The sequence below is a fragment of the Acetobacter suratthaniensis genome (assembly GCF_017377745.1).
Classification (GTDB): domain Bacteria; phylum Pseudomonadota; class Alphaproteobacteria; order Acetobacterales; family Acetobacteraceae; genus Acetobacter; species Acetobacter suratthaniensis.
Genome location: NZ_JAFVMG010000001.1, coordinates 459609 through 574951, shown reverse-complemented (window position 1 = coordinate 574951; position 115343 = coordinate 459609). Strand labels below are relative to the sequence as shown.

At 60.9% G+C, this 115343-nt stretch carries 102 protein-coding genes (2 of these 102 cut by a window edge); 51 read left to right on the top strand and 51 right to left on the bottom strand.

Annotated features, from left to right (window positions below):
- The 3 genes in view from J2D75_RS02670 to J2D75_RS02660 are tightly spaced (at most 9 nt apart) and all read left to right on the top strand, a layout consistent with a single transcriptional unit that may run on beyond the window.
- A protein-coding gene (locus J2D75_RS02670; RefSeq protein WP_207852414.1) for an SDR family NAD(P)-dependent oxidoreductase crosses the window boundary here: on the top strand, positions 1 to 99 show its 3' end. Its footprint begins 657 nt before the window's first position; the window shows 99 of its 756 coding nt (coding positions 658-756); its start codon lies beyond the left edge, outside the window; it ends in the stop codon at positions 97 to 99.
- A 9-nt stretch (positions 100 to 108) separates the two neighbouring features.
- Positions 109 to 729 carry an LbetaH domain-containing protein gene (locus J2D75_RS02665; RefSeq protein WP_207852412.1) on the top strand — a complete coding sequence of 207 codons (621 nt, stop codon included), beginning with the start codon at positions 109 to 111 and terminating at the stop codon, positions 727 to 729.
- 3 nt (positions 730 to 732) lie between these two features.
- The gene (locus J2D75_RS02660) at positions 733 to 1767 is read left to right on the top strand and encodes an aromatic ring-hydroxylating oxygenase subunit alpha (protein WP_207852410.1); all 1035 of its coding nucleotides are present in this window, start codon (positions 733 to 735) and stop codon (positions 1765 to 1767) included.
- A gap of 19 nt (positions 1768 to 1786) precedes the next feature.
- On the opposite strand, the gene J2D75_RS02655 is transcribed toward J2D75_RS02660, so the two are convergent.
- From J2D75_RS02655 to J2D75_RS02640, 4 genes are all read right to left on the bottom strand, one after another.
- Positions 1787 to 2971: a glycosyltransferase family protein gene (locus J2D75_RS02655; protein ID WP_207852409.1), complete on the bottom strand. Its 1185-nt coding sequence runs from the start codon at positions 2969 to 2971 to the stop codon at positions 1787 to 1789.
- A 79-nt stretch (positions 2972 to 3050) separates the two neighbouring features.
- Positions 3051 to 4220 carry a DegT/DnrJ/EryC1/StrS family aminotransferase gene (locus J2D75_RS02650; protein WP_243428395.1) on the bottom strand — a complete coding sequence of 390 codons (1170 nt, stop codon included), beginning with the start codon at positions 4218 to 4220 and terminating at the stop codon, positions 3051 to 3053.
- A gap of 65 nt (positions 4221 to 4285) precedes the next feature.
- Positions 4286 to 5722: a pyridoxal phosphate-dependent decarboxylase family protein gene (locus J2D75_RS02645; RefSeq protein ID WP_207852407.1), complete on the bottom strand. Its 1437-nt coding sequence runs from the start codon at positions 5720 to 5722 to the stop codon at positions 4286 to 4288.
- A 33-nt stretch (positions 5723 to 5755) separates the two neighbouring features.
- Complete coding sequence (locus J2D75_RS02640; protein ID WP_207852405.1) at positions 5756 to 6745, bottom strand: bile acid:sodium symporter; 990 nt, start codon at positions 6743 to 6745, stop codon at positions 5756 to 5758.
- A 66-nt stretch (positions 6746 to 6811) separates the two neighbouring features.
- Between J2D75_RS02640 and J2D75_RS02635 the strand changes: the two genes are divergently transcribed.
- Positions 6812 to 7732, top strand: coding sequence for a hypothetical protein (locus J2D75_RS02635; protein ID WP_243428394.1), 921 nt, complete (start codon positions 6812 to 6814; stop codon positions 7730 to 7732).
- A 69-nt stretch (positions 7733 to 7801) separates the two neighbouring features.
- Here J2D75_RS02635 and mfd read toward each other — a convergent pair whose 3' ends face one another.
- Complete coding sequence (mfd, locus tag J2D75_RS02630; RefSeq protein ID WP_207852403.1) at positions 7802 to 11269, bottom strand: transcription-repair coupling factor; 3468 nt, start codon at positions 11267 to 11269, stop codon at positions 7802 to 7804.
- 78 nt (positions 11270 to 11347) lie between these two features.
- Positions 11348 to 11656 (bottom strand): FAD assembly factor SdhE, encoded by a 309-nt coding sequence (locus J2D75_RS02625; RefSeq protein WP_207852401.1) that lies wholly within the window; start codon positions 11654 to 11656, stop codon positions 11348 to 11350.
- Positions 11657 to 11725: 69 nt separating this feature from the next.
- Here J2D75_RS02625 and recG point away from each other — a divergent pair, with 69 nt between their 5' ends.
- On the top strand, positions 11726 to 13927 hold the full coding sequence (recG, locus tag J2D75_RS02620) for an ATP-dependent DNA helicase RecG (protein ID WP_265782580.1): 2202 nt from the start codon (positions 11726 to 11728) through the stop codon (positions 13925 to 13927).
- Positions 13928 to 13987: 60 nt separating this feature from the next.
- Here recG and J2D75_RS02615 read toward each other — a convergent pair whose 3' ends face one another.
- The 5 genes from J2D75_RS02615 to J2D75_RS02595 all read right to left on the bottom strand — a co-directional run bounded on the left by J2D75_RS02615 (position 13988) and on the right by J2D75_RS02595 (position 17277).
- On the bottom strand, positions 13988 to 14593 hold the full coding sequence (locus tag J2D75_RS02615; protein ID WP_207852397.1) for a thiamine phosphate synthase: 606 nt from the start codon (positions 14591 to 14593) through the stop codon (positions 13988 to 13990).
- Positions 14590 to 15360: a thiazole synthase gene (locus tag J2D75_RS02610; RefSeq protein ID WP_207852854.1), complete on the bottom strand. Its 771-nt coding sequence runs from the start codon at positions 15358 to 15360 to the stop codon at positions 14590 to 14592. The genes J2D75_RS02615 and J2D75_RS02610 overlap by 4 nt, the downstream gene beginning before the upstream one ends.
- 66 nt (positions 15361 to 15426) lie before the next feature.
- A complete protein-coding gene (thiS, locus tag J2D75_RS02605) occupies positions 15427 to 15624 on the bottom strand; it encodes a sulfur carrier protein ThiS (protein ID WP_207852852.1) in 198 nt (65 codons plus the stop codon).
- A 69-nt stretch (positions 15625 to 15693) separates the two neighbouring features.
- Entirely contained in the window at positions 15694 to 16671 is a 978-nt protein-coding gene (thiO, locus tag J2D75_RS02600; protein ID WP_207852395.1) for a glycine oxidase ThiO, read from the bottom strand.
- 129 nt (positions 16672 to 16800) lie between these two features.
- Entirely contained in the window at positions 16801 to 17277 is a 477-nt protein-coding gene (locus tag J2D75_RS02595; RefSeq protein WP_207852393.1) for a DUF3429 domain-containing protein, read from the bottom strand.
- A gap of 186 nt (positions 17278 to 17463) precedes the next feature.
- On the opposite strand from J2D75_RS02595, the gene eno reads away from it, so the two are divergent.
- Together eno and J2D75_RS02585 are read left to right on the top strand one after the other, a co-directional pair.
- On the top strand, positions 17464 to 18744 hold the full coding sequence (gene eno / locus J2D75_RS02590) for a phosphopyruvate hydratase (protein ID WP_207852391.1): 1281 nt from the start codon (positions 17464 to 17466) through the stop codon (positions 18742 to 18744).
- Between the two features lie 155 nt (positions 18745 to 18899).
- The gene (locus J2D75_RS02585) at positions 18900 to 19229 is read left to right on the top strand and encodes an FtsB family cell division protein (RefSeq protein WP_207852389.1); all 330 of its coding nucleotides are present in this window, start codon (positions 18900 to 18902) and stop codon (positions 19227 to 19229) included.
- Between the two features lie 118 nt (positions 19230 to 19347).
- Here the strand turns inward: J2D75_RS02585 and rpmG are convergent, their stop codons facing one another.
- Positions 19348 to 19515 (bottom strand): 50S ribosomal protein L33, encoded by a 168-nt coding sequence (gene rpmG, locus J2D75_RS02580; protein WP_003623017.1) that lies wholly within the window; start codon positions 19513 to 19515, stop codon positions 19348 to 19350.
- Positions 19516 to 19657: 142 nt separating this feature from the next.
- On the opposite strand from rpmG, the gene J2D75_RS02575 reads away from it, so the two are divergent.
- Positions 19658 to 20863, top strand: coding sequence for a molybdopterin molybdotransferase MoeA (locus J2D75_RS02575; RefSeq protein WP_207852387.1), 1206 nt, complete (start codon positions 19658 to 19660; stop codon positions 20861 to 20863).
- Positions 20864 to 20992: 129 nt separating this feature from the next.
- Complete coding sequence (lexA, locus tag J2D75_RS02570) at positions 20993 to 21658, top strand: transcriptional repressor LexA (protein ID WP_207852385.1); 666 nt, start codon at positions 20993 to 20995, stop codon at positions 21656 to 21658.
- Between the two features lie 92 nt (positions 21659 to 21750).
- Here lexA and bioD read toward each other — a convergent pair whose 3' ends face one another.
- The 3 genes from bioD to J2D75_RS02555 are packed head-to-tail and all read right to left on the bottom strand — an operon-like array spanning position 21751 to position 25053.
- Positions 21751 to 23187, bottom strand: coding sequence for a dethiobiotin synthase (gene bioD, locus J2D75_RS02565; RefSeq protein WP_207852383.1), 1437 nt, complete (start codon positions 23185 to 23187; stop codon positions 21751 to 21753).
- A complete protein-coding gene (locus tag J2D75_RS02560; protein ID WP_207852381.1) occupies positions 23184 to 23870 on the bottom strand; it encodes an alpha/beta fold hydrolase in 687 nt (228 codons plus the stop codon). Before J2D75_RS02560 ends, bioD begins: the two co-directional genes overlap by 4 nt.
- Complete coding sequence (locus J2D75_RS02555) at positions 23863 to 25053, bottom strand: aminotransferase class I/II-fold pyridoxal phosphate-dependent enzyme (RefSeq protein ID WP_207852379.1); 1191 nt, start codon at positions 25051 to 25053, stop codon at positions 23863 to 23865. The genes J2D75_RS02560 and J2D75_RS02555 overlap by 8 nt, the downstream gene beginning before the upstream one ends.
- Positions 25054 to 25111: 58 nt before the next feature.
- On the opposite strand from J2D75_RS02555, the gene J2D75_RS02550 reads away from it, so the two are divergent.
- Positions 25112 to 26416 carry an adenosylmethionine--8-amino-7-oxononanoate transaminase gene (locus J2D75_RS02550; protein WP_207852377.1) on the top strand — a complete coding sequence of 435 codons (1305 nt, stop codon included), beginning with the start codon at positions 25112 to 25114 and terminating at the stop codon, positions 26414 to 26416.
- A gap of 17 nt (positions 26417 to 26433) precedes the next feature.
- Here J2D75_RS02550 and J2D75_RS02545 read toward each other — a convergent pair whose 3' ends face one another.
- From J2D75_RS02545 to J2D75_RS02520, 6 genes are all read right to left on the bottom strand, one after another.
- Positions 26434 to 26901, bottom strand: a complete 468-nt coding sequence (locus J2D75_RS02545; protein WP_265782616.1) for a molybdenum cofactor biosynthesis protein MoaE — start codon at positions 26899 to 26901, stop codon at positions 26434 to 26436.
- A 4-nt stretch (positions 26902 to 26905) separates the two neighbouring features.
- Positions 26906 to 27199 (bottom strand): molybdopterin converting factor subunit 1, encoded by a 294-nt coding sequence (gene moaD / locus J2D75_RS02540; protein ID WP_265782617.1) that lies wholly within the window; start codon positions 27197 to 27199, stop codon positions 26906 to 26908.
- A 25-nt stretch (positions 27200 to 27224) separates the two neighbouring features.
- Positions 27225 to 27821 (bottom strand): hypothetical protein, encoded by a 597-nt coding sequence (locus tag J2D75_RS02535; RefSeq protein ID WP_207852375.1) that lies wholly within the window; start codon positions 27819 to 27821, stop codon positions 27225 to 27227.
- Positions 27822 to 27848: 27 nt separating this feature from the next.
- Entirely contained in the window at positions 27849 to 28418 is a 570-nt protein-coding gene (gene pgsA / locus J2D75_RS02530; RefSeq protein WP_207852846.1) for a CDP-diacylglycerol--glycerol-3-phosphate 3-phosphatidyltransferase, read from the bottom strand.
- A 91-nt stretch (positions 28419 to 28509) separates the two neighbouring features.
- Positions 28510 to 30462, bottom strand: coding sequence for an excinuclease ABC subunit UvrC (uvrC, locus tag J2D75_RS02525; protein WP_207852373.1), 1953 nt, complete (start codon positions 30460 to 30462; stop codon positions 28510 to 28512).
- 246 nt (positions 30463 to 30708) lie between these two features.
- Complete coding sequence (locus tag J2D75_RS02520) at positions 30709 to 31794, bottom strand: dipeptidase (protein ID WP_207852371.1); 1086 nt, start codon at positions 31792 to 31794, stop codon at positions 30709 to 30711.
- A 112-nt stretch (positions 31795 to 31906) separates the two neighbouring features.
- Here J2D75_RS02520 and J2D75_RS02515 point away from each other — a divergent pair, with 112 nt between their 5' ends.
- Complete coding sequence (locus tag J2D75_RS02515) at positions 31907 to 32704, top strand: exodeoxyribonuclease III (RefSeq protein ID WP_207852369.1); 798 nt, start codon at positions 31907 to 31909, stop codon at positions 32702 to 32704.
- Between the two features lie 47 nt (positions 32705 to 32751).
- Here J2D75_RS02515 and J2D75_RS02510 read toward each other — a convergent pair whose 3' ends face one another.
- Together J2D75_RS02510 and J2D75_RS02505 are read right to left on the bottom strand one after the other, a co-directional pair.
- Positions 32752 to 37017, bottom strand: coding sequence for a translocation/assembly module TamB domain-containing protein (locus J2D75_RS02510; RefSeq protein ID WP_243428393.1), 4266 nt, complete (start codon positions 37015 to 37017; stop codon positions 32752 to 32754).
- A complete protein-coding gene (locus J2D75_RS02505; RefSeq protein WP_207852844.1) occupies positions 37017 to 39014 on the bottom strand; it encodes an autotransporter assembly complex protein TamA in 1998 nt (665 codons plus the stop codon). Before J2D75_RS02505 ends, J2D75_RS02510 begins: the two co-directional genes overlap by 1 nt.
- Before the next feature lie 297 nt (positions 39015 to 39311).
- Between J2D75_RS02505 and J2D75_RS02500 the strand changes: the two genes are divergently transcribed.
- The 8 genes from J2D75_RS02500 to J2D75_RS02465 all read left to right on the top strand — a co-directional run bounded on the left by J2D75_RS02500 (position 39312) and on the right by J2D75_RS02465 (position 50628).
- The gene (locus J2D75_RS02500; RefSeq protein WP_207852365.1) at positions 39312 to 40412 is read left to right on the top strand and encodes a lysophospholipid acyltransferase family protein; all 1101 of its coding nucleotides are present in this window, start codon (positions 39312 to 39314) and stop codon (positions 40410 to 40412) included.
- A gap of 173 nt (positions 40413 to 40585) precedes the next feature.
- Positions 40586 to 42004 (top strand): tRNA (N6-isopentenyl adenosine(37)-C2)-methylthiotransferase MiaB, encoded by a 1419-nt coding sequence (miaB, locus tag J2D75_RS02495; protein WP_207852363.1) that lies wholly within the window; start codon positions 40586 to 40588, stop codon positions 42002 to 42004.
- Between the two features lie 47 nt (positions 42005 to 42051).
- Entirely contained in the window at positions 42052 to 43098 is a 1047-nt protein-coding gene (locus tag J2D75_RS02490; protein ID WP_207852842.1) for a PhoH family protein, read from the top strand.
- Positions 43099 to 43162: 64 nt separating this feature from the next.
- A complete protein-coding gene (gene ybeY, locus J2D75_RS02485) occupies positions 43163 to 43636 on the top strand; it encodes an rRNA maturation RNase YbeY (protein ID WP_207852840.1) in 474 nt (157 codons plus the stop codon).
- Positions 43633 to 44562, top strand: coding sequence for a hemolysin family protein (locus tag J2D75_RS02480; protein ID WP_207852361.1), 930 nt, complete (start codon positions 43633 to 43635; stop codon positions 44560 to 44562). The genes ybeY and J2D75_RS02480 overlap by 4 nt, the downstream gene beginning before the upstream one ends.
- Positions 44563 to 44676: 114 nt before the next feature.
- Positions 44677 to 45312: a thioredoxin domain-containing protein gene (locus tag J2D75_RS02475; protein WP_207852360.1), complete on the top strand. Its 636-nt coding sequence runs from the start codon at positions 44677 to 44679 to the stop codon at positions 45310 to 45312.
- 38 nt (positions 45313 to 45350) lie between these two features.
- Positions 45351 to 49892, top strand: a complete 4542-nt coding sequence (locus J2D75_RS02470; RefSeq protein ID WP_207852358.1) for an AAA family ATPase — start codon at positions 45351 to 45353, stop codon at positions 49890 to 49892.
- Positions 49879 to 50628, top strand: coding sequence for a PI-PLC domain-containing protein (locus tag J2D75_RS02465; RefSeq protein WP_207852356.1), 750 nt, complete (start codon positions 49879 to 49881; stop codon positions 50626 to 50628). The genes J2D75_RS02470 and J2D75_RS02465 overlap by 14 nt, the downstream gene beginning before the upstream one ends.
- A gap of 112 nt (positions 50629 to 50740) precedes the next feature.
- On the opposite strand, the gene J2D75_RS02460 is transcribed toward J2D75_RS02465, so the two are convergent.
- Positions 50741 to 52258, bottom strand: coding sequence for a succinate CoA transferase (locus tag J2D75_RS02460; RefSeq protein WP_207852354.1), 1518 nt, complete (start codon positions 52256 to 52258; stop codon positions 50741 to 50743).
- Positions 52259 to 52561: 303 nt separating this feature from the next.
- On the opposite strand from J2D75_RS02460, the gene J2D75_RS02455 reads away from it, so the two are divergent.
- From J2D75_RS02455 to J2D75_RS02440, 4 genes are all read left to right on the top strand, one after another.
- Positions 52562 to 53305, top strand: coding sequence for a metallophosphoesterase (locus J2D75_RS02455; RefSeq protein WP_207852352.1), 744 nt, complete (start codon positions 52562 to 52564; stop codon positions 53303 to 53305).
- An 83-nt stretch (positions 53306 to 53388) separates the two neighbouring features.
- Positions 53389 to 53709 (top strand): chorismate mutase, encoded by a 321-nt coding sequence (locus J2D75_RS02450; RefSeq protein WP_207852350.1) that lies wholly within the window; start codon positions 53389 to 53391, stop codon positions 53707 to 53709.
- On the top strand, positions 53699 to 54241 hold the full coding sequence (locus tag J2D75_RS02445) for a histidine phosphatase family protein (RefSeq protein ID WP_207852348.1): 543 nt from the start codon (positions 53699 to 53701) through the stop codon (positions 54239 to 54241). Before J2D75_RS02450 ends, J2D75_RS02445 begins: the two co-directional genes overlap by 11 nt.
- Positions 54242 to 54389: 148 nt before the next feature.
- Entirely contained in the window at positions 54390 to 55700 is a 1311-nt protein-coding gene (locus J2D75_RS02440) for a citrate synthase (protein WP_207852346.1), read from the top strand.
- Between the two features lie 514 nt (positions 55701 to 56214).
- Here the strand turns inward: J2D75_RS02440 and J2D75_RS02435 are convergent.
- The gene (locus J2D75_RS02435) at positions 56215 to 56460 is read right to left on the bottom strand and encodes a hypothetical protein (RefSeq protein ID WP_207852344.1); all 246 of its coding nucleotides are present in this window, start codon (positions 56458 to 56460) and stop codon (positions 56215 to 56217) included.
- Positions 56461 to 56675: 215 nt separating this feature from the next.
- Between J2D75_RS02435 and J2D75_RS02430 the strand changes: the two genes are divergently transcribed.
- A complete protein-coding gene (locus tag J2D75_RS02430; RefSeq protein ID WP_207852342.1) occupies positions 56676 to 57431 on the top strand; it encodes an orotate phosphoribosyltransferase in 756 nt (251 codons plus the stop codon).
- A gap of 4 nt (positions 57432 to 57435) precedes the next feature.
- The gene (locus J2D75_RS02425; RefSeq protein WP_207852340.1) at positions 57436 to 58296 is read left to right on the top strand and encodes an aspartate/glutamate racemase family protein; all 861 of its coding nucleotides are present in this window, start codon (positions 57436 to 57438) and stop codon (positions 58294 to 58296) included.
- Positions 58297 to 58312: 16 nt separating this feature from the next.
- On the opposite strand, the gene J2D75_RS02420 is transcribed toward J2D75_RS02425, so the two are convergent.
- Positions 58313 to 59383, bottom strand: coding sequence for a polyprenyl synthetase family protein (locus tag J2D75_RS02420; protein WP_207852339.1), 1071 nt, complete (start codon positions 59381 to 59383; stop codon positions 58313 to 58315).
- A gap of 105 nt (positions 59384 to 59488) precedes the next feature.
- Here J2D75_RS02420 and J2D75_RS02415 point away from each other — a divergent pair, with 105 nt between their 5' ends.
- Positions 59489 to 60271 carry a tRNA1(Val) (adenine(37)-N6)-methyltransferase gene (locus tag J2D75_RS02415; protein ID WP_207852337.1) on the top strand — a complete coding sequence of 261 codons (783 nt, stop codon included), beginning with the start codon at positions 59489 to 59491 and terminating at the stop codon, positions 60269 to 60271.
- Between the two features lie 28 nt (positions 60272 to 60299).
- Here J2D75_RS02415 and J2D75_RS02410 read toward each other — a convergent pair whose 3' ends face one another.
- From J2D75_RS02410 to J2D75_RS02400, 3 genes are all read right to left on the bottom strand, one after another.
- The gene (locus J2D75_RS02410) at positions 60300 to 61316 is read right to left on the bottom strand and encodes a ribonucleotide-diphosphate reductase subunit beta (protein ID WP_207852335.1); all 1017 of its coding nucleotides are present in this window, start codon (positions 61314 to 61316) and stop codon (positions 60300 to 60302) included.
- Between the two features lie 102 nt (positions 61317 to 61418).
- Entirely contained in the window at positions 61419 to 63353 is a 1935-nt protein-coding gene (locus tag J2D75_RS02405; RefSeq protein WP_207852332.1) for a ribonucleoside-diphosphate reductase subunit alpha, read from the bottom strand.
- A 193-nt stretch (positions 63354 to 63546) separates the two neighbouring features.
- Entirely contained in the window at positions 63547 to 64527 is a 981-nt protein-coding gene (locus J2D75_RS02400) for a Gfo/Idh/MocA family protein (RefSeq protein WP_207852330.1), read from the bottom strand.
- Between the two features lie 232 nt (positions 64528 to 64759).
- Between J2D75_RS02400 and secD the strand changes: the two genes are divergently transcribed.
- Positions 64760 to 66322 carry a protein translocase subunit SecD gene (secD, locus tag J2D75_RS02395; protein ID WP_207852328.1) on the top strand — a complete coding sequence of 521 codons (1563 nt, stop codon included), beginning with the start codon at positions 64760 to 64762 and terminating at the stop codon, positions 66320 to 66322.
- Positions 66323 to 66334: 12 nt separating this feature from the next.
- Positions 66335 to 67276 carry a protein translocase subunit SecF gene (gene secF, locus J2D75_RS02390; protein ID WP_207852326.1) on the top strand — a complete coding sequence of 314 codons (942 nt, stop codon included), beginning with the start codon at positions 66335 to 66337 and terminating at the stop codon, positions 67274 to 67276.
- 96 nt (positions 67277 to 67372) lie between these two features.
- Here secF and J2D75_RS02385 read toward each other — a convergent pair whose 3' ends face one another.
- Both J2D75_RS02385 and mscL read right to left on the bottom strand, forming a co-directional pair.
- Positions 67373 to 67825, bottom strand: coding sequence for a hypothetical protein (locus J2D75_RS02385; protein ID WP_207852324.1), 453 nt, complete (start codon positions 67823 to 67825; stop codon positions 67373 to 67375).
- A 50-nt stretch (positions 67826 to 67875) separates the two neighbouring features.
- Complete coding sequence (mscL, locus tag J2D75_RS02380) at positions 67876 to 68352, bottom strand: large conductance mechanosensitive channel protein MscL (RefSeq protein WP_207852322.1); 477 nt, start codon at positions 68350 to 68352, stop codon at positions 67876 to 67878.
- A gap of 246 nt (positions 68353 to 68598) precedes the next feature.
- Between mscL and rpmE the strand changes: the two genes are divergently transcribed.
- The 3 genes from rpmE (at position 68599) to J2D75_RS02365 (ending at position 70444) form a co-directional block, all read left to right on the top strand.
- Positions 68599 to 68829 (top strand): 50S ribosomal protein L31, encoded by a 231-nt coding sequence (rpmE, locus tag J2D75_RS02375; protein ID WP_207852320.1) that lies wholly within the window; start codon positions 68599 to 68601, stop codon positions 68827 to 68829.
- 229 nt (positions 68830 to 69058) lie between these two features.
- The gene (locus J2D75_RS02370) at positions 69059 to 69568 is read left to right on the top strand and encodes an Hsp20 family protein (protein ID WP_207852318.1); all 510 of its coding nucleotides are present in this window, start codon (positions 69059 to 69061) and stop codon (positions 69566 to 69568) included.
- A gap of 285 nt (positions 69569 to 69853) precedes the next feature.
- Positions 69854 to 70444: a DUF1013 domain-containing protein gene (locus J2D75_RS02365; protein ID WP_207852316.1), complete on the top strand. Its 591-nt coding sequence runs from the start codon at positions 69854 to 69856 to the stop codon at positions 70442 to 70444.
- 38 nt (positions 70445 to 70482) lie between these two features.
- Here the strand turns inward: J2D75_RS02365 and J2D75_RS02360 are convergent, their stop codons facing one another.
- Positions 70483 to 70647 carry a YdcH family protein gene (locus J2D75_RS02360; protein WP_207852314.1) on the bottom strand — a complete coding sequence of 55 codons (165 nt, stop codon included), beginning with the start codon at positions 70645 to 70647 and terminating at the stop codon, positions 70483 to 70485.
- 230 nt (positions 70648 to 70877) lie between these two features.
- Between J2D75_RS02360 and J2D75_RS02355 the strand changes: the two genes are divergently transcribed.
- The 3 genes from J2D75_RS02355 (at position 70878) to J2D75_RS02345 (ending at position 72954) form a co-directional block, all read left to right on the top strand.
- Positions 70878 to 71084: a YdcH family protein gene (locus J2D75_RS02355; protein WP_025861131.1), complete on the top strand. Its 207-nt coding sequence runs from the start codon at positions 70878 to 70880 to the stop codon at positions 71082 to 71084.
- A 221-nt stretch (positions 71085 to 71305) separates the two neighbouring features.
- Positions 71306 to 71785 carry a 5-(carboxyamino)imidazole ribonucleotide mutase gene (gene purE / locus J2D75_RS02350; RefSeq protein WP_265782794.1) on the top strand — a complete coding sequence of 160 codons (480 nt, stop codon included), beginning with the start codon at positions 71306 to 71308 and terminating at the stop codon, positions 71783 to 71785.
- Between the two features lie 5 nt (positions 71786 to 71790).
- Positions 71791 to 72954 (top strand): 5-(carboxyamino)imidazole ribonucleotide synthase, encoded by a 1164-nt coding sequence (locus tag J2D75_RS02345; RefSeq protein WP_207852836.1) that lies wholly within the window; start codon positions 71791 to 71793, stop codon positions 72952 to 72954.
- Between the two features lie 4 nt (positions 72955 to 72958).
- On the opposite strand, the gene J2D75_RS02340 is transcribed toward J2D75_RS02345, so the two are convergent.
- Both J2D75_RS02340 and J2D75_RS02335 read right to left on the bottom strand, forming a co-directional pair.
- Positions 72959 to 73708 (bottom strand): JAB domain-containing protein, encoded by a 750-nt coding sequence (locus tag J2D75_RS02340; RefSeq protein ID WP_207852312.1) that lies wholly within the window; start codon positions 73706 to 73708, stop codon positions 72959 to 72961.
- Positions 73705 to 74460, bottom strand: a complete 756-nt coding sequence (locus J2D75_RS02335) for a JAB domain-containing protein (RefSeq protein WP_207852309.1) — start codon at positions 74458 to 74460, stop codon at positions 73705 to 73707. The genes J2D75_RS02340 and J2D75_RS02335 overlap by 4 nt, the downstream gene beginning before the upstream one ends.
- A 49-nt stretch (positions 74461 to 74509) precedes the next feature.
- On the opposite strand from J2D75_RS02335, the gene J2D75_RS02330 reads away from it, so the two are divergent.
- From J2D75_RS02330 to J2D75_RS02315, 4 genes are all read left to right on the top strand, one after another.
- Positions 74510 to 76756: a UvrD-helicase domain-containing protein gene (locus J2D75_RS02330; protein ID WP_207852307.1), complete on the top strand. Its 2247-nt coding sequence runs from the start codon at positions 74510 to 74512 to the stop codon at positions 76754 to 76756.
- Positions 76756 to 77682: a 50S ribosomal protein L11 methyltransferase gene (locus tag J2D75_RS02325; protein WP_207852305.1), complete on the top strand. Its 927-nt coding sequence runs from the start codon at positions 76756 to 76758 to the stop codon at positions 77680 to 77682. The genes J2D75_RS02330 and J2D75_RS02325 overlap by 1 nt, the downstream gene beginning before the upstream one ends.
- Positions 77683 to 77684: 2 nt before the next feature.
- Entirely contained in the window at positions 77685 to 79472 is a 1788-nt protein-coding gene (locus J2D75_RS02320; RefSeq protein ID WP_207852303.1) for an aminopeptidase P family protein, read from the top strand.
- 97 nt (positions 79473 to 79569) lie between these two features.
- Positions 79570 to 80601, top strand: coding sequence for an isocitrate/isopropylmalate dehydrogenase family protein (locus tag J2D75_RS02315; protein WP_207852301.1), 1032 nt, complete (start codon positions 79570 to 79572; stop codon positions 80599 to 80601).
- Positions 80602 to 80688: 87 nt separating this feature from the next.
- On the opposite strand, the gene J2D75_RS02310 is transcribed toward J2D75_RS02315, so the two are convergent.
- The gene (locus tag J2D75_RS02310) at positions 80689 to 82236 is read right to left on the bottom strand and encodes a peptide chain release factor 3 (RefSeq protein ID WP_207852299.1); all 1548 of its coding nucleotides are present in this window, start codon (positions 82234 to 82236) and stop codon (positions 80689 to 80691) included.
- 120 nt (positions 82237 to 82356) lie between these two features.
- On the bottom strand, positions 82357 to 82974 hold the full coding sequence (gene rpsD / locus J2D75_RS02305; RefSeq protein ID WP_025860385.1) for a 30S ribosomal protein S4: 618 nt from the start codon (positions 82972 to 82974) through the stop codon (positions 82357 to 82359).
- Between the two features lie 366 nt (positions 82975 to 83340).
- Here rpsD and J2D75_RS02300 point away from each other — a divergent pair, with 366 nt between their 5' ends.
- Positions 83341 to 83868, top strand: a complete 528-nt coding sequence (locus J2D75_RS02300; RefSeq protein WP_207852297.1) for an HdeD family acid-resistance protein — start codon at positions 83341 to 83343, stop codon at positions 83866 to 83868.
- Positions 83869 to 83912: 44 nt separating this feature from the next.
- On the opposite strand, the gene J2D75_RS02295 is transcribed toward J2D75_RS02300, so the two are convergent.
- A complete protein-coding gene (locus J2D75_RS02295) occupies positions 83913 to 86546 on the bottom strand; it encodes a cation:proton antiporter (protein WP_207852295.1) in 2634 nt (877 codons plus the stop codon).
- A gap of 329 nt (positions 86547 to 86875) precedes the next feature.
- Here J2D75_RS02295 and fumC point away from each other — a divergent pair, with 329 nt between their 5' ends.
- The 4 genes from fumC (at position 86876) to J2D75_RS02275 (ending at position 90962) form a co-directional block, all read left to right on the top strand.
- On the top strand, positions 86876 to 88336 hold the full coding sequence (gene fumC, locus J2D75_RS02290; RefSeq protein ID WP_207852293.1) for a class II fumarate hydratase: 1461 nt from the start codon (positions 86876 to 86878) through the stop codon (positions 88334 to 88336).
- A complete protein-coding gene (locus tag J2D75_RS02285; RefSeq protein ID WP_207852291.1) occupies positions 88269 to 88589 on the top strand; it encodes a hypothetical protein in 321 nt (106 codons plus the stop codon). Before fumC ends, J2D75_RS02285 begins: the two co-directional genes overlap by 68 nt.
- A complete protein-coding gene (locus J2D75_RS02280) occupies positions 88582 to 90345 on the top strand; it encodes an ABC transporter substrate-binding protein (RefSeq protein ID WP_265782628.1) in 1764 nt (587 codons plus the stop codon). Before J2D75_RS02285 ends, J2D75_RS02280 begins: the two co-directional genes overlap by 8 nt.
- A 104-nt stretch (positions 90346 to 90449) precedes the next feature.
- Complete coding sequence (locus J2D75_RS02275) at positions 90450 to 90962, top strand: hypothetical protein (protein WP_207852289.1); 513 nt, start codon at positions 90450 to 90452, stop codon at positions 90960 to 90962.
- A gap of 12 nt (positions 90963 to 90974) precedes the next feature.
- On the opposite strand, the gene J2D75_RS02270 is transcribed toward J2D75_RS02275, so the two are convergent.
- The 9 genes from J2D75_RS02270 to rpmI all read right to left on the bottom strand — a co-directional run bounded on the left by J2D75_RS02270 (position 90975) and on the right by rpmI (position 101055).
- Positions 90975 to 93203, bottom strand: a complete 2229-nt coding sequence (locus tag J2D75_RS02270; RefSeq protein ID WP_243428391.1) for a TonB-dependent siderophore receptor — start codon at positions 93201 to 93203, stop codon at positions 90975 to 90977.
- A gap of 127 nt (positions 93204 to 93330) precedes the next feature.
- Entirely contained in the window at positions 93331 to 93615 is a 285-nt protein-coding gene (locus J2D75_RS02265) for a hypothetical protein (protein ID WP_207852288.1), read from the bottom strand.
- Positions 93612 to 95069 carry a PepSY-associated TM helix domain-containing protein gene (locus J2D75_RS02260; RefSeq protein ID WP_207852286.1) on the bottom strand — a complete coding sequence of 486 codons (1458 nt, stop codon included), beginning with the start codon at positions 95067 to 95069 and terminating at the stop codon, positions 93612 to 93614. The genes J2D75_RS02265 and J2D75_RS02260 overlap by 4 nt, the downstream gene beginning before the upstream one ends.
- Positions 95069 to 95359: a hypothetical protein gene (locus J2D75_RS02255; RefSeq protein ID WP_207852284.1), complete on the bottom strand. Its 291-nt coding sequence runs from the start codon at positions 95357 to 95359 to the stop codon at positions 95069 to 95071. The genes J2D75_RS02260 and J2D75_RS02255 overlap by 1 nt, the downstream gene beginning before the upstream one ends.
- 246 nt (positions 95360 to 95605) lie before the next feature.
- Positions 95606 to 96658 carry a phosphate ABC transporter substrate-binding protein PstS gene (pstS, locus tag J2D75_RS02250; RefSeq protein ID WP_207852282.1) on the bottom strand — a complete coding sequence of 351 codons (1053 nt, stop codon included), beginning with the start codon at positions 96656 to 96658 and terminating at the stop codon, positions 95606 to 95608.
- Positions 96659 to 96727: 69 nt separating this feature from the next.
- Complete coding sequence (gene pheT / locus J2D75_RS02245; RefSeq protein WP_207852280.1) at positions 96728 to 99187, bottom strand: phenylalanine--tRNA ligase subunit beta; 2460 nt, start codon at positions 99185 to 99187, stop codon at positions 96728 to 96730.
- Between the two features lie 3 nt (positions 99188 to 99190).
- Positions 99191 to 100261 carry a phenylalanine--tRNA ligase subunit alpha gene (pheS, locus tag J2D75_RS02240; RefSeq protein ID WP_207852278.1) on the bottom strand — a complete coding sequence of 357 codons (1071 nt, stop codon included), beginning with the start codon at positions 100259 to 100261 and terminating at the stop codon, positions 99191 to 99193.
- A gap of 216 nt (positions 100262 to 100477) precedes the next feature.
- Positions 100478 to 100837, bottom strand: a complete 360-nt coding sequence (rplT, locus tag J2D75_RS02235) for a 50S ribosomal protein L20 (protein ID WP_141374363.1) — start codon at positions 100835 to 100837, stop codon at positions 100478 to 100480.
- A 14-nt stretch (positions 100838 to 100851) separates the two neighbouring features.
- Entirely contained in the window at positions 100852 to 101055 is a 204-nt protein-coding gene (rpmI, locus tag J2D75_RS02230) for a 50S ribosomal protein L35 (RefSeq protein ID WP_141374362.1), read from the bottom strand.
- A gap of 527 nt (positions 101056 to 101582) precedes the next feature.
- Between rpmI and J2D75_RS02225 the strand changes: the two genes are divergently transcribed.
- Genes J2D75_RS02225 through J2D75_RS02215 form a run of 3 tightly spaced genes read left to right on the top strand, consistent with a single transcriptional unit; the run spans position 101583 to position 105735 of the window.
- Positions 101583 to 102911, top strand: a complete 1329-nt coding sequence (locus J2D75_RS02225) for a c-type cytochrome (protein WP_207852830.1) — start codon at positions 101583 to 101585, stop codon at positions 102909 to 102911.
- A 21-nt stretch (positions 102912 to 102932) separates the two neighbouring features.
- Positions 102933 to 103421: a (2Fe-2S)-binding protein gene (locus J2D75_RS02220; protein WP_025860376.1), complete on the top strand. Its 489-nt coding sequence runs from the start codon at positions 102933 to 102935 to the stop codon at positions 103419 to 103421.
- On the top strand, positions 103414 to 105735 hold the full coding sequence (locus J2D75_RS02215) for a xanthine dehydrogenase family protein molybdopterin-binding subunit (RefSeq protein WP_207852276.1): 2322 nt from the start codon (positions 103414 to 103416) through the stop codon (positions 105733 to 105735). Before J2D75_RS02220 ends, J2D75_RS02215 begins: the two co-directional genes overlap by 8 nt.
- A 130-nt stretch (positions 105736 to 105865) precedes the next feature.
- Here the strand turns inward: J2D75_RS02215 and J2D75_RS02210 are convergent, their stop codons facing one another.
- From J2D75_RS02210 to hslV, 3 genes are read right to left on the bottom strand one after another with little or no spacing between them, the layout of a single operon-like run.
- Positions 105866 to 106306: a SufE family protein gene (locus tag J2D75_RS02210; protein WP_207852274.1), complete on the bottom strand. Its 441-nt coding sequence runs from the start codon at positions 106304 to 106306 to the stop codon at positions 105866 to 105868.
- Positions 106306 to 107619: an ATP-dependent protease ATPase subunit HslU gene (hslU, locus tag J2D75_RS02205; RefSeq protein ID WP_207852272.1), complete on the bottom strand. Its 1314-nt coding sequence runs from the start codon at positions 107617 to 107619 to the stop codon at positions 106306 to 106308. Before hslU ends, J2D75_RS02210 begins: the two co-directional genes overlap by 1 nt.
- A complete protein-coding gene (gene hslV, locus J2D75_RS02200) occupies positions 107619 to 108218 on the bottom strand; it encodes an ATP-dependent protease subunit HslV (protein ID WP_265782631.1) in 600 nt (199 codons plus the stop codon). Before hslV ends, hslU begins: the two co-directional genes overlap by 1 nt.
- A 167-nt stretch (positions 108219 to 108385) precedes the next feature.
- On the opposite strand from hslV, the gene J2D75_RS02195 reads away from it, so the two are divergent.
- Entirely contained in the window at positions 108386 to 108901 is a 516-nt protein-coding gene (locus J2D75_RS02195; protein ID WP_207852270.1) for a GNAT family N-acetyltransferase, read from the top strand.
- Between the two features lie 21 nt (positions 108902 to 108922).
- On the opposite strand, the gene J2D75_RS02185 is transcribed toward J2D75_RS02195, so the two are convergent.
- Together J2D75_RS02185 and J2D75_RS02180 are read right to left on the bottom strand one after the other, a co-directional pair.
- Positions 108923 to 111034, bottom strand: a complete 2112-nt coding sequence (locus J2D75_RS02185; RefSeq protein ID WP_265782632.1) for a response regulator — start codon at positions 111032 to 111034, stop codon at positions 108923 to 108925.
- The gene (locus J2D75_RS02180) at positions 111018 to 112820 is read right to left on the bottom strand and encodes an ATP-binding response regulator (protein WP_207852268.1); all 1803 of its coding nucleotides are present in this window, start codon (positions 112818 to 112820) and stop codon (positions 111018 to 111020) included. Before J2D75_RS02180 ends, J2D75_RS02185 begins: the two co-directional genes overlap by 17 nt.
- A 249-nt stretch (positions 112821 to 113069) precedes the next feature.
- Here J2D75_RS02180 and J2D75_RS02175 point away from each other — a divergent pair, with 249 nt between their 5' ends.
- From J2D75_RS02175 to J2D75_RS02160, 4 genes are all read left to right on the top strand, one after another.
- Entirely contained in the window at positions 113070 to 113471 is a 402-nt protein-coding gene (locus J2D75_RS02175) for a hypothetical protein (RefSeq protein ID WP_207852266.1), read from the top strand.
- Positions 113472 to 113545: 74 nt separating this feature from the next.
- Complete coding sequence (locus J2D75_RS02170) at positions 113546 to 114226, top strand: cell division ATP-binding protein FtsE (RefSeq protein WP_207852265.1); 681 nt, start codon at positions 113546 to 113548, stop codon at positions 114224 to 114226.
- Positions 114223 to 115209, top strand: a complete 987-nt coding sequence (locus J2D75_RS02165) for a cell division protein FtsX (protein WP_207852263.1) — start codon at positions 114223 to 114225, stop codon at positions 115207 to 115209. The genes J2D75_RS02170 and J2D75_RS02165 overlap by 4 nt, the downstream gene beginning before the upstream one ends.
- Positions 115209 to 115343: the start of a YdcF family protein gene (locus J2D75_RS02160; RefSeq protein ID WP_207852826.1), read on the top strand. It continues 441 nt past the right edge of the window; only the first 135 of its 576 coding nucleotides appear in the window; the start codon lies at positions 115209 to 115211; its stop codon lies beyond the right edge, outside the window. The genes J2D75_RS02165 and J2D75_RS02160 overlap by 1 nt, the downstream gene beginning before the upstream one ends.

Below are 115343 nucleotides of genomic sequence, written 5' to 3'. Positions count from 1 at the left end.
GAAGATGTTGCCGCCACGGCTGTCTTTCTGCTCTCATCCGCAGCGGGGTGGGTCACTGGTGCCTCATGGACGGTTGATGGCGGCTATACGGCTGGGTAGGCGGATACAATGACGGATTATGTTCTGGTCGGTGGAGGCGGGTTTGCCCGTGAGCTATATGACTGGTTTACACCTTCGCTCACGGCAGCCGGAGACCAGTTCATAGGCTATCTGGATGATGGTGAGGCCCCTATGAGCGCTTACCAGCACCCCCTGCCCCAACTCGGTCGTATTATCGACTACACACCCCGGCCTGACCACAAGCTGGTAATGGCTGTGGGAGCACCTGCTGCAAAACAGAAACTGGCTGCCCTACTGGGAACAGAGCATTTTGCTACCCTCATTCATCCGTCTTCATGGGTTTCGGCTTCCGCCCGGATCGAGACCGGCGTTATCGTTGGCGTGTTCTGCGATATTTCAGCCAATGCGACGGTGCGGGCTTTTGCAACCATCAATGGTTACAGCAGCGTCGGACATGATGCGGAGTTGGGTGCCTATGCAACACTTTCAGGCTATGTTGACCTGACGGGCAATGCCAAGCTGGGCACAGCGTCCTATATGGGCTCAGGTTCGCGTCTGTTACCGCATGTGCAGGTTGGCGAACGCTGCATGATTGGTGCCGGCGCGGTTGTGGTACGCTCCACGCCCGACGACATAACCCTGTATACGCCTCCAGCACGCAGGCTATAAGCCATGTCCCTGCGCCTTGATCCCCACCTTATCCAGACCTTCTGGCACTGTATCGGTCATCGGAGCGAGTTGCCTAACGACCGTGATTACATGCGTTTTGAATGGATGCTGGGCGATATTGTCATTTACAATGACAAAGGCACCATTCTGGCCTTTGATAATGTCTGCCCCCACAGGGGCGCACGATTTCTGACCGATGATGAAGGCAATGCCCCTCTCTCATGCCGCTATCATGGGTGGGGGTATCGCGGTGGTAAGCTGCGTGTTCCCAAGCCGGAAACCTATAATCCCTGCGCCCTCGAAAAAGCCCGCCTATCCACTTTCCACACTGCATGGTGCGGAGATTTTCTTTTTATTGCCGTCAAACCGCAGATGGATCTGTTAACCCAGCTTGGTGATCTGGCGGATGTGCTTATCGGAATGTCTTCTGATATTGAGCGCCGCCACTCCCGTGAGGGGTATTTTTACGAGTGCCCTTGGCGTATTGCCGTAGAAAACGCTCTGGAACCGGATCATGTGCCTTTCGTGCATGCCCAGACGCTGGCCTCGCTCCAGCTCGGGGCCGGGCAGAACCATTATTATGCTGCCAATTCCGTGCTCAGCGCCCCAATCGGCAATGAACACATTACGCGAGGCCTAAACCGCACTGCCCGCTTTTTTGACGTGCAGCACAACAGGAAGAACTATACGGCAATCTTCATTTTCCCGTTTTCGTTCATTTCCAGCACGTTCGGCTATACATACTCATTGCAGAATTTCTTCCCATCCCGGGAGGCAAATCGCACACATTTCACAACCCGTACGTTTCGCTCAAAGCTCCACAACCCGGACAGGAACGAGGCTGTCATCAGTTCATTTCTGAACTCGATAGACAGCGTGAACAGGCAGGTTTTTCAGGAAGATTACGAAATCTGCAAACGTATTTCGCCTGATTTCCCTATGGATGCGACAGACAATGTTCTGTCAAGCTCGGAAGAGAAGATCATTCACTTCCGCCAGAACATTGAAAATGAGTCCGCCAAGCTGTCCCTTCCATAAATGGACAGGTTTGCAGCACTCAGCGTACCAGAGCCTCCGCAAACCTGAGTTCGTCAGCAATTTCAAGAAATGCGTACATCATTTTCTGCGCGCTCAGATGCTCGCGCACATAATCCAGCCCGGCTAGTGTCTGGTCTGTATAATCTATTTTTGAATAGTACAGATCGCTCATATAAGCGGGCAGATTGACATCAAAACTATCAAACCCATGAAAAACTGGCAGTTCTTTCAGGTTGTTCTCTGAAAATTCATTTCTATCCGAGACAACACAGCAACGTGCGGCCAACCCACAGGCAACACGCTCGTGAATACCTGAAGCAACATTCGGGCTGGTATTCAGCAAAAACTGTGTATCAGCGTAGAGTGCGTCAAGCCGCGCTGCATCAATCGCAGTGTGAAAGCGTGCTTTTGTAGCCTGATCTCGCAAATGATCCCAGCCGCGTCCATAAATATCCACCGGCAGAGCAAGAAGCGCCTTCACCAGTTCATTGGCGCGGTAGCTGCGGACGTATAAGTCGCATTCCTGAAATAGAAAATAAAAAATCTCTTGCCGGCTCTGCGTTTGCACATGATGGGCATCACATGCCGCAACAAAAATATCGGTGATATCGCCAGTCTGCCGCGTAACCGCACTGGCGCTGGCATCCTCCAGAACCCGCCGCCAACGGGGGGGAAGATCTTGCCATTTCGTGCGCCTGCGCTCCGGGTCATCTCCGGTTTTTACAAAAACCATCCGCTGTGACCGGTCGCGCCATGCGGTCTGGTCACACAGCGGGTTAGACACGACACCGGGACACCCAACCAACGTGGAAAACTGTGTCGAACGGATAAAACGTTGCTGAAACCGCAGCCACTCCTCAAAAATATAGGCATTGGCAACATAGCGCGATTTTACGGAATGATTTTGCGGCACAGCACTCGGCGGGTCTGCCATGATAGACACAAAAGGCACCTTTACGGCATCCCACAATGACTGACCGTTAATTTCAAGTCCGGCGCCAATGCCTGCATGCCCCAAAGCAACGTAAATGCCTTTCTGCAACAGGGGGCTGAACTGCTGAATCCAGTCCGGGTTACCCAGATCAATCACATGCCCGGAGAAACCTGCAGGTTCGAGCTGCTTCATCAGATCATGACTTAACTGCCGCAGAATACCGTTTTCGTTTTCCCCTACAAACGAAACAATTGTTTTATGCGCAGTCACACAGATCCCCTTCGCGTTGACGGCGGCTTTCTACCCAGAGCCGCCCAAAACTTGCTCAATACCCCAACCCGGCGGCATTTCAGTCCGTGCAGGTTTTGGCCCATTCCTCGATCAGCACTGCACTGACCCGCTCCACATCCTGCGTGCTCATATCCCGCATAAAAGGCAATCCCAGCACGGACTGCCCCAGTTGTGTGGTCACAGGTAACGGTTCTGCCCGGCTACCAGCGTAGGCTTTTTGCGCATGACATCCCTGCCCCCACCAAGCAACGCTGCCTATACCCTTGCTGGCCAGTGCACTGGCCAGCGTGGAAGCCCTCCCCGGCCAGCGCAGGCTCAGGGTCGATGTCGCCCACGACGGCCCCATCCACAAGGTGTCCCGTATGGGCTGCGGCAGAGCCTGATGGTAGAGTGCGCCCGTATTCAGCCAATCCGCGCGGGTATCAGACCACTCATCCAGCCCCGCCAGCCCCACGGCGGCAGTATATTCGGATAGTTTTGCATTCCCGCCGGGGCACATCGCCTCACGCCCACCGTTGAACCCGAAACGGGTTAGCAGGCGCACACGCTCGGCCAGCTCTGTATCGCGCGACAGAACCACGCCACCTTCCCCAACACCAAAAACCTTCGTGGCATGGAGGCTGACAACCGTGGTGCAGGCAGGCACAGGCATCGGGCCATCATGACGCAATGTGTCAAATGCCGCCGCCGCATCAATAATGACTGGCTTGCCCACACGCGCAGCCAGCGCATCCCATACACTCAGGTCAACAGGTGCGCCAAATGGCACGACAATCAGGATCGCCCCGACATCCGGCTCTTTGGCAAGCTGCTCCAGATGATCCGGGTCCGGGCACCATGTGTCGGGCAGCACATCAACAAAACTGGGAAGCAGATGGGCGGCTGTGACCGCTGCGGCACTCGCTACAAATGTCCATGATGGCATGAGACAGCGCAGGCCGGGCTTAATGCCATGCGCATTAAGGGCAAGCGTAATCCCTACTGTAGCATTGGTTGTCAGGGCGACAGATTCAGCCTTGAGCCCCCAGAATGTGGCCAGTCTTTCCTGAAAGCTGACACAGAGCGGGCCGTTATTGCTGTACCAGCGGCTGGCATCAATCCGGCGCAGATAGGGAATAATACGATCAGCCGAAACCAGCTTGGACCGGGCGAAAGGCAGATCGATTACCGCAGACACATACCCCTCCACCATGATGAGGCGCGACAGGGGGCATCGGCCTGTCGCCATGCCTGACACCTCGTCGACCGATCAACCCTTATTAACTGGCTGGTTTTTAATACTATCACCCTGCATCAGGGCAACACAAGACGCCGTTCCGCCAAGAGCATCAAGGCATCAAGCATGATGTCCGCATCCTGCTCCGTAGTCCGATGATTAACGATTGCCGCACGGATAACCAGCCTGCCCCCCAGCCGTGTTGTGGAGGGAGCCGCAATGCCGCTTTCCTGTAAGTCTTTGACCAGTTCCGCATTCAGGTGATCAAGATCATCCACCCCCGGCACATCCACCCGAAAACAGACGATATTCAGCGCCACCGGAGCCATCAGGCGCAAAGAGGGCGTATTGCGAATACGCTCCGCCAGATGCTGAGCCACCCCACAACAGCGGGCCACAACCTGCCCCAGCCCCTGCGTGCCAAATCCTTCAAGCGCAAACCAGACCTTGAGAGCACGGAACCCACGCGACAGATCCGGGCCCAGATCGCAAAACCACGGGGCTGAGGCTGCCAGCCCCCTGTCCTCGCGCGACAGATAATCGAGCGTCTGCGCGAAAGTCGCGGCCTGAAGCTCGGGATTACGCACCAGCACGCACCCGGCATCATAAGGCACCTGCGCCCATTTATGGAAATCAAACGCCAGACTGTCCGCCCGCTCCATCCCCCGCAGGGCTGGCGCATGCTCGGGCGAAAGACGGGCCAGTGCACCGAAAGCACCATCAACATGAAACCACAGCTCTTCCGCCAGAGCCAGATCGGCCAGCGCGTCCAGCGGGTCTGAGCTACCGGTATCTACCGTGCCTGCCGTACCAACCACCACAAAGGGCTTCAACCCCGCCGCCCGATCAGCCGCCAGCATGACGCGCAGGGCTGATAGATCCATACGGTAATGCGCGTCCACTGGCACCCGGCGTAGCGCCTGCGTACCAAGCCCTGCCATATCGAATGCCCGCGCGATGCAGCCATGAGCAGTCTGGGCGGCGTATCCCACCAGCCCCTGCCCCGCAACGCCTTCACTACGGATACTCCGGCCGACCATGGTGCGGCTGGCTGTCAGGATTGCGATAAAATTCGCCATGGATGAGCCAGTAACCAGCACTCCGCTGGCATCGGACGGGAAGCCGAACATCTCCGCCGCCCAGCGTATGACCATACGCTCGACATCAACAGGCACATGGTTGCGCCCACCCAGATTGGCATTGAGCCCAGCCGCCAGCATGTCTGCCAGCATACCTTGTGCCGTGCCGCCTCCATGCACCCACCCCATAAAGCGCGGGTGCCGGTTCCCCACAGCATACGGGCGGACGGACTGGGCAAAATCCGCATAAAGCGCCTCCAGCGGGCGCCCCTCCTGCGGCAAGGGCGCTTGGGTAAAACGCTGGCGCACCGCATCGGGTGGCGGTTGCCAGACCGGCTCCTGTGCAATGGTGCTGATATTATCGAACATCTCATCAAGCATGCTATGGCCGAGGGCGCGCATTTCATCCCACTGAGCGGGGTCCAGACCTGCCATGTTCTTCTTCCTGCCCGTATTCAGCCTGCGTAATCAGGCATCCTGCCCGGCCGCGGCGGGTGGGGCTTCTTCGCTCTTTTTCCATTGCGCAAGCCTGCGTGCCAGCACAGCGCATATAAAAAGCTGGATCTGATGATACAGCATGAGCGGCAGCACGATCAGCCCGACGGAAGCCGCAGGAAACAGTACATTGGCCATCGGCACACCCGAAGCCAGCGTCTTTTTGGAACCACAGAAAATAACGGTTATCTCATCCGCCCTGCTCAGCCCCATAAAGCGACTGAGCAGAGTGGTAGAAACCAGCACCAGCCCGAGCAGCACCGTATCCGCCAGCGCAACCATGCCCAGATCTGCCAACGGCAGCTTGTGCCACAGCCCCTGCATGACCGCATCGCTGAACGCCGCGTACACAACAACCAGAATCGATCCCCGGTCAGAGAAAGACAATAGCGTCTTGTTCCGGTGCGCCCATGCCCCCAGCCAGGGCTGCAACACCTGCCCGGCAATGAAGGGCAGCAAAAGCTGAAAAACAATATCAAGCGGGTTGCCTGAAAGCTGCCCATGCTGGCTCAGCACCAGCCCGACCAGAACAGGCGTGATAAAAATACCCAGCACATTCGACGCCGTGGCCGCACACACGGCGGCAGGCACATTCCCCCCCGCGATGGACGTAAACGCGATGGAAGACTGCACCGTGGACGGCAGACAACACAGAAACAGGATACCGAGCCACAATTCAGGCAATAGCAGCCCCGGCAGCAACGCATGAGCCGCCAGCCCCAACAGGGGAAAAATAACAAAGGTACAGCACAGGATCAGCAGGTGCAGTCGCCATGCCACCATGCCATCCACCACCGCTTTGCGAGAAAGCCGCGCACCCTGCAAAAAAAACATGAGCGCGATCAGCCCCACTGACAGCCAGTGAAAGACCGGCACCGCCGCTCCGTGGCAAGGCAGCACAGACGCCAGAAAAATGGCGCAGAGCAAGCCGACCAGAAAAGGATCCATTTTCAAGAAACGCACTGCGGCTGCTCCCATTCGTTCCCAAGGGTTGCTTGCTGTTTCCACTTACGGCACCCTTGGCATGAAATGAAGTACGCCCCCCTCTTTTCCCGCTTTTTTCTCGGTGTCGTGAGCGCGTGCGCCGCCACCACGGGACAAATCGCCCACGCGGCCCCTCCGCCTGAATGCGTAACACTCACGCATGGAGCCACGCATGAAACCCCACAGGGCGTAACCTATGACGCCGTTCAGTTGCACACCCCGGACGGACAAAGCACCCTGAGTGCGCGACACCTGACCCTGAACGGCAAACCTGCGGACTCCGCCGCTACGGATGATCTGGCCTCAGCCGCCTCGCTACTTGTGCTGGCCGCCATGACCAATACCCACACATCCGGCTGCTCGGCATGGCTATCGCAGCAGGGCCAGACAGCCGAAAACGCATTGCGGGCGGGCAAAACGCTTGATCTGACATGGCAGGGGGCGGCCATCACACACCGCACCGCCAAGGTGGCGCTAGGCTCCCTGCGTTTTCAGATACAGGGCGGCACATCACTGGCCAGTGCCGCTCTGGCCCTGTCTGGCATCAGCTATCATAATGTCGCCAACCAGAGCCTGCTGCCCTCGAATGCGCAGGCCCACTTTACCCTACCCGCGCGCGAACTGGCTGGGCTGATGGACGCCATCGGCGGTCGCAGCACGGCCTCGCCCGCCGTGCACACCACACTTTCGGCTTTTACCGCCACACAGGGCGACATCCGCATGGAAGGTCACGGCAGCGCAACCCTGACAGGCAACGTCAACACCACCTCAGCACTTGGGCATCTGGAAATCACCAACCTGCCCGAGCTGATCCAGCATGCGCGGGAAGAGCAGCAGATGAAACTGGCCGCAGGGCTGGCGCTGGCCCGGCTTGTCAGCCACCGCGAGGGTGAGCGCAATACATGGGATACAACATGGGAAAGCGGTGTGCTGACGGTCAACGGCTTTCCGCTGCCCCTCAAATAACCAGGCTGAGCGGCTGAACGTAGAGCCATATACAGAAAAGCCCCGGCCTTCGCAGCCGGGGCTTTTTTTTCAGGCCATGGCTTTTGCACGGATTTTAGCAAGGCTACCCAGCACCTTACGGGCCAGCCCCACACGCTGCACGTTTGTCAGCTCCCGCACAACCGCCAGCTTGTGATCAGGCCGCAGGCGCACAGCGCCATCTTTCCAGCCCGCCATCCACTGCACCAGCCCTGCCGGGTCATGGAAGCTGTTATTGCGGAACTGAAGCACCATCCCCTTCGGCCCGGCTTCTACCTTTTCAACACCCGACTGCCTGCACAGTCTTTTAAGATCAACCACATCCAGCAGGTTTTTAACTTCTTCAGGCAACGCACCAAACCGGTCGATCAGTTCGGCTTCCATAGCCTCCGTCTCGGCATCGGAAGATAGACCACTGATACGCCGGTAAAGCCCAAGACGCACGGGCAGATCAGGCACGTAACTATCAGGGATCAGAACCGGCAGCCCCATGACGATGCCCGGTGTCCATTCACGATCCTCAGGCTTACGGCGGCCCTGCTCCGCCCGCAGGTCGGCCACGGCATCCTCCAGCATCTGCTGGTAAAGCTCGATCCCCACCTCGCGCACATGGCCGGATTGCTGATCACCCAGCAGATTGCCCGCCCCGCGCAGGTCCAGATCGTGCGAGGCCAAGGTAAAGCCCGCTCCCAGCGTGTCGAGGGTCTGCATCACCTCAAGCCGCTTTTGCGCCGATTCCGCCAGCGCATGGGTCTGAGGCCACGTCAGATAGGCGTAGCCGCGCTGCTTGCCGCGCCCTACGCGCCCGCGCAACTGGTAAAGCTGCCCAAGGCCGAACATATCGGCCCGATGGATGATCAGCGTATTGACCGCAGGCATATCCAGCCCGCTTTCCACAATATTGGTGGAGAGCAGAATATCGTATTTGCCATCCGAAAACTCGGTCATGACCCGCTCAAGCTCGGTGGGAGTCAGACGACCATGCGCCTGCACCAGCCGCGCATCCGGCACGATAGCGGCCAGACGTTCGGCCAGACGGTCGAGGTCTTCCACACGCGGAGCAACACAGAATATCTGCCCACCCCTGAAGCGTTCACGCTGGATCGCCTCGCGAATCACCACACTGTCAAACGGCATGATAAAGGTGCGCACCGCCAGCCTGTCTGTGGGCGGGGTGGCGATCAGGCTCATTTCGCGCACACCCGAGAGCGAAAGCTGGAGCGTACGCGGTAGCGGTGTGGCAGACAGGGTGAGCACATGCACGCCTTCGCGCAGGGCCTTGAGCTTTTCTTTATGCGCCACGCCGAAATGCTGCTCTTCATCAATAATGAGCAGTTCCAGCGAGGCAAACTGAACCGTTTTGGCCAGCAGGGCGTGGGTGCCGATCACGACATTGATGCTGCCATCCGCCAGCCCCTTGCGTACGGCTGTGGCGTCCTTGCCTGTAACCATACGCGAAAGCTGCGCAACCTTGATGGGAAAGCCCTCAAAACGGGTCGCGAAGGTACGATAATGCTGGCGCGCCAGCAGTGTGGTGGGCACCACCACCGCCACCTGCCCACCCGACATCGCCGCGACAAACGCTGCGCGCAGAGCTACCTCGGTCTTGCCAAACCCGACATCACCGCAGACCAGACGATCCATCGGCCTGCCAGACCCCATATCATCCAGCACATCAGCAATGGCGCGTGACTGGTCATCTGTTTCCACAAACGGGAAACGCGCACAGAACTCATCCCACAAGCCTTCTGGCGGAGCAAACTCGGGCGCTACCAGCAGGGCGCGGGCCGCAGCGGTGCGGATCAGTTCGCCCGCCATATCGCGGATGCGCCGCTTCATCTGCGCCTTGCGGTTCTGCCACGCGACACCGCCAAGCTTGTCCAGCGCCACCCCGGCCTGATCGGAGCCGAAGCGGCTGAGCAGTTCGATGTTCTCTACCGGCAGATAGAGTTTTTCTCCGCCATCGTACAACAGCCGCAAACAGTCATGCGGGGCAACACCCACGCTCACCGTTTCAAGCCCGTCATACCGGCCTATACCGTAATCCTGATGCACCACCAGATCACCCGCGGAAAGCTCGCTGGCTTCGGCAATCAGCTCATCAGCCCGGCGGCGGCGGCGCGGGGGACGGCCTATACGTTCACCCAGCAAATCCTGCTCGGAAACGAAGGCCAGATCATCGCCCACAAAACCGCGTTCGAGTTCAAACGCCACCAGCCCCACCGGGCCGGGCTTGGCCTTTTTGGCCTGTTCCCAACTGTCGAAGGTTTCCGTAGCCAGACCATGCTCGCGCAGCAGGACGCCAATGCGCTCGCGTGAGCCGCGCGTCCATGCCGCCACAAAAGTACGCCGCCCAACCTGCGCCCATTCACGCGCGGCATCGCCCAGCAGGGTAAACACCTGCTCACGCTGGGCACCGGGTACGATCTTGGCGAACATCTTGCCAAAACGCCCCCCCACATCCACGCCCGGCGCCCCTTCAGGCTGGGCATAGGGGCTGAACGCCACTACGGGCAGGCGCGCAATGGCGGCATCCCAGCCCTTGCGGTCAAGATAGAGCAGGTGCGGCAGCAACGGACGATACGGCGTTTCACCCTCGCGCGCGGGCTGTCTGCGGGCCTGATAGTGATCTTCTATCATGTCCAGCCGCGCACTCAGGCCTTCATCTACCTGCTGTTCAAGAGAAACCGCCACCCCCGGCAGGTAATCGAACAGCGTTTCGAGATGATCGTGGAACAGAGGCAACCAGTGCTCCAGCCCCGGATAACGCCTGCCATCGGAAACATGCTCGTAAATCGGATCAGCCGCAGCCCCCGGCCCGAAAGCATCGCGCCAGCCAGTTCTGAAACGCGAGATTTTTTCCGCATCGAGCGAAAACTCCGACACCGGGCACAGCACCAGCCCTTCGCGCCGGTCGGTCGAACGCTGGGTGCCGGGGTCAAAAGCGCGGATGTTCTCGACTTCATCCCCAAACAGGTCCAGCCGGAGCGGTTCAACCGCCCCTGCCGGATACAAATCGAAAATACCGCCACGGGTTGAAAACTCGCCAGCTTCCATCACCGTATCGGTACGGGTGTAGCCATTGGCGATCAGCAGGTCGATCAGGAAGGTCTGATCAAGGCTTTCTCCCTCACGGATACTGAGGGACTGGCCTTCAAACGTCTTGCGCGGCGCGACACGCTGCACGGCGGCGTTGACCGTTGTCAGCACCAGACGCGGGCCACGGGCAGGCTCCAGCAGCCGCGAGAGGGTTGCGACCCGCTCGGCCACAAGAGCAGGATTGGGCGAAACCCGGTCATACGGCAGGCAGTCCCATGCGGGAAAGCGCAGCACCTCAATGTCGGTGGCCACAAAGCCCAGCATATCGGCCAGTCGCGCCATGCTCGCATCGCTGCGGGCAATATGCAGCACCGGCCCCTTATGCTCACGCGCACGGCGGGCCAGCAGCAAGGCATCATACCCTTCGGGCACGCCCCAGATAGTGGCGATCGTGTGCGGGCTGCCTGTCTGTACCGTCATGCGCTATCCGTATCTGTCTTTCTGCTCGACTTGCGCCGGGTATAATCCCCTGACCGCCCCCTGTGAACCATGCTGTGCCTAATGGCCGCACCGGGCACGGCAGGCCGCGACCATGCGGCGGAGCATGGGGGTGGCTTTTTCCTCAGGCAACGGCAGGCGGCCGAACAGCCAGTCCGTCAGATCCGGGTCGGGCATTTCAAGGATGGCTTCCATATCCGTCAGTTCCGCAGCGCCAAGCGTATCGGCCACATCCTGCACATAGCCACCGATAAGAATATCGGTTTCAAACGTGCCACGATGATTGGCGCGGAACTTCAGCCGCCGACGTCGGGCGTCCAGCTCTGCTGCACTTTGCGCGTCGCGCGTCTCTGTCAAATTGTCACTCATGGCTCTACTGTCCTATACCCTTGCTGTTTTTGTCTGTCAGCCTGTCAAACAGAGGCGCATGTACCGCCGGTGTCCAGTCCTTCGCCCATCACATCCTCTCTGGTGAGCATTCTTTCTCCCCTGCTCGCACCGCTTGAAACCCTACCGGGCGTCAACACCGCGCGCGCGCGCCTTCTGGCCCGCATAGCGGGCGGCAACAGGGTTGCTGACCTGCTGTTCCGCCTACCCGAGAGCGTGACTGACCGCAGGCTGCGCCCACTGCTGGCGCATGTCCAGTCTGATACCATCGTGACCGTCACAGGCACTGTCAGCGATATACGCCCGCCCACCCCCCGCAGCCGCCAGCCCTGGCGTGTTACCCTGACAGATGAGAGCGGCCTGATTGAACTGGCCTTTTTTTCACCCTGGCAGGCCAAACAGGTCAAAAGCGGAGAGCCGCTTGCCGTATCAGGCCGGGCGGAACGCTTTCACGATAGAATGGTCATCACCTCGCCGGACTACCTGCTCCCGGCCTCTGCCCTTGCGCGCATTCCTTTGCTCGACCCGGTCTGGCCACTGACAGCGGGCTTGTTTGCCGGGCATGTGCGTCAGGCTATGGCAGCGGCCCTCGCCCGCCTGCCCTCTCCCCCCTTGCCGGAATGGCACGCCCAAGCACTTATCACCCATCACGACTGGCCAGATTTCGCCACGGCCCTGACATGGATGCACCGCCCCGACAGCATTGCAGGTAGCGAAACGGGAGACGGCTGGCGTAAAGCGCAGGCCCGTGCTCAGGCTCGCCTTGCCTGTGATGAACTTCTGGCAGATCAGTTGGCCATCCGTCTGGCCCATGCCGCTGCCCGTGCCCGCCCCGGCCGGGCCATGCCGGGTGCAACGCCAGAGGCAATCCATACCAGCGGCCCCCTGCAACAGCAGGCTCTGGCAACCTTCGGGCACACATTAACCCCCGGACAGCGGCATGTGCTGCACGAAATCGAAACCGATATGGCCGCCTCCACCCGCATGAACCGCCTGGTGCAGGGCGATGTCGGAGCAGGCAAAACACTGGTGGCCCTGCTGGCCATGCTACGCGCGGTTGAATCTGGCGCACAGGCGGCCATCATGGCGCCTACGGAAATTCTTGCTCGGCAGCACGCCGCCACCTTTGCCCGGCTCTCTCCCGTGCCAGTGGCGTTCCTGTGCAGTTCAGTCAAAGGCAAAGCACGCAAAAAAGCATTGGCGGACATGGCGGATGGCACGGCACGGCTGGCAGTCGGCACCCATGCTCTGGTGCAGGACGCCGTACACTTTGCCGATCTTGGGCTGGCGGTTATTGACGAGCAGCACCGTTTTGGCGTGGAGCAACGTCTGGCACTGGCGGATAAAGGCCATAACGCGGACATGCTGACCATGACCGCAACCCCCATCCCCCGCACCCTGCTGCTGACCCGCTTTGGCGACATGCGGATCAGCCGACTGGAAGGCAAACCCGCCGGGCGCAAACCCATCCGCACATCTTTGCACGGGCTTGGTGCGATGGATGAGGTGCTGGCGGGCATAGGCCGCGCCTTGCGCGATGGCAAACAGGTGTTCTGGGTCTGCCCTCTTGTCTCGGAAAGTGAAACACTCGACATCGCCGCTGCCGAGGCCCGTCATGCCACACTGGTCTCGTATTTTGGCGCGCCCCTGCCTGCTGGCGGCAAAACACCTGTCATCGGGCTGGCGCATGGCCAGCAGGATAGTGCCGTGCGTGAGCAGGCTCTGGCGGAGTTTGCTGCAGGCCACACGCGGCTTCTTGTCGCCACCACGGTCATTGAAGTGGGAGTGGACGTGCCGGGGGCCAGTATTATGGTGATCGAACACGCCGAGCGTTTCGGGCTGGCGCAGTTACATCAGTTACGAGGCCGGGTTGGACGCGGCAGCACCGAATCCTTTTGTCTCATGCTGCATGATGACGACCCCGGCCACACCGCCCGCCGCCGTCTGGGGTGCCTGCGCGAAACAGAAGATGGCTTTCTGATTGCGGATGAAGACTTCCGCCTGCGCGGCGGGGGTGAGGCTACAGGCCGCCGCCAGTCCGGCCTGCCGGAATACCGGCTGGCGTCCGATACACTGGTGGACAGCCTGCTTGAAACCGCCCGACGCGAAGCCCTGAGCATCCTCCCTGAAGAGAGCATCGCCCCATCAGATAAAGGGCCACCCGCCCCCCTTGCCCAGCACCTGAGCGACGCGGCACGCGCCCTGCTACACCTGTTCGGCAAGGCAGACGCCGCGCGAATTTTCAGAGGCTAAAGGCGCAAGGGCAACCTGTCTGAACGTTTTAAAAACTCAGACAGGCGCGCGAATCATGCTTCAGCAGCCTGCGGCTGCCAGCCATGCTTTTACCTGCCCTTCCGGGTCGGCATGCCCGGTAAAGGCTGATACGGCGGAAACACAGTCGGCTCCGGCATTCAGGCAGGGTTTGACCCGCTCAAGCGTAATACCGCCAATGGCCACAACAGGCGTGTCCCCCACCTGTTTTTTCCACACAGTGAGTTTTTCCACTCCCTGCGGGCCGAACGCCATTTTTTTGAGCTTCGTTTCCCAGATCGGCCCCAGCGCGACATAATCCGGCGCATAGGACAGAGCGCGGTCAAGCTCCTCCGGGCAGTGGGTGCTCACACCCAGCTTCAGCCCGCCTCGGCGGATAGCAGCCAGATCCGCCGTATCCAGATCTTCCTGCCCCAGATGGATATAAGAAATGCCTTCATCCAGCGCGGCCTGCCAGTAATCATTCAGCACAAGGCAGACACCCAGCGTCTCGGCAATCGTACGTGCGGAGCGGACTTCCTCCAACAGTTCGGCTTGCGGCTTATCTTTTACACGAAGCTGGATAAAACGCGCCCCGGCTTGCCCAAGACGCTTAACCCACTGCGCGGAATCAACAACAGGGTAGATCGGTTGTGGTAGCGTGTTCATCCCAAAAATGCCTTTCCCGCCACGGGGGTTGAGGGCGCAGCCATGTCGCGCTCCTCCATTGGGTCTGCCTTACGCCCGAGTTGCCCCGCTTCCACGGCCAGCCGGAAAGCGCGCGCCATCTGCGCGGGGTCGCCCGCACGGGCAACGGCGGTATTGATCAGCACCGCGTCATACCCGAGTTCCAGCGCCTGTGCCGCATGGGAGGGTACACCCAGCCCCGCATCCACCACCAGCGGCACACCGGGAAAATGCGCACGCAGGGCACGCAGACCAAAGACGTTGTTCAGCCCCCGGCCAGAACCAATCGGCGCGCCCCACGGCATAAGCACCTCGCACCCGCAGGCGAGCAGCCGTTCCGCCACCACCAGATCTTCGGTCGTGTAAGGAAAAACCTTAAAACCTTCTTCTGACAGGATGCGGGCCGCTTCCACCAGTCCGAATACATCGGGTTGCAGCGTATCCTGTTCGCCGATTACTTCCAGCTTTACCCAGTCCGTGCCAAAAACCTCGCGCGCCATATGAGCGGTTGTGACCGCTTCCTTGACCGTGTGGCAGCCCGCCGTATTGGGCAGAACAGGCACGCCCAGTTCCTGAATAAGCGACCAGAAAGCCTGCCCCGTCTTTTCACGCGCGGCTTCGCGCCGGAGCGACACCGTCACCACGCCCGGCCGCGCGGCCAGAACGGCTTCGCGCAGGATTTCGGGCGAAGGATACTGGGCCGTTCCCAGCATCAGGGGGAAAGACAGTGCCTGCCCGTAAAACAGCACATCCATGCGGTTATCCTCGCGGTTGTCTTGTATCCGATCCGTCATGTCCGTTATCCGCACGTGCCCTCAGCCCCCCTGCATGGGAGCAACGACTTCAACCCGCATCCCGTCTGCAAGAGGCGTTACGGCCCGCTGCAACGCCGGTACAAAATGCCCGTTCAGCGCCGTGGCAATACGCGCACCCCGGTAGCCTAACTCCTCCAGCAGATCCGCCAGCGTTGTGGCCGTAACATCGTGCGTTTCGTCGTTCACCATGATCAGCATCGGGTCGTTTTCCTCAAAAGCAGCGGTGGCCCACGGTATTCGGGCCTGCTGCACCTGTTTTTATAGCGCTCAGGCCGCCTGACCAAAAATCCTGTCTGCGGCCTCTTCCGCCCTTGCGGGAGACAGCAAAAAGCCATGCCGGTACATACCATTGATAAACAAGTATTTTCCATCCTGCGTCACGCGCGGCATGTTGTCCGGGTAAGAGGGCCTGAGCCCGATACCCGTTTCCAGAATTTCGGCCTCGGCAAAACCGGGGTGCAAGGTATACGCCGCGTTGAGCAGCTCCAGCATGGAACGCACGGTCATCCCGCCGGTATCCTCACTTTCCACCATCGTTGCACCGACCATGAACAGGTGATTGGCTCTTGGCACGATATAGACAGGAATACGCGGATGCAGCATCCGCACAGGCCGGTGCAGGCTGACATCGCGGCAACGCAGCAGCAGCATTTCACCCCGCACACCCCGCAGCGTGTCCAGCCTGTCGCGCGCCACCAGGCCCGTGCAGTCCACCACCCAGTCAAACGCGGCCTCGTCCGGGGCGGGCGCACCCGCCAACAGCGCATGCCCCCCCAATGACAGCAGACGATCAAACAGTGCCTGTAGGGCTACGCGCGGGTCCACATGGCCTTCCTGAGCAAAAAACAGACCTTTTTGAAAACGTCCGTCCAGATCCGGCTCAAGGCTTGCAATTTCGGCACCATTTACCTGTGTGTAATGCGATGTCCGGCGTGCAAAACGCGCAATTTCACCCACATCCCGCGCAGGCGCCAGCACCAGACTGCCCTGCCTTATCACCTGCGGCACGTGCCGCGCCCACCAGTCCACCGCCCCGATAGACTGGGCTGTAACCTCCTCGGGGGCTGATTCAGCCTCGCACCATGGTGCCAGCATACCACCTGCAAACCACGAAGCCCCGGCCCCAACCCGGCCTGCCTCATCATACAGCGTGACATCTCCGCCCCGTTCCGCCAGCGCAACACAGGCTGTCATACCCGCAACACCTGCGCCTTTTACCAGAATACGCGGTTTACTCCTGTTCATGCCTTGCATGCTCCATCAGTTTCCGCCGTCCAGCGATTGTGCCACCTGTTCAGACAGGTCCATGCCACGGCGTGCTCACGCGTTGTCATAACACCTTGGCCCAGACATGCCACCATGCACGCAGGCAGATTAGAGGCCACGCATGAGCAGAACCGTGAGCAGGCAACACTCTGTCACCGCAGTCACAATCCAGCGAACACCCATATAACCCGGCGGAAGCCAGCCACGCCGCCAGGCCGTACGCTCGCACAGGGCCACCAGCGCGAACGCCACGGCCAGTATCACCACGCCACTCAGGGGAGAGGAAACAACCGCCACAAACGCCGCCAGCCAGCCAGCCAGCAGGGGCAGCACACCCAGCAGCAGGCGCAGCCTGTCCACCCGTTCGGCATCGACAGTCAGGATCACACGCTCGGCCTCAAGCGCCCAGCCCCAGTGAACCGCCCCGAAAAACGAAAGCGATAATGCGCCGTACAGCACCAGCCCCATCAGCAACCGCGGCACAGGCACGGCAGAATCGTAAAACACGATCCCGCAGGTAAACAGAATAAAAGGTAGCAGGCCGGCAAGCATAAGCACCACCGCCAGATAGGGAAGTTTCCTCATTGATGGGAACCACGTCCTCTTGCTATCACGTTTTCACAATTCGCAGTGTTGACAGGAAAGCCCAAGAGACGGCCTGTAGCAACCGCATGGAGGCGCGCTCCGGCCATGCCCAGAGCCTGCCAGCCCGCAAAAGCCGAGGCTCAGGGCCGGATTTGGACGTACACATCTATCAGGAACGGAAAGACCATGAGTGCCATTGTCGACATCGTCGCACGTGAAATACTGGACAGCCGCGGCAACCCCACCGTTGAAGTGGACGTGGAACTGGCCTCCGGCGCAAAAGGCCGGGCAGCAGTCCCCTCGGGCGCCTCAACCGGCGCGCATGAAGCTGTAGAACTGCGCGATGGCGATGCCCGCCGTTACGGTGGCAAGGGTGTGCTCAAGGCTGTTGAGAACATCGAAACCGAAATTCTGCCAACCCTGCAGGGCGCAGAGTCTTCGGACCAGATCGACATCGACAACGCCATGATCGACCTTGACGGCACGCCCAACAAGGCGCGCCTGGGGGCCAACGCCATTCTGGGTGTGTCGCTGGCGATCGCCAAGGCCACTGCGGCCGAACTGGAAGTACCGCTCTACCGTTATGTTGGTGGCGCATTCGCCCATATCCTGCCCGTGCCGATGATGAACATCGTCAATGGCGGCCAGCATGCCGACAACCCCATCGACATTCAGGAATTCATGATCCAGCCCGTGGGTGCGCCTACGGTGTCCGATGCCATTCGCTGGGGTTCGGAAATCTTCCTGCAGCTCAAGAAAGCCCTGAGCGCTGCCGGGCATAACACCAATGTCGGTGATGAAGGCGGTTTCGCTCCGGCCCTGAAATCGGCTGACGAAGCGCTTGGTTTCATTACCCGCGCGGTGGAAGCCGCTGGCTATCGCCCCGGTCAGGATGTCACCTTCGCGCTCGATTGCGCCAGCACCGAGTTTTACAAAAACGGCCAGTATGTCATCTCCGGCGAAGGCAAAAGCCTGGATTCCGCTGGCATGGCCGCATATCTGGCGGATCTGGTCAGCCGCTACCCCATCGTTTCCATCGAAGACGGCATGGCTGAAGACGACTGGGAAGGCTGGGCTCTGCTGACCCAGACACTGGGCCAGAAGGTGCAGCTCGTGGGTGACGATCTGTTCGTGACCAACCCTGAGCGCCTGCAGCGCGGCATCCGCGCCGGTGTAGCCAACTCGCTGCTGGTGAAGGTAAACCAGATCGGCACGCTGACCGAAACCCTGCGCGCCGTCGATATGGCGCACCGGGCCGGTTATACCGCTGTCATGAGCCACCGTTCAGGCGAAACGGAAGATTCCATCATTGCCGATCTGGCCGTGGCGACCAACTGCGGACAGATCAAGACCGGATCGCTCTCGCGCTCCGACAGAACGGCGAAGTACAACCAGCTCATCCGCATTGAGCAGGAACTGGCTACGGCTGCCGAATACGCTGGCTACTCCATCCTTAAAAACGCGTAAGCCCTACTGCTGGCCGCCCCTGTTCATGCGGGCGGCCAGCACCGGCCCCGCTCCGGCAAGCCGGGGCGCTGTAATTCTCTTTACCGCCCTGCTGATGTGGTTTAACGCTGTAAAGGTGCTGTACTTCGCACATTTTACAAGCAGGACAGGAAAACGTGCAGATAGGCCGCCTTTTTCGCCGTATTGTTCGCGCCGTAGTGCCCCCGACCGTATTCCTTGGAATTGCGGTGTATTTCGGCTGGAACGCCACACAGGGCGACCACGGCATGCAGGCCTACCAGCAACAGCTTGGCCTGCTCGCACAGGCACAGCAGGCCCAACAGGACGCCCTGACCGAGCAGGCAGCATGGCGAAAGCGCGTCAATGGCCTGAAGGAACAGTCTCTCGATACCGATATTCTGGATGAACGCGCCCGCGCCATGATGAACATGGCCGACCGGAACGATATTGTCGTCCCTTATGACCGGCATGACCCCTTATTCTAGGCCGCACACCATACGCCACCCGGAAACGAAAAACGGCGCCCTAAGGCGCCGTTTTTCGTTGTGTGGTCTATGCCCCACCGCAACAGGCGGCTATGCCGCCCGCCCCGTTCCGCAAGATTTATTTAATCTTGGCTTCGCGGAAAACGACGTGCTTGCGCGCGACGGGATCGTACTTCTTGAGTTCCATCTTGCCCGTGTGAGCGCGGGCATTCTTTTTGGTCACGTAGAAGTAACCCGTGTCGGCCGTCGAAACGAGACGGATCTTGATGACATTGGTCTTGGCCATGATTTCCTCGGCAGAGCGTGTTTACGGAACCGGACATGCGGCTCCGGCGATGTTCAAGTGGCCGCAAAATGCCATACAAAAGAAAAAGGTCAAGCTTTCTTGCACCAAAACAGTACCGCAGGCAGCAAAAGGAGAATAATTTATGCTTGATGTGGCCACAGCGCGCACACGGATCCTGTCAGGCATTGTCGCCTGCGGGCACGAAACCGTGCCACTCGGTAGCGCATTCGGGCGTGTTCTTGGCCATGACCTGCTGGCCCGCCGGGCCAACCCGCCGGTGTCAGTCTCTGCCATGGATGGTTATGCTGCCCGCGCTCAGGACGCCACACAGGGTGCCACACTCCATGTTGTGGCGGAAGCACCGGCAGGCCACCCCACGAGCCATGTCGTTCAGCCCGGCCAATGCGTGCGGCTTTTTACCGGCAGCCAGATTCCCGCCGGAGCCGATACCGTGATCATTCAGGAAAACACACAGCGCGAAGGGGATAAAATCACTCTTGCCCAGCCAAGCGCTTCCGGTCGTTTTATCCGGGTGCAGGGGCAGGATTTCGCGCAGGATACATGCCTGCTCCGGGCTGGCACCAGACTCGGCCCCAAAGAAATTGGTCTGGCTGCTGCGGGCGGACATGCATGGCTGAACGTCGCCCGCAGGCCGCGCGTAAGCGTGCTGAGCACGGGGGATGAAATCGCCCTACCCGGTGAGCCCGTGCGCGAGGACGGTATTTTCAACTCCGCCCTGTTCATGGTGAGCGCCTGCCTGCAACAGGCCGGGGCGGAAGTGGTCATGCTACCTGCAGCCCGTGATACCACAGCCTCCCTGACCGCCGCTTTTGCTCAGACCAGCCAGACCGATATGCTTGTGACCATCGGCGGCGCCAGTGTCGGGACTTATGACCTTGTCCGCCAGTCCCTGACCGGGGTGGGCCTTGAGCTGGATTTCTGGAAAATCGCTATGCGACCGGGCAAGCCGCTGCTCTCCGGCCATATCGGCTCCACACCGATTATTGGTCTACCGGGCAACCCTGTCGCAGCGCTGGTCTGCTCCACGGTGTTTGTTGCCCCCGCCATCCAGCGCATGATGGGCATGCCCGTAGCCGACGCCCTGCCAACCGAACCCGCCATACTGGGCGCGGATGTCGGCCAGAACGACCAGCGACAGGACTTCCTGCGCGCCACCCTTACGCATGATGCCGCAACACCGGACGCCCTGCCCGTTGCAACACCTTTTGCGGCACAGGACTCGGCTCAACTTCGCGTTCTGGCCCAGAGTCAGGCGCTTATCATCCGCCCGGTACACGCTCCGGCCGCACCAGCGGGGAGCCCCTGCCAGATTCTGCGCCTTTCATAACCGGGAACAGCCCCAATCAACCGAAGAAAGTGAACCACATAACCGGGAAGCAATTGACAGAAAACGAGAACTTACATAGAACAAAAAATGGGTTCTCCCGATTTTTCCACTTGTTTTCCGGGGTGCGAAATGCTGACACGCAAACAGCACAAACTTCTTCTGTTCATTGATTCGCACCTGAGGCAAACGGGCTTTTCCCCCTCCTTTGACGAAATGCGTGAAGCCATGGGACTGCGCTCCAAATCAGGCATTCACCGCCTGATTTCCGGGCTGGAAGAACGCGGCTTCCTGCGCAGGCACCATCATCGTGCCCGTGCGCTCGAAGTCATCCAGTTGCCGGGGGCAGAGGCGGAACTGCCTGCCAACGTTATCCGTGCCCAGTTCCAGCGTACCGAGCAGGAAAATGAGCCTGATACCATCAAGGTGCCGCTTTACGGGCGTATTGCCGCAGGTCTGCCGATCGAGGCCGTAGCCTCATCGGGCCCCTGCCTGTCCGTGCCTGCCACCATGCTGGGTAATGGCGAATATTACGCGCTTGAAGTGGCGGGCGATTCCATGATCGAAGCAGGGATCATGGATGGCGATCAGGTGATCATCCGCAAAACCGATCAGGCTGAAAACGGGCAGATTGTCGTCGCCCTGATTGATGAGAGCGAAGTCACACTCAAACGCCTGCGCCGCAAGGGCGGCATGATTGCGCTTGAACCCGCCAATGCGCGGTATGAAACCCGAATTGTCCCTGCCGACCGGCTCCGCATTCAGGGCCAGCTCAGCGGCCTGCTGCGACAGTACTAACCCACAGCCGTCGATTAACGCCCCCACACTCAACCGTCAGCAAAACCTGTGGCTGAGTGTGCGAGGGCAACACGGCTAGGCCAGTAGCCGTTTTACCCTCCGGCGATATCTGCCCAGAGCGGCAGGCGCTGCGCCAGTTCCGCCACCACTGTGGCATCCAGATGTGCCTCATGCGGAATATCCGCCAGCACCCTCACCTGACCTTTGTGAGCAATGGTGCGGCTGTTTTCCGGGTTGGGGGGGCCGTTCAGCACCACACCCGCCACAGCTATGCCACGAACACGCAAAGCCTCAAGACTGAGTAGCGTGTGGTTGAGCGTACCCAGCCCGCTCCGCGCCACCAGCACAACAGGCAAGCCCCAGCGCTGCGCCAGATCAATCATCATGATCTCATCCGTAACCGGCACCATCAGCCCGCCCGCACCTTCCACGACCAGCGGCTGTTCCGGCTCCTCCATAGGCAGAGCCAGTGAGGCCGGGTTTATGGCAGCTCCTTCCGCGCGCGCGGCCGCCTCAGGCGAGAGCGAAGCCTGATACGCACCTGCTGGCGGCAGGCACCGCACGTGCGCCCCTGCCAGCCGGGCTATGGTCGGGGTGTCACCCTCCTCATCTGCCAGGCCACTTTGCAGGGGCTTCCAGTACAGCGCCTGCCAGCGCCGCACCAGACAGGCTGAAACCAGTGTTTTGCCCACCCCGGTATCCGTGCCGGTCACGAACACGCCTGCACGGGACGGACGGCGGAAACAGCCATAAGCCAGTTCCCATGTGACAGACGCTCCGGCCTCTTCAAACCGGGCTGCCACCCGCCTGAGTACCCCTGCCCCCATAGCCGCCACCCCCACGCGGGGCGTGTTGGCCCCTGTCGCCTTAAGATGACGGACAAAATCAAGCCCCGCAGCAAAAGACTGCACACTGCGTTCGGTACGCCACAGGCCCTGGCAGGGGTAGGGTACCCACCGGGCCAGTTCGGCCATATCCGGGTAATGGGGGGTTGCGGATATCTGCCCTTCTGCCGCACAGGCTGCCTGCCATTCGGCAAAAGTACCGGCTCGCAGGGTTGAAACCGCCAGAACACCGCCGGGCGCCAGCAGTGCTGCCAGCCGGTGCAGGGCCTCCGCCGGGTTGTCCAGCCATTGCAACACCAGATTGCCGCAAATGACATCGAACGGGCCATGCACATCCGGGCTTGCGGCATCCATAAGCCGGGTTTCCACGCGCACACCCAGCCGCTCGCGCACACGCTCAAGCATGCGTGGCGCGTAATCCGTGGCCAGAATATGGGCCTGTGGCCACAGGCCACATAACTGGGCCGTTAAAAGCCCGGTACCACAGCCGATTTCCAGCACACGCAGGGGTTTCTCAGCACGATCAGCCATTGAGCGGGCCAGATCGCCCGCCAGCGCGCGCGCTGCCACGCGCTGGAGTGTCGCCGCTCCATCATAACCCTGCGCATGATCAAAATGCGCACGGATACGCGCCTGCCGTGCGCCGCTCTGCTGCGATACTCCACCAGATAAAGAACGGGTCATGGCTGTCTCTCGCGCATTGTCTGGCGGCATCGGTTCAGAAATGCCACGCAGGTATCCGGGGCGGTTTGTGGCAGCAGGTGGCCGCCCTGTGTCCATGTGAGGGCCGCGGCTGCTGGCAGGGAATCCTTCGTCATGGCCGGAGGCACGATCGGGTCATCCTCTGCTGCCAGCACCGCCATATTCGTTCCCATACCCGCCAGCGCGGTGCGGGCATCTCCCTCACGCAAAAGCTGCAATCCGTCCGCAAGAGCCGCGCTATCAGGCATGGTTTGAGCTGGCAGGGCACCGCCGCCACAGCGTGTGCGAAAATCATTCACAACCGTCAGGGCGGCCCTGTCCAGCCCCTGCGCCATACGCCCCAGAAGGCGCGGCGCCACACCGGCTGAAAAATCCGGGCGGGCGGCAAAGCAACCAAAAGCGTTGATCCCCGCCAGAAAGCTCCCCGCAGGTAACGTCACCTGACTGGCCAGCCACAGAAAACCCAGCGAGTGGCCCACCGCCAGCACTGGCCCACCAGCCTGACAGAACGCCGCCAACTCCGCCGGAGCCAGCCCGTGCCCACCACCAAAAAAACCAAGATCCGCGACTGACACATCGGGCCTGCTAAGCCGCTCCCGCAGGGGGCCCCAGAACTCTGGCCCAAACCCCCAGCCATGCACCAGCACCACGCGCGGCTCAGTCATGAGACAGGCTCCTTGTTGCCTGCGTGATGGCGGTCGCCAGCGCCTCCACCTGTTCGCGGGTATGGTGAGCGTGCAGCACCACACGCAGGCGACACGCCCCCGGCGGCACCGTGGGTGGCCGGATAGCGACCGCCAGAAAACCCGCCTGCTCAACCGCACGGGCCAGTGCGAGAGTCTCTGCTTCCTGCCCGACCAGAACCGGCACAATCTGCGTGGTGGACGGGCCGACATCAAACCCCTGTCCGGTCATGCGCTCGCGGAACAGATTAGCCAGCCCAGCCACATGAGCGCGGGCTTCATCCATATCCGCAAGCCTGTCCAGCGCCGCATCCACACTCCCCAGCACCAGCGGAGAAGGCGCTGTGGAGAACACAAAGCCTGAAGCCGCATTCTCCAGCCACCGGCACACCGCCTCCGATGCCGCAACAAACGCCCCCATGCACCCCAGCGCCTTGCTGAAGGTACCCACCACCAGGTCAGCCCGCCCGGCTACCAGCCCCTTGCCCTGTGGCCCCAGAATGCCCGTGGCATGCGCTTCATCCACACACAGGAAGGCATTGTACTCCTGCGCAAGGCTATGCAGCGCTTCCATATCCGCCCGGTCACCATCCATACTGAACACGCTTTCTGTCAGGATCAGACGTAAGCCCGGCCCTTCGGCCTGTTCCAGCAACGTGCGCAGATGCTCCATGTCATTATGGCGGAAGCGAACAGGCCTGACACCGGCGGCCGCACAGCCCTGATACAGGCTGGCATGGATGAGTTTATCGACCAGAACGATCGCCGGTACGCCGGTCACCTGCCGCGATAGCGCCACAAGGGCAGGCACCAGTGAGGCATTGGCCTGCCAGCCTGATGAAAAAATACGCGCGGCCTGCATGCCTTTAAGGGCCGCCAGCCGCGCTTCAAGCGCGCGCGTTGCGGGCATGGTGCCCGTCACCAGCCGGGACGCACCGCTGCCGCTGCCAAAACGGCGCCCCCACTCCGCTCCACGTTCAGCCAGCAGCGGATGTGTGCGCAGGCCCAGATAATCGTTGGAGGAAAAATCCACGACGCGCGGCCCATCAGCCCCGCGCTGCAGGAACGCACCGGCCTCGGCCCCCCAGTCCCTGCACGACCGTAGACGGCCTTGCCCCGCGAGAGTATCCAGCCCTTTAAGAAACAGATCATCAAACCGCATCATGACACGACTTGGTGCCGGAGCGCGCGCCTTCGGTCAATCTTCCTGCAAGGACACGCGCATGAATACCGCCCCCTCCAACGCTCACGCGGCCCATGCCCCCCAAGCCCCGGAACCCGCATGGTACACACAGGGTCTGCCCCATATCTGGCTCCCCTACAGCCAGATGCAGACCGCACCGCAGCCCCTGCCCTGCATTGCCACGCAGGGAAGCCGCATAACGCTGGCAGACGGGCGCAGGCTGGTCGATGGTGTAGCGGCATGGTGGACAGCCTGCCACGGTTACAACCACCCGCATATTCATGCTGTCGCAGCCGAACAACTGGCGCGCATGCCCCATGTCATGTTTGGCGGCATGGTGCATGAACCCGCCCTGCGCCTTGCAAGCCGCCTGTGCGCCCTGCTGCCGGGCGATCTGGAGCGGGTCTTTTTTACGGATTCCGGTTCTGTCGCAGTCGAAGTAGCCATGAAAATGGCCATCCAATACAGGCTCAACCGTGGCGAACAGAACCGCACAAAAATGCTGGCGTTTCAGGGCGGCTACCACGGCGACACGCTGGCCACCATGGCCATCTGCGACCCCGAAGAAGGTATGCACCACCTATATGGCAAAGCACTGGCGCAGCACGTCATTGCTCCCCTACCGGTGGATGAGGCCAGTACGGCACGCTTTTACAGCCTGCTGGAACAACACGCGCATGAACTGGCAGCCATTATCGTGGAACCACTGGTGCAGGGTGCCGGGGGTATGCTGTTCCACCCACCACATGTGCTGCAAACCCTGCGCACCGCGGCTGACCGCTACGATGTCCTGCTGATCCTTGATGAAATCTTTACCGGCTTTGGCCGCACAGGCAGCCTGTTCGCCTGTGAGCAGGCGGGGATCGTGCCGGATATCATCACGCTTTCAAAAGCCCTGACAGGCGGCACTATGGCGCTAGCCGCAACGGTTGCCCGCCGTCATGTGTTCGAGGCTTTTTTGTCGGATAATCCCGAACACGCACTCATGCACGGCCCAACCTTCATGGCCAACCCTCTGGCCTGCGCCTGCGCCAATGCCTCGCTCGACCTGTTTGAACGCGAGCCCCGGCTGGAGCAGGTCGCCCGTATCAATGCCATACTGTGCGAAGAACTCGAAGCCTGCCGCACCCTGCCCGGCGTGCGCGATGTCCGCACACTCGGGGCCATTGGGGTGGTGGAACTCGAACGGATTGCAAACCCCGATACCCTACGACAGACCTTTATCGGGCATGGTGCGTGGATCCGCCCCTTCCGCAACATTGTCTATCTGACACCCGCCTTCACCATCAGTGAGGACGAACTGCGGCACCTCACACGCACCATCCGCACGGTTCTGGGGGGCTAAGGCGCCCGCGCCCTGTCTTACGGGGCGTCCCATGCGCTGGCGGCGGCTTCATCTTCCACGCGGGCTTCAACCCATGTGGCTGCGCCGCTGGCATATTCTTCCTTCTTCCAGAAGGGAGCGCCCGTCTTCAGCCGATCTATCAGAAAACTGGTGGCCGCCAGCGCAGCACCACGATGGGCAGCACAAGCCCCTACAAAAACGATCGGCTGGCCAACCTCCAGCCGCCCGATACGGTGAATCACCGTGCAGCCCAGCAGGTCGAAACGCGTCATGGCGTCATCCGCCAGCGTCCTCATGACTTTTTCGGTCATGCCCGGATAGTGTTCAAGCGTAAGGCTGACCAGCCCCGCCCCACCACGCACCTGCCCGACAAACAGGCTGATACCCCCCGCCAACGTGGACAGGGAGGACAGACGCGCCATTTCCGCCGCCACATCAAATGCCTCTGCCTGCACGGCAACACGCACGCCCTGGCCCTGTTGCACAGGCTCAGCCACCGGTCATGGGCGGAAATACCGCCACTTCATCGCCCGGACGCACCATGTCACTCATCGCACACAGAGCGTGGTTGACTGCCACGCGTAGCCGGGGCTGCTCCGCCAGTGCTGTGGCAGCGCGGGAATCCTCCGCCCCCAGCCGCGCCAGCAGGGCGGATACCGCCAGCCCTTCAGCCGGAACATCGAGTTCCTGAGCCTCACGCCCGATCTGCTCACGCAAGGCGGCAAAATACAGAACCGTGACTGTCATGCCGGTTGTCGCACTCCCTTTAAAATCCTGCGGCACCTCTGCGATGCCTTGTACCGTACCCTCAGCCACCCCGCCCCTGAGCAGAGCGCGTGTGTGAAATCAGCTTTTCGGTTCGCACCGTGCCATCCGGCGCCACATGGGTGATGCTGCCATCAGCATTGGGGATATCTATAGAGGTCGGGCTCGTTCCGCCAGCTTTCCCCACCCCGCCCGGCGGGACTGCCCCTTCCGGCTCCATGACATCATGCTGGTTATCCATGTGCAGTTCCTGCCCATCGGGCAGAACAGACTCCGGGGCCAGACCTGCACCACTCGCCCCACGCACGGGTGCCGCCGTTTCGCGTGGCAGAACAGAAGCCTCGTCCAGCAATGGCCTGATTGCTGAGACATCCAGTTTCATGGGAGCGTGCAGTGCTGTATCGCGCCGCATAAGATCCTCATGCCGGATATGCCGCCGGGATTCGGTATCCAGCCGTACCAATGCATCCTGTCCGGCTGGCGATGTGGCTGGCGATGTCGCACCACCACACCCCTGAACAAACAGGGACAGCATGAGACAGGCAGCGCTTTTCAGCCCCACCCGAGCAGACCGCCCGTGCATTAGCAGCGTGTCCTGCCCACAATCACACAAAATGGCGGAAAAATCCCATGCGGGCATGCGAACACAATGCAGCCATATGCGCGCCTAGCGCTCGACATGCCTCAGGCCGGTTGTCAGGTAATCCCATCCGGTAATCAGGGTTAACGCGGCAGCAATCCACAGCAATGTGGCCCCGATAAACGCCACGGGCAGCCAAGGCATGCCCAACACCTGCCCCGTGCCATCGCCCGCAAGCAGAAAGCCGATAGCGGTCATCTGAAAGCCGGTTTTCCATTTGGCAAGCCGTGTGACTGGCAGGCTTGCCCGGCGTTCGGCCAGATATTCACGCATGCCGGAAACCAGAATTTCACGGCACAGAATGACAATGGCAGGCCACAGGCTGAAATACGGCAGGCGCATATAGCCCGCCAGCACCATCAGGCAGGCTCCGACCAGCAGCTTGTCTGCGATGGAATCGAACATGCGCCCGAAATCCGATAACTGATGGCGGGAGCGCGCGAGCTTGCCATCAAAATAATCGGTAATCCCGGCGAGAATGAACAGAACGCACGCGCCTGCATTTGCGTCAGGCGTACCCCACGCCGCAAGCCACACCACAACCGGGATAGCCGCGATACGCGAAAGCGTCAGGACATTGGGCAGATCTGTCAGCATCGAAACGGATATTAGCGTATTTCCGTCCATGCTGGAATGCCTGCCTGAGCCCCAATTGCCCCAAGCCGTTTTTTTTGATCGGACACGCCTCCTAACCCGGTTGCCAATCCGGGTGAAAATGCCCGTAAATAATGCGTGCCATTTCGCGGTTGATGCCGGGTGCGGCTTCAAGTTCCGCCAACCCCGCCTGCCGCACCGTCCGCGCCGAGCCAAATGTATTGAGCAACATTTTTTTTCGGGCTGGGCCAACACCGGGAATATCATCCAGTTCGGATGTCACAAGCGTTTTGGAACGGCCCGCCCGGTGGGTGGTAATGGCGAAACGGTGCGCCTCATCACGCAGGCGCTGGAGGTAGTAGAGAACCGGGTCGCGCGGATCGAGCTGAAACGGCGCTCCTGTACCGGTGTAAAACCATTCACGCCCGGCATCGCGGTCTGGCCCTTTGGCAATACCAACCAGCGTTACCCCTGTTACCCCCAGCTCATCCAGCACGGCCCGCACGGCAGAATACTGACCGGCCCCACCGTCGATCAGCAGCACATCGGGCCAGTTGGAGGTATCGCCTGACTCGGCCTCCTTGAGCGCACGCCCGAAACGGCGCTCCAGCACTTCGCGCATCATGCCGAAATCATCGCCCGGCGTAACCGGGCCACGAATACGAAACTTGCGATAGGCCTTGCGGTCGAATCCTTCCGGCCCACCGACAATCATGACCCCGTAAGCATGAGCACCCTGAATATGGCTGTTATCGTACACCTCGATACGGTTCGGGGGGGCCGACAGCCCGAACAGGGTTGCAACGCCTTCCAGTAGCCGCGCCTGCCCTGCCGTTTCGGCCAGCCTGCGCTTGAGCGCATCACGCGCATTGGTGACGGCGTGATCAAGTACCTGCTTTTTTTCACCGCGTTGGGGGTACGTTATTTCCACCTTGCGGCCACGCCTCAGGGACAGGGCCTCGGACAATAGTGCCTGCTCTGGCAGATCCGCATTCACCAGTATGCGGGCCGGACAGGGCTTGTCGTCGTAAAACTGGGCAATAAACGCGCTCAGAATATCTCCCGCTGCCTCATCCTGCGTATGGGCGGGAAAAAACGAGCGGCTGCCATTGTTGCGCCCGCCACGGATAAAGAACACCTGAATGCAGGTCTGCCCCCCTTCCTGCCACAGGCCCAGCACATCCGCTTCCGGCAGGGAGGCCGGGTTGATGGTGCTGGACTCCTGCATCTGCGCCAGAGCGCGGATACGGTCTCGCAACAGGGCCGCTCTTTCAAAATCAAGGGCTTCGGAGGCTTCGTTCATTTGATGCCCCAACGTCTCACGCAGGGCGCCATCTTTACCGGACAGGAAGTCACGCGCCTGCTCGACAAGCTGCGCATAAGCCTGCGGTTCAATCCGGTCCACACACGGGGCGGAACAGCGTTTGATCTGATACAGCAGGCAGGGTCTGCTGCGGCTGTTGAACACCGCATCGGTACAGGAACGCAGCAGAAAAACCCGCTGGATCAGGTTCAGGGTCTGATTAACCGCCCATGCGGAAGCAAAAGGCCCCCAGAGTGATGCCCCCTTGACCGGCTTGCCCCGATGTTTGGCAATCTGGGGAAAAGGGTGTTCATCCGTCAGCATCAGCCACGGGTAGCTTTTGTCATCACGCAGCAGGATATTGAAGCGTGGCTTCATGCGCTTGATGTAATTGGCCTCAAGCAGCAGGGCCTCGGCCTCGGTATGGGTGGTGACGATTTCCATCGTAACCGTTTCCGACACCATCCTGCGCAGGCGTTCGGGCAGGCGCGCCACATGGGTGTAGGATGTCACCCGCTTGCGCAGCGACAGCGCCTTGCCCACGTACAGCACCTCGCCCCGAGCCCCCAGCATACGGTAAACGCCCGGCGCATAGGGCATGGTGCGCAGAGCGTGGCGTATGGCCTCGACTCCTTTCAGCCCATCCGCGCTGTCCTGCGCCTGTACGCCCTGTTCATCCGGGTTTGGAGCAGGCTGTGCCGACAGGGGCTGCGAGGCGTCATTTCCGGTTTTTTCTGCTGTCATAAAGCGCTCTTTTGAGGCTGCAATTTTCATCCACCATTTTTGTGGATAACTCTGTGGAACAGATGGCATGGACAGACTGCGAGCCGCAGATTTGCGGCCTTTCCATCAGAATGCCCATTTTTTAAGCATGAAGAACAAGCGCTTGATTCAGAAGGTTTTTATCAAAAAAGCCCTTCTGACTCCCATGCACACTTCGGAGATTCTGTTGAAAACAGAGGCTGTCAAGAGAGAAGTGGACAATTTTTTCTACTCTCCAACAGCACCCATGATCGCGCTTTGTTCCGCCCCCACCTGCTCGGCCCGCTCAAGCAGCCGCAGGAAATTACCGCCCCAGAATGCCTCGATTTCGCTCCGGTCGTAACCACGCCTGTGCAGTTCCTGTGTCAGCAGCACGCCCTGTGTGGCGTTGTGCCAGTCCGACAGGGCGCCGCCGCCATCAAAGTCCGAAGAAATGCCGACATGCTCAACCCCGAGCCGCCGCACCACGTAATCAATATGATCCACAAAATCGGCCACGCCCGCCGTACGGCGCCCCTCCTCCGGCTTGGGCCGCAAGAACGCTGGCATGGCGGTAATCTGGATAACACCGCCACGCGCACCCAGCGCATCAAGCTGGCCGTCATCAAGATTGCGCGGATGATCGCACAGGCTGCGCACGCAGGAATGACTGGCCACCACCGGTGTTGCAGAGGCTTCGACCGCCTGCATCATCGTCTGGCGTGAGGCATGCGAGACATCCACCACCAGCCCGAGGCGGTTCATGACACGCACCGCCTCGCGCCCCAGAGCCGACAGCCCACCATGCCGCTCGGGCTTATCCCCCAGACTGGGGCGATGAATGGCCGCATCCGCCAATGCGTTATGGCCGTTATGTGTCAGCGTTACATAACGCGCACCACGCTGGCGGAACTGCGCCAGCAGCGCCGTATCCTCGCCCATGCCGTAACCGTTTTCCACCGCCGCCACGACAGCCAGCACCCCTTCGGCATGGGCTGCGCGAATCTGGGCAGCCGTATCGCACCGGCGGGCTGTCACGCCATTGCGGCTCCCCTGCATACGGTTGATCGCATCCAGCATTTCCAGACACTGCTGCCCGGCCTGTGCGTGCCCCTCCGCTGTAACCGGCCCCTGCCCGATATACGCCACGAAACAGCCAGCCGACATGCCGCCGCGCTGCATTTTGGGCAGATCCACATGCCGGTCGGGCGTGTCTTCAAACGCATCATCGCGATCAGGCCAGGGTATGTCTATGTGGCTGTCCAACGTCAGAATGGAGCGATGCAGCGCCCAGATTTCCGGCGCGGGTGAAGGCTGTGTTTGATCTGCGGTCATGTCATGACAATGGCTCCGCACGCCGGAATTGCAAGAGGCCAGGTGCATTATCCCCCCTTGTTCACGCTGCTTTTTTCTTGCCCCGCACGCCACAATACGCCATGCCCCAGCCATGCGACTTGTGACATGGAACATCAACTCCCTCCGCCTGCGCCTGCCCCTGCTGGAAAAGCTGGTGGCCGACATCAGCCCCGATGTGGTCTGCCTGCAGGAAACCAAGGTGCCAGACCCGCTTTTTCCCAGTGAAGCGCTGCACGCGATGGGATTCGCACACCTGCACTTTCAGGGCATGAAGGGCTACAATGGCGTGGCCATACTCTCACGCCACCCACTTGAGCCGCTCACCAACCTGCCCGTGTGGTACGAGAAAGAGGATTGTCGGCATATCGCCGCTCGCGTGCATGCACCGCAGGGCAGCGTGGAACTGCATGATTTCTATGTCCCTGCGGGGGGAGATGAACCCGACCCCGCCATCAATCCCAAATTCGCGCACAAGCTAGCTTTTGTGGAAGAGGCAGCCCAGTGGTTCGCCCAGCGTGAAAATACCCGCACGATTGTGGTGGGCGATCTGAATATCGCACCACTCGAACACGATGTGTGGAGCCACAAGCAGTTGCTGAAGATCGTCAGCCATACGCCGCCGGAAACCGAGCGCCTCGAACGCTGGCGCCAGACCGCGTTTGTGGATGCGATGCGCCACTTCGTACCGGCTGACGAGAAGCTTTACACCTGGTGGTCCTACCGTAACCGGGACTGGAAAAAGTCAGACCGGGGCCGCAGGCTGGATCATATCTGGGTCACACCCGATCTTGTACCCGAACTCTCTGCCATGCAGGTTTTGCGCGATGTGCGCGACTGGGCCTCGCCTTCGGATCATGTCCCTGTGGTCATGGATCTGGCCGCCTCCTGAGGAGGCGGGCTTATCCGTTTGCCTCCGGGCCGTTGCCCCCCGCTCGCTCAGTAACGATGCTGCCATAGAATACCCACACTGCTACCCGGATCATTTTCCGGCGTGGTAAAGCCCGTCACGTTCCCCCCGGTACCCACGGTGGTGTTGAGCTTGAGGCTTTTGGTCAGATCCACCTGAACCTGCGCCTGTGTACCCGAGCCCGATGTGGCCTGCTTGGCGCCCACATACACCCCTTTCATCACGTATTTACCCGCCTCCACACTCGCACCAGCACCGCTACCATTGGCGTTGGAACCGCTCCCGCCGCCGATGGTCAGCCTGTCCAGATGCAGGGTTTTACGGAGCGTTCCCATCGGATCAAAGGGAGTCAGCCCTGTCAGCGTCGCAACCGCCGCCCCCAGTTCCACCATCTGGGTGGAAGAGAGCGAGCGCGCATCCGTGCCGAAAAGCAGCATGGCCAGAACCTGATCCTGCGGTTGAGGCGGCAGGGATTCGAATGTGATTTTGGGCGCGCTGGCATAGCCGCCGACCTTGAGCATGGCGGTTTCACCATTGACGACCCGATCCGCCTGAAAATCGAGCGTGGGGTCGAGTTTGTGGCCAACACCACTGCCGTTGAACGCCACTTTACCCTTGGTGAAATTGAGCGAAATCCCGGCCAGATTGAAGTTACCCCGCTTGAGGGTAAAGCCGCCCGCCACCTGTGGCGCCTGCGCGGTGCCGCCAATTTTCAGACGCCCCGCCATTTCTGCATCCAGCCCATGCCCGCGCACGAAAAAACGTCCCGGCGAAATCAGATCGAGGGAAAGCACGATCACCGTTTTATGCACGCTGGCGGCACGCGCCTCATCATCCTGCGGAGGTTTTTCACCCGGACGGATCACATCAAGCCGCGCCACGGATGTTGGCAGGGAGTTGGGAATGTTCACCTCGACATTCTTCAACGTCACGCTCCCCACGACATCCAGACGCCCCCGCACCTGCCCGCGCGCACCCAGATCCGCATCGAGCACAGCAGTCAGCAGGTCGCTGGCTATTGGCCGCGCATTCCGGGCCTTTAGCCGCAGGTCTATGGGCAGACCGGGTTCAGCAATACCGATCGTGCCACTGGCCTCCACCATACCGGAACCGGCTTTGGCCGTCAGGGACTGAATATCCAGCCGCCCCTCATTACCCACCAGACGCCCATTGATGTCTGACAGATGAGCACCGGCGGCAAAGTCCTGAAAATCCGCTTTTTCAAGCGTGACAGCCCCACTCACACGCGGCCGCGCCAGTGTGCCCTGCAAGCGCAGCCCCATACGGGCCTGCCCCATAAGCTGCCTGCCCTGCGCACCCAGAACGCCATTGGCCAGACTGAGGTCGAGCGCACCATCGGCCATAACATCCAGCCCCGAGCGACCACGCAGCGGCACGGTACCATTGGTGTTCAGCTCCAGCTTGCCCCCCGCATGCGCATGACCACGTACCGCAGCAGTAGTGCCATTCAGGGTCGCATTCAGCGTCAGGCCCAAAGGCGGCACCGAGGCCACAGCCATGCTGCCCCCCATCCGCAGGCCATTGCCGGTCAGATTGATCTGCCCATGCGGCTGGTCGAGCGTGCCGGTCAGCGCTGCGGAAGCAGACACCACACCCTGCGCCCGCAATCCGGGTACGAACGGCTCGGCCAACGCGGGCGTCAGGTTCCGCAGGTCTGCATTCAGGGTCAGCGTCGGCTTGATATGCCCCTTGATGTCCAGCACGGCACTTTCGCCACCGGTTACCGCCCCCAGTGTAGCGTGCAGCCGGTCAACGCCCAAGGTCGCACCATAGGTCAGTACGGCGGGGCCAAGCAGTCGCAGGTTTTCACCTCTGGCACTGGCGTTCAGTCGCCGGAGCGTCACCTTCTGGTCTGGCACATCCAGCAGGGCTTCCATCGCCAGAGACAGGGGTTTGCCTCCCCAGCCTGCCGGGCCGACGCCCGCATCCAGCACCATGGCCTCCAGCGGCCCACGTGCGCCCAGATGCGCGCTGCCTGTAATACCCTGCGCCGCGATCCCCCCGAGCTTAAGCGACAGATCAACTGCCGGTTTGCCTGCCGGGTCGCGCACATCGCCTTTAAAGGCAAGGCTACCGAGCCGCATGTCGGCCAGACTGCCATGCCCATCCAGCCGGGCATGGACAACCGGCACATCCCCCGTGCTGTCAGTGTTGATGTTGGCTGTCAGGCTCCCTGCCAGTGGCTTGCCAACAGCCCCGCGCAGGTCCGCCAGCTTGCCGATCTTGAGACCCAAAGTGCCCATGGGAATAACTTCGCCGGGTTTGAGGCTCAGCTCCCCCTCGCCCTGCACGCTTTTCCAAGACAGTGCTGTCAGGTTGAAGCGGTGTGCGCCGTCTTCCTGGCTGTCCATGGCCAGACCGAACGCCACCGGCGCGTGATCCATGGTGCCATGCAGGTCCACCGTCCCCTGCGGCACACCGGGCAGATCGCGCAGGGCGGCATCAAGCACCAGCGGTGCGGGGGTCATATCCGCGGTGCCGGGGCTGCCTTGCACATGCACATGCGCGGCAAAATCCGCCAACGGCCCCTGCGCTGTCAGCCCCAGTTCCAGCCCACCGCGCAGAAAAGGCAGCGCCATGGACAGGTCAGGCAACCCGACCGAGGCGGAAACATCCATATCCCGCCCGGTATCCATCCGCCCCTGTGTTTTCAGGTGTATGCCGCGCCCGTCCAGTGTCAGGCTTTGCAGGGCGATACGCTGGCCAGCAGGCAAAGCCTGCGGTTTTTTTTGCGCAGGTAGCGGCGTAATGTCCGCCGTAAGCGCGAACTGCCCATTCTGCCCGACCAGCCCGACCAGTTGCGGCTGCCCTCCGGCGATACCCAACGTGCCGGACGCCGTAACCTGCGTTGCGCCATCGGCCTGCGCGGGGCGGGCGATATGGGCCTCCAGTCCCGCCTGACCTCGCAGGGCCATGCCCACGGCTTCACCCACCGGCAGCAGGTCTGGCAGCTTGAGTGTGAGGGCGGCGGTCTGGGGCGCTGCCGTGCGAACCTGCGCCATCAGGGCCAGTAGAGGATGATTGAGGGTGACGCTCAGGGGCCGCCCATCTGCCTGAGGAGAAAGCCGTGCATCCAGTTCCAGTGGTGCTGCGGCGAGCACAAGAGGAGCCTTACCCGGCACGGTCACACCATCGGCCTTAACACTCAGGTGCAGAAGCTGCGCCAGAGCCTGGGCTGTTGTGCCCTCCCCCGTGAAATGGGCCTGTAATGTTGCGATAGAGCTTCCCCCGGCGGCCAGCCTGTCCACACTCAGGTCTGCCTTGCCAAGGGGGGCGCTCATCATCCCGCTCAGATGGGCGGCAAAGGTAATTTCTTTCCAGCCTAGCGTATCAGACAGGGACAGGGCTGGGGCATGAGCCTGCGCCTCCAGCCTGTCCATACGCCCGCCCACCAGATCGAGCAGGCCATCGGTCTGGGCTGTCGCCGCACCCGCCTGCGCGGTAACGTGCAGCGCTGCGGCAGCAACGGGGCCATCCAGATCCATCTGCAAAGACACAGGAGCCAACTGCGCCGTATCCAGCTGCGTGGCCAGAAAACCATCCGTGCCATCCTGCGCCTTAAGATGCAGGGCCAGCCTTCCGCCACCCGCCGTGGTAGCCAGCGACAGCATGCCTGCGCGGTCAAGCCGTTTGATATCCAGACCAATATCCACACCGGGTATTTTGGTCAGACTGAAATTGCCGACCACAACCCCCAAAGCGCCCAGACGCCCATGCCCGGACAGGCTCAACTGGGCCGCCTGCCCCATAACCGGTGCCCCCAGTGTGATCTGCCGCACGGCAAGCCTGCGGATATCCACCCCAAGCGCATGCCATGATGGCGTGCCGGTTTCTGGCTCGCTCTTGCTCTCCTCGGAAACCGGCAGGCGGGGCAGGTCAAGCGTATCGGCGGTAAAGGCGTTTACACGCGCCGTGCGCCCCAGCAACGCCAGCACGGACCAGTCCAGATGCAGGTCGCGCAGGGTCAGCCACGGGCCGGTGGCATCGCGTACTTCAAGGCTTTGAAGCCGGAAATTATCAGGAAACCGCCCGGAAAGACCGGCCACGCGCACCATGCCACCCGTCAGTGCTTCGGTCTGGCGCAGCAGCACCGCCCGCCCGGCTCCGGTATTGGCCCAGACGAGCAGCCCCGCCACAACCAGCACCACAAGCCCGACAAGCCCACCGGCAACAGCCAGCACAATACGCGCCACACGCCGCCACAGACGGCGCGGGGGGGCGCCAGCAGGGGGCGTTGTATTTGATGGGGGGACTCCCTGTTCCTGCGCGGCCATCAGAACGCCTCCCCTAGCCCGATATACAGATCCCATTTATCGCCCTGCGGCGCGCGGTTGATAGGCACTGCCACATCCAGCCGCACAGGGCCAATAGGCGTATAATAGCGCACACCCGCACCCGTGCCGACACGCAGGGTGCCATTGAACGGCATGGAGGTTTCACCCACCTGGCCTGCATCGGCAAACATGGCCATGCCAAAACTGCGTAAAATCCGCTGCCGATATTCAACCGACCCTGCATCAATAGACGTGCCGCCGATCGCGTAGCGGGTATCGCCATATTGCGGGCCAACCCCCTGCCAGCGATAACCGCGCACGGTTGCGCTGCCCCCCGCATACATGCGCTGATCCGGCGGAATGCTCCATGTGCTCGCGCCCTGAATGCTGCCTATCGTTCCACGGAACGCCAGAATACTGCGCCCCGGTTTGCTGATTCCCAGATGGTTCAGGTCAAAATAGGTGGAGGCGGACGCATTCATGACCGCGAAAAAGGATGTTCCTTCCCCTTTCGTACCCAACGAAAATGACGGCGTAACCCCAAGGCTCAGCCGCATGCCGTGGGTTGCCGGTTCGATCGGATTACCTACCCCGGTATTGTCGAAAGTCGTGGATAGCGGAGCAGACAGGATTGTGTAGTCACGGGTAACGCCAAACTGCTCGATGGATTCCTGCTCCGCCGCCAGCCCAAAATTACCATTCCAGTTCCGCGCCAGCGGCCGAGCCACACCGCCACGCACCAGCAGGGCTGTCTGCCGGTATGACCAGAAAAGCTGGCGCAGCCCTTCGATACGAGCACTCAGGTTCTGGTTACGCTGCAAAAAATCCGGTTTGAACAGATCAGCATAAACATCATAGCCCAAACCCTGCTGGGCCGAGCCTCCCAGCCCTGTCACCAGTGCTACAAGCCGCAGGCGCTCGGCATTGCCCAACAGATTGAAATGGGTCCAGTTTACACCGGCTCGCGCGCCAAGATCGGTCGAATACCCGGCTTCTGCCCCTACGGCATGGCGCTTGCCCTCGCGGAAAGAAAAATCCAGCGGCATGGTGCCATCCACCGCCGTGGGGGATCCATCTTTTACGCCCACGCTGGAAAACACCCCCAGATCCGTCAGGTTCTGCCGGGCAGCCTCAATCTTGGACGGCTGGTACAACTGACCTTCCTCCACGGTCAGCCGCCGCCGGATGAAGGCCGGATGTACTTTCTGCAACCCCTCCAACGAAATAGCCCCCACATTCAGCACCGGGCCGGGGGTTACAGGGTAGACAATATCAAGCGTGCGGGTTTCGGGGCGCAGATAGGCCACTGGCTTTTCCACACGCGCGAGCGCATGCCCGCCTTCACGCAGGGCATCAAGCAACTGGCCACCGCCGTTCAGCACGGTCTGGGCGATAGCAGGCTGCCCGGTAGCCAGACCCAGCGCCTTTGTCTGTTCAGGCGTGAGCTTTGGCGGCTCTCCGGTTTTGTCGTCCTTAAGGGTAATGTGGCCCAGATGATAAAGTGGCCCCTTGTCCACGCTCACCCGCGCCTCGACCTTTTCCCCCTTGGGCACATTGGCGATCCAGTTCGCGAGATCCTGAGATTTGCCATCAATGGTGGGGCTGTTCAGCACGGCGGCGTCATCCCCCATGAAGGCACCGGGGGCATTAGGCGACTGCGAGGCTGCGGGGGCAGCCTTTGCATCCGCTTTCGGGCGCGACAGTACAATATGCACCGTGCCGTCATAATAACCGCAGCTTTCCAGCGCCGTGCGCAGGCGGTCGTACTCATCACGCACGCGGCCTGCCAGCGCGAATGGCCCCACCGCCTGTGTGGATTGCAGGGCCAGCAGATCGGACGATGCCTTGAGTGCGGTGTCCAGATCCCCCTCGCCCGTGCTGGCAAGACTGGTCACGTAAGGCTGAGGGTCGGCCGCATTGACCCCCGTTGCCAGCACGCCCCACAGAGCCACCCCTGCAAGAACGCGATTCCCCCTGATTACAAACCGACCGAAAATGGCCCTGCCCCGCCTTGTCACCACGCGCTGTCTATCATCTGCTTACCGAACCCGCCGTCCCCTGACATGCCCTAAACCGCCAGTTCGCTCCATAGTTTCATAAGGGTAACCTGCTCCTTAGCGTCACACCATGACAAAAATACGCCCTTGTGTATGCTTTAACCATTGGCAGGACAGTACGAGACGGATTGTCCAGCGCCCCCGGTTCGCGGTATGGGGGGGCATGTTTGCGTGTTTTCACCGGATGGCCGCTCGCGCCCTTTGCCCGGCAGGCACGTGTCTGGCAAAAGCAGGACCATGATCAGAACCCAGCCTGACCACTCACGCGCCGCGGCCTGCTCTGCTGCTGACCAGCCCCATGCTCCCGATCTGTCTGGCATTCTGCCCGCCCCTGCAAACGCGCTCACGCGGCGCATTGCGCAGGTGCGCGCCGCCCTGCGCCTTGGGGCGCTGGTGGTATGGGTACCGCTGTCTGTCGGGTTTGAAGCCTGTCTACTGCCCGTACCCGGCACCGCCAAAATCCGCTGGACGCGGGTTATCTGGGGCGTTCTGTGCAAAATACTGGGCCTGCGTATACGCGTGGTTGGCCAGCGGGTTGGTACGGTGGGCGGGCCTGCCGCGCGCAAGCGGGGCGAGCGGCCTGTCATTTACATCGCCAACCACATGTCATGGCTGGATGTGCCGGTGCTTGGCACGTTGCTGCCCTCTGTTTTCGTCGCCAAGGGCGATATTGAGAAATGGCCCGTCATGGGCCTGATCTCCCAGATCGGGCGGACAATTTTTGTCAGCCGCCAGCGCAACACCACCGGCCGCGAGCGCGACGAAATGATCTCGCGCATGAATGGCGGAGACAATCTGGTGCTGTTCCCCGAAGGTACATCTTCGGACGGGTCACGGGTGCTGCCATTCATGTCGGCCTTTTTTGCCATTGCCAAAGCCCCCAAGCTGCGCGGCAAAGGAGCGGAGGCGGCAGAAGCCGCCGCAACCACAGACGACTCCAGCATGACGCCGCTGATCCAGCCGGTCTCGCTTGTTTATGACGAACTGAACGGCCTGCCGCTCTGCCGCTTCCGCCGCCCGGTTTTTTCCTGGTACGGCGATATGGATCTCGGCCCGCATGTCTGGCAGTTGCTGCAATGGCGGGGCGGGCGCGCCACCGTAGTACTGCACGAACCGCTCGACCCCGACCTGTTCCCCAGCCGAAAGGCTCTGGCGCAGGCGACATGGAAAGCCGTGGCCGAAGGCGCTGCCACCCTGCGCCAGCACAATCCGCCCCGCGTGCTGCCGGGCCGGTTTGATCCGGCCACCCTGCCTGCCGTTTTTCTGCCCCCGCATGTAAGAAAAACGAAAGCCTTACTTGACAGGCTGGCCTCCTTTTTTGCTTCAATACGCAGGTAAGGCCGGAACGCATCAGGCGCGCCGGACTTTCTCTGAAAAATATGGAGGCCCGGCCCTGTCAGGCATCGCAACGCTCCTTTTTCTTCCATATGGCACCGTAACGTTGCCAGATATGAGAAAAGACGCTTGACCTGCGACGCCTCTGGGTCGATTCCGTCCCCCTGCCGCACGGAATGGGCCTGCGGCGCAGTGGAGCGCCTGCCATCATGACAGCACCTACCCTAAACGCACGAGCCACACGCGGCCTGCATGTGATCACATGGGGGTGCCAGATGAACGTGTACGATAGTGCACGGATGGGCGATGTGCTGCGCCCGCTGGGATACAGCCCGGTGGATGCCCCCGATCAGGCCGACATGATCATCCTCAACACCTGCCATATCCGTGACAGGGCGGCGGAAAAGGTGTTTTCCGAACTGGGTCGCCTGCGTCTGGTCAAGGAATCCCGCAAGGAAGCCGGACACAGCACCATTATCGCTGTGGCAGGCTGTGTGGCGCAGGCTGAGGGCGAGGAAATTCTGGCCCGCGCACCCTATGTCGATATCGTTCTGGGGCCACAGACCTACCATCGCCTACCCGAAATGGTGGCCCGCGCGGCCCGCGCCGGTGGGCGGGTGATCGAAACCGAGTTTCCAGCGGAACAGAAGTTCGACTTCCTGCCCGAAAGCGAAGCCCCGCAGACACCGGGTAACCTGACCGCGTTCCTGACCATTCAGGAAGGTTGCGACAAGTTCTGCTCGTTCTGCGTTGTGCCTTACACGCGCGGGGCGGAAAGCAGCCGCCCTGTGGCCTCCGTTCTGGCTGAAGCGCGCCGGATGGTGGCATCAGGCGTGCGCGAGATCAGCCTGCTGGGCCAGAACGTCAACGCCTATCATGGCGAAGGCCCGGACGGCACACCATGGGGGCTGGCCCGGCTGGCCTATGCACTGGCCGATATTCCCGGCCTTATGCGCATCCGCTACACCACGTCGCACCCGCGCGACATGGATGCAGCACTGATTGCCGCCCATCGCGACCTGCCCCAGCTCATGCCGTTCCTGCATCTGCCCGTCCAGTCCGGGTCGGATCGCATCCTGCGCGCCATGAACCGTGGCCACACGGCAGATGAATACCGTGACCTCGTGCGCCGCCTGCGCGAAGCCCGGCCCGACCTTGCCCTGTCTTCCGATTTTATTGTGGGGCACCCCGGCGAGAGCGACGAGGATTTCGAAGCCACGATGGCACTGGTGCGCGATACGGAATTCGCGCTGGCCTACTCCTTCACATACTCCCCGCGCCCCGGCACACCGGCCGCCGGGGCCGGCATGCAGGTGCCCGAAGATGTAAAGAACAGCCGCCTGCAAGCCCTCCAGCAGCTTTTGCGCCAGCAGCAGGATGCTTTCAACCAGACTCTGGTGGGCCAGACCGTGCCCGTGCTGTTTACCGGCACCGGCCGCAAACCCGGCCAGATCGTGGGGCGCTCCCCATGGCTCCAGCCGGTGCATGTGCTGGGCCAGCCTGCCCTGATCGGTCAGGAGATCATGGTGCGCATTACCGAACGCCTGACCAATTCCCTTGGCGGCATTGTGGAAGAAGAAAAGGAATACGCTTGAGCCAACCGCACGCGCCGCACTCCGTTTCGGAGGCACCCCTTCCCGCGATGGGCGAGCAGCCCGTCACCCTTCAGTTTGACAACAACGCCCTGCTGGCGCGCCTTGTAGGCGACCACGACCGGCACCTGCGTTGCCTTGAAGAAGGACTGGATGTGGAAGTGGCGCGGCGCGGCAACCGGATTTCGATCCGGGGTGTGCCAGCACATACCAGTCTCGCACGTCAGACCCTGAGCGCTCTGTACCAGAAGCTGGCGGCAGGCGAGACCATTGATACCAGCACCGTGGAGGCCATCATTCGCATGTCCCGTATGCACGAGAGCCGTTCCCCCGCCACTCCGGCCCGCACCAGCGCTCCGGATACCCTGCCTGATGATGGCGACCTGCCACAGATCCGTATGCGGCACGGCACGATAGAGCCGCGCTCGCCGGGGCAGGCCATCTACATGAAAGCCCTTGCGCGTAAGGAACTCGTTTTTGGCATTGGCCCGGCCGGGACAGGCAAAACCTATCTGGCCGTGGCACAGGCCGTGGCCATGTTGCAGGCAGGCTCCATCGACCGCATCATCCTCTCCCGCCCGGCGGTGGAAGCGGGCGAGCGGCTGGGCTTCCTGCCCGGCGACATGAAAGACAAGATCGACCCCTATCTGCGCCCGCTCTACGATGCCCTGCACGACATGCTGCCGGGTGATCAGGTGATGCGGCGCATGGCTTCGGGCGATATTGAAGTGGCCCCTCTGGCCTTCATGCGCGGGCGCACGCTCTCGCACGCTTTTATTATTCTGGACGAAGCACAGAACACCACCATCGCGCAGATGAAAATGTTCCTGACCCGCCTTGGGCCGGGCTCACGCATGGTGGTAACGGGCGATCTGACACAGATCGACCTGCCCGATGGCACCATATCGGGTCTGCATGACGCGGTTGAGACGCTCGAAAACGTCAAGGGGGTTACCATCACACGTTTTGACGCGACCGATGTCGTCAGGCACAAGCTGGTCGCGCGCATTATTGAAGCTTATGATGCAAAGGCGGCGACCAGCAGGACTCCTTCCCGCAACAAGGGTCGCCAGGAGAAAAATGGAACCGCCAAGTAGCCAGGGCCATATCCACCAGACGGATATGGCATGCGGGAACGACCAGCCCCGCACAGACTCCCGCATGGGGGATGCGATGTTTGATGACGGATTTGCGGCCACGCCCGAAATTCTGGTGCGTGACCGCCGGTGGCGCTGCCATGTCCGCGAGCCTGAAAAGCTGGTCTGGCGCGCACTCGCCGCCTGCGCCGATTCCGGCGGCCTGCCCGGCACGGTCGTGCTGGCGACAGACCGCGAGGTGCGCGAACTGAACGGCCGCCACCGTGGCCGCTACAAACCCACCAACGTGCTGACATTCGACCCGCCGCCGGGCTATGACGGGGGCGACATCATCCTCGCGCTGGAAACGGTGCTGCGCGAGGCCCGCAAGGCTGGTCGGCCAGTGGCGGATCATCTGGCACATCTGGTTGTGCATGGTAGCCTGCATCTGGCCGGGTACGATCACCACCATCCGGGCGACGCCCGTGAAATGGAAATGCGCGAGGCGCGTATTCTGTCACGGCTATCCGTGCCTAATCCGTGGAAGCCCCGCTCATGAGCGAGCATGAAGGCAACACAGGGGAGCGGAGCGAACAGACGGGGAAAAAGTTTTTTTCCTTTTTCCACCGCCGCAAGCAGCCATCCAACCTGCGCAACTCTATTGCCGCTCTGGTGCAGCAGGCCGCCAACGAGGCCGACAGCGCCGAAAATGGTGAACAGCCCGAACTCGACCGGCAGGAACGTGCGCTGATCGCCAATGTGCTCAGACTGCGCAATATCTCGGCTGATGATGTCATGGTGCCGCGGGCTGATATCGTGGCCATGCCGGTTTCAATCAGTCTGGACGAAGCGCTGGCCATGATGCGGCGGGAAAACCACTCGCGCATGCCCGTTTACCGAGACCAGCTTGATGACATCGTCGGCATGATCCACGTCAAGGATCTGATCGCCTATGTCGGCACCAGCGAGGCCTTCAGCCTTGAAGCCCTGCTGCGCCAGCCGCTGTTTGTCGCTCCCCAGCTTCCGGTGCTCGATCTGCTGCTGCAAATGCGCCAGCGCCAGACCCACATGGCCCTTGTCATTGACGAATATGGCGGGATCGACGGTCTGGTGACCATTGAAGACCTGATCGAAACCATTGTGGGCGATATTTCCGACGAGCATGACGAACCCGCCGCCGTCATGATCACACCCCGTCAGGACGGCACTTTCGATGTGGATGCCCGCTGCCCGGTCGAAGAGTTCGAGCGCGAGATTGGCGCCATTCTGACTGACGCTGAAAAAGAAGCCGAAATCGAGACCATAGGCGGGCTGGTTTTCCGCATGGCGGGGCATGTACCGGCGCGGGGCGAGGTGCTGAACCACGAAAACGGCTTCCTCTTTCGCGTGCTCGACGCCGATGCCCGGCATATTCGCCGCGTGCGGGTGCGCCGCGTGATACCCCAGACAGAAGAAACCACCCCAGCCGCGACAGCCCCCACCTGACACGCCTGCAACCGCAGGCGGGTGCTCCGAAGTACGATCAATGGTTGACGTGTGGCTTTTCTGCCGTCATGGCTGTCTGCTTCGGTTGTCACCAGTCAGGAAGGCTTGGTTTCCATGTCTTTTTCACGCCGCTCTTTTCTTGCCGCCACCGGGGTCGCCCTCTCCACCACACCGCTGTGGAATCGCGCTCTGGCGGCCAATCCGACAACCGACACGCCGGTTGATCCGCGTTTCGCCCCACGCGAGATGGGCAGCCCCGATGCCAAGCTGGTGGTAGAGGAATGGTTTTCTCTCACCTGCATCCATTGCGCCCATTTTGCTGAAAACACCTTCCCGCAGGTTAAGGAAAAACTGATCGACACGGGCAAAATCCGCTACGTGTTCCATGATTTCCCCACCGATCAGACCGCGACCCTCGCCGCCATGGTCGCCCGCTCGCTGCCGGTTGAGCGTTACGAGCCCTTCTGCTCGGCACTGCTGTCCAGCCTCGACCGCTGGGCCTATGACCGTGAAGCCAACCCGATGACGGAACTCAAGAAAATGGCTGCTTTTGCTGGCATGCCCGGCGATGTCTTCGACAAGACGATAGCGGATCAGAAGCTGATGCAGTTCATTATCGACGAGCAGGACGCAGCGCAGACCAAGTACCATATCGATTCCACCCCCACTTTCCGCTTCAACAACGCACTGCAGGTTTCCAGCGCGATTTCGTACGACGAATTCGTCAAAAATCTGACTCAGGCAGGCTGAACACCATCCGCCAGCTACAAGTCTGAAACAGCGCGACCATGACTGTCCGTTTCGCCCGGCTTCGCATTGCCGGATTCAAAAGCTTTGCCGACCCGGTAACGGTGGAAATCCTGCCCGGCCTGACAGGTATTGTCGGGCCGAACGGCTGCGGCAAATCCAACGTGGTCGAAGCCCTGCGCTGGGTCATGGGCGAGTCCTCCGCCCGTTCGCTGCGCGGCGGCGAAATGGACGATCTGATTTTTGCGGGCACCGCCACCCGCCCGGCCCGTACACTGGCCGAAGTCACCATTACCCTTGAAGGCACGCAAGGCTTCGGCCCGCAGGGTTTTGCTGAACTGGACGAACTCCAGATCAGCCGCCGGGCTGAACGCGGCGCAGGCAGCGACTATCGGATTAACGGCCGCGCCACCCGTGCGCGCGACGTACAGACCCTTTTTGCCGATCTGGCTTCAGGCGCGCGCTCCTCGGCCATGGTCAGTCAGGGCCGTGTCGCCATGCTGGTGGGCGCACGCCCGGAAGAACGGCGCGGCATTCTGGAAGAAGCCGCAGGCATCACCGGCCTGCACGCCCGCAGGCATGAAGCCGAACTCAAACTGCGTGCGACCGAAAGCAACCTGACCCGCGCCGAAGACCGCCGCAAACAGCTAAGCGAAAGACTGGGCGAACTGGCCGACCAGTCCCGCGAAGCCGAGCATTACCGCTCCCTGTCCGCAGCTCTGCGTGAAGCAGAAACCGAACTGCTGGCCCTGCTCCATGCCCGCGCCCGACTGGCCGTGCAGCGTGCGGCTGATACCGTGGCGCAGGCGCGCCTCGCGCTGACAAGCCGCGAGGAAGCCGCCGAAACCGCCGTAGTCGCCGAGTTTGAGCGCCGCCGCCGCCTGCCCGCCCTGCGTGAACAGGCCGATGCCGCCCGCACCGCGCTGGAACGCTGCCGCGTGCTGGCCGAAGGCACCGCCCGTGAAGAAGAGCGCGCCGTTACCCTCGCCCGCGAGGCCAGCGAACGCCTGACCCAGCATGAAGCCGACCTGCACGCCGCCACAAACCGCCTGACAGATGCCCGTAGCGCCCTTGAGCGCACACAGGCTGAAAAAGCGGAAATCGACACCGCCACGGCCACCCTGCCCACCCGGCAGCAGGAGGCGGAAACACGACAGGAAACTCTGCGGCTCGAACTGGAAAGCGTCGAGCGCGATCTCGCGGCCCTGACAGAAACTCTCAACATCGCCCGGGCACACCATACCCGCGCGGCAGAGGAACTGGAAAACGCCAGAGCGCGCCATGCGCTGACAACACAGGCCCTGAGCGCGATCGAAGCCGAAGTGGCGGAGCTTGAATCCGCCCTCCCCTCGGACGAAGCCTTGCAGGCCATTGCCGAAACAGCGGAAAGCACCGCACGCGCCGCCCAGCAGGCCCGCACCGCAGCGGATGACAGCGAGCGCCTGCGCACCCAGCGCACTATGGAACTGTCGGTCGCCCGCAGTCAGGCTGAGGCCGCCCGGCAGGCTCAGGCCGAGCAAAAAGAAAACATCGCACAGGCTCGCCAGCGGCTCGACAGTCTGGCCAAGGCTCTGCAACAGGCCGAAACCCGCCGGGCCGAAACCACGGCGGCGCTGGTCAGCACCGAAACGCTCGAACACCTGCGCATAACAGAAGAAGACGCCGCCAGAACCACACAGCAGGCCATTGAGGCCCTTGAAGCCGCCGAACAGGCCCGCCTGCAAACCGACACCCTTCTGAACGAGAGCAGCCGTGCAGCGCAGGAGGCGGAAGCCCGCCACCGCAATGCCAGCGAAACGCTACGCGCGGCTGAAACCGCACTGGCCCGCGCCCGACAGGAAGAGCAGACACTCTCACAGGAACTCGAAAAAGCCCGCGCCGAAGCCCTGCCAGACTCCGTGCTTGATGAGGCCCGGCAGGCCCGTATGGTGCATGAAGGCAGTCTGCAACAGATCAGCCAGTTGCTTGAGCAGGCCGAAGCAGCGCTGCCCGCCCGGCGCGAAACCCTGACAGCCAGCACCGCCCGCCGCACAACCCTCCAGACAGAACTGACCCGCCTGCACGCGCAGGCCGAAGGGCTTGATCACGCGCTGGACGACGAAGAGCCGCAGGCCGGAAGCCCGGTTTCCGCCCAGCTTTCGGTAGAAGAGCAGTATGAGCCTGCACTGGCCGCAGCCCTTGCCGATGGGCTGGACGCCTCCACCACAGAAACCGCCGTGCGCGGCTGGCGCCTTCTGGCCGCCGAAGCCCCGCCGCCACTGCCCGCAGGCACCACGCCGCTCAAGGCGCTGGTCAACGCGCCTGCCGAGCTTGAGCGGATTCTGACCTTCACCGGCCTCGTACCCGACACCGGCGATGCCATAGCCCTGCTGCCACAGCTTACACCGGGACAGTGCCTTGTCTCCCGCGCGGGTGATCTCTGGCGATGGGATGGCTTTTACGCCCGCGCCACAGCTACGGGCGGGGCAGCCCGCAGGCTGGCACAGCGTCGTATCCTACGTGAGACGCGCGCGCGCATCACCGCCCTTCAGGCTGATGAACCCGCTCTTGAGCAGGCCGTTCAACAGGCCGCACAGGCAGTACAGGAAACCGAAAGCGACATAGCCCGCTTCCGATCTGAACGGGCTACGGTTGAACAGGCGCTACAGCAGGCCCGCACGCATGAAAGCGAGACGGGCCGCCGCCACGCCGCCTCCCGCGCACGGCTCGACACCATACAGCCCCAGCAGGAAAGAGTCGCCGCAGCCCGGCTGGAGGCAGAAGCCGCCCATGCCCGCGCACGGCAAACACAGGCCGACCTCCCCCCCGTGCATGCCCCGCGCGAAGCCCTGCAGGCCGCTCAGCACAAACATACTGCGGCACAGGCTGCGGAACAGGAAACCCGCACACAGCTCCGGCAGGCACAGGCCCGCCTGCAAACCGCACGTGAACAACGCGCCAGCAACGAGCAGAAACACGCCGCAGCGCAGGCCCGGCTCGATACCCTCACCCCCGAATGCGCCCGCCTGCGCGATGCCCATGCTACGGAACAGGGGGCCTTTGACGCGCTGGCCCAGCGTCTTGCCACTATCGAGGCCGACCAGCAGGCCGCCCACGCGCTGGATACCGCCACACAGGCTCTGAACGAAGCTGAACAAACTGCCCAGCACACGCTTGAACAAGCCCGTCAGGCCCAGCAGGCGGCCGATTCTGCTGCCAATGAAAACCAGCGCAGCCGCGAGCGCGCGGCCGATCTGCGGGGCCGTCTGGCCGGGCTGACACCACGCATGGCCGAATTGCGCCAGACACAGGCCGACACGACAGCGCAGGTCGCGCAGGCTGCCAGCGCGCTTGAGGCTGCGGCCATACCGGCTGAAACCGAGCAGACCTTAGAACAGTTGCGCGCAAGACGGCAGGAGTGCCAGACCCAGCTTGACGCCACGCGAGAAGAGCGCGCAGCCCTTCTGGCGGAAAACACGGCACTAGCCAGCCGACGCGCGGCCACCGAGGCTGCACTGGCGGACTGGACTGCCCGTGCCGAAACCGCCAGCCGGGAAGAAGAGAGCATTCGCCAGCGCATGCAGGACGTGTGCCGCGAACATGAACGCCTGTCCTCCCTGCCCGATGCCGCACGCCAGCAGAAACAGCAGACCGATAAAAACCTGACAGAAGCCGAAGCCGCCCATGCAGCCGCTGACAAAGCCCGCTCGGTAGCCGAGGAGGCGCTGACACAGGCAGGCGAACAGCGCCAGAAAGCCGAAGGCGAACTCACCAGTGCGCGTGAAACCCTGCTCAAGGCCGAAGGCCGCAGCGAGCAGGCCCGCGCCATTCTGGATCAGTTGCTGGCCGAAAGCCCGCCCCCGGCCCGCCCGCCTTCATCCGATCTGACGGAAGCCGCCGAAGGGAGCCTGCGCCGCAAGATCACACGCCTGACCCATGAGCGCGACGCCATGGGGCCGGTCAACCTCCGTGCGGAACTGGAAGCGCGCGAAGCCTCTACGCAGGCGGAAACCCTCGCCACAGAAATGGCGGATCTGGAAGCTGCCATACAGCGGCTGCGTGGCTCCATTGGCTCGCTCAATCAGGAAGGGCGCGAACGCCTGATGGCGGTTTTCGCGCAAGTGGACCAGCACTTCCAATCGCTGTTTACGCGCATGTTTGGCGGTGGCCGGGCGCATCTGGGCCTTGTCGGCAGCGATGACCCGCTGGAAGCCGGGCTTGAAATCTATGCCCAGCCGCCGGGCAAAAAACTGGCGACCCTTTCGCTGCTGTCGGGGGGCGAACAGGCCCTGACAGCGCTATCCTTGATTTTTTCGGTGTTTCGCTGTAACCCCGCGCCGGTATGCGTACTTGACGAGGTTGACGCACCGCTTGACGATGCCAATGTAGGACGTTTCAGTACCCTGCTTGCCGATATGGTCAGCGAAGCAGGTACACGGTTTCTGGTGGTGACACACCACCAGCTTACAATGGCCCATATGGACCAGCTGTTCGGCGTAACCATGCAGGAACGCGGCGTAAGCCGGGTTCTCTCCGTGGATCTTGCGCGGGCAGCCTCCATGGTTGGCCAGAATGACAAGGAAGCACCACATGTCGCATCCTGAACAGGAAGCTGACATTACACTCTCGCACCGGGTCATGCCCCGGCGCGGACGTTGCCTGAAGAAAATGGCTCTGGTCATCTCGCTCTGCATGGCAGCGGGTACCGCCGTCATTGTTCAGCACTCCAAGGCCTATGGTGTTATGGCGCGCATTCACCACGGGCAGGTTATCTGCAATGCCAGTGCTGGAACCGGCCCGCAGCAGGCGGATTTCGACCAGCGCCCCGCCATGATGCGCCTGAGCGTGAACAGCCTGCCCGATGGCCAGCTTACTGTCGGCACCGATGGCCGCACGCTGGCTGATGTGCTGAACTCAGCCTATCGCGCCAATACTCTCCTGATGATCGACCTGCACGGCACCAGCCCTACCGGCGTGGTGCAGCTTGTCCGCAAGGCGCGGATGCGCGACCGGGTTATTCTCATGGCGTCTGACCGCCAGAATCTTCAGGCTGCCCTACAGGCCGATTCAAAGGTGATGGTGGCTTTCCCCGTGCATTCCGCCCGCGAGGCCCATATCGTGCATCGGTTGGCTGGCCCGCACCCTTATGCGGTGTATCTACCCCCGACAGCCGAACCGAGCCTGTTCATGCAGGTTCACCATGATGCAGAAGCCATTATCAGCGAAAATCCGCAGATGGCCCACTCCGATGGGCAGGACCCGCTGGCTGAAAAACCGGTTGATATCGTGATAACCCCCCTTACAACCGCCAGCACGCCCTACCAGCACAGCAATAGCTGAACACAGGGCGTCTTTCCGGAAAACAAAAGGCCCGGTCTCCTGAGTGGAGGCCGGGCCTTTTGTTTGAGCACCCCGAACACCTATAACAGGCATCCGGGGCAGAGGCTGAAAATCAGCCCGGCAGCATTGAGCCGGTTTCTACAAAACGCTGGTGCCACGCCAGCGCCTCGTTAAGCAGATGCGGCGTGTGCTTGCCAAAGGAGTCCTTAAGCGCACGATCCAGATAGTCCTGCAACATCGGGCGGTAATCAGGATGTGCGCATTTGGCGATAATCGTCCGTGCACGCTGCACCGGCCCCAGACCACGCAGGTCAGCCAGCCCCTGTTCCGTCACAAAAATCTGGGTGTCCTGCATGATATGATCGACATGTGCGGCCATAGGCACAATAGCCGAAATCTTGCCACCCTTGGCGGTGGAAGGAGAGAGGAAGATGGACAGATAGGCACTGCGGGCAAAATCACCCGATCCGCCGATACCGTTCATCATCTTCGAACCCATGACGCGGGTGGAGTTTACGTTGCCGTAAATATCCGCCTCGATCATGCCGTTCATGGCGATACAGCCAAGCTGGCGGATAACACCCGGCGCGTTGCTGACATCCTGCTGGCGCAGAATCAGCTTATCGCGGAAGAAATCCATGCGCCGGTTGATTTCCTCGGCCGCTTCCGGGCTGAGTGAAAACGACGTAGCGGATGCCACCCGCATGCGCCCGTTATCCAGCATGGCAAGCATGCCATCCTGAATGACCTCGCTATACCCGACCAGATTTTCGAACGGCCCTTCGTTAAGCCCTTCCAGCACGGCATTGGCCACATTGCCCACACCGGACTGCAACGGCAGCAGCGAAGGCGGCAGGCGGTTCTGTTTGACTTCGTGTTCGAAGAAATCAAGCAGGTAGCCCGCAATTGCCTTGGCCGAAGCATCCGGGGCAGCAAACGGCGCATTGCGGTCGCTGTCATTGGTGCGGACAATGGCCTTGATCTTGGCGGGATCGACCTTGAGGCTGGAACCCCCGATACGCTGGTCTGCCCGGGCAAGCGGAATGATGTCGCGCGTGGGGGTTGCGCTGACATTGCCGTGCCAGATGTCGTGCGTCCCTTCGAGGCCGGGATGCTGCCACTCATTGACCTCGACAATGACCGTGTCTGCCAGATCAAGGAAAGCCTGCGAGTTGCCTACGGAGGAAGTGGGCACGATGCCACCCTCTTCCGTGATTGCCGTTGCCTCGACTACCGCGACATTGAAATGGCCGTAATTGCCCTGATAGGAGCGACTGGCCACCTGACCCAGATGGTTGTCGAAATAGTCGGTTTCGTTGGCGTTGATACGGTTGCGCATACCCGCATCCGTATTGAACGGCGAGCGGAAATATACGCCATTGACCTTGGCCAGTTCGCCATCAAGCTGCGGGCCGGTGGACGCACCGGTAATCAGGCTGATGCGGTATTCCTCACCACGGTCATGGGCGACCTGCATACGCTCGGCCAGCGCCTTGGGCACGGCCTTGGGATAGCCCGCCCCGGTAAAACCGCTGGTGCCGACAACATCCCTGTCCCGGATCAGCTCTGCCGCGGCCTCGGCCGGGCAAACCTTGCTACGCAGCGCGACGTTCCGAATGCGCTCTGTCATGAGAGGCTTTCCTGTTTCTTTTTGTAAACTGTTCCGAACACCAGAGTCGTAACACCGTGCACTGTCCTGCTTTCACCCTGTTTCAGTCCAGGCTTTCTACAGTCTTTTGCCATGCCACAGCCTCCGGGCCGTCCAGATCCGTTGCCGGGCCTGAATTTCACCTTAACCTATGCAGAAACATATGGTTCTGGCGCGTCACATACTTGTGCATGAATGAAAGGACTTAAAAAAAACCGTCCGCAGCGTTCCTGTTTGGACACGGAAAGCCTACATGAAGACAAGGAAGGAACAGGTAACAGCGCAATGCACACACTTATCCGGCATGACGAAAACGTGAAGGAGACCCTGGCGCACGGACTCCGCATTATTGGCGATGTACACGGCGATCTGGACGCCTTCCGCCATGCCGTGGCCACCAAACGTTTCATCATACAGCTAGGCGATCTGGTCGATTACGGGCCAGATAGCGCAGGTGTACTGCGTCTGATGCTTGAGGTCATGGAGCAGGAGCGCGGGCTGTTCCTGATCGGCAATCATGATCGCAAGCTGGGCCGTGCGCTCATGGGCAAGCGGCTGCGCTCATCCCCCCATCTGGAAGACACGCTCGACCAGCTTGCCCGCCCCGAAAATGCAGATGTGCGTACAGCCCTGCTGCCCGCACTGGCAGCGGCTCCGGCATGGCTGATCATGGGCCGCACGGTGTTCGTGCATGGCGCATTCGACCCGCGCATGCTGATGGAGCCGCCCCCCCCGCCCCTTGAGCGCGTAACCTTTCTGCTATCCCGTGCGCTCTTTGGCGAAACGACAAGCCGTATCCAGCCCGATGGCTATCCCGAACGCACGCTGAACTGGGTCAACCAGATTCCCGCTGGCTACACCATCTATTGTGGACACGATCAGCGCTCTACCAATGGCTGCCCGCTAACCCTGCCCGGCCGGGCAGGTGGGCAGGCGGTTTTCATGGATACCGGGGCTGGTAAAGGGGGCCATCTGGCATGGCTGGATCTGCCCGCCCCGGCTATGGATGAAGTCGCGGCTTTCCTGTGAAGGAACAGGCCTGTAAAAGACCTGTGGGGTAAGCCCCGCCATGAATCCGTAACCCACACCCGCCAGCACAAAGAGTATCAACCGTGACAGAGCAGCCGCACCCTACAGACATCCTTGCCGATCTGCGCCGCAGCATCGACAATATCGACGCGGCTCTGGTGTTTATGCTGGCCGAACGATTCCGCTGCACCAAGGCCGTAGGGGCGCTAAAGGCCCGCCACGCCATGCCTCCGGCAGACCCCGAACGCGAAGTGCGCCAGATCGCCCGCCTGCGTGGTCTGGCGCAGGATGCCCATCTCGACCCTGATTTCGCGGAAAAATTCCTCAACTTCATCATTCATGAAGTCATCCGCCACCACGAGGCCATCGCACGGGATGCGATGTCGGACAGCAGTGCTCCCTGAAGTCAACACCCGGCGGCTGATCCTGCTGCGCCACGCGCAAGCCATCGCAGCACCTGCGGGTGACTTCAGCACCGAGGCCGATCTGGCGCGGCCGCTCAGCCCTTCCGGCAAAGCGGCCGCCCTGCGCTGTGGCCAGTGGCTACGCCACAACGCCCTGCTACCTGATGTAATCCTGTGCAGCCCGGCCCTGCGCACCCGCCAGACCATGCAGGGCATGCTGGAAGGTTTGGGAGCGACCACACCGGAGGCTGTGCTACGGCCAGACATTTACGAAGCCGAGCCCTCTGCCCTGCTGGCCTGCCTGCAAACCGCCCCGGCTCCCGCCATGACCGTGATGCTGATCGGGCATAATCCGGGCATTTCAAAGCTGGCCCACCAGCTAGACCCTCTTGCGCAGAGCCTTGATGAAGGATTCGCACCGGGGGCCATAGCGGTGTTCTGCCCCCATGCACAGGCCCCCGTATCCAGCCTGACAGACTGGCGAGGCTGCGTGCCTGATATGGTCTGCCTGCACACATTCACGCGACCCTAAGGTAAAAAAGCCCGGTTTTCTGCGGAAACAGTGCGTGATAACGTGCGGTTTATCAGGATCAATCTTCCTGTTTCCATATGAATGAGAGACAAGATGGATTTCAGGAGGCCGCAGCCGCGACCGAACCCACATAGCAAAAGGAAACACTATGAGCGTGTCGCAGAACGAAGGTAAGCAGACCACCGCTACCATTTCGATCGGTGGCAAAACCGCCGAGATGCCTGTCCTGTCAGGCACTCTGGGGCCGGACGTGATCGATATCCGTAAGCTGCCTGCGCAGCTGGATACTTTTACTTTCGATCCCGGCTACGGCGAGACAGCCTCCTGCACCAGCAAGGTGACCTTCATTGATGGGGATAAGGGCATTCTCCTGCATCGCGGTTACCCGATCGCGCAGCTTGCGGAAGAAGCCTCCTTTGAGGAAGTCATCTACCTGCTGCTCAATGGCGAACTGCCCAATGCCGCCGAATATCAGAATTTTCGCCAGACACTGACCAACCACACACTGCTGCACGAGCAGATTCGCAATTTCTTCAACGGCTTCCGCCGCGATGCGCACCCCATGGCCATCCTGTGCGGCACCGTTGGCGCGCTGTCGGCCTTCTACCCGGATGCCAACGACATTGCCGTGCCGGAAAATCGCCAGCTTGCCGCCATGCGCCTGATCGCCAAGGTGCCGACCATTACCGCATGGGCCTATAAATACACGCAGGGTGAAGCGTTCATCTACCCGAATAACGGGCTGAATTACGCCGAAAACTTCCTGTCCATGATGTTCGCCCGCGAAGTCGAGCCGTACAAGGTCAACCCGGTTCTGGCCCGCGCCATGAACCGTATCCTGATCCTGCATGCGGATCACGAACAGAACGCCTCCACCTCTACCGTGCGGATGGCAGGCTCCACCGGTGCCAACCCCTTTGCCTGTATTGCTGCAGGCATTGCCGCCCTGTGGGGGCCTGCTCATGGCGGCGCCAACGAAGCCGTTCTGAAAATGCTTGCGAATATCGGCAAGAAAGAAAATATTCCTGCCTTTATTGCACAGGTCAAGGACAAGAACAGCGGCGTCAAGCTGATGGGCTTTGGCCACCGGGTTTACAAGAACTTCGACCCGCGCGCCAAAATCATGGAACGCACCTGCCACGAAGTTCTGGGCGAGCTTGGTATCAAGGACGATCCGCTGCTTGAACTCGCGATCGAACTGGAAAAGATCGCGCTGAACGACCCCTACTTTGTCGATCGCAAGCTGTATCCGAATGTCGATTTCTATTCGGGCATTATCCTCAAGGCCATGGGCATTCCCACCAGCATGTTCACACCGCTGTTTGCTCTGGCCCGCACCACCGGCTGGGTCAGCCAGTGGAAAGAAATGATCGAGGAGCCGGGCCAGCGCATTTCCCGCCCCCGTCAGCTTTACCTTGGCGCAACCCAGCGGGATTTTGTCGCTCTCGACAAGCGCTGAAACCGCACACAGTAAAGCCGAATACCGAAAGCTGGCCCGCCAAAAACGGGCCAGTTTTTTTGTGGTTTACACCTACGGCAGGCACACACATTCGTGCCTTACATCACCGCTATGCTGACAGCACCTGACAGGGCCACGCGCATGGCGTTGCCATAAAGGATTAAAATACATACTTGTTGGAATTTCCCGAGGGATAGCGTATTTGAAATCCCAAGCGGCTTTAAAGGCAAATAGTGATGATCCAGAAAACAAAACATATATCACTGTATTTGATTATATGCTCACTAATCGTTGCTCTCGTAATTCTTGGCGCTCAGTGGCACAGACAACATGAGATTACACTCATCAAGAAATGGGCAAAAGAACAGGGTCTTTCCACCTACACTTATTGCGATGACAACAAAAGTAAGTGCGAAGTTCTTAAAATAGACTGACTTTTATTTTCGTTTGGGCAGAAAAAACGCCTTCATGCGCCTCTATGGCATGAAGGCGAAAAATCAGCCGGGCAAGCCGCTTACGAAGGCGGGCAGTCGCACCCTTGGGTGGGGCCTGAACGTTCGCGCACCACATGATGGTCGATCCATTCAGATACAAGGCGGCGCGCCTCATTGAGCGATGCCTCAGGGTGATGGATGCGGTACAGTGTCGTGCAGGCGTTAAACGCCGCGACATCCGCAGTGCCCACATCGCGCAGTTCCCGGTAAGCCGTCACTACGGCCCGTTCACATGTACGCGCGATCCGGTTCGGTTCAGTAACCACAGCGCTTCACCCTCAATTGATAATTAATCTCAACTGCGTTTTATTTAACGCCACATTCTGCATTCTTGCAAGTATGAAAAGAATTCCCCCACAACAATATAATCATTCACCGCAGAAAGCGCTTATACTCGGGGCCAACAAGAAGCATGGATTTTCAACGCCACTGGGGGTATTGCAGGCCGAACTTCCATTCTCATGATCTCAAGGAATCCATCATGACCCTTCTTTCCGGCCTTTCGGCTGACAGCCGCGGCGAAAACAGCGAATGGGACCGTGACGCCGCCCTGACAACAGCGCGCCTGCTGCTGGAAATCAAGGCCGTGAACTTCCGCCCCGAAGAACCCTATACGCTGACATCCGGCTGGAAATCCCCCGTCTATATCGACTGCCGCCGCATCATCTTCTTCCCGCGCGCACGCGCCAAGATTGTCGAACTGGGCGTGGAAAAAATCGGGCGTCATGTCGGCTATGAAAGCCTTGAGGCCGTTGTAGGTGGCGAGACGGCAGGCATTCCCTTTGCCGCATGGATGGCTGACCGTATGGCGCTGCCTATGGCTTATGTGCGCAAGAAGCCCAAAGGCTTTGGCCGTAACGCCCAGATTGAAGGCGATGTACCCGAAGGCATGCGCACCCTGCTGGTAGAAGACCTGACCACGGATGGTGGCTCCAAGATTCAGTTTGCCAATGCCCTGCGCAAGGCTGGCGCACTGATCAACCATGCGTTTGTTGTTTTCTACTACGGCGTTTTCCCCGGCGCGCAGGACACACTCGCAAAGATGGATGTCTCGCTGCATTCGCTGTGCACCTGGTGGGATGTGCTGGAAGCCTGCTCCACCCGCCCCTATTTTTCCGAAGAAGCCGCTGCCGAAGTGCGCCGCTTCCTCGAAGACCCGTGCGGCTGGTCTGCCCGCCACGGCGGTGTAGGCAGCATGGAAGAGGCCATCGCCTTCAAAGCCAACAAGGACAAATAACACGGTGCTACAGGCCCGTTCCTTACCTGACACCCCGTATCATGTACTGGCGTTTGACTCCGGCATAGGCGGGCTGGGTATCGTGCGGGCCTTACGGGCTCATGCCCCTTCGGCCAGAGTGGATTATCTGGCCGATACGGCTGTTTTTCCCTACGGGGAGCAGGAAGACCGCTTTCTGGTCACGCGGATTGTCACATTGATAGGCGAGGCCATTGCCCGCCACCGTCCGCAGGTTGTCATTATCGCGTGCAATACGGCCAGCACGCTGGCACTGAGCGCTTTGCGCACTGCTTATCCGGCAACACCTTTTGTCGGCTGCGTGCCGCCCATTCGCTGGGCCGCCCGGCAGACACGCAGCGGCGTTATCGGGCTACTGGCCACCCGCGCCACCATCCGCCGCCCCTATCTGAACGACCTGCACGCCCAGTATGCCCCACATTGCACGCTGCTGGCCCATGCAGCGCCTCTGCTGGCAGGCTATGCGGAACGGCTGTTCCGTGGAGAAGCGGTGCCAGACCCGCTGATCAGGCAGGAAATAAACGGGCTGTTTGCCTCTCCCGCGTCGTCCCGGCTGGATGCCATCGGCCTTGGCTGCACGCACTATACTTTTGTGCTGGAACGGCTGCGTGCGCTCACACCGCCCGACATTGCCTGGCTAGACCCGGCAGATGCCGTGGCACGGCACGCCTGCACGCTTTTGCAGACACTCCCACCTGCACCGCAGACAAAGCCACACAGCCCTGCCCACGCATGGTTTACCGCCATGCCGGACAGCCCGAAGGCCCTGACGGCTAAACTGCCACCATTCGGTTATGAAAAAATAGAAATCTGGCCAGCCCCCGCCTCTGCCGAAGCGCTGGGCTGACACAAGATCCGCTTGGTTAGTGTTCGCGGCTGACTGAATACCGTGCGGTATCCAGAAGCAGGGTCTTGATTTCGCACTCGTCAAACCCGGCCAGAGCCTCACGCGCCTTGGCGGCATACTCTTCCGCGCGGGCAAGGGTAATGGCGATGGCGTCCGTACGGGCGATCCGCTCAAGTGCGGCAGGCAGGTCATCGGGCGTTTGCTCGCTATCTTCGATAACGCGCCGCCAGAATATACGATCCGCCTCATCCCCAGCCGCATAGGCGGCCAGAACAGGCAACGTCACCTTACCCTCACGGAAGTCGTCACCCACTTCCTTACCCAGCACAGCCTGATCCGCCGCGTAATCCAGCGCATCGTCCACAAGCTGGAACGCCATGCCCAGATTGGCGCCATACAGGCGCAGCGCCTCGCGCTGCTCCGGCCCGCATGCGCCAATAACCGCACCGGCCTCGCAGGCAGCGGCAAACAGAGCCGCCGTCTTGCCATAAATGACCTGCAGATACTGATCGACCGATGTGGACAGATCATTCTGCGTCGTCATCTGCATGACTTCACCCTCAGCCAGTGTGGCGGAAGCAGCGGAGAGAATCGCCATGATATCCAGCGAGGCATCCGCTGTCAGAATCTGGAACGACCGCGCAAACAGGAAGTCCCCCACAAGAACCGAAGCCTTGTTGCCAAAAATGGCGTTTGCGCTGGCCAGACCCCGACGAAGCTGGCTTTCATCCACCACATCGTCATGCAGAAGGGTGGCTGTATGAATAAATTCGACACAAGCGGCAATTTCAACATGCCGCATACGACCGTCCTGATTGTCGTAACCGCACAGTCTGGCGGCCGCCAGCGTCAGCAACGGGCGAAGGCGCTTACCGCCAGCCGCGACCAGATGGGCCGCCAACTGTGGAATAAGCGCAACCGAGCTTTGCATACGCTCGACAATCACCCGGTTGCAGGCGCTCATGTCAGATGCGAGATAATCAGCCAGACCCCTGAGGCCGGCTTCTCCTGGTTTGCTCACGAAAACTCCAGATCCATCCTGACTTGTGGCTCTGCCCGACTCTGGCAGGCTGACTGCAACGTCCAAATGCTATATCCCCCCGCCGTGGGATGAGTTGACGATCCCTTATATGCGAGTCACCAGAAAAACGGTCAAGCACCAACAAATTCAAGCCTGCCTGTATAGCAAAAGATGCACCCTGCGCCGCCCTCCCCTTCTGCTCCCTCCGCCCCCCATACCACGCAGGGTTTTCTGCTGCGTGGGCGGGTCAGCTACACGCAATTCGCCCAAGGCTACCGCACCGGGCTGGAGCCAGTTCTTATGGCGGCCGCAGTTAATGCCCGGCCGGGCCAGAACGTGCTGGAAATCGGCTGTGGCGCAGGGGCTGGCCTGCTCTGCCTGATGCACCGTGTGGCGGACCTGCAGGCCAGCGGGGTAGAAAAAGACCCGCAGACCGCAGACCTCGCGCGCCAGAACCTGCGGGCCAATGGCCACCCGTGCGCTACAGTTCTGACGGGGTCTTTCCCCGAGGACTGGCAGAGCGATAGCAGCGCGGAAGCCGCGCGCTTCGATCACTGCATGGCCAACCCGCCTTGGCATGCTGATAATGGCGCGCCCTCTCCCGAACCCCGGCGCGATCTGGCCCGCAGACTGGGCCAGCACACCCTGCGCCGCTGGATAGAAGGCTGCGCCACCATACTGCGCCATAAAGGCAGCATAACGCTGGCCCTGCCCACCAGCCTTGTGGATCAAGCACTTGTGGCACTGAGTGCCGCAGGATTCGGGGGCAGCACTCTCTACCCCTTCTGGCCCAAAAGCGGGCGGGAGGCGCGAATCATGCTGGTACAGGCCCGACTGGGTGTAAAAAGTCCGGCACGACTGCTGCCCGGACTGGTGCTGCATGAAGCCGATGGCGCATTCACCACAGCCGCGCGCACCGTGCTGGAAGAGGGTGCGCCACTAGGCGGGTTCTAACCCTCCGCACAGCGCAACCCCTGCCTGCTTACTCGAATACGGAGCTTTCGAAGGCTTCTTCCCACGTACCAATGGTGGAAGCGCGGCTGTATTCGGTAGACCGGTTTTCAAAGAAGTTCGCATGCTCGACCGCGTTGAGCATGTCATCCAGCCATGGCAGCGGATTGACCGTGGTATTGAAAATAGGATCAAGCCCGAGCTGACCCAGCCTGCGGTCTGCAATGAAGTGGATGTAGGTTTTAACCTGATCGGCATCCAGCCCTTCCACCGCACCCATTTCAAAGGCGAGATCAATGAAGGCCTCTTCATGCTCGACAATGGTGCGGCAGATTTCCGTCAGTTCATTGCGCAGCTTTTCCGTCCAGATTTCTGGATTTTCCTGCACAAACACCCGGAACAGACGAATGATGGACAGACAGTGCAGCGTTTCATCACGCACCGACCATGACACGATCTGCCCCATGCCCTTGAGCTTGTTAAAGCGCGGGAAGTTCAGCAGGATGGCAAAGGAGGCGAAAAGCTGAAGCCCTTCGGTAAAAGCCCCGAAAGCAGCGAGCGTTTTGGCGATTTCATGCTTACTGTCCACAGAGAACGTCTGCATGTAATCGTATTTATCCTTCATTTCCTTGTATTTCAGAAATGCGGAATATTCGTCTTCGGGCATACCCAGCGTATCGAGCAGATAGCTGTACGCCGCGATATGAATGGTCTCGATATTGGAAAAAGCAGAGAGCATCATCAGCACTTCAGTGGGTTTGAACACCCGGCTGTAGTGCTTCATGTAGCAATTGTTCACTTCCACATCGGACTGCGTAAAAAAGCGGAAAATCTGGGTAACCAGATGGCGCTCGCCTTCATTCAGCACCCGGTGCCAGTCCTTGACGTCATCCGCCAGCGGCACTTCTTCGGGGAGCCAGTGTAGGCGCTGCTGTGTCAGCCACGCATCATAAGCCCACGGATAGCGGAACGGCTTGTAAACCGGATTGGCTGTCAGCAGGTCAAAATGCTGTTCCTGCGGCTCCTGCCCCGTTGCGTTTTCGCTCATACTGCCCTCCCAGGCGCATTGCTGGCGGCACCCCAGCCAGCTCTGGCTCCGGGTTTCCGCCTTATACCTGATTGAAAAAACTATCGCGCGGGCCTGCCCCGATTACTGGCAGGCCAGACATTCCTCGTAATTGCCGCTGCCTGTTGCCGTATCTGCACGGGGGGCATCGACCGAAGGCGTCATCACATCATTCTTGTCCAGCACGTTGCTGACCGTATCGGCCCGCTGGATGGACAGGCTGCGGCAATAGTAAAGGGATTTGAGGCCCTTTTTCCATGCCTGAAAATGGATCTGGTGCAGGTCGCGCTTATGCACGTCCGCTGGCAGGAACAGGTTGACCGACTGCGCCTGACACACAAACGGCTGGCGATCCGCCGCGTGTTCAACCACCCAGCGCTGATCAAGCTCGAACGCGGTTTTGAACACGTCCTTTTCCTGCTGATCCAGAAAATCCAGATGCTGGACGCTGCCCTTGCTGGTGGTGATGGACGACCAGACCTCGGGGGTATCGTAGCCTTTTTCCGCCAGCAGTTTCTGCAGGTGGCGGTTACGAACCGTAAACGAGCCGGAAAGCGTCTTTTGCAGGAAGACATTCGCGGCAATCGGCTCGATACCGGGGCTGGCATTGCCCGCGATAATGGAAATGGACGCCGTGGGCGCAATGGCCATCTTGTTGGAAAAGCGCTCCATAACACCGTATTCCTCGGCATCCGGGCAAGGGCCGCGCAGTTCGGCAAGGTGGCGCGATGCGGCATCCGCCTGCTCGCGGATATGCTTGAAAATCCGGCGGTTCCAGACCTTGGCGATCACGCTTTCAAACGGAACGTTTTTGGCTTGCAGGAAGGAGTGGAACCCCATCACCCCAAGCCCCACCGAACGCTCACGCATGGCGGCGTATTTGGCACGTTCCATATCCTCGGGGGCGCGGTCGATGAAGTCCTGCAACACGTTGTCGAGGAACAGCATCACATCCTCGATAAACTGCGGATTATCGCTCCACTCCTCCCATGTTTCGAGATTGAGGGAGGACAGGCAGCACACCGCTGTACGCGCCTTGCCGTGATGATCGATCCCTGTGGGCAGGGTAATTTCCGAGCACAGGTTGGACGTCTTGACCTCAAGCCCCGCCAGCTTGTGGTGTTCGGGGCGCGCGTTATTCACGTGGTCTGAATAGACGATATAGGGTTCGCCCTGCTCCATGCGGGCTGTCAGGATTCGGATCCACAACGCACGGGCCGATACCTTACGAATGACCGCGCCATCCTTGGGGGAAAGCAGCGCCCATTCATCATCCGTCTCCACCGCGCGCATGAAGGCGTCGGGTACCAGCACACCATGGTGCAGGTTGAGCGCCTTGCGGTTGGGATCACCACCGGTGGGGCGACGGATTTCAACAAATTCCTCGATCTCAGGATGCCAGACCGGCAGATACACCGCCGCCGAGCCACGCCGCAAAGACCCCTGTGAAATAGCGAGAGTCAGGCTGTCCATAACGCGGATGAACGGAATAACCCCCGATGTCTTGCCATTACGGCCGACATTTTCACCAATCGAGCGCAGGTTGCCCCAGTAGGACCCAATGCCGCCGCCCTTGCTGGCCAGCCACACATTCTCGTTCCACAGATCGACAATGCCCTTGAGGCTGTCATTGGCTTCATTCAGGAAGCACGAAATCGGCAGACCGCGCGTGGTGCCACCATTGGACAGCACAGGCGTTGCGGGCATGAACCAGTGGCGGCTGATATAATCGTAAATCCGCTGGGCGTGGGCCGCATCGGCACCGTAATAGGAGGCCACACGACCGAACAGGTCCTGATAGCTTTCCTCGGGCAGCAGGTAGCGGTTATCCAGCGTGGCCTTGCCGAAGGGGGTCAGCAGCGCATCGCGGCTGCGGTCCACCCGCACCTGATGGTGGCCGGGCAACTGCACCATGTCCTGCATGCGGCCGCCATCGAACAGATCCGGCTCGCCTTCGGCGGCGGGCGCCCCGGTGAGCGGGCGACGGCTTTCATTTTCATGCACGTCGATCAGACTCATGACCAGGGCTCTCCGTTTTCCATGTTGTGCTGTGTCAGGTTCGGTCCGCCGCCCGAACGTATTCAGGGGCGTATTGGGCTCACACCATATGTCGTGTTTCTGCTCCATCTGGCACACCACATCTAGTAATTTTTATCTTCAAACCTCCAAAAAAACACTTGATTTCACGAAACTACCTGTTTTCTCTGGTTTTTCAGGCCGCCCCGATCAGTCCGGAGAGTTCCATCCGCTCCCGGGAGTCGGTAATGCTCTGCGACACCGCCAGTGCCGCCGCCAGTGCGCGCCGCCCGGCCAGTGCATCCACCACCACGGGCGCGCCGTCACGGCAGGAGGCGACAAAAGCCTGATGCTCGGCAAAAAGCGAATCCTGCTCGCGCCACGTAATATGCTCGCGCCGGAATCCGTTGGTGCCCGGCAGGGGCAGGCCACGCTCACGCCCGATCAGGGTGAGTTCGCGCTTCATGAAATCCGCCGACAGATAGCCTTCCTGTGAGAACAGGCGCATACGCCGCTCGGTTTTGAGCGAAATGCGGCTGGCCGTAATGGTGGCCACACAGCCGTTTTCAAACCGCACGCGGGCGTTGGCGATATCCTCATGCGCGGAACTGACCGCCGCCCCTAGCGCATCCACCTGCGCTATGGGGCTGTCCACGATAGCCAGAACCAGATCAAGATCATGGATCATCAGATCCAGAATGACCGATACATCCGTGCCGCGCGGCTTGTACGGCGCAATCCGTGTGGCCTCGATATAGAGCGGGCGTGACATACGCTGGGTAATGGCGGCGTGTTCGGCGGAATAGCGCAAAAGATGCCCGACCTGACACACAAGCCCGCTCTCACGCGCAAGGGTTACGAGCATATCCGCCTGATCGAGCGTGGCGGCCACGGGTTTTTCCACCAGAACGTGCCGCCCTGCGCGCAACGCCCTGACAGCCAGCTCGAAATGAAACTCAGCAGGAGCCGCCACCACCACCGCATCGGAGACCGCAAGCAGCGCGTCCACATCCTGCATGACGGGACAGCCTGCCTCCCGCGCGACCTCGGCTGCACGGGCACTGTCGGGGTCAAACAGGCCGGAGAGCACCTCGCCCGGCACATCGCGGATTTTCAGGGCATGATAACGCCCGAAATGCCCGGCTCCGATAACCCCTACGCGCAAAACTCCGGCCATGCCGTCCACTCCCCGCAAGCAACCCGGCCCCTGATGCCGGTTCAAGCAGGGGTAGCAGTCCTGCCCCCGAATGCAAACCACCGGCCCCGGCACGCCATGTTGGCCGCGTGACACACACGGGCCAAAGCAGCCTGAACGCATCTCTTGCATGCTCAATGCACGCTCAACAGTTGCATCACGCTCACTTGCCCGGCATGTTCCCGGCAACAGAACTGCAAGCGATCAGGTAAGAATGTATTACAGCCGACTCAAACTGGCCTCGGTACTGGGCGTGTGCCTTTTGGGCCTGCTGTTGTGCCTGCCCAACGGCATACGCAAGCCCTCCTCTCTCTCCATACCGTGGAGGCAGATCCACCTTGGGCTGGATCTGCGCGGCGGCTCATACCTGCTTATGCAGGTGGACCTGCCAAGCCTGACCCATGACAGGTTGCAGACCCTTTCGGAAAACATGCGCGACATCCTGCTCCAGAACCATCTGGGCTATCAGGATTTCCGTATTGATGCCGACAATGCCACTGTCTCCTTCCTGCCCCGTTCGGCAGAGGAAACGCAGGCCGGGCTGAAAGCGCTCGAAACCCTGCCACGCCTCTCGGCGGCAGAGTTTACCGTTGTCCGGCAGGATAATGGCCGCATTGCACTGACTCTCTCGCCCGAATCCATCGCGACCCATGCGCGTGAGGCTGTCACCCAGTCGATCGAAATCGTGCGCCGCCGTATTGACGGCACAGGAGCCATCGACCCCGAAATTACCCGTCAGGGTGATGACCGTATCGTGGTGGAACTGCCCGGTATCAGCGATCCAGAGCGGATCAAGGCGCTTTTGGGCACCACGGCCAAGATGAGCTTCCGCCTGATTGACGCCAACCCTCTCCACACCACCTACCCCCCCACGGGTGTCCAGCTACTGTCCATGGCCAACCCGGCCGACGGGCCTGCCCTACCCGTTTACGACCATGTGGATGTGGACGGTGCCGACCTGACAAACGCTGCGGCAACACTCGATCCGAAAAACAACGAATGGGCCGTCAGCTTCGCGTTTAATTCGGTGGGGGCACGCGCCTTTGCCAGCGTAACGCAGGCCAATGTCGGCCAGCGCTTTGCCATTGTTCTGGATAACAAGATTATTGAAGCGCCGGTTATCCGCACCCCCATCACCGGTGGCGATGGCCAGATTACCGGTGGCTTTACCGCCCAAAAAGCAACCGACCTTGCCCTCATGCTCCGTGCTGGCGCACTCCCCGCCCCGCTGAGCGTGGTGGAACAGCGCAGCATCGGCCCCTCCTTGGGGGCGGATTCCATCCGGGCAGGCATGATCAGCCTTGGTGTGGGTTTTGCTCTGGTGGTGGCCTTCATGGTGCTGTTCTACGGCCGATTCGGCTGGTACGCGGATATTGCCCTGCTGGCCAACCTTGTGCTGATGGCCGCCATCCTGTCGCTGTTTGAAGCAACACTGACGCTGCCGGGCATGGCGGGCATGCTGCTGACCCTCGGCATGGCCGTGGATGCCAATATTCTCATTAATGAGCGTATCCGTGAGGAAGTGGCCCGTGGCCGCACACCTCTGGCCGCCATGCAGGCGGGTTTTGAGCGCGCCACCTCCACCATTGTGGACAGCAATGCAACCGCCCTGCTGGCGCATGTCATGCTGTTTGTATTTGGCACCGGCCCTGTGCGCGGCTTCGCGCTCACCATCACCATTGGTATCGTGACAACCCTGTTCACGACCCTTCTGCTCTCCCGCATACTCATGGCCCGCTGGTACGCGCTCACCCGCCCCACCAGCCTGCCGGTCTGAAACGAGGCGCATATGCTTGGACGTCCTCTCCTGCGCTTTGTCCGCAAGGATACGCACATCAACTTCATGCGGGGCCGCTACATGGGCCTGCTTGTTTCAGCCGTGCTGTCGCTGGCCTCTCTTATCCTGTTCATCCACCCCGGTCTGACATTGGGGCTGGATTTCAAGGGGGGAATCGTGGTGGAGGCCAAAACCCCCACCCCGGCCGATTTCAGCGCCCTGCGTGCCGCACTGGCCGCACGCGGCCTGCCACATGCTTCTATCCAGTCTTTCGGTGCGCCCGATGATGTCCTGATTCGGTTAGATGCTGGCAACAGCAAGGAAACGCAGGCTGTGGTGGACACTGTGCGCCACACTGTGGCGGATGCCCTGCCCGGCACCACCATTCTGCGGGCTGATGCGGTGGGGGCTTCGGTTTCAGCCGAGCTGTTCCGCAATGGCATGCTGGCACTTGGCATCAGTCTGGCGATGATTCTGGTTTACATCTGGGTGCGCTTTGAATGGGAGTTTGCCCTGAGCGCCGTGGTGACGCTCATCCTTGATCTGACCAAGACCGTTGGCTTTCTGGTACTGACGGGCTTCGAGTTCGATCTTGTTATGGTCGCGGCCATTCTGACCATTCTGGGCTATTCCACCAACGACAAGGTGGTGGTGTATGACCGTGTGCGCGAAAACCTGCGCAAATACCGCACCATGCCGCTGATAGAGCTGATCAACCTCTCCATCAACGAAACGCTCAACCGCACACTGGGCACGTCTTCCACGGTGTTTCTGGCGGCCCTGCCGCTGGCGCTGTGGGGTGGCACCACGCTGTCGGGTTTTGCATGGACGATGCTGTTCGGCATTGTGGTGGGGACATCTTCCTCCATCTTTATCGCAGCCCCTCTGCTGCTTTTCATGGGGGAAGGCCGCCTCAAGCGGGGCGCCAAAACCGGAACGGCCACCGCCTCCTGATAAAAAAGCCCTGCCGGGGCGGGATTGCTCCCACCCTGACAGGGCTTTTTTCAGGGCCTCAGCATGGCCCTGCCTTTATCTTTGAATACCCAACCTTCAGTGCGTAATCCGCATGACCGGCACCTGCTCCGTGGGGGCTGATGCCTGAACATTACCCTGCGTGGCAGGCGATGGCGGGCTGTTGATGAGGGCGATAAAGTCCTCAACCTTTTCCCCGGCATTGTGCAGGTTTTCGTTGGTGGGCCTGTCGCGTAGCTGCATGATCGCACTCAGCGCAGCCCGGTCGGACTGGAGAATACGCATATACTCCGCCACCGTAACCCGGTCTGACATCAGCCGACCCCGCGCCATACCATTGGCAATGACATAGCTATACAGCACGGTTTTGGGGGTGGGGCGGACAACCAGCCCGACACTATGCGACTGGCAACCCGCCAGCAGGCCGAGCAGGGCAACAGCCCGCACACTCATGCCCGCCAGACGGACGGGGCGCCCCCCTGTCGGCACCGAGCGTGGAGCGGATGAAAAAAGAAAGGCCGGACGTCTCATGAACGGCATTCTATTCCACATTCCACGCCACATGGACAGAGCGCCCGCGCTCAGGCTGCAGGCGGCGTGGTGCGGGCCTTGGCGGCCAGTTCATCACGGATCTGTTCGAGCAGCTCTTCCGTGCGGGTTGGCGCAGGCGGTGCCTTGGGCTGTTCGTCTTCACGGACATGCAGGCGGGTGAGCGCCTTCACGACCCAGAAAATCACCAGAGCGACAATAACGAACTGGATGACCGCATTCAGGAACAGACCGATATTCATGGTAACCGCACCGGCTTTCTGGGCTTCGGCCAGTGTCGCCAGATGCGGCCCCTTGAGGGTGATGAACAGGTTGGAGAAATCAATCCCCCCGATCAGCAGCCCCAGAAGCGGGTTGAAGACATCCTTGACCAGACTGTTGACAATGGAGGTGAACGCCGCACCCACAATCACACCAACTGCCAGATCCACGACATTGCCACGCATGATAAAGGCGCGGAACTCCGCTACCCAGCCCGGAGTGTGAAGGGGAAAACCCTGCTCGGCCATTTTCTATGTTCCTCTTTATTATCTGAAGTGTAGGGCATGAGTATGACGCCAATTACCGGCCCGGCACAGCCTCAGAACGCATGGCGGCGGCAAAAAGCACCCGCAAGCGCAGGTATTCCGCCCAAATGGAGCATAAAACACACAGAGGAAATCAAGTGTTGATCCCATCCACATGGATCGCTATATGCTGCCGACAAAAGCCCGGTCGGCATCGGGCCATCCTGTGACAGAGAAAGATTGACAGCCATGAAGCCCGGCATTCACCCCGACTATCACGAAATCACCGTTGTCATGACCGACGGCACCGAATACACGACGCGCTCCTGCTTCGGCAAACCCGGCGAGACGCTGCGTCTGGACGTGGACACGAAGTCCCACCCCGCGTGGACCGGCGTGCAGCGTATGCTCGATACGGGAGGCCAGGTGGCCAAGTTCAACAAGCGCTTTGCCGGTATCGGCACGCGCACGAAGGGCTGATCAAGCCTCGGTCAGGCCCTCTCTGGCCAGACTGGCCCAAGCGGCACGCCGCTTGTGCACGAACAAATGTGAACCCCATCCTCTTGAAAAAGGGGGTGGGGTTTTCCACGTTCAGGGGAGAGCGGATGCCCGCAGGCCGGGGTTCGCTGCTTAACTGTCGGGTGGGATCGCCATAATGGGATCCGGGCCGGAACGACAGAACCTTGCTAACAGAGAAGGTTCCCTGATCATGACATACGATTTCACCCCCCTTTTCCGCACCGCCATTGGCTTTGACCGTCTGGCGCAGGTTATGGATAGTGCGGCCCGCGCCAACGGCACGCCCAGCTACCCGCCCTATGATATCGCCAAGACAGGCAATGACAGCTACGCCCTGACCATGGCTGTGGCTGGTTTTGGCCCAGAGGATATTGAACTGGTTGTGCAGGACAGCACGCTGGTGGTCTCAGGCCGGGTTGGCGCCCCCACGGCGGAAGGCGAGGTGCTGCATCGCGGCATTGCCCGCCGGGCGTTCGAACGCCGCTTTGCGCTGGCCGATCATGTGGAGGTAACAGGGGCGGACATGCATAACGGGCTTTTGCGGATTACGGTACGCCAGATCGTGCCGGAGGCGCTCAAGCCACGCCGTATCCCCGTACGCAGCGCGGAAAGTGGTGCCGTGCAGTTCCACAACCGTCCGGCAGAAGCCGGGCAGTCCGGCGCAGCGGAAGAGACAGCGCCAGTCGCCAGCGCCGCCTGAACCCATGCCGGAAGAACCTCCCGGCGGGAGCCGCCCCACAGGCGCCCCTCCCCCACCCGGTCTTCCGGCATGCCCCAAAGCGGCCTCGGCGGCATAAAAAGGGGAAAACACGGGGTTTCCCCTTTCGTGTTGTGCATTTGCGGCTTGACCTGCGCGGGTTGCTCCCGCCATATCGTGCCCCATATGCGCGTCGGCAGGCACGCAGGGTTTGGGAAGCCACGACTCTTCCAGGCCGTCAACTTACGGGTGCCTGCGTAACGCGGCCCGAATGACAGGATGGAAGCCATGACCACCTTACCGCTCATGCCCAAGGCGACCGCCGTGTGGCTGATTGAAAAAACCGCCCTCAGCTTCGAGCAGATCGCCACCTTCTGCGGCATGCACCCGCTGGAAGTACAGGCCATCGCGGATGGTGAGGTTGCGCAGGGCATTGTCGGCTACGACCCGATTGCCAACCACCAGTTAACTGCCGAAGAAATCCGTCGCTGCGAGGCTTCAACCACCGCACGCCTGAAGATTCTGACCGGCAACAACCCGGTGCGCCGCCGCTCCAAGGGTGCGCGTTACACGCCCATCGCCAAGCGCCATGACCGGCCCGATGGCATTGCCTTCCTGCTGCGCAACTACCCGCAGCTGAACGATGTGCAGGTTGTCAAACTGCTCGGCACCACCAAGGACACCATTGCCAAGGTGCGTGACAAGCAGCACTGGAACACGCCCAACATCAAACCGCGCGACCCCGTGACGGTTGGCCTGTGCAGCCAGACAGACCTGAACGCCGCCATTACGGAAGCCAACACGCGGCTTGAGCGGGAAGGAGCAGAAATTCCCACCCCCGCCCTTGACGCTGGCGATTTCAATTTTTCTGAAGAATAACGCGACCTACCCCGGCGCCTGTGCGCCGGGGCTTGTGGTTATGTCGCGAGCTTTTCGATTTCTTCCTTGAGCCGCAGCTTTTGCAGCTTCAGGCACATAAGTACGCGCTCGTCAGGTCTGGGCCTTCCGCCTTCGGAGGCAATCTGCTGGTCAACACGGAAATGGCGGGTCTTGAGACTTTCAATCCTTGCAAGGCGCGTCATGGCGGCCTCCATTTGGTTGTGGACGTGACTACGGTAACGTACTGTCCGCCGTTAATTTCATGCTAATTTCATTATTCACGACATCATGCCATGCACTGGGTTCATGGAACTTTTTTGTATCCGTGGGCTGGCCTGATGCGTCAGGTTGGTGAACACTGTCTGGAAATACGTGCGCGGGCGAAACTCCGGCGCTACGCAGAGTCCTACCCCGGTGTAAGGAGAGCAACAGAATGCTGCATGATCGTGATTCAGTGCTTGGCCAGCTTCATGAACTCCGCAGCGAACACCGCGATCTCGATACGGTCATCAACCGCATGACATCCGAAACGGCGTTTATCGACCAGCTTTACCTCCAGCGCCTCAAAAAACGGAAGCTTCAGCTTAAGGACCTCATCACAAGGCTTGAAAGCAGGCTGATCCCGGACAATATTGCCTGACCTTTTTTTGACGCCAGCCTACCGGCACTTTCTGTAGACCACCCTCCTTGCCAACCGGCCTGCACGCGTGCCCCGCGCGTCTGGCCAGACCAAGTGGATAGACCGCCCCCGTGAGCACGCAAGACCAGTTCCCGCCCGACGCCTCGTATGACAGCGACACGGATACCCGTTCCGCATCCGAACAGACCAGCACCACGACAGCAGAAGGTGCCGCCGTACGTGTGGGCATTATCATGGGCAGCCAGTCCGACTGGGAAACCATGCGCCATGCGGATGCAATCCTGAACGAGCTCGGGGTCGCGCATGAGGTCAATATCGTCTCGGCCCACCGTACACCAGACAGGCTGGCCGAATACGCGCGCACGGCAGCAGACCGCGGTTTGCATGTTATTATCGCGGGTGCGGGCGGGGCTGCGCATCTGCCGGGCATGTGTGCGGCATGGACCCGCCTGCCCGTGCTGGGCGTGCCGGTAGAATCACGCGCGCTCAAGGGCATGGACAGCCTGCTCTCCATCGTGCAGATGCCCGGCGGCGTACCGGTCGGCACACTGGCCATTGGCGCGCCGGGGGCCAAGAACGCGGCCCTGCTGGCGATCTCCATTCTGGCCGTGCAGGATGCGCCTCTCGCCGCCCGGCTTGAAGCATGGCGCGCCGTGCAGACCGCCTCTGTCCCCAACACTCCCATGACCGAACTGCCATGAACGACATGACCGCCCTTCAGCCTAACGCGGTCATTGGTATTGTCGGCGGGGGCCAGCTTGGCCGCATGTCAGCCGTTGCCGCTGCCCGGCTGGGTTACCGCACCCATATCCTGACACAGGACGCCACCGGCCCCGCCGCACAGGTGGCTGATGCCGTTACCCTTGGCGCCTACGACGACCCCGCCGCACTGGAAGCCTTCGCCCGTGCGGTGGATGTGGTGACGTTCGAGTTTGAGAACATCAGCGCCGATGCGCTGGATCATCTCTCCCGCCACTGCCCGGTGCGGCCTTCTGGCCATATCCTGCGGATCAGTCAGGATCGACTGGCGGAAAAAACCTTCCTGTCTGAAGCAGGCATTCCCCTCGCCCCTTGGCACGCCGTGCAAAACCGGGCGGATCTGCATGCGGCGGCGGAGCAGCTTGGTCTGCCGCTCATTCTTAAAACCACCCGCAATGGTTATGACGGCAAAGGCCAGATGCGCGTGCATGACGCGGCGGAACTCGACCACGCGTTCGACTCTCTGGCCCCCCACCCGCTGGTGGCCGAAGGCATGGTGGATTTCGCCAGCGAACTCAGCGTCATGGTCGCGCGTGGCACGGATGGCACCATCCGCTGTTTCGACGCGGTGCAGAACCGCCACTGGCAGGGCATTCTCGATCTGACACTGGCCCCGGCTCCAGTCATGGATGACATTGCCGACAGTGCCCGCGATCTAGCCACAAAAATCGCTCAGGCGCTCGATCTCATCGGCATCATGGGGGTGGAAATGTTCCTCTCCCGCACCGGCACGCTGATGGTCAATGAAATTGCGCCCCGTCCGCATAACTCTGGCCACTGGACAATGGATGCCTGCCCGCAGGATCAGTTCGACCTACATATCCGTGCCGTGGCGGGCCTGCCCCTGCCCCCCGCCGTGCGCCATTCCGATGCGGTGATGAAAAACCTCGTCGGGCCGGAAGACATGGCCCTGTGGCCCGATATTGTGGCGACACCGGGCCATATCCCCCATCTTTACGGCAAGGAGCAGGCCCTACCCGGACGCAAGATGGGCCATGTCAATCTGCTGTTCCCCTTTGGCAGCCTGCCCGGTGAATTCGGAATCCGTGCAGCCCTTGGCTCTCTGGCCACGCGCTGTGCGGCACCCGATCTGGCCGAACAGGAAGGCTGAACTCTTATAAAAGCCCTTCCGCCTGCAGGCTGAATATCCGCCCGCCGCCAACAATCACATGGTCCAGCACGGTCATGTCGAACACGGCGGCGGCGGCGATGACCCGGCGGGTCATGACAATATCGGAATCTGACGGGGCCGGATTACCACTCGGGTGATTGTGGACAAGGATCAGCCCGGCTGCTTCAAGTTCCAGCCCACGGCGCACAACCTCGCGCGGGTAAACCGGCGCATGGTCCACCGTGCCCTGCCCCATCAGAACATCCTCAAGCAGATACTGCTCCGCATCCACATACAGAACGCGGATCTGCTCCACCCGCTCATGCGCCATAACGGTATGCAGATACGCATGAAGCGATGGCCCGCTTGCCAGCAGACGCTGCGCCCGCAAGGCTGCCTCCTGCACCCTCCGCCGCGCTTCATGCGCCACCAGCAGCATAACCCTGAGCGCATCGGGCCACTGTCCCCCGCCCGCTCCCCCATGGCCTGCTGCGGCGAACACACCCGCGAGCGAACCATGCTCCGCCAGCAGCCGTTGGGCGGTAGCATCCGGGGCTGAGAGCCGAGGCACGGCAAGGCTGATAAAACGGGCCAGTGTGGCGGCGTCATCCCCGCCTGCCATGGCCTGCGGCCCTCTGGGCGGAACAACATCGCCCCCTTGCGCTACCGCATGCCCAAAGCGGAAAAATGCTGCGTCATCCAGCTCTCCGGGCGGAGGACGTGGCGAAGGAGCGCCCGCTTTGCGCCGCGTCATGCCTCATCCCCATCGAAGCTGAAGCTACGCCACTGTGCACGACCAACAGCCAGATGCCCATGCACGCTAATAGCCAACGGCGGTGCGGCCTGCCCAATAGCCGTGGCAAGCGGTCTTGCCTCCTCCAGCGCCTGATCCAGTTGGGTATCATCACGCACGAGATGCACCGTCACAACCGCGCAGGCATGCAAGGCCACAGCCCGACGCATAAGGGATGCCACCGCCGCCCCGACATCATGCAAAGGCTCGCCCGTTAACGCTTCATCAACCAGCAGGTTGTTATGACTATCGAGAAACAAGGCGCGCACCTGCCCCTTGGGGCTGAGTATCAGACAGGATGTGGCGTACAGAAAAATGCTGCTCCAGCTATCAAGGGTCAGACGTTCCGGCCCAGCCTCACGCGGGGGGCTGGCCGCCAGTTGGGCAACGCAGCCAAACACCCCCGCACTGCGTTCGGGCGCGCCAGCGGCCCGCAATGCTGTGGGCGATGCCGTTAACACCCCCGATAATGAGCCAAACTGGTTGATAAGCGCCTTCGCCAACGGCTTGGTGTCCCGCCGGGGGATACCGGAGAACAGCAGCATTTCGATAATTTCGTAATCAGCCAGCCCGGCAGGGCCATGCCTTAAAACACGTTCGCGCAGGCGCTGCCGGTGCCCCTGCGGGCCTGTACTGCCAAATACGGCGCCACCCCGCCCCGGCCTGCCAGCCCGCAGTCTTCCTGCCTGTCCATCCGGCGGCCCGTTATCCATGATCCTGCTCCGATTGGCCTAATGCCCGACATCATTATATAAGGGGCAGGTGACGACATCCGAACCCCCTTCCTCACCGCTTTTTGCGCCCCAGCCCGCTCAGGGCGAGTCCTACCTTGAACGACTCAACCCCGAGCAGCGCGCAGCCATTGAAACCACGGATGGCCCGCTGCTGGTGCTGGCCGGTGCTGGCACGGGCAAAACCCGTGTGCTGACAACCCGTTTCGCGCATATCCTGCTGACAGGCCGCGCGAAGCCATGGCAGATTCTGGCTGTAACCTTCACCAACAAGGCCGCGCGGGAAATGCGCGAGCGCGTTGGCACCCTGCTGGGCAACCCGGCGGAAGGGTTATGGCTTGGCACATTCCATGCCCTGTGTGCGCGTATGCTCCGCCGCCATGCCGAAACCGTGGGCCTGACATCCAGCTTCACCATTCTGGATACGGATGACCAGTTGCGCCTGCTCAAGCAGGTGATGGAGCCGTGGCGGATCGACACCAAACGCTGGCCCGCACCCGGCCTGCTGGGCGTGATCCAGCGCTGGAAAGACCGGGGCCTGACACCCGAACGCGTAACGCCTACGGAAGATACGGACTTCGCCAACGGCCATGCTCGTGCCGTGTATGAAGCCTATCAGCAGCGGCTGAAGCAGCTTAACGCCTGCGATTTTGGCGATCTGATGCTGCATGTAACGGAAATCCTGCGCACCCAGCCCGATATTCTGGCCCAGTATCACCGCCTGTTCCGCTATATTCTGGTGGACGAATATCAGGACACCAACACCGTCCAGTATCTATGGCTGCGCCTGCTGGCCAAACAGCCCGATGGATCAGCCAATATCTGCTGCGTGGGGGATGATGATCAGTCGATCTACTCATGGCGTGGGGCCGAGGTTGAAAACATCCTGCGTTTTGAAAAAGACTTCCCCGGCGCACAGGTTGTCAGGCTGGAACGTAACTATCGCTCCACCCGGCATATTCTGGGAGCAGCCGCGGGGCTGATCGCCCATAATGACGAGCGTCTGGGTAAAACCCTACGTTCAGGACGGGAGGATTCCGAGGGCGAGAAAGTCCGCGTGATCGGGGTGTGGGATTCGGATGCCGAAGCCCGGAGTGTTTGTGAACGCGCCGAATCCCTGCGCAGGCAGGGGCACTCGCTGGCTGAAATGGCCATTCTGGTACGTGCAGGTTTTCAGACCCGCGCCTTCGAGGAGCGACTGGTACAAACCGGCCTGCCCTACCGCATTGTCGGCGGTATCCGCTTTTACGAACGGACTGAAATACGCGATACCCTCGCTTATCTGCGCGTGCTCAACCAGCCTGCGGATGATCTGGCTTTTGAGCGAATCGTCAACACCCCAAAGCGGGGCGTAGGCCCAGCGGCACTGCAAAAACTCCACGCCTGCGCACGCAGCCTCAGCCAGCCTCTTAGTGCTGCGGCCCGCACGCTACTTGAAAACGCCACACTCAAGGGCAAGCTGGGCGAGCAGATCAGCACCCTGCTGGCCACTCTGGAGGCCACACGCGAACTCCTCGCGCGCGAAGGGCATGTTGTCGCCACCGAATACCTGCTGGAAGAAAGCGGGTATCTGGACATGTGGCGGCAGGATCGCTCGCCCGAAGCACCGGGCCGCCTTGAAAACCTCAAGGAACTCATCCGTGCGCTGGCCGATTTTCCAACACTGGGCGAGTTTCTCGAACATGTCGCTCTTGTGATGGAGCATGATGAAAACGCGCAGGAAGCCCGCCTATCCATCATGACGCTACACGGCGCAAAAGGGCTGGAGTTCGATATCGTGTTCCTACCCGGCTGGGAGGAAGGCGTGTTCCCCTCGCAGCGCACGCTGGATGAAGGTGGGCTGAAAGGGCTGGAGGAAGAACGCCGCCTTGCCTATGTGGGCATTACGCGCGCGCGCAAGCTGGCCCTGATCTACCATGCAGGCAGCCGCCGGATTTACGCCAACTGGCAACCTTCCATGCCCAGCCGTTTTCTGGATGAACTGCCCGAAGAGCACATTGCCCGTAAAAACGAAGGGGGCGCGCGCCAGCAGAGCCTGCGCACGACCGAATCCCTTTTCGCCGCAGGGCCACTCACCGCAACACCCGGCCTGTCTCCCACCCGCAGGCCAACACCCCGCCCCGCCCCTGCGGCACCCGCCTTCGCGCTGGGCCAGCAGGTGCGCCACCCCCGCTTTGGGGAAGGCACCGTCATTGCCGTTGATCGCCACCATGTTGAGGTTGCGTTCGAAGGGGCTGGCACCAAACGACTTCTTTCCTCCTTTATCGAGAAACTGTAATGGCCCCCACCACCCGCCGCCACGCCACCAGCCTGGAAACGATTGCCGTCACCGTACCCGAAGCCGCTGTGCCGTTTTTTGAAAACGCCATCGGCAGCGTGTGCACCACCGTGGGCATTTTCGAGGCCAACCCGGAGGGAACACTCTGGCGGGTGGAAGGTGTGCGCGATCACGGCCACCGGGAAGATGAACTGGCCCCGGCCCTGCTGCTGGCCCAACTGGCCAGCGGCGAAAGCCCGGAGCTTGAACGCAGCCCCACCGAGGCCGAAGGCTGGCTGGCCCGCACCTACGAAGCTTTTCCCGAGCAGGCAGTGGGCCGTCGTTTCGTCATTCGTGGCACGCACCTGCCCGATCAGGCCGACAGCACCCGCATTGCCCTGACTCTCGATGCAGGCGTGGCCTTCGGCTCCGGCGAGCACGGCTCCACCCGTGGGTGCCTGCGCGCACTGGAGCGGATCGCTCACCGCGCCCCCCGGCATATCCTTGATCTGGGCTGCGGCACCGGCATTCTGGCTATGGCGGCGGCGGCTCTGCTGCACAGGCCGGTTCTGGCGGTGGATATTGAACCGTGGTCGGTACGGGTTTCGGCCCATAACGCCCAGCGCAACCAGCTTGGCCGCCTGTTAACCTGTCGGCTGGGCAATGGCTGGAATACGCCCGCCATCCGCCGCGCAGCCCCGTATGATCTGGTCTTTGCCAATATTCTGGCACGCCCGCTTTGCCTGATGGCCAAAGACCTCGCCCACAACCTGCGCCCCGGGGGCACCGTCATTCTGGCGGGGCTTCTGCGCACGCAGATCCGCATGGTGCTGTCCGCCCACAGGCAGCAAGGACTGGTGCTTGAGCAGGTGCTGACCGAAGGTGACTGGGCCACACTCGTGCTCCGCAAGCCCAACCGCCCCACAGCGTATCTTAAAGGACAATAAGCATGTCCCCTGCCCATCCTTTTCCCCACCGCCTTGCAGCCCTGCGCGCAGCATTGTCAGAGAACGGGCTGGATGGGCTTCTGGTCCCCCATAGCGATGAATATCTGGGGGAATACACCCCAGCCTGCGCCGAACGTCTGGCCTGGCTGACAGGCTTTACCGGCAGCGCGGGCAGCGCCGTGGTGCTGGCCACCAAAGCCGCTGTTTTTTCTGATGGCCGCTACACAACCCAGATGGCGCAGGAAGTCGACGCCTCCTGTTGGGAGTGCCAGCACAGCCTCAACACTCCCCCCGCTTCATGGCTAGCAGCCAACGCCACGCCGGGCAGCCGCATTGGTTATGATCCTCGCATCATGAGCCAGTCAGCCCTCGCACCGTTCCTGTCGCTTCCGGGCCTGACATTGGTGCCTACGGCGCACAACCTGATAGACACGCTGTGGGCTGACCGCCCCTCTTTGCCTGATGCTCCGGCTTTTATTCACCCACTGGACTATGCGGGCGAGGCATCGCTGAACAAACGCGCGGCCATTGCTGCTGAACTCAGCCGGATCGGGCAGGATGCCGCCGTGCTGAGCGATAGTGCCTCCATCGCGTGGCTGCTTAATATCCGGGGCGCGGATATTCCCTGCACACCGGTCATCCTTGCCTTTGCCGTGATCCATGCTGATGCGACACTTGATCTGTTCGTGTCTGAAGCCAAAATACCACCTGCCGTGCAGGCATGGCTCGGGCCGGATGTGCGCCTGCACGCACCGGAGCATATGCCCGCAGTCCTGAGCGCACTGACAGCCCGGCATATTGGGGTAGACCCCACCTCCAATGCCGTCTGGTTCAAACAGGTTCTGGAAACTGCAGGGGCGACAGTCTGCCCCACGCCCGATCCCTGCCTGCTGCCCAAGGCCCGCAAGAACGCCATAGAACAGGCGGGCATGCGCGCAGCCCATCTGCGTGACGGCGTGGCCGTATGCCGCTTTCTGCACTGGCTGGACACGCAGGGTCAGGGCTGCACCGAGCTTGAATCCGTGGCGCAGCTTGAAGCGTTCCGGGCCGAGCACCCGCTCTATCGGGGCGATTCCTTTCCCACCATTTCCGGCTCTGGCCCCAATGGAGCCATCATCCATTATCGGGTCACTGCGCAAAGCGACCGCAGGCTGGGCGAGAACGAGGTTTATCTGTGCGATAGCGGTGCTCAGTATCCTGATGGCACCACCGATATTACCCGCACGGTCTGGACCGGGCCGGGTACCCCACCCGATGCCCTGCGCGCTACCTTTACCCGTGTGCTCAAAGGCAACCTGACACTGGGCCATGTGCGCTTCCCCGCAGGTACAACCGGCACTGCACTGGATGCCCTCGCCCGTTACGCCCTATGGCAGGATGCTCTGGACTACGACCACGGCACCGGACATGGAGTCGGCTCATTCCTGTCCGTGCATGAAGGGCCAGCCCGCATTGCCAAGGCTCCATCCGCCATAGCGCTGGAAGCTGGCATGGTTCTGTCAAACGAGCCGGGCTTTTACCTGCCGGGCGCTTACGGAATCCGGCTTGAAACGCTGGTGATGGTACGCCCGCTACAGCACTCCCAGAGCCTCCGGGCTTTTCTGGAGTTTGAAACACTGACACTGGCGCCCTTCGACCGGCGCCTGATCGACCCTGCCCTGCTGGGCGCGGAAGATACGTCACGATTGAATGCCTATCATGCGCAAATCCTGGGGCAGATCGCACCATTGCTACCGCAGGACGCGCAAAACTGGCTGGAAAGCGCCTGTGCGCCCCTCAACTGCCCGTGAAAGACGGAACCCGGCGCGAATTGTCACGCAAATGGGAATCGCCTGACCGGAGAAAGAGGCGCAGAACAGGCAGCGAAGTTAAAGGGAGCTTCTCAGAATGACAGCAGACAGCAAGACCATTCCCGCCACTCTTATCGCTGGCGATGGCATTGGCCCTGAAATTGTTGAATCGGTAATCGAGATTCTGGATGCGGTTGGTGCCCCATTCGCATGGGATCCCCAACTGGCCGGCATGGCTGGCGTTGACGCCGTAAACGATCCTCTGCCCAAGGCGACGATCGAAAGCATCCGCCGCACCGGCCTCGCCCTGAAAGGCCCGCTGACCACGCCGGTCGGGGGAGGCTTCAAGTCCATTAACGTGACGCTGCGTCAGGAATTCGGGCTTTTCGCCAACCTGCGCCCCACCAAGACCATCGTGCCCGGCGGCAAGTTCGAGGATATCGACCTTGTGCTCTTCCGCGAGAACCTTGAAGGGTACTACGCGGCGATGGAACACTACATTCCGGTGGGTGAAGACCCCAAGGGCATTGCCCTCAGCTCGGGCTTTACCTCCCGCGCGGAATGCCGCCGTATTGTCAAATACGCCTTTGAATACGCCGTGCAGAACAACCGCAAGACGGTTACGATCGTGCACAAGGCAAACATTCTCAAGCTGCTGACAGGGCTGTTCCTTGAAGAAGGCCGCAAGGTTGCCGAGGAATACAAGGGCCGTATCGAATTTAACGAACGGATTGTCGATGCCTGCGCCATGCAGCTCGTTATCAACCCGTGGCAGTTCGACGTGATCGTGACCACCAACCTGTTCGGCGACATTCTCTCCGACCTCACGGCTGGTCTGGTTGGCGGTCTGGGCATGGCGCCGGGTGCCAATATTGGCGAAAAGGCCGCTGTGTTCGAAGCCGTGCACGGCTCCGCCCCCGACATCGCGGGCAAGGGCGTTGCCAACCCGCTGGCTCTGCTGCTGGCCGCGGTCATGATGCTGCGCCATGTCGGCCGTGGTGATCTGGCCGACCGCATTGACAGCGCGATTGCCAAAGTCATCACCACGGGGAGCGTGCGCACACGCGATCTGGGTGGCACGGCTGGCACCAAGGAACTGACGGCTGCTCTCAAGCAGGCGCTGGTCTGATACAGCCTTCCCGCCGTGGCAACAGGGCGGGAAACGAAAAAGGGAGCCTTACGGCTCCCTTTTTTTATACGCAGCAGGCAATGGGCCTTAGCCCACCCCCACCCCAATCTGCTTGATGTCATGAAAGCGGATATCGGGGTTCTGTTCTTCCGTGCGCCGCATCATGAATGAAGACGTGGCGAGAAACACCGGATCATCATCCAGATCATCCGCCATCGCGGCACGGTTGACCCCGGCAAATGCCTCGATTTTATCACGCGGGCCGGTAATCCAGCGCGCGAGTGAGTAAGGCGTTGAATCAAACCCGATCCCCACGCCGTATTCAGCCTTCAGCCGGGCCTGCAACACGTCAAGCTGCAAGGTGCCCACCACGCCCACAATCGGGGGCGCCCCATCCTGCGGGCGGAAAAGCTGTACCACGCCCTCTTCCGCAAGCTGAACCAGCGCCTGCTTGAGCTTCTTGGCTTTCATCGCGTCATCCAGCCGCACGCGGCGCAGGATTTCAGGCGCAAAATGCGGCACGCCGGTAAACTGGATATCCTCGCCCTCGGTCAGCGTATCGCCAATACGCAGCGTGCCGTGGTTGGGAATACCCACCACATCGCCCGCAAAGGCTTCCTCCGCCAGATGGCGGTCCTGCGCGAAGAAGAACTGCGGCGTATGCACCGCAAAACTCTTGCCCGTACGGGTGTGCCGGAGCTTCATACCCCGTGTCAGACGCCCCGAGCAGACACGCGCAAAGGCAATACGGTCGCGGTGGTTAGGGTCCATATTGGCCTGAATTTTGAACACCAGCGCCGTCATGCCCGGTTCATCTGCCGTAACGGTGCGGCTTTCCGCCGCCTGCGCACGGGGGGATGGGCCAAAGGCCACCAGCGCATCCAGCAGATCCGTGACCCCGATTTCTTTGATCGCACTCCCAAAGAACACTGGTGTCAGATGCCCTGCATCGAAGGATTCGCGGTCAAATGGCGGCAGCGCGGCTCGCGCCAGTTCCAGCTCTTCATGCAGTTGCGTCAGGCGCGGGTCATCGGGCGGCAGGGGCGTTGGGGTGTGCAGCGTGTCGTTCAGCAGGTCATATGTACCCGCGAAATGCGCCGCACGACCAACCGGCCATGTAGCGGGCGATGTATCGAGCGCCAGCGAGGATGCAATTTCGTCCAGCAGGGCAAAGGGGTCCTGCGCCTCACGGTCCATTTTGTTGATGAACGTGACAATGGGAATATCGCGCAGGCGGCAAATCTCGAACAATTTGCGGGTACGGTCTTCGATACCCTTGGCAGCGTCAATCACCATCACGGCGGAATCAACGGCGGTCAGGGTACGGTAGGTATCTTCGGAGAAGTCTTCATGGCCGGGCGTATCAAGCAGGTTGAACACGCAGCCACCGTAATCAAACGTCATGACCGAACTGACAACTGAAATGCCACGGTCGCGCTCGATAGCCATCCAGTCTGATCGTGTCCGGCGCCGCTCGCCTTTGGCGCGCACATTGCCCGCAAGCTGAATAGCCCCACCCGCGCGCAGAATGCGTTCGGTCAGCGTCGTTTTACCGGCGTCAGGGTGAGAGATAATGGCAAACGTGCGCCGACGGACAATTTCCTTGCCCAGTTCGGCCATGGCGGGATCAGACATGTGAAAACCAGTTCCAAAACGGTGCAGGCCGCAAAGGCTGACACCGGTAAAAACGGCAAACGCCGGGTGGAGAGCAGGCCCTCCACCCGGCGCAGCACAAATCGAACCTGTACGCCCGGATTAACGGGAGTAGAATTCGACCACCAGATTGGGTTCCATCTGCACCGGGTACGGCACATCGGAAAGCTGCGGGCCACGCAGGAAGGTGCCCTTCATCTGGCGATGATCGACTTCCATGTATTCCGGCACATCACGCTCAGCAGACTGGGCGGCATCCAGAACGATGGCAAGCTGCTTGGACTTTTCACGCACTTCGATCACGTCACCATCCTGCACGAGGTAGGAAGGGATGTTCATCTTGCGGCCGTTGACAGTCACGTGACCGTGGCTGACGAACTGACGGGCAGCGAACGGCGTGATCGCGAACTTCATGCGGTAGATCACCGCATCCAGACGGCGTTCCAGCAGGTTGATCAGGTTTTCAGACGTATCGCCCTTACGACGCACGGCTTCCTGATAGTAGCGGCGGAACTGCTTTTCCGTGATGTTGCCGTAGTAGCCCTTGAGCTTCTGCTTGGCCATCAGCTGCACGGAGAAGTCGGAGGGCTTGCCCTTGCGGCGCTGGCCATGCTGGCCGGGGCCGTATTCACGACGGTTAACCGGGGACTTCGCACGGCCCCACAGGTTGACGCCGAGGCGGCGATTGATTTTGTACTTGCTCTCGAGGCGCTTGCTCATAGTGCGCTCTTACTCTCAACAGGCGGGCGGCGGCCTTGCGGTTGCCTGTCCCGTCATTACACCGGTAGTCTCCGTCCACCACGGACTGGAGCGGGCGCGAAACGCATTACCAGCCGCAAAGGGTGCTGGCCGTTCCGTCCTCATTCCCGGCAATGGTCGCAGCCTTTACGGAAACTGCCGCCTTCTGTCAAGAAACCGACACAACACCACAGGCCGGACAGGCTGGAGTGGAGGCGTGCATTTTTCTCTTTGCTCCCTCGCCCAGCACCATATTATGCCAGGGTAGCATGGTCACAGACCGCATGCGCCGTCATACGGTGCGGCCGGGTTCTGGCCACCGCCCTTACCTATCAAGGAAAAGACTTCATGCCCTTAGCACGCAAATGGCCCCTGTTCGTAGGCATAGGCGCCCTGCTGATCGTCCTTGGCTTTGTCTCCTGCGTGGAGGCTGTGGCCGTAACACTGGCCAGCACCATCTTTATCGGCGCCCTGCTTATTTTTGCAGGGATCATGCAGGGCGCGCATGCCGTTGCCGTGCGGGACTGGGGTGGCTTCATGCTGGCACTTCTGTGCGGTGCGCTTTACGTCGTCGCCGGGGGCATCCTGATTGCCGAGCCGGTTTCCGGTTCCACCGCCATTACGCTTTTTGCCGCTGCCTGCTTTATGGTTGTGGGCATCAGCCGCGCCATTCTTGCCATGCGCCACCGTGAACTGGCGGGCTGGGGCCTGATCCTGTTCAGCGGGCTTATCAGCTTTGTGGTGGGGCTGTGCCTGTATCTGACCCTGCCCTGGTCGGGCCTGTGGCTGATCGGCACTTTCGTGGCCGTGGAACTGATTGTCAGCGGCGTAAGCTGGGTGCAGTTCGGCCTTGCCCTGCGTACGGCTCAACCCTGATCTGGCGCTAAGCCACTCAAACCTGCAACCGGGAGTGCGCCTCCTTAAGAGGCTTCGCTCCCGGTTGCGGGTGCATCCAGCAAGGGCGGTGTAGGGTTGCCCTCGATCGCCAGCGGCGCTGGTTCTTCCTGAACCGGAGTTTCAGCCGATGCATCGTTCAGGCTAGGCTTACGCCGTGGCAACAGGCTGAGCGGCCTCTCGCCTGTTTCACGCTTGCGCAGATTGCCCTGAATATTCTCCAGCACAACCGGATAGTCTTCCACCAGCCTGCGAAAGCGCGAGGCGCGGATAGCCATAAGGTGGCCGAACTGCACCGCCCGCACCGTACCCGCGCAGCGCCAGCGTTTGAGCGCCTCCTGTGCGCCTATCAGGTCACCCGCGCCAAAGTGCATGTCTTCTCCCACCACATGCGCCTCCGCCAGACCGGCGCTGATGAAATAGACATATTTCACCTTACGGCCCTTGCGGCAGATCACCTCCTGCGGGGTGACAAAACGCAGGGTTGTGGTGGTTGCCAGATCATGCAGTTCCGCGCCGGACAGCCCTTTGAAAATGGTGGCGTTCTTGATGCGCTCCTCGATCCCGCTGCGCAGATCGAAACTCAGCCGCTTGTCCAGCCGGTGGCGACGGCGCTCAACCTCCTTGATCAGTTCGCGGCTCAGTTCCTCGCTGATCAGGGATTCCGATAGCAGCGCATCGTATTCTTCGCCCTCAAGCCGCAATACGATCTGGCGGAAAATGCGGTTTTCCAGTGCTTCGGCATAACCATGATAATGCAGGCGCATGGTTTCCAGTGCCTCGTCCAGCAGCTTACGTTGGCGTGAGAGCACCTCGGCCACGATCTCGCCAATGCGGCTGCCCAGAGTAGGCTCCAGCCGCACCCGCATGAAACGGGTGAGCGAAATGGACACGAAATGCGCCACCATGAGCATTTCAAAACGCTCGGCCATGCTCAGCATCAACGGGCGGTCTATCTTGAGATAGTTATGGATTGCCTGCGCCATCCTGAACCGCAGCGTGGGGCTGAGCCTGCGGCGTATGGCCCGGACATAGCCCAGACGCCCTTCCAGTCGCGCCCCGTCAACCGCGGCTTCGGCCGAGCGCAGCAGGTTTTCCATCACCCTGCGGGACAGACCTTTCATGCGGAACAGGTCAAGCAGCAGGGAGCGTTCCTGACTGGCGATGGTAATCAGGGCCAGATTGATGCGCTGCGTATCAGACAGGGCGTTATCGAACTCATTGACCGCCTGCTCCTCCTCGGAACGGCGGGCAACCTGCTCCAGCACGGGGCGGGTCGCGTCACCAGAAAAACCCAGCTCATCACCCAGAGCCTTGGCTCGCCTCTGCACGTTACCAAGCCCGATGCCCAGCACCTGATGCCGCATGGCCTCATCAATAGGAGAAAGCTGATCGAGCTTGAGGAACAGCACAAGCGAACGCAGCGTCGTGCCGTTGACCAGCAGCGTAATCAGCACAAAGCCCGTGGCGATAATCCCGATAAAATGGGCGATGGGCGTGGCAACATGGTCGTTTTCCGTAACCGCCAGCGCGAGTGCGAGCGTAATGGCGCCACGCAAGCCCCCCCAGACCATGGTCACCTTGAAGGGGGTTGGCACCGGGGGTGACAGGCGGCTCCAGGCCAGAAGCGGCAGCATACCGAACACCACAGCGGCGCGCGCGGCCATGCCTGCCACACTGGCAATCAGGATCAGTACCCAGTCCCAGCGGTTCATGCCCACCAGCAAGTGCGGCACCAGCATGGAGGCCAGCACGAACACCAAAGACCCCGCCCAGAACACCAACTGCTGCCACAACTGGTTAAGGAACAGCCATGTCTGTGGCCGGATGGTCGATGGCCCGTAAACCGAAACCGTCAGCCCGGCGGCGGCTGTGGCCACCACACCGGAAACCGACAGGAATTCATCCGAAACGATATAGGCCACATAAGGCAGGGCTACTGTCAGCGTCACTTCGGCGGCGGAACTGCCGATAGCCGACATCATGGCCAGTGTCAGCCGCCCCAGCACCACCCCGACAATGACCGCCCCACCAAAAGAGATGAAAAACGAGATCACCGCCTCGCCGGGGTGAATGGCCTTATGCAGCGTGACCGAGGGCAGCAGGATGGAAAAAATGGAAATAGCCGCCGCGTCATTCAGCAGCGCCTCGCCTTCCACCAGTCGGGTCAGGCGTGTGGCGGCCCCAATATCGCGGAAGATACCCGCCACGGCGGAAGGGTCGGTCGTCGCCACGATAGAGCCAAGCAGCAGGCACACAACCAGCGGCATCTGCGCGAATGGATGCAGGGCAAAACCGATCATGGCCGTGGAAAGCACCACCGCCACCACGGCCAGCAGCAAGACCGTAGCCGCTTCATGGGCAAGGCGGCGCACGTCAATAGCCAGCGCCCCCTGAAAAACCAGCACAGGCAGGAAGATCAGCAGAAAGGCTTCGCTGTTGATCGGGAAATCAAGCAGGGTTTCGGCAATACCGCTCAAGGCCGAGGCATGGGAGGAACGCAGCGCGAAATCCGCTACCGAGCCGATGATAATCCCTACAATGGCGAGCAGGACGGTTTCGGACAGTTCCAGCTTGCGGGCCAGAGGCTGCACCGCGCTCACGACAACCAGCAACAGTGCAATAACCAGCAGCGCCGCTGCCAGACCCGTTAACGCCATACCCGTCTACTCCCCCGTTCCAGACACGCCCGCCAGTCGATTTCATTTAATAGACAGAACGGTAAGGCAAAGACATGGCAACTGACGCAGCCAGTGATCCGTGTGGCCTTCTAGCAGAGGCCATGCGGCCACACCATGAAAGAACACGCACACGAGGCAGACTGGCAGGGCAATCCCTCTCGCCAACGTGACCACAAACAGACCCGCCGGCCCTGCACCGCGCGCCCTGCTGTTCCCATGTTCATACAGGAACACTTGCACATCCGCCACCGCAGGCCCCTCTGTAATATGGGTCATTGTCTGGCGACGTGCGCCCGGAGACAGCCAGAATGACCGATACACCCCGCACGCCTTCGCCCATCGCCTCGCTGCCCGTAGGCATTGCCGCGCACGGCACCCGCACCGAGCAGGATTCCATGGGGGCGATTGATGTTCCGGCCGACCGCTACTGGGGGGCACAGACCCAGCGCAGTCTTGTGCATTTTTCCATCGGCACCGACCGCATGCCCCTGCCACTGTATCATGCCTATGGCATTGTCAAAAAAGCCGCGGCACAGGTCAATGCCGCCGAAGGCCGGATGCCCCAGTGGAAAGCCGACCTGATCGCACGCGTAGCGGATGAAGTGAGTGCGGGCGCACTGGATGCGCATTTCCCGCTCTCGGTCTGGCAGACCGGCTCAGGCACCCAGACCAACATGAACGTCAACGAAGTAATCGCCAACCGCGCCATACAGCTTGCGGGTGGGGTGATCGGCAGCAAAACTCCCGTTCATCCGAATGACGATGTCAATATGGGGCAGTCGAGCAATGACTCCTTCCCCACCGCGATGCACGTTGTCACCCTGCTCGAAATCGAGGATCGCCTACTGCCCCGGCTGGAGGAACTGGCCACGGCACTGGACGCCAAGGCCGCTGAGTGGAAAGACGTCGTCAAGATCGGCCGCACCCACCTACAGGATGCCGTGCCACTGACCGTCGGACAGGAATGGTCTGGCTGGGTGCAGATGCTGCGTGATGCGCTGGAGGTGCTGAAAAACGCGCGTCTGGGCCTGTATGAACTCGCCGCTGGCGGCACGGCGGTTGGCACGGGGCTGAATGCACCTCCCGGTTTCAGCAAGGCCATTGCCGAACGGATCGCCAGCCTGACAGGCAGGCCGTTTGTAACAGCCCCCAACAAATTCGCGGCCCTTGCCGGACTGGATGCGATGGCGCGGGCCTCCGCCGGGTTGCGGGCCGTGGCCATTGTTCTGCTCAAAATCGCCAACGACATGCGCTGGCTGGCTTCCGGCCCCCGTTGCGGCCTGGGCGAACTCCTGCTGCCTGAAAACGAACCCGGCTCCTCCATCATGCCCGGTAAGGTCAACCCCACCCAGTGCGAGGCGCTGGTCATGATTGCGACACAGGTGCTGGGGCATGATAACACCATCGCTTTTGCCGCCAGTCAGGGGCAACTAGACCTGAACGTGATGCGCCCGGTCATTTTGGCCAACTGCCTGCACAGCATCCGCATTCTGGCCGATGGCTGCCATAATTTCCGTATTTTTTCCGTGGAGGGCACCCGCCTCAACCATGCGCGGATCGAGCGCTACGTGGCAGGCTCCATCATGCTGGTAACGGCTCTCAGCCCCGCCATAGGCTACGACAAGGCCGCCCAGATTGCCCATATCGCACTGGAGGAAGATCTAAGCCTGAAAGAAGCCGCCCTGAAATCGGGCTATGTGGATGCCGCAACCTTCGACCGGCTGGTCAACCCGCTGGATATGGTGGGACAGGGCACAGCCGGAGCCTGACAGCCATGGCCGAAAAACCTGCGCCCCCTTGCGCCCCACCGGATTAGGGGTAGAAGAAAAACAACAGGCTACGGCCAGCACCAACCAGCAGACGGCAGGCTTTCCGATGAATGAAAATGCAACCCGTATCGGTATCATCATCGGCGCGATCATGGTCGGTATTATTGTTTTTTGCACCATGTTCCAAAATTTCCGCGCGCTTTTGCTCAAAACCCCCGAACCCACCGCCATCAGCCAGAATGCGGGTGAATAGCCCCACCACCGGGTTACCCACCCGCCTACGGGGTGGGCGCTTTATCAACGCGGGGGCCATGCTGGCTGGCCTGCTACTTGCGGCTCTGGCTCAGCCCTGCATGGCGCAGCAGTCGAGCGAAGCCGGGCCAATCACGCCCTCCGCAGCACAGGCCGATGCCAGCCTCCATAAGGGCGGCACCCTGCGTCTGGTGGCCTCGGCCTCTGGCGGCACGCTTGATCCGCAGATCAATTACGGAGCGCGCTTCGTTAACCTGTTTGCCAATGTGTATGACGGGCTGACAGCCTTCCGCAAAGTCGCCGGGCCTGCGGGCGCACAGATCGTGCCTGATCTGGCGGAAAACATTCCAACCCCGACCGATGGCGGCCTGACCTACAGCTTTACCCTGCGGCCGGGGCTGCGCTTCTCCAACGGTCAGTCCGTAAGCGTGCAGGACGTGCGGGCCTCCTTCCAGCGGTTGTTCAAGGTGGCCTCTCCCACGGCTGGCGCCTTTTACGGCACCATTGCCGGGGCCGATGCCTGCCTGAATACCCCCGCAACCTGCACACTGGAAAAAGGCGTAGAAATCGACCCCGCCCAGCGGCGCATCACGTTCCATCTGACCCGGCCCGATACCGAGTTCATGCACAAGCTGGCCTTTATCCATGCCGTCATCCTGCCTGCCTCAAGCCCTGCGCATGATACCGGCAATACACCCCTACCCGGCACCGGCCCCTACCAGCTTGAAACCTACGATCCGGCCACACGCCTTGAACTGGGCCGCAACCCGTATTTTCAGCCGTGGAACCCACAGGCCCAACCCGCGGGCTTTCCCGACAGGATCACCTACAGTTTCGGCATTCCTGATGAGACCGCCGTTACCGCCATTGAAAACAACCAGTATGACTGGATGGCTGACCCGATCCCGCTAGACCGGCTGGGTGAAATCGGCAGCCGCTTTACCAGCCGCACGCATGTCATGCCGCATCCGGCTATTTATTTCCTGTCCATGAACATGCACGAGCCGCCCTTTACCGAACTGGCGGCACGTCAGGCTGTCAATTATGCGCTCAACCGCAAAGCGCTGGTTATCCTGTATGGCGGGCCGGGGATTGCCCGCCCGCTCTGCGGCATGGTGCCGACATCCCTACCCGCCTCGGATATCGGCTGCGATTACACCCTCGGCGCCTCACCTGAAAACCCTGCCCCCCAGTGGCGCGGGCCAGACCTTGAGCGCGCCCGCGCCCTTGTGCGCACCAGCGGCACCACCGGGCAGAAAGTAACCCTGATTACCGCAAACACCAGCACCGACATCGCTATGGGTACATGGCTGCGCGACATGCTCGAAAGCATTGGCTACAAAGCCAGCGTGCGCCCGCTGAATGGTAACATCGCCTTTCCCTACATGCAGAATACCGACAACCATGTACAGATAGGCCTGACAGGCTGGGCGGCGGACTATCCCTCCCCCTCCAATTTTCTGGATGCGCTGCTAGGCTGCGAAAACTTTCACCCCCACTCGGATAGCTCAATCAACCTGCCCGGTTTTTGCGACAAGCAGACACAGGATCTGATGGAACGCGCCCGCTCCGATACCGCACTGACAGACGAAGCCCGCAACGCCATCTGGCGGCAGGTCAATGAGCATGTCATGGCGCTTTCCCCTATGGCTCCGGCGTTTGAAACGGAAAGCGTGATCCTGACATCCGAGCGGGTAAAGCACTTCATTTACACCACCATCAATCAGGTTCTGTTCTCACAGGTCTGGCTGCATTGAACACGTAACAGAATGGCAGTCATGCCCGTTCTCTCTACCCATCACCCCGCCCACGGCTTAAAACCCGGCCTGATACGCGACACAATACAAAGGAATAAAGCGGAATGGCCGTGACATGGGGTGACTTTCAGGCTGTGGTGCAGCTTTCAGCCGGGCTTAATGTCGCTATTCTGAGCTTTGTGGATATCAGCCTGCCCGCTATCAAAGAGCGTCGGCGCGTTTTTGCAAAGGCCCGGCAGGAACTCGAAATCCACCGTAAAAACCCGCACAAGCGCACGGCCCAAGAAAAGGAAGCCCATGCGGAAGCCGTGGGCGATGTGGATCGCAAACTGTTCGATCTGTGGCAGGAAACATCGGCTTTCGAAAACATCGAAGACTCTTTGATGAAGTCCACCGGTGTTTTCGGTTTTTTCGGCGCTGTGCTGAGCGTAACCCTGCTCTGGTATTCAGCCCTGTACTACAACGATGCCATACAGTTGACGGGCGAGGTGCTGATTATTGTCTCCTTCTGCTCGCTCATCGGGGCGTTCCTGATTAATTTCTTTACCGCCTCCAAGGCATCGCATTACGCCAAACGCTGCAACGACCTGCGCGAACATATGCGCAAACACCTCTAGCCCCCACCCCGCCTACCAGCGCTGCGAGATGGTCACAAACATGGCGCGTCCCGGCGCGTAGGCGCAGGCAACGGCGCGTGTGCAGACCGAGACGTATTTCTGGTCCGTTATATTGGTGCCGTTAAACTGAACACGGGTTTTGCGGTAATCAAAATGTGCGACCAGATCCCCCACCAATTGCGACGGCACGGTAAAGGTCGCAGGCAATGCCCCCGCCGTGTTGCCGGTATAGCGTAATCCGCCCCCAATACCGGCTGACCAGCTCGGCCCCATCTGGAAGTCCCGCCTCAGAAAAAGCGATGCCATATGCGAAGGCACCGCCACGGGCCTTTGCCCCAGTTGGGCGGCTTCTGTCGTTCTGGTTATACGCGGGTCCTGATAGGTATAGCTGGCAATGAAATCGACATGGCCCGGCAGGCGCCCGAGACCTTCAAACTCGAAGCCGCGCGTTCTCTGCTGCCCTGTCTGAACATCGAAAGCCGAATGATTGGGGTCTGCCGTCAGCACATTGTTTTCAACCAGATTGAAAAAATCTGCGGTCAGCATAAAGTTTTCCAACCCCGAAACAGCTTTCACGGGCCGGTATTTTACCCCCACTTCAATCTGCTTGCCCGTGGTGGGTACATAAGGCGTGCTGTCATAGGTCTGCCCAACCTGTGGCTGAAAAGACGTGGCGTAGGCAACATAGGGGTTAAGCCCGATGGATGAGGCATAAAGCAGGCCAACACGCCCGGTAAATGCGTTGTTTTTCTGCGGGGTGCTGCCGTGTGTCAGGTTATTGACGGTCTGGCTCTGCGTAAAATCCCCCCGCCCGGACAGCGTCAGGTAGAGATGTTTCCACTCCGCCTGCTCCTGCAGGTAGAGGCCGGTATCGGTTTCGGTCTCGTTCGTGTTGCTGTAGGTGCCCGCTTTGGGCCAGGTAATGGCGGTATAAATGGGGTTATACAGATCGAGCGATGGCGCTTTGGTCTGCCCACGCCGGTTGGCCATAAAATCACTTCTGAAATCAACGCCAAATAGCAATTCGTGATGCACCGGCCCTGTCGTCAGCTTAAGGTTCGAGCGGGTATCCAGTGTGACATTGTTATAGTTTGCTGTCTGTAGCAGGGCCGTTCGCGAAATTGTCCGCTGGTTGGCCGCCAGCGCGGAGGTGGTGACAAACCGGTAATCGAGATCAAGATGCGCGTAACGCATGTTTTGCGTAATCGTCCAGTTCGGGGCAAGCTGGCGTGTAAAATTGTAGCCTATGGCAACCTGTCTCTTGGAATAGACATCAAAATTCGCATCGCTGCTAAGAAAATTTCGGGCAATATAACCGTAGCGCGAAGGATAAACGGTTCCATTCGCAGGTAGAAACTGGGCTGTTGATCCCGCATCCAGCTGCTCGTAGCTGCTCAGAATGGTAAAATCTGTTTTGCTATCGGGCTGCCAGCGCAGCGATGGCGCGACATAAACCTCGTTATTTTTGATATTAATCGCGTAGGTATCGGATTTTCGCAACAGGCCGTTGAAACGCCACAGCAATGTCTTGCTCTTGTTCAGCGCCCCACCAACATCCACCGCTCCCTGTACCCGCGAATAGGAACCTGTTTGGATAGTAACTTCATTCTGCTGGTGCAGGGTCGGCCGTTTGCTGACCGCATTGATAATACCCCCTAACTGACCCGACCCATACAGCGCGGATGAAGCCCCGCGCAGCACATCCATGGCCTCCAGCCCCCAGGGTTCGATACTGAAAGACTGCGAGGACGAAGCATCCGGCGTGCGGGTACCATCGAGATAGATGTCCGGGCTGAACCCACGGATTGTCCCGAAATAACCACGCGGGTCATCCTTGGAACCATAATCAGACACACCAGCGGAATAGCGAATGGCCTCAGACACGCTGCGCGCGTTGAGGATTTTCATTCTTTCCTGTGTAATAACTGTAATATTCTGGGGCGTGAGTTCCAACGGTGTCTGCGTTTTTGTCGCGGATTGCGCATTATGGGGCAAAAAAGCAGAACGCTGGCCCGCAACCATAATGTCTTCATGCTCAGCAGCCAAAGCCGGTGCAGGCGTTGCCGCCAAGGCCGGGCCTGCCTTGCGAGGGGCTGCGGCATGCACACTGTTGGCGGGTGCTGGCCGCTCCTGCGCATGCGCAATATCCGGTCGCGTTTGAGCATGGGCCGTTCTGACATGAAGTACGCCCTCAACGACCAGAAGCAGAGCACAGGGCACTGAGGCAAAACGACAGATCATGAAGGCAGGTGCGCTCCGATACGGGTTGTCTCGCCATTATGCAATTGCGAGTTATTATTAACTCATGCTCATAACCAATACTTAATCCCGTTGTAAAGAGGCCCTATGCACCCAGCGGCAAAAGCCGTCAGGCTCCGACCCGTGGCTTGCGCGCACGCACTGAGGCCAGCGTCAACACGCCGCCTGCCAACAGACCACCCAGCGAAAACATGCCCAGCCAGAGCAACAGGGCAAGCGGCATGCTCTGGCGCAGGCACACAACCAGCGCCACCACCGGCAACACACACCGCACCGCTTGCAACAGGCCGCCATGCCGGTTGCCAATCCCCAGCAGGCGCTGGATTTTTGGCTGCAACAAACCGTGGCTGAGCAGCGCAGACACCCAACACAACAGCGCAACAAAAGCGATCATCGGTCGCGCGCAATCATGGACTGCCCCCACATGGCCAGCACGCCAAAACCAAAGGCGCAGGCATCTACCGCCAGATAGACATCAAGCTGCGGTGTCCAGCCCGAACCCCGGCGCGACAGAAGATCGAGCAACGGCAGCCCGCAGCCCAGAACGGCCAAAGCCCATGCCTGCTCCCGCCAGGCCGCCCGCACACACCCGGCGCCACTCCGCACCACCGCATGCAGCAACAGACACAGCCACAGCAGGAAAAAGACTTTCGCCTCCAGCAGATCACGCTGCGCGAGTGATGGGGCAATCAGCCGGTTGCTCCACAAAAAACCCAGCGCCGCCACCGGCAGGCCAAGGGTGACACTCAGTGTAAACGCTTCGGCCAGAGCCAGCTTTACGGTACCGCCATGTGCTCGCCGATGCTTGATAACAAACAGCACCAGCCCGGCCGACATCATGGCGCTGCCCACCGCGCCACACACAAAATACAGCCAGCGCAGCCCCGTAGTGCCCCAGCGGGCATAATGTAGCCCCCGCATGACGCCCCCCAGAGCCTGTATGCCCCGCTCGCCATATTTGACGCCAATCTGCCTGCCATCACGCGGCGAAAAATCGACATGATCGCGCGTCATCACAAAATCCGCCGCATCCGAACGGTAGAAGGAAATCGTGCGGGGCTCGAAGCGGATAAAACCGATATTACCCTCCCCAAACACGGCCTTGGCCTGCTCCCACATCGGAGCGAGAGGTGCTGCCGAAGCCATACCATGCGCTTTGTCTGGCCCCGCCCGGTTTGCCGCTTTACCGCCATGCCCGTTGCTGATCATGGGAAACAGGCGCGGCCCGTGAATAACGGCCCCCGTATAGGTAATCATGATGATAAACGGCAGCATCAGCACGCCCGCCATCAGATGGGCATCCAGCCATGAGCGCCCCGGAGCCGCAAAGGGTCTAAACAGCAGCAAATCCGGTACAAGATTGCGAAAATGAATAACAAGCCCGGAAAAAACCGCGATCAACAGACCAATGGCCACGATTTCCGTCACCATGTTCCCCCATACCGGCCCCCGATAGAGTGACTGGTGCAGGTCAAAAAACAATTGTCCGCCCTGTGTCTGCCGGACATTCAAATCCGCGCCGTCACGCGGGCTCAGGGCTGGGCCAACAAAGGCGTGGCCATCGTAATGCAGGATACGCAGCACCGGATCGCGCTCTGAAGGCAGGGACAAAAACGCCATCTGCCCCGCCCCCTGTAGCGCCTGCATCTGCTCTCCGGCATGATTGAGGGCTTCCGCCGTCAGGGCTGTTTGCGGCAACACCGCCAGTTCGGGCTGCATCCAGCGGGTTATTTCCGTATCGAACATGGCCAGCGTACCGCCGGTGAACACGACCACCAGAATCAGTCCGCTGACAAAACCCACCCAGCTATGCAGCCACCCCATGCGGTTACGCAGAGTATCGCGCATCAGAATATGCCTGCCTGCAACGCCGAGACACCCAGCACAACCAAACTGGCCCCGCTTTTGAACGTTCCTCTGAACAGCCCTTTAGGCAGGGCAAACAGCACCACGATCAGCAGCGGCATGGCAGCCAGACCGAGACTCTGGAACAGTATGGCCTCTGGCCGTCTTCCCGCCAGAAAGAAAACCCCGAGCGTTGCAAGATAAGCAAACGCCACAATGCACGCCCCCCGGCTGAGCCAGCGTTTCCACAGCGCCCCTTTTTTTGCTGCGGCTTTTGCGGGTCCACGGGTCATGCACAGGCGACTTTCAGGCTTGCCATCCGCTTACTGCTGGCGGGAGCATACGGCATGGCATCATATGTTGAGAGAGATTCTCATCTACAGACGATGTATCCGCATCCTGAGCAGGTTTGTCAATCGACCACGTATGCGCCCTGTTCCGGCCCCTGATAGCCCTGTCTCTGGTTTATCCACAGAATCTGTGGATGAAACATAGGACAACTTCAGAACAAGTGCCGGATAACATTGTACAACTTCGCGTCAGCGCTGCTCCAGCCGTTGTATGACGGCCTGCGCAACCGGTGGGGGCAGCGGCACATAATCCAGCGCCTGGCCAATGGGGCCACCATCGCGCACGGCCCAGCGGAAAAAGCGGCGCACCGCCTCCCCCTTGTTATCTTCCGTGGCATGAGCAGGCAGCAGCACATAAGTGGTGGTCACAATCGGCCAGCTTTGCGCCCCCGGTGCATCGCACAGGGTTGCGGTCATGTCTTCAGCATCCCAATGAGCGGCTTCGGCCGCGTGGCTGAATGTCTCGACCGTAGCAGGCACAAAATTGCCTGCCTGATTACGCAGCAGCACACCTGTCAGGTTATTGCGTGCGGCATAGGCATATTCCACATATCCTATGCTGCCTTCGGTATTGCGCACATAGGCGGCAATTCCGTCATTACCCCGCGCACCGGCCCCGGTAGGCCAATCCACCGACATGCCGCGGCCTACGCCCTCATGCCACGAGGAGGAAACGCGCCCCAGATAATCCGTAAAAACGTATGTGGTGCCGGAACCATCGGCCCTGTGCAAAGGGGCTATCGGCAGATCTGGCAGGGTGGCCCCAGGGTTAAGGGCTGCCAGTTGCGCGTCATTCCACTGGGTAATACGCCCGGCATAAATATCGGCCAGCACAGGCCCGGTCAGCCGAAGTGTGCCTGCAGGCACACCGGGCACATTGGCTGTCACGACAATGCCGCCAATTGCAGTCGGCACCTGCATCAGCCCGGCGCTCACCAGCCGCTCATGCGCCATGGGGGCATCCGATGCCCCAAAATCCACCGTGCCGACACTGACAAGGTTCTGCCCGGCCCCCGAGCCAATGGCCTGATAATTCACCCGTACGCCAACGGCTTTCTGCCCCGCCGTTGACCAACCGCCATACAGAGGAGCGGCAAAACTGGAACCGGCTCCGGTAATAATGACATCATCCGCCGGATCAGACAGGCCATCCGCCCGGGCTGGAACGACAGGGAGCGCTGACATGAGCAGCGCCGCCAGACCACAGGCCACCCCGACACGCTGGAGGCCGCGAACAGCCATACCGAAAGATTGCCCGTAGCCCATACTCTTTCCCTTTTCCGTCACCCGGCAGAAATACCCCCTGCGCCGTTAGCGCAGGACGGCACCCGTAGCCTTGACAACCGCGGCGACAATCTTGTCGGACACAGCTTCCAGTTCCGCATCCGTCAGACTGCGTTCATCGGGCTGCAAGGTCACTTCCACCCCGATGGAACGATGCCCCTCTGGCACATGCGGGCCAGCATAGACATCAAACAGGCTGACACCCACCACAAGCTGACGCTCTGCCCCACGCACTGCACGCAGGACGTTATCCCCCGCCACATCGTCCGGCACGACAAACGCGAAATCGCGCCGCACGGGCTGGAACGCGGAAAGCTGCGGCGGCGCTTTTTTACGGCGCTTGGGTTCGGGCAGCGCATCAAGCAGGACTTCAAACGCGACAACCGGCACATCGATCCCTTCGGCCCGCAATACGGAGGGATGCAACTCACCAAAGCGGGCCAGAACCAGCTTTGGCCCCTGCCGCAGCACACCGGAACGACCGGGGTGATACCAGCCCGGCGCATCCGCCGTGGTCGTAACGGCCTCAGGGTTTACGCCAAGCTGGCGCAGGATTTCCAGCGCATCCGCCTTGGCGGCCCAGAGCGAAACCGGCTCTGCCGCGATACCGGGCGTGCGCGGCGTGTGGCCTGCGCGCATGCCTGCGGCAATGCTCTGCTGCGTCTGCTCGGCAAAAGCCGGGCCGATTTCAAACAGACCAATATCCGCCCAGCCGCGTGCGCTATTGGCGCGAATGGCTGCAGCAAGGCTGACAAGTGGCGTGGGCCGCATCTGATCCAGATCGGAGGCAATCGGATTGAGCAGCCGCAGGCTTTCCGGTGCGCCACCAAAACGGGCGGCGGCATCGCTCGACACGAAGGAAAAGCCGACCGTTTCCGTCAGCCCACGTGCCGCCAGCACGCGCCGGGCCAGCGCATGGCGCGCAAGGCGCGGCTCAAGTGCCGCACCCGGCACCGCCCCCAGACGCGGCAGCGAGACAGGTGGCACGGCATCCAGCCCCTTAAGGCGCAGAACTTCCTCCACCAGATCCCGCTCGGCTTCGATCTCGGCCACACCCTGAGCGGCCCCACGGGCAATATCGGCTGGCAGCATGTCGCCCTGTGCCAGCACGGGTGTCTGGGCCACATCATTACGCCATGCGGGTACGGCCACATCTACCTTTTCGGCGGTACGGTCGCGCACTTCAAAGCCCAGTTTTTCAAGCAGGCTCACGCTCTCATCCGCCGGAACCGGCAGACCACCAAGCGTTGCCAGGCTTTCAAAGCGCAGGCTGGCGTTCCGCTGCCAGTGCGGCGGCTCCCCAGCGGAAACAACCTCGCTGGCCTCGCCCCCACACAGATCAATAATCATGCGTGTTGCGGCTTCCAGCGCGGCTACCGGCAGAGCCTGATCCACCCCCCGCTCAAAGCGGTAACTGGAATCGGACGACAGGCCGAGCCTGCGCGCGCTAAGCGAAATCCGCACCGGGTCAAACAGAGCACATTCGACAAACACATCCGTGGTTGCCTCATCCGCGCCGGAGGCTTCGCCCCCCATAATCCCGGCTAGAGACTGCACCCCGGCCTGATCCGCGATCACGCATTCTTCTGCCGTTACGGTATAATCACGCCCATCCAGTGCGCGGAAGGTTTCACCCGACCCCCGGCATACCGTCAGCCGCCCGCCCGTAATCCGGGCTGCGTCAAACACATGCAACGGCCGCCCCAGATCGAAGCAGAAGTAATTGGTAATATCGACCAGCGCTGAAATGGGCCGCAGGCCGATGCTTTCCAGCCGGTTGCGCAGCCATTCCGGGCTAGGGCCATTTTTGACGCCACGGATCGTGCGCCCCAACACCCACGGGCAAGCTTCGGGGAATGTATTGGCCCACTCCACCGGCGAGGGGAAACGCCCCTCCACCGCCTCGGCCAGCCAAGGCCGCAATGTGCCAAGCCCGGCAGCCGCAAGGTCGCGCGCAATCCCGCGCACACCCAGCGCATCGCCACGGTTGGGAGTAATGGCGATATCAATCACCACCTCATCCAGCCCGGCAAAATCGGCATAAGACTGTCCGGGTAGCGTATCTTCAGGCAGCTCGGCTATGCCATCGCTTTCAGCGCCCAGCCCCAGTTCACGCAGGGAGCAGAGCATGCCGCCGCTGGCCTCGCCCCGGATCGCACCCTTTTTTATGGTAATATCCAGCCCCGGCACATAGGTGCCCGGTGGCGCGAAAATCACCGCAAGTCCGGTACGCGCATTCGGCGCACCGCAGACAACCTGCACGTTTTCAAAACCCGGCCCGGCATCAACCTGACACACCCGCAAACGATCCGCATTCGGGTGCTGAACCGCTTCAACAATCCGCGCGGTCAGAAACGGCGCAATGGCCGCGCCACGGTTTTCAACGCTTTCGACCTCAAGGCCGATACGGTTCAGGGTAGCGCAGATTTCGGCCAGAGTTGCCTGCGTTTCCAGGTGCTCATACAGCCATGACAGCGTGAATTTCATTCTCTACACCCCTTCGTGCAGCATGGCGGGCGCGAGCGGATCAGAGCCGTAATGCCGCAGCCAGCGGATATCACTTTCATAGAACGACCGCAGATCGGGAATGCCGTTCTTGAGCATGGTCAGGCGCTCCACCCCCATACCGAAGGCAAACCCCTGCCACGTGCATGGGTCCAGCCCGCAATTAGCCAGAACGCGCGCATGCACCATGCCTGCTCCCAGCACCTCCAGCCAGTCTTCACCCGCGCCGATTTCGCCTGTCTTACGCGACCAGCCGATATCCACTTCCAAAGAAGGTTCGGTAAAAGGAAAGTAAGAAGAACGGAAACGAACCGGCATATCCGGCTTGCCAAAAAAGGCGCGCAGGAAGTCGATCAGGCAGCCCTTGAGGTGGCCCAGCGTAATATCCTGCCCGACCACAAGCCCTTCGCACTGGTGGAACATGGGCGAGTGCGTCGCGTCATGATCGGCACGATAGGTGCGACCGGGGGCAATGATACGGATCGGCGGTTTCTGCGCCAGCATGGTGCGGATCTGCACGCCCGATGTCTGGGTACGCAGAACGCGCGCCACATCCAGCCCCGGCACGGGCGGCAGGTAAAACGTGTCGTGATCCGTACGGGCGGGATGATGGGCAGGCGTATTGAGTGCGGAAAAATTGTGCCAGTCGGTTTCGATATCCGGCCCTTCCGCCACCTGAAAGTCCATGGCGCCAAAAATGGCGGTCATTTCCTCGATCGCGCGGCTGATCGGGTGGATATAGCCCTGCTGGACAGGCGCTGGCGGCAAACTGACATCAACCCGCTCAGCCACAAGCCGCGCCTCAAGGGCGGCGGCTTCAAGGGCGCGGCCCCGTTCTTCAACCGCCTGTGTCAGTTCATCACGTAGGCGGTTGAGGGCAACGCCGCGCTGCTTGCGTTCCTCCGGTGCCATTTTGCCCAAAGCCTTCAGCAGCCCGGTCAGGCGGCCGGACTTGCCGAGCGTGGCTACACGCACGGCATCCCAGGCTTTCAGGTCTGTCACGGCTGTCAGTTCAGACAGGACTTCGTGCCGAAGAGTATCAAGATCGTCGCTCATGGAACCCCACACGAGGAGAAAACGCTACCCGGCGGATACAATTTCCTGCCCGCCGAGGAAAGCCCCGATCCCTAAAAACCCTCCATTTGCGTCGATTAAGCTCGCCCCTGACCGCCCATAATAGGCCGATTTACAGCCCACAACGCAAAAAAGGCCGCCCGGAAAACCGGGCGGCCCTTCTTGTAAAGCCGTAAAAGCCTGTCAGGCGCCTGATAATCAGGCGGCCAGAGCGGCCTGCGCCTTCTTTACGATTTCGGCGAAGGTTGCTGCGTCATCAAAAGCGATGGCGGCCAGAACCTTACGGTCGATTTCGATGCCAGCCTTGTCCAGACCGTTGATGAAACGGCTGTAGGTCAGGCCATGCTCACGCACGGCAGCGTTGATACGCTGAATCCACAGAGCGCGGAATTCGCGCTTCTTGTTGCGGCGATCGCGATATGCGTAACGCAGCGCCTTTTCAACGCGCTCAAGCGCAATACGGTAGTTGGTGGATGACCGGCCGCGATAGCCTTTGGCCAGATCCAGAACTTTTTTATGACGGGCGTGGGTGGTTACACCGCGTTTTACACGTGCCATTTCTCAGATGCTCCTTACGCCAGCCCGTAGGGGGCCCACTGCTTCACTGTACGGCCGTCCTGGTGAGCCAGAACCTGCGTACCACGTGCAGTGCGCTTCATTTTCTGCGTGCGCTTGATCAGGCCGTGGCGCTTGCCAGCGGGGCCCGAGAGCACCTTACCGGTCGCGGTGATCTTGAACCGCTTTTTGACCGATGACTTGGTCTTCATCTTGGGCATTTGACTACTCCTGCTAAACACAAAGGATCAGACCGAACAGCGCCACAAGAACGCAACGTTCAGCCTTGCACGGCCAGGCATGCCCCACAGGCCCGGACGCGTGCATGAATGCGCTCCCTTAAAAGAAAGCTTCGCGCCATGCAAGCCCTGCCCTGCGGTGCGCTGCATATTATGCAACCCGCATGCAGGTTCTGTGCCGATCCGGCGCAAAATGGCCACAGGCTGTGTGGCACGGGCATGTAACCAGACAGACCCGGCAGGCATTTATCTATATACGGTCAAATATAGACAGGCGCATTTACGTGTCTTACTCTAATAAAGTCATACGACATAAGCCCCCACACAAATAAATCTTATTCACTTTTGCGCGTCTTTATCCGCCATCCATACATTGTATTGATACCCAAAAGGCGGATAAGACTTGATCCAAGTCAAAACAATATCAGCCTCAGATGCGTAAGCCGCGACGAAAGCGCCCCACTGGTCTTTCGTAAGCAAGGGTATCCGGCATGGGAGTGGGGGTTGGAGTGATCAAACGTTTTCTCGCAGGAGCTGCTGCAGTCGGTACTGTAGCCGGGCTCGGTTTTCTTTATTACACTTGGTATCCGGCGCTGCCGTCTGTCGCACCGCCGGCAGCCGGTACATTCACGCCTGAACAGATCGAACGCGGGCGGATTGTCGCGGCTGAAGGCTATTGCGCCGAATGCCATACCCGCACCGATGGCACACCCGGGCCTGAACTCGCGGGCGATTACCGGATGGAAACGCCTTTCGGGGCCATTCATTCCTCAAACATCACGCCTGATGTCGCAACCGGTATCGGCTCATGGTCAGAAGCCGCCTTCAAACGCGCCATGCGTCTGGGCGTCTCGCGGGAGGGTGAACACCTGATCCCGGCGTTCCCGTACGATCATTTCACCAAAATGACCGATCAGGACCTGTCCGACCTGTACGCCTTCCTGATGACACGCCCCGCCGTGCATCTGGAACCCCGGCCGAATGAACTCCCCTTCCCGCTCAGCCTGCGCATCATGCAGGCAGGGTGGAAGCTGATGTTCTTCAGCCCCGGCGAGTACAAGCCCGACCCCAGCCATGATGCGCTGTGGAACCGTGGCGCCTATCTGGCAGAAGGCAACGCGCATTGCGGTGCGTGCCATACGCCGCGCAACTTCATGGGTGCCGAAAAGAAAAGCGCTCAGTACGATGGCGCCGTGGTGGACAACTGGATTGCCCCGCCACTGAACGAGCACAACCCCACCCCCACCACATGGACGGAAGAAGAACTCTTCCAGTACCTGCGTTTTGGGGTGGCACCGCTGCATGGCCCGGCTGGCGGCCCGATGTCGCCCGTGCCGCACCGCTTCCTGTCCACCGTACCGGAAGAAGACGTGCGGGCAATCGCGCATTATTATGCCGATATTGACCACGCAGCCGAACGCTCCAAGCACGACCCTGCAGCACTGGCTCTCGCCATGGAGCAGTCCCGTGCAGGTCTGATCGGGCCTAACCCCGACCCGGATGCCAAGCTGTATCAGGGCGCATGTGCGGCCTGCCATTACAATGCAGCCCCGGCCCCCGTACTCGGTCGCCCCGAACTGGCGCTGAACAACGCCCTGTGGCTGGATGAGCCGACCAACCTCTTCCAGGTCATGCTACACGGCCTGAGCGCGGAAGAAGGGCAGTCCGGCGTTGCCATGCCCAGTTTCTACAACGCCCTGTCCGATGCGGACATGGCACGGATCGCCGCCTATCTGCGCCGCACGCGCACGACCCTGCCACCATGGACCGACCTTGAGAAAAAGGCCGCCGCGGTACGCAGCACGGTGCAGTCCGTTCCTGTCAATTCATCTCACTAAGGCGCGGCAGCGGAGCAAGACATGATAACGTTTAAACTCAACGGCCGTGATGTCAGCATCGATGTGCCGGAAGATACCCCCCTGCTGTGGGCCCTGCGTGACGATCTGGATCTGACCGGCACAAAATTCGGCTGTGGCGTTGGCCAGTGCGGTGCATGCACCGTGCTGGTGGGCGGGCGGGCTACCCGCTCGTGCATTACCCCCATGAGTTCCATCGAGGGGGCGGACATCACCACCATCGAGGGGCTGGACCCACAGGGCCAGCACCCCGTGCAGGAAGCATGGAAGGACATTCAGGTTCCGCAATGCGGATACTGCCAGTCCGGCCAGATCATGCAGGCCGTCAGCCTGCTCAAGGACTACCCGGACCCGACGGACGAAGAAATCGACGGCGTCATGGGCGGCAGCCTGTGCCGGTGCATGACCTATGTGCGAATCCGCAAGGCCATCAAAAAGGCTGCGGCGGCCCTTCGTGCCCAGACATCCGGCAAGGAGACTTCCCATGGGTAAGCTCGAACGCATCGCAGCCCGTCAGGATCGTTCGGCGGGGCTGGGCCCCACCCGGCGCGGCTTTCTGCTGACAGCCGCAGGCTCGGCCTTTCTCTTCGGTTTCGCCCGCTCGGCCAAGGCGGCTCCCGTTTTCCCGCAGGCGGCGGCGGATCTGCCTGAAGCCGGAGCCTTCGAGCCCACGCTGTGGTGCTCCATCGCGCCTGATGGCTGGGTGAACATCAACATCATCCGCGCGGAAATGGGCCAGCATATCGGCACAGCTCTGGCCCGGATCATTGCTGATGAAATGGAAGCCGACTGGGACAAGGTGCGTATCACCTATGTCGATACCGATCCAAAATGGGGCCTGATGGTCACCGGCGGGTCGTGGTCGGTCTGGATGACGTGGGATCAGTTCCGTCAGGCCGGAGCGGCCGCACGCACCGTCATGGTGGCAGAAGGGGCCAAGCTGCTGGGTGTGGCCCCGGCGGCCTGTGTTGCCCGTAATGGTCATGTCATCGCAGGCCAGCGCTCCATCGCTTATGGCGATATCGTCAGCCGCGCACACCCGACCCGCAGCTTCACGCCCGAAGAAATGGCCAAGCTGCCGCTCAAGCCCGCCTCCGAACGCAGGTTGATCGGCAAGCAGGTTCGCGCACTCGATATTCCGGCAAAGACCGATGGCACGGCTGTTTACGGGATAGACGCCAAGCTAGAAGGCATGGTGTACGCCCGCCCCAAGCTGCCGCCTACCCGCTACGGGGCCAAGGTTGTCTCGGTGGATGAAACGGAAGCCAAAAAGGTCAAGGGCTATATCCGCCATATCGTGCTGGAAGATCCCTCCGGCACGGTGCCCGGCTGGGTGGCTGTGCTGGCCTCGTCCTACCCGGCTGCCATCCGCGCGACCGATGCGCTGAAGGTCACATGGGAAGCCGGGCCTACGGCGCATGTAAGCGAACACGACATTATCGAGCATGGCCGCGCCCAGATCGCCAACAAGGAAGGCGGTTCCTGCGTCTTCAATGATGACGGGGTGGATGAAGCCTTTGCCCATGCCGAGAAGGTTGTGGAGCATACCTATACCTGCTCGTCTGTCCTGCACTATCAGCTTGAGCCGCTGAACGCGCTGGCCCGCCTGCATGAAGGCAAATGGGAAGTGCATTGCGGCAACCAGTGGCAGTCCCTGTTCCTGCCTGTCATCGCCAAGGCGCTGGGCGTGCCCGAAACCGATGTGGTGATGCGCAGCTACATGCTGGGCGGTGGGTTCGGCCGACGCCTGAATGGTGACTACGCCGTACCTGCGGCCCTGATTTCCAAGGCGCTGGGTGGCAAGCCGGTCAAGCTGATCTTTACCCGTTCGGATGATGTTCAGTACGACTCAATCCGCTCGCCTTCCATCCAGACCGTACGCGCTGCCATGACAAAGGACGGCGCGTTTCAGGGCTGGCAGCACCATGCCGCCGCTGGCTGGCCAACCCGTGTCATGGCTGCGGCATTCATGGAAAAAGGGGCCGATGGCAAGCCTTACGACCAGTTCGCCATTGCCGGGGCCGATCATTGGTACACTGTAGGTCCGATGCGAGTGCGCGCACTCGACAACGATCTGGCCGATGCCACGTTCCGGCCCGGCTGGCTGCGTTCGGTCAGTTCCGGCTGGACGCCTTGGGCGCATGAAAGCTTTCTGGACGAAGTCGCCCATGACATCGGCAAAGACCCTGTCAGCCTGCGCCTGAGCCTGCTGATCAGCAAGGGGCGCAATGCCGGTTCCGCGCCGGATTCCGTTGGTGGCGCCAGCCGTCAGGCCGCGGTGCTCAAGCGTCTGGCGGAAAAATGCGGTTATGGCCGCACCGACCTGCCTGCCGATACAGGGATTGGCATTGCCACGACCTTCGGTCAGGAACGCGGCATGCCAACATGGACTGCCGGTGCCGCCCGCGTGCGGGTTGACCGCAGAACGGGCGTTGTCACCTGCGAGAAAATCTGGCTGGTGCTCGACGCAGGCACCGTGATCGACCCCGATGGCGCTACCGCCCAGACTGAAGGCGGAGCACTGTGGGGCCTGAGCATGGCGCTATTCGAAGGCACGGAAATCGAGAACGGCAACGTGCGTGACCGTAACCTTGATACCTACACGCCGCTGCGTATTGCCGATGTGCCGGACATGGACATTGAGTTCCTGCCCAGTACGGAAAAGCCCATGGGTCTGGGCGAACCGGGTGTGACCACCATCGCCCCCGCCATTGGCAATGCAATTTTCAATGCTGTTGGTGTGCGCCTGCGCCACCTGCCCATTCGCCCGGCGGATGTGCTGGCAGGTCTGAACAAGGCGGGCTAAGCACACACCAAACGGTGCAACAGAAAACGGGGCGGGGCCGCTATGGCCTCCGCCCCGTTTCTTTATGGATCATCCAACGCCCTGCCTTATGGCGCCGGGTCTAAAAGCCCCCCACCAGAGTACTCAGGTTTCAGGCTGGCTGGGCCGCTGCCGAACGGATAGCCCGCGCCATGGCCTCCACCCCGTTGCCCCGGTTGGTGGACAGAGCTTGCACCAGCCCCAACTCACGCAGGAAAGACGGGTCGGTAGCCGCAATTTCAGCCCTTGTGCGCCCCGAATAAACGCGCAGCAGCAGAGCGACCAGCCCACTGACAATGGCGGCATCAGACAGGCCTGCAAAATACAGCCTGTCGCCTTCGGCTTTTTCCTCCAGCCAGACCTGGCTCTGGCAACCGGGCACCCTATGGGCGTCATTCTGCCAGTTTTCAGGAAACGGCGGGAGCTTGCGCCCCATTTCTATGATGTACTGGTAGCGCTCCATCCAGTCATCAAACAGTTCAAGCTCATCACGGATGGCCTCGATGGCTTCAGCCGCGCTTTCTTCGGGCGGAACGAAAAACGGTGCTTCCATTACAGGATAAACCGGCTCAGATCGCCGCGCTGCGCAAGCGGCGTGACCTTTTCATGAACCATCGCGGCACTGACTGTCATTTTTTCTCCCTGCCGCTCCGGCGCGTTAAACGAGATATCTTCAAGCAGTTTTTCCAGAACGGTGGCCAACCGCCGCGCACCGATATTCTCGACCCGTTCGTTTATATCCGCTGCCAGTTCGGCCAACGCATCCACGGCGTCGTCAGAAAAGTCCAGTTCCACGCCTTCTGTTTGCATCAGAGCCACATACTGCTTGAGCAGAGAATGCTCAGGTGCGGTCAGGATCTGGCGCAGGTCTGCCCGCGAAAGCGGCTGTAATTCCACACGGATCGGTAGGCGCCCCTGCAACTCCGGCAGCAGGTCAGCCGGTTTGGCCAGATGGAATGCCCCTGAAGCAATAAAGAGGATATGATCCGTGCGAACCGGCCCATATTTGGTGGAAACGGTCGTGCCTTCGATCAGCGGCAACAGATCGCGCTGCACACCTTCACGCGAGACATCGCCCCCTTTCACGCCGCTTTCAGAAGAGCGGGCGCAGACCTTGTCGATTTCATCAAGAAAGACAATGCCATTTTCCTGCGCGATCGACACGGCCTCCCGCGTCAGCGCCTCGCTGTCGAGCAGCTTTTCGATCTCTTCGTTTTTAAGCTGTTCGCGTGCGGCCGCCACGGTCATTTTCCGGGGGCGTGGGGTGCGGCTCATGAAGGATTTCATCATGTCGCCAAAATTGACAACCTGCCCCGGCACCATGCCCGGCATTTCACCCGCACCGGCGGGGGCCGCATCGGCCACGGCAATTTCTATTTCCTTGTCTTCCAACTGACCGCTGCGCAGCATGCTGCGAAAACGGCTTTTGGTATCCGCCGAGGAACCTTCGCCCACCAGCGCATTCACAATACGCTCTTCCGCAGCCTGTGCGGCCTGCGTTTCCACATCCTTGCGGCGGGCGTTCTTGAGCATGACAATGGCGGCATCAACCAGATCGCGCACGATGCTGTCCACATCGCGGCCCACATAACCGACTTCGGTAAACTTGGTGGCCTCAACCTTCAGAAACGGTGCCTGTGCCAGCCGCGCCAGACGGCGGGCAATTTCAGTTTTGCCACAGCCCGTCGGCCCGATCATGAGGATGTTCTTGGGCACCACTTCTTCACGCAGGCCATCAGGCAGTTGCGCCCGACGCCAGCGGTTACGCAGGGCAATGGCAACCGCGCGCTTGGCATCGGTCTGCCCAACGATAAAGCGATCCAGTTCAGCAACAATGCCGCGTGGCGACAGATCAGGTGCCTGCATTACGCATCTCCCGTAGTGGCGCGGGTTTCAAGCGTTTCAACCCTGACAGAATGGTTTGTATAAACACAGATATCGCCAGCAATTTTCATGCTGCGGCGCACAATTTCCTCGGCCCCCAGCCCTTCCACGCCCAGCAGTGCGCGGGCGGCGGACAGAGCATAGTTGCCACCCGAGCCAATAGCGATCACCCCATCTTCGGGCTCCAGCACATCGCCATTGCCGGTCAGGGTATAGGAATGTTCGGCGTCGGCCACGGCCATCATCGCTTCGAGACGACGCAAATAGCGATCCGTACGCCAGTCCTTGGCCAGTTCCACGCAGGCACGCTCAAGCTGGTTGGGATAGCGTTCCAGCTTGGCTTCAAGCCGTTCGAGCAGAGTAAAGGCATCCGCCGTGGCACCGGCAAAGCCTGCGAGAATGGAACCCGAAGGCCCGATCCTGCGCACTTTACGGGCATTGCCCTTGATAACGGTGCTGCCCAGCGTCACCTGGCCATCGCCCGCCATGGCCACGCATGGCCCGCGCCTTACACATAGGATGGTCGTGCCATGCCAGCCGACCGGATCATAGGGAGAGGAAGCAATGAATGAGTTCTGCATGATCCCAAAGAAATAGGCGTTTACTCCGCCAGCACAAGGGGTAAGCGCTTCTGGACCTCACAACACCTGCCGCGTGTCTCTTTAGCTCGTGCTATTATGTCTTGCGTTATCAACGCCAGCCGGTGCAGTTTCGCGCCGTTAATAACGCCCTACATCCGTGTTGTTTCATGCCTCCTGCCCCTACTTTACACACCAAGCGCCTGCTCCTGCGGCCCATGCGTTTTAGCGACTGGCCTGCTTATGCCACGTTCATGGCCTCTGAACGCAGCCACCACATGAGCGGGCCTTTTGCGGCTGACCGGGCCTGGGGCATGTTCTGCGCCGATCATGCCCAGTGGGATTTATTCGGTGTGGGCGCGCTGATGATGGAAGACCGCGCTAACGGGCATTGCCTCGGGCAGGTCGGGATCAATGCAGGCCCGTTTTTTCCCGAACATGAAATAGGCTGGCTGGTGTTCCCCCAAGCGGAAGGGCTTGGCTACGCGTTTGAGGCCGCATCCGCCCTGCGGGACTGGGCGCGCGATGTCCGCCGCCTGCCCTCGCTGGTCAGTTATATCCACATGGACAATGCACGTTCACGCACACTGGCACGCCGCCTTGGCGCACAGCATGATCTGGCCGCAACCAGCCCCGCGCAGAATACCGAGGTGTACCGGCATTTCGGCCAGCCCGCCCCCTCCTGAATACCCACCAGCAAGGCAATCCTAGGCCGCCAGCATGGCCCTGACATCTCCCAGCAGGGCATCGCGCGTGTAAGGCTTGTGCAGCACGGCAACCCCTTCGGGCAGCAGGCCAAAATCAGCATAGCCAGTTACGAACAGCACTGGCAGTTCTGGCCTGCGGGTATGGATATGCCGTGCGGCCTCGCCACCATTCATGCCGGGCATTTTCACATCCATGACCACAAGGGCTATGTCCGCATGCTGCTGTACAGCCTCCAGCGCATCCATACCGCTGGAGGATTCCAGCACCGCATAGCCCGCGCGGCGCAGGAAACCAGCCGTAACCGCCCGCACACCCGGCTCGTCATCCACCACCAGAATGATCCGCCCCTCCGCCGCAGCGGGCAGCACGCGGGCCATATCCTGCGTAACGGGGGTGGAGAGTGCGCGCGCAGGCACGCGCCCTTCTCCACTTTCCTTGACCGTATCCTGCTCCCAGTCGGCGCTGGCCGGATCATCCTGCACGGATAAAACCTTGCGCGCGGGCAAAGGGGGCTGTGCTGGCTGTTCCAGCCCTTTTCCACGCGCCATGGCAGGGAACCACAGCTCGACCGCCGTACCGCCCCCCGGAATACCCTCCACACGCACTTCACCCCCGCAATGGCTGATGAAGCTGTAGGTCATGGACAGGCCGAGCCCGTTGCCCTGCCCGACATCCTTGGTGGTAAAGAACGGCTCAAAAATACGGGCGCGCTGTTCCTCTGTCATACCCGCGCCATGATCGCGGATCTGCACCACAACCCATGCACTGGCATGCTCACCCCCCAGATGACGGCCAAGGAGCTTGTCCGCCAGACGCACACTCACCACGCAGGCACTGTCGCCCTGCGGCTGGGCCTCCAGCGCGTTCAGGCACTGATTGAGCACGGCAAGCTGGAGCTGTGTTGCGTCCGTCCACACGGGGGGCAGGGCTATATCGGGCAGTTCGAAGCTGACACGCTCCCACCCGCTGCCCGGCTTGAAGCGCTCTGCATCCAGTTCGCCCCGGATATCGTCTGGCACTTTGCCCCGCATCAGGAAATCGCGCAGGTGTTCGAGCATTTCCGCCACATCCACCTGCTGGCACACAAGGTGGCGCGGGCGGCTGAAATCAAGCAGGCGGCGGGTGAGCACAGCACCACGCCGCGCGGCCTGCATGGCGTTCTGATACAGACGCGAGGTGGCAGCCTCCTTCGGTGGTTCAAGGTCCTGCACCAGTTCGAGCGAACCCAGAATGGCCGTTAGCAGGTTATTGAAATCATGCGCGATACCACCGGCCAGCGTGCCAATGGCCTGCATTTTCTGGGCCTGCTGCAAGCGCTGCTCCAGACTGAGCAGCTCTGTCACATCACGGTCGATCAGAATGGAATAAGCCGACAGCGTATGCGCCCGCACCGGCTCGTTGCGCAGGGTGTCCAGCCGCACACGGGTCAGATCGTGCCAGCGGGACTGACCATCGGGGCCGGGCAGTTGCAGCACCTGCTGGTCACGGCCTGAAGCGACCAGATCACTCTGCGCCTGCCGCAGGCTTTCCAGCCGGGTGCCATCGACCAGATCATCTTCCTGCTGGCCAAGGCAATCCGCAACACTACGGTTGAACTCCCGCGCCATCTGCTGGTTAAGGCGAATGAAACTGCCGTTGTGATCCTTGAAACCCAGCCCGAATGGCAGGTTTTCCAGCAGGCCGCGCAGCAGCAGACGCTCACGCGCCAGTTCGTTTTCCAGCCGGTAACGATCCGCCGCCTGCCCCACCATGGACAGCAGGGTTTCATCATCCCACGGTTTGTACGCAAAAAAGGAAATCTGCCCCCGGTTGAGGGCGGCTTCCACGGCGGAAATATCGGCATAGCCGGTCAATAGAATGGCACCTGCGCCACTCAGTTCGCGGGCATGGGCAAAAAACACATCGCCCGTCATGCCCGGCATGCGCTGGTCGGAAATAATGACCGCCACATCCGGGTTCTGGCGCAAGAGGGCCAGCCCTTCCTCGCCGGAGGACGCGGCCAGCACGTGATACGCCTGATCGAGCAGGTCGGTCAGCGCCACCAGAATTTCAGGCTCGTCATCCACAACCAGAACGACAGGCCGCTCCGCTGTGTCAGGCAACGTGTTCACCGCGCCGCTCCTCTGCTGCTCTGTATGGCACCCGAATGGTAAAACAGGCGCCACCAAGGCTTTCCGATCTTGTTATGACAATACTCCCGCCGTGGGCCTGCACAACACCATACGCCGTAGCCAGACCCAGCCCCGTACCCGAACCAACGGGCTTGGTGGTAAAAAACGGCTCAAACACACGCTCCTGTAACGCATCAGGCACGCCGGGGCCGGTATCACAAATGCGCAGGACGTAATCATTGCCCTCGCCGCCCTCGCGCGGTTGCAGGCCGGACTGCAACAGAATCCGGTCTTTAACCACCGCTACCACGCCCTGTGCGCGGCGGGTCAGTGCGCGTTTTTCCAGAATGGCATCAGCAGCATTGCTGACAATGTTCATCACCACCTGATTGACCAGTGCGGCCTGACAGACAAGCTCCGGCGGGGCCTTAAGCTGGCATTCCACCTCTATTTCTTCTCCCAGCTTGGGGGCCAGCAGGGTCAGCACCATGCTAATGGCTTCTGGCACATCCAGCCGCCGGAACTCTCCCTCATCCAACCGGGAAAAACGGCGCAGGCTCACCACCAGATCCCGCAGGCGCGAAAGCCCTACGAAAGACGAGGCCAGTCGCTCGCTCCCCTTGGCCAATGCGGCCTCGGCCTGCTGCGTATCGCCCAGACGGATGGCCTGCAATGCCTGCGCCACACTGCGTTTGGCCGTGTTTTCATGCGCCAGCACAAAAGCCAGCGGGTTATTGAACTCATGGGCGATACCGGCCGCAAGTTCCCCAAGCGATGCCATTTTGGCGGACTGTACCAGCTTGGCCTGCGCGTCTATCAGCTTGCGGTTGGCGGCTGCCAGATCAGCATTCACGCGCCGCAGGGCATCGGCCAGTGCGGCACGGGCGCGCGCACTTTCCATATGGGCTTCTTCGCGCTGCACTTCATCCTGCAGGCTCTTGCGCCGCACAAGGGCTGCCACACGCGCTAAAAACAGGTCGGGGCGGATGTCGGTATCGACCAGATCATCTACGCCTGCTTCAAAGGCGACACGGATTTTTTCAGCCGAATCAGCGCTTTTTTCCACCACCCCCATCACACGCACGCACTGGCGTGTGCGCCGCCTGAACGCCGCCACCGTGCGTGCCAGCGCCAGCCCTTCAAACGCCGGGCAGGTCAAGTCCACCACCACGCAGTCCGGTGGTATGCCGCCGCCCGATCCATTGCCGGCCAGATCAAGCCTGTCCGGGTCATCCACAAGCTGGGCTTTCTGTCCGTTGCGGCGGAACATATCCACCAGCCCCCCTTCAGCAGAGGCTGCCCGATCCCGCCCACCGGGCCATGACCACAAAGCGCCGCCCGGAGCCGTTACCACGCTGACAGTCGGCTGACGGAAGGTAACCCCCTCGCGCTCGGCGGCATCAGCCCCGTATTCGCGCAGCAGGGCGCAGATACGAAACAGCAGGATAACCGGGTCATCCTCCATGCAGAAACAGGCATCCGCCCCACGATCAAGCAGTTCATGTTCCCTGCCGGGATTATGCTCGGGCATCAGCACGACAACCGGCATCCCTCGGGTTGCGGCATTCAGCCGTAGATGCTGGCACAACCGCGTAGCCGCCATATCAGGCAGGGTTTCGGGTACCACCACCAGATCGGGCAGAACGTCATCAAAACTGGAGAACACCGCCGCCGCATCGGGTACACTGCGCAAATCCAGCCCCCGCATGCTCAGAACATCGCGCAGACAGGCCATTGCCTGTGCGTTCACCCCGGCGAACATCACGGTACACGAAAGAAACTGCATGAACGACCGGAACGCTCCCCTGCGAAACCAAACATGCCAGAGAAACCCGCAAAGCCATGCGGTGTTCCTGCCAGACGACTTACCCCTACCTTAAACGCCGGAACAAAGCGCCGTCTGCTCGCGAATGCGTGAGCAGGGCGTGTTCTACCCCTTCCGGCCACCCGCCACGCCTTCCATGACGTGACACAACCACCCGCCCCCCTGTATAACAGGCTCCATAATCGCACCCCCCAAAGGAAAAACGGGTTCATGGATCAGCGCACTCCTCTTGCACCGCAGCCCCCCGCTCCCGCCCAGCATGAAGGCGGATCGACCATCCTCAGCCTTATCTGCACAGCCCTTTGGGTCATCTGCCATTTTGTCTCGGGTTTCATTCAGCAGATTGCAGAGCTTCTGGCCCCTTTCCTGCTTATTGCAGGGGTGGTTTGGGCCGCCGTTCCCAGCCTGACAGGCGCGCTAACCCGCTCTACCGCCGCCGCAGACCCGCAGGCGCGTGACGCCATCAGCAACGCAGCAGCCGCCATCCCGCACGAAATCGTGCTGGGCGGGCATGTACTCAGCGCAACCAGCCTGATTTGTGATGGCATTGGCCTGATGGCGGTGGCCGCCGCAGCCTCCACCCTGACAGCCCTTGCCGCGCGCAACATGTAAGCCCCGCCGGGCCTGAACATGACCATGGGCCATAGCGCCACCCCCAGCCCCGCACCGCATCAGGGCCAGCCCGCATGATCCATCTGGATACCGTTTCCTGGCGTCGGGCCAGAAAAGACCCCGCCCCCGTTCTCTCGCGGCTGTCTTTTTCCGTGCCGCAGGGGGGCTTCCGCTGGCTGCTTGGCCCTTCTGGGGCTGGCAAAAGCAGCCTGCTGAGCCTGCTGCATGTTGAAACCCTGCCCACATCAGGGCGAATGGTCGTGCTGGGGCAGCCAGTTAACGACGAACAGAAACGCGCCACCTTTGTCATGCTGCGCCGCCGGATTGGCATGATCCATCAGGATTTCCGCCTGATGCCGGGCCTGTCGGTCGCGGATAACATCGCCCTGCCCATGCGGTTGCAAAACCGCCCGGAAGATGAAATCCGCGATGAAATCCGCTCCATTCTCAAATGGGTCGGCCTTAGCGAATACCACGATGCCCCCGCCGAGCGCCTTTCCGGCGGAGAGCAGCAGCGCACGGCAATAGCGCGTGCCATTATCCACCGTCCCGGCCTGATACTGGCTGACGAACCAACCAATGCGCTGGAAGAAAGTCAGGCGCACCGCCTGCTGGACATGTTCGCGGAACTCAGCGCCATGGGGTCCACCGTGATTGTTGCGACCCATAACGAGGCCCTCGTGCGCCGCCTGCCCCACCCTGCACTTTTTCTCGAACGTGGCCACCTTGTAAGCGACGAGACGCCCCCCCTATGAGCCGCCGCTCCACCCGCAGGCGGGATGGCCTGTCTCTGAGCGAAACCCTACCCGATCGCGGGCTGTTCGCACTCGTGGCCATGGTTGGGTTTCTGGCGGCCCTGACACTGGCCGGGGCCTGTGGTGCCCGCGCGCTCTCTGCCCGCTGGGCCGGAGGAGCCGCACAGCTTGTCGTTATTCAGGTGCCCCAGCCGGATCAGCCTGCCCGTCAGGCTTCCGGTGGCGTGCAGGCTCCCGGCGAGCAAAGCCGGGCAGATGCCGTGCAGGCCGCACTGGTCAGCCTGCCTGCGGGCAGTATCGTGCACCGTCTTTCCGCGCAGGAATTGGGAAACCTGCTGGAGCCGTGGCTGGGCAGCGGCCTCAAAGGACAGACAGCGACAAGCCCCTCGGCCATGCCCCTACCCGCCGTCCTGCGGGTTGAGCTGCCCGATAGCACTCTCCCTCCCGCGACGCTGGAGCAGGATCTGTCGGCTGTAGCCCCCGGTGTTATTGTAGAACGCAACAGCCTGTGGAGCACACGCCTGCACGCTCTGGCCAACAGCCTGCTGGCCTGTGCGGGGCTCGCGCTCCTGAGTGTCTGTGGGGTTGCAACCCTGATTACGGGCCTGACCACCCGTGCGGGGCTGGCCTCGCGCCGTGATGTCATTACCACCCTGCACGGGCTGGGCGCCTCGGATGGTTATATTGCCGGACGCTTCGCCCGCAGAACGGCCTCGCTTGCCTTTGGGGGCGGTCTGACAGGCACGGTTCTAGCCTGTGTTCCGCTGTTTGCCCTGCTTCAGATTACAGCCCCCTTCACGGCGGAGGCGGACGGGGTTCCGGCCACCGCCACGCAGAACAGCCTGACAGGTCAGGATGCCTTCCTTGGCTCCATGCCCTCAGACCTGCTGATCGGCCTTGGATGCCTACCCCTTGCTGCCGCCCTGATCTGCTGGCTGACAACCCAGTTGATCGTGCGCCTGTGGCTGCGCCGCCTGCCCTGATGCGCCGTCTTGCCAGACTGGCCCGGGCTTTTGTGTTGCTGGGCCTGCCGTTACTGTTCCTGTGTGGCTTTGGCTGGTTCGTGCGCGATGCGCTCCAGCCTGCCGGGCCTCTGCCCCATACGGCAGGCATTGTA

Coding starts and splice junctions, on each gene's coding strand:
- J2D75_RS02510 (WP_243428393.1), bottom strand. CDS start 37,017: ATGGCCGCGCAGGAACAGGGAGTCCCCCCATCAAATACAACGCCCCCT.
- J2D75_RS02550 (WP_207852377.1), top strand. CDS start 25,112: ATGAATACCGCCCCCTCCAACGCTCACGCGGCCCATGCCCCCCAAGCC.
- J2D75_RS02650 (WP_243428395.1), bottom strand. CDS start 4,220: ATGGCGACAGGCCGATGCCCCCTGTCGCGCCTCATCATGGTGGAGGGG.
- J2D75_RS02555 (WP_207852379.1), bottom strand. CDS start 25,053: ATGATGCGGTTTGATGATCTGTTTCTTAAAGGGCTGGATACTCTCGCG.
- eno (WP_207852391.1), top strand. CDS start 17,464: ATGAGTGCCATTGTCGACATCGTCGCACGTGAAATACTGGACAGCCGC.
- J2D75_RS02310 (WP_207852299.1), bottom strand. CDS start 82,236: ATGTCTGATCCCGCCATGGCCGAACTGGGCAAGGAAATTGTCCGTCGG.
- J2D75_RS02560 (WP_207852381.1), bottom strand. CDS start 23,870: ATGACTGAGCCGCGCGTGGTGCTGGTGCATGGCTGGGGGTTTGGGCCA.
- J2D75_RS02285 (WP_207852291.1), top strand. CDS start 88,269: ATGCCGCAACCTTCGACCGGCTGGTCAACCCGCTGGATATGGTGGGAC.
- J2D75_RS02405 (WP_207852332.1), bottom strand. CDS start 63,353: ATGAGTCTGATCGACGTGCATGAAAATGAAAGCCGTCGCCCGCTCACC.
- J2D75_RS02440 (WP_207852346.1), top strand. CDS start 54,390: ATGAGCGTGTCGCAGAACGAAGGTAAGCAGACCACCGCTACCATTTCG.
- hslU (WP_207852272.1), bottom strand. CDS start 107,619: ATGCAGGCACCTGATCTGTCGCCACGCGGCATTGTTGCTGAACTGGAT.
- J2D75_RS02365 (WP_207852316.1), top strand. CDS start 69,854: ATGACCACCTTACCGCTCATGCCCAAGGCGACCGCCGTGTGGCTGATT.
- J2D75_RS02660 (WP_207852410.1), top strand. CDS start 733: ATGTCCCTGCGCCTTGATCCCCACCTTATCCAGACCTTCTGGCACTGT.
- J2D75_RS02300 (WP_207852297.1), top strand. CDS start 83,341: ATGCCCTTAGCACGCAAATGGCCCCTGTTCGTAGGCATAGGCGCCCTG.
- thiS (WP_207852852.1), bottom strand. CDS start 15,624: ATGCTGATCATGGTGAACGACGAAACGCACGATGTTACGGCCACAACG.
- J2D75_RS02175 (WP_207852266.1), top strand. CDS start 113,070: ATGGATCAGCGCACTCCTCTTGCACCGCAGCCCCCCGCTCCCGCCCAG.
- J2D75_RS02615 (WP_207852397.1), bottom strand. CDS start 14,593: ATGAACACGCTACCACAACCGATCTACCCTGTTGTTGATTCCGCGCAG.
- pheT (WP_207852280.1), bottom strand. CDS start 99,187: ATGAAATTCACGCTGTCATGGCTGTATGAGCACCTGGAAACGCAGGCA.
- thiO (WP_207852395.1), bottom strand. CDS start 16,671: ATGAACAGGAGTAAACCGCGTATTCTGGTAAAAGGCGCAGGTGTTGCG.
- J2D75_RS02170 (WP_207852265.1), top strand. CDS start 113,546: ATGATCCATCTGGATACCGTTTCCTGGCGTCGGGCCAGAAAAGACCCC.
- J2D75_RS02665 (WP_207852412.1), top strand. CDS start 109: ATGACGGATTATGTTCTGGTCGGTGGAGGCGGGTTTGCCCGTGAGCTA.
- J2D75_RS02335 (WP_207852309.1), bottom strand. CDS start 74,460: ATGGATAACGGGCCGCCGGATGGACAGGCAGGAAGACTGCGGGCTGGC.
- J2D75_RS02625 (WP_207852401.1), bottom strand. CDS start 11,656: ATGAGTGACAATTTGACAGAGACGCGCGACGCGCAAAGTGCAGCAGAG.
- J2D75_RS02645 (WP_207852407.1), bottom strand. CDS start 5,722: ATGGCAGGTCTGGACCCCGCTCAGTGGGATGAAATGCGCGCCCTCGGC.
- J2D75_RS02265 (WP_207852288.1), bottom strand. CDS start 93,615: ATGATCGCTTTTGTTGCGCTGTTGTGTTGGGTGTCTGCGCTGCTCAGC.
- J2D75_RS02465 (WP_207852356.1), top strand. CDS start 49,879: ATGTCGCATCCTGAACAGGAAGCTGACATTACACTCTCGCACCGGGTC.
- uvrC (WP_207852373.1), bottom strand. CDS start 30,462: ATGACAGCAGAAAAAACCGGAAATGACGCCTCGCAGCCCCTGTCGGCA.
- rpmG (WP_003623017.1), bottom strand. CDS start 19,515: ATGGCCAAGACCAATGTCATCAAGATCCGTCTCGTTTCGACGGCCGAC.
- J2D75_RS02500 (WP_207852365.1), top strand. CDS start 39,312: ATGATCAGAACCCAGCCTGACCACTCACGCGCCGCGGCCTGCTCTGCT.
- J2D75_RS02470 (WP_207852358.1), top strand. CDS start 45,351: ATGACTGTCCGTTTCGCCCGGCTTCGCATTGCCGGATTCAAAAGCTTT.
- pheS (WP_207852278.1), bottom strand. CDS start 100,261: ATGAGCGACGATCTTGATACTCTTCGGCACGAAGTCCTGTCTGAACTG.
- J2D75_RS02430 (WP_207852342.1), top strand. CDS start 56,676: ATGACCCTTCTTTCCGGCCTTTCGGCTGACAGCCGCGGCGAAAACAGC.
- J2D75_RS02260 (WP_207852286.1), bottom strand. CDS start 95,069: ATGCGCGATACTCTGCGTAACCGCATGGGGTGGCTGCATAGCTGGGTG.
- miaB (WP_207852363.1), top strand. CDS start 40,586: ATGGGCCTGCGGCGCAGTGGAGCGCCTGCCATCATGACAGCACCTACC.
- fumC (WP_207852293.1), top strand. CDS start 86,876: ATGACCGATACACCCCGCACGCCTTCGCCCATCGCCTCGCTGCCCGTA.
- rpmI (WP_141374362.1), bottom strand. CDS start 101,055: ATGCCCAAGATGAAGACCAAGTCATCGGTCAAAAAGCGGTTCAAGATC.
- J2D75_RS02270 (WP_243428391.1), bottom strand. CDS start 93,203: ATGATCTGTCGTTTTGCCTCAGTGCCCTGTGCTCTGCTTCTGGTCGTT.
- pstS (WP_207852282.1), bottom strand. CDS start 96,658: ATGGCTGTTCGCGGCCTCCAGCGTGTCGGGGTGGCCTGTGGTCTGGCG.
- bioD (WP_207852383.1), bottom strand. CDS start 23,187: ATGACCCGTTCTTTATCTGGTGGAGTATCGCAGCAGAGCGGCGCACGG.
- J2D75_RS02195 (WP_207852270.1), top strand. CDS start 108,386: ATGCCTCCTGCCCCTACTTTACACACCAAGCGCCTGCTCCTGCGGCCC.
- J2D75_RS02215 (WP_207852276.1), top strand. CDS start 103,414: ATGGGTAAGCTCGAACGCATCGCAGCCCGTCAGGATCGTTCGGCGGGG.
- secF (WP_207852326.1), top strand. CDS start 66,335: ATGCTTGGACGTCCTCTCCTGCGCTTTGTCCGCAAGGATACGCACATC.
- mfd (WP_207852403.1), bottom strand. CDS start 11,269: ATGACGGTACAGACAGGCAGCCCGCACACGATCGCCACTATCTGGGGC.
- J2D75_RS02370 (WP_207852318.1), top strand. CDS start 69,059: ATGACATACGATTTCACCCCCCTTTTCCGCACCGCCATTGGCTTTGAC.
- J2D75_RS02575 (WP_207852387.1), top strand. CDS start 19,658: ATGCTTGATGTGGCCACAGCGCGCACACGGATCCTGTCAGGCATTGTC.
- J2D75_RS02220 (WP_025860376.1), top strand. CDS start 102,933: ATGATAACGTTTAAACTCAACGGCCGTGATGTCAGCATCGATGTGCCG.
- J2D75_RS02355 (WP_025861131.1), top strand. CDS start 70,878: ATGCTGCATGATCGTGATTCAGTGCTTGGCCAGCTTCATGAACTCCGC.
- J2D75_RS02385 (WP_207852324.1), bottom strand. CDS start 67,825: ATGAGACGTCCGGCCTTTCTTTTTTCATCCGCTCCACGCTCGGTGCCG.
- J2D75_RS02635 (WP_243428394.1), top strand. CDS start 6,812: ATGAAGTACGCCCCCCTCTTTTCCCGCTTTTTTCTCGGTGTCGTGAGC.
- J2D75_RS02360 (WP_207852314.1), bottom strand. CDS start 70,647: ATGACGCGCCTTGCAAGGATTGAAAGTCTCAAGACCCGCCATTTCCGT.
- J2D75_RS02460 (WP_207852354.1), bottom strand. CDS start 52,258: ATGACAGAGCGCATTCGGAACGTCGCGCTGCGTAGCAAGGTTTGCCCG.
- J2D75_RS02325 (WP_207852305.1), top strand. CDS start 76,756: ATGGCCCCCACCACCCGCCGCCACGCCACCAGCCTGGAAACGATTGCC.
- J2D75_RS02295 (WP_207852295.1), bottom strand. CDS start 86,546: ATGGCGTTAACGGGTCTGGCAGCGGCGCTGCTGGTTATTGCACTGTTG.
- rpmE (WP_207852320.1), top strand. CDS start 68,599: ATGAAGCCCGGCATTCACCCCGACTATCACGAAATCACCGTTGTCATG.
- J2D75_RS02340 (WP_207852312.1), bottom strand. CDS start 73,708: ATGACGCGGCGCAAAGCGGGCGCTCCTTCGCCACGTCCTCCGCCCGGA.
- mscL (WP_207852322.1), bottom strand. CDS start 68,352: ATGGCCGAGCAGGGTTTTCCCCTTCACACTCCGGGCTGGGTAGCGGAG.
- J2D75_RS02275 (WP_207852289.1), top strand. CDS start 90,450: ATGGCCGTGACATGGGGTGACTTTCAGGCTGTGGTGCAGCTTTCAGCC.
- pgsA (WP_207852846.1), bottom strand. CDS start 28,418: ATGCTGACAGATCTGCCCAATGTCCTGACGCTTTCGCGTATCGCGGCT.
- J2D75_RS02535 (WP_207852375.1), bottom strand. CDS start 27,821: ATGCCCGCATGGGATTTTTCCGCCATTTTGTGTGATTGTGGGCAGGAC.
- rpsD (WP_025860385.1), bottom strand. CDS start 82,974: ATGAGCAAGCGCCTCGAGAGCAAGTACAAAATCAATCGCCGCCTCGGC.
- J2D75_RS02515 (WP_207852369.1), top strand. CDS start 31,907: ATGCGACTTGTGACATGGAACATCAACTCCCTCCGCCTGCGCCTGCCC.
- lexA (WP_207852385.1), top strand. CDS start 20,993: ATGCTGACACGCAAACAGCACAAACTTCTTCTGTTCATTGATTCGCAC.
- J2D75_RS02455 (WP_207852352.1), top strand. CDS start 52,562: ATGCACACACTTATCCGGCATGACGAAAACGTGAAGGAGACCCTGGCG.
- ybeY (WP_207852840.1), top strand. CDS start 43,163: ATGGGGGATGCGATGTTTGATGACGGATTTGCGGCCACGCCCGAAATT.
- J2D75_RS02210 (WP_207852274.1), bottom strand. CDS start 106,306: ATGGAAGCACCGTTTTTCGTTCCGCCCGAAGAAAGCGCGGCTGAAGCC.
- J2D75_RS02595 (WP_207852393.1), bottom strand. CDS start 17,277: ATGAGGAAACTTCCCTATCTGGCGGTGGTGCTTATGCTTGCCGGCCTG.
- hslV (WP_265782631.1), bottom strand. CDS start 108,218: ATGCAGAACTCATTCATTGCTTCCTCTCCCTATGATCCGGTCGGCTGG.
- J2D75_RS02320 (WP_207852303.1), top strand. CDS start 77,685: ATGTCCCCTGCCCATCCTTTTCCCCACCGCCTTGCAGCCCTGCGCGCA.
- J2D75_RS02415 (WP_207852337.1), top strand. CDS start 59,489: ATGCACCCTGCGCCGCCCTCCCCTTCTGCTCCCTCCGCCCCCCATACC.
- J2D75_RS02315 (WP_207852301.1), top strand. CDS start 79,570: ATGACAGCAGACAGCAAGACCATTCCCGCCACTCTTATCGCTGGCGAT.
- J2D75_RS02400 (WP_207852330.1), bottom strand. CDS start 64,527: ATGGCCGGAGTTTTGCGCGTAGGGGTTATCGGAGCCGGGCATTTCGGG.
- J2D75_RS02165 (WP_207852263.1), top strand. CDS start 114,223: ATGAGCCGCCGCTCCACCCGCAGGCGGGATGGCCTGTCTCTGAGCGAA.
- J2D75_RS02255 (WP_207852284.1), bottom strand. CDS start 95,359: ATGACCCGTGGACCCGCAAAAGCCGCAGCAAAAAAAGGGGCGCTGTGG.
- J2D75_RS02410 (WP_207852335.1), bottom strand. CDS start 61,316: ATGAGCGAAAACGCAACGGGGCAGGAGCCGCAGGAACAGCATTTTGAC.
- rplT (WP_141374363.1), bottom strand. CDS start 100,837: ATGGCACGTGTAAAACGCGGTGTAACCACCCACGCCCGTCATAAAAAA.
- secD (WP_207852328.1), top strand. CDS start 64,760: ATGTATTACAGCCGACTCAAACTGGCCTCGGTACTGGGCGTGTGCCTT.
- J2D75_RS02480 (WP_207852361.1), top strand. CDS start 43,633: ATGAGCGAGCATGAAGGCAACACAGGGGAGCGGAGCGAACAGACGGGG.
- J2D75_RS02490 (WP_207852842.1), top strand. CDS start 42,052: ATGGGCGAGCAGCCCGTCACCCTTCAGTTTGACAACAACGCCCTGCTG.
- J2D75_RS02180 (WP_207852268.1), bottom strand. CDS start 112,820: ATGCAGTTTCTTTCGTGTACCGTGATGTTCGCCGGGGTGAACGCACAG.
- J2D75_RS02520 (WP_207852371.1), bottom strand. CDS start 31,794: ATGACCGCAGATCAAACACAGCCTTCACCCGCGCCGGAAATCTGGGCG.
- J2D75_RS02345 (WP_207852836.1), top strand. CDS start 71,791: ATGACCGCCCTTCAGCCTAACGCGGTCATTGGTATTGTCGGCGGGGGC.
- J2D75_RS02475 (WP_207852360.1), top strand. CDS start 44,677: ATGTCTTTTTCACGCCGCTCTTTTCTTGCCGCCACCGGGGTCGCCCTC.